General features: G+C 53.5%; 116 protein-coding genes and 3 pseudogenes (2 of these 119 cut by a window edge). 52 read left to right on the forward strand and 67 right to left on the reverse strand.

Annotated features, from left to right (window positions below; translation table 11 throughout):
* From G9Q38_RS01845 to G9Q38_RS01990, 30 genes are all read left to right on the forward strand, one after another.
* Positions 1–458 carry the 3' portion of a flavin reductase family protein gene (locus G9Q38_RS01845; protein ID WP_166127239.1) on the forward strand. It extends 52 nt beyond the left edge of the window, so only the last 458 of its 510 coding nucleotides appear in the window; its start codon lies off the left edge, out of view; the stop codon is at positions 456–458.
* A gap of 35 nt (positions 459–493) precedes the next feature.
* On the forward strand, positions 494–1,714 hold the full coding sequence (locus G9Q38_RS01850; RefSeq protein ID WP_166127242.1) for a flavin-dependent monooxygenase: 1,221 nt from the start codon (positions 494–496) through the stop codon (positions 1,712–1,714).
* A gap of 33 nt (positions 1,715–1,747) precedes the next feature.
* Positions 1,748–2,719, forward strand: coding sequence for a gamma-resorcylate decarboxylase (gene tsdA, locus G9Q38_RS01855; protein ID WP_166127244.1), 972 nt, complete (start codon positions 1,748–1,750; stop codon positions 2,717–2,719).
* 9 nt (positions 2,720–2,728) lie between these two features.
* Positions 2,729–3,598, forward strand: a complete 870-nt coding sequence (locus G9Q38_RS01860) for an intradiol ring-cleavage dioxygenase (protein ID WP_166127247.1) — start codon at positions 2,729–2,731, stop codon at positions 3,596–3,598.
* A gap of 87 nt (positions 3,599–3,685) precedes the next feature.
* Complete coding sequence (locus G9Q38_RS01865; RefSeq protein ID WP_166127250.1) at positions 3,686–4,513, forward strand: ABC transporter ATP-binding protein; 828 nt, start codon at positions 3,686–3,688, stop codon at positions 4,511–4,513.
* Positions 4,510–5,295, forward strand: coding sequence for a lipid asymmetry maintenance ABC transporter permease subunit MlaE (gene mlaE, locus G9Q38_RS01870; protein WP_119441715.1), 786 nt, complete (start codon positions 4,510–4,512; stop codon positions 5,293–5,295). Before G9Q38_RS01865 ends, mlaE begins: the two co-directional genes overlap by 4 nt.
* Before the next feature lie 69 nt (positions 5,296–5,364).
* Positions 5,365–5,853, forward strand: a complete 489-nt coding sequence (gene mlaD / locus G9Q38_RS01875) for an outer membrane lipid asymmetry maintenance protein MlaD (protein ID WP_114419279.1) — start codon at positions 5,365–5,367, stop codon at positions 5,851–5,853.
* 37 nt (positions 5,854–5,890) lie between these two features.
* Complete coding sequence (locus tag G9Q38_RS01880) at positions 5,891–6,751, forward strand: MlaA family lipoprotein (protein ID WP_166127253.1); 861 nt, start codon at positions 5,891–5,893, stop codon at positions 6,749–6,751.
* A gap of 78 nt (positions 6,752–6,829) precedes the next feature.
* On the forward strand, positions 6,830–7,495 hold the full coding sequence (locus tag G9Q38_RS01885; RefSeq protein WP_166132280.1) for an MlaC/ttg2D family ABC transporter substrate-binding protein: 666 nt from the start codon (positions 6,830–6,832) through the stop codon (positions 7,493–7,495).
* Positions 7,496–7,602: 107 nt separating this feature from the next.
* Entirely contained in the window at positions 7,603–8,397 is a 795-nt protein-coding gene (locus tag G9Q38_RS01890) for an ABC transporter ATP-binding protein (RefSeq protein ID WP_119441717.1), read from the forward strand.
* Complete coding sequence (locus G9Q38_RS01895; RefSeq protein ID WP_114419275.1) at positions 8,394–9,185, forward strand: ABC transporter permease; 792 nt, start codon at positions 8,394–8,396, stop codon at positions 9,183–9,185. Before G9Q38_RS01890 ends, G9Q38_RS01895 begins: the two co-directional genes overlap by 4 nt.
* 4 nt (positions 9,186–9,189) lie before the next feature.
* Positions 9,190–9,438 (forward strand): BolA family protein, encoded by a 249-nt coding sequence (locus G9Q38_RS01900; RefSeq protein ID WP_166127255.1) that lies wholly within the window; start codon positions 9,190–9,192, stop codon positions 9,436–9,438.
* Positions 9,431–10,696, forward strand: a complete 1,266-nt coding sequence (gene murA, locus G9Q38_RS01905) for a UDP-N-acetylglucosamine 1-carboxyvinyltransferase (RefSeq protein ID WP_166127257.1) — start codon at positions 9,431–9,433, stop codon at positions 10,694–10,696. Before G9Q38_RS01900 ends, murA begins: the two co-directional genes overlap by 8 nt.
* Positions 10,693–11,373, forward strand: a complete 681-nt coding sequence (gene hisG, locus G9Q38_RS01910) for an ATP phosphoribosyltransferase (RefSeq protein WP_119441719.1) — start codon at positions 10,693–10,695, stop codon at positions 11,371–11,373. The genes murA and hisG overlap by 4 nt, the downstream gene beginning before the upstream one ends.
* A 78-nt stretch (positions 11,374–11,451) precedes the next feature.
* Positions 11,452–12,765, forward strand: coding sequence for a histidinol dehydrogenase (gene hisD / locus G9Q38_RS01915; RefSeq protein WP_166127259.1), 1,314 nt, complete (start codon positions 11,452–11,454; stop codon positions 12,763–12,765).
* 65 nt (positions 12,766–12,830) lie between these two features.
* On the forward strand, positions 12,831–13,418 hold the full coding sequence (gene hisB / locus G9Q38_RS01920) for an imidazoleglycerol-phosphate dehydratase HisB (protein WP_166127261.1): 588 nt from the start codon (positions 12,831–12,833) through the stop codon (positions 13,416–13,418).
* Positions 13,419–13,427: 9 nt separating this feature from the next.
* The gene (gene hisH, locus G9Q38_RS01925; RefSeq protein ID WP_166127263.1) at positions 13,428–14,084 is read left to right on the forward strand and encodes an imidazole glycerol phosphate synthase subunit HisH; all 657 of its coding nucleotides are present in this window, start codon (positions 13,428–13,430) and stop codon (positions 14,082–14,084) included.
* Between the two features lie 65 nt (positions 14,085–14,149).
* Entirely contained in the window at positions 14,150–14,899 is a 750-nt protein-coding gene (gene hisA, locus G9Q38_RS01930; RefSeq protein ID WP_166127265.1) for a 1-(5-phosphoribosyl)-5-[(5-phosphoribosylamino)methylideneamino]imidazole-4-carboxamide isomerase, read from the forward strand.
* 8 nt (positions 14,900–14,907) lie between these two features.
* Entirely contained in the window at positions 14,908–15,702 is a 795-nt protein-coding gene (gene hisF / locus G9Q38_RS01935; RefSeq protein ID WP_166127267.1) for an imidazole glycerol phosphate synthase subunit HisF, read from the forward strand.
* A gap of 16 nt (positions 15,703–15,718) precedes the next feature.
* Positions 15,719–16,138 carry a phosphoribosyl-AMP cyclohydrolase gene (gene hisI / locus G9Q38_RS01940; RefSeq protein ID WP_166127269.1) on the forward strand — a complete coding sequence of 140 codons (420 nt, stop codon included), beginning with the start codon at positions 15,719–15,721 and terminating at the stop codon, positions 16,136–16,138.
* Positions 16,135–16,479 carry a phosphoribosyl-ATP diphosphatase gene (locus G9Q38_RS01945; protein WP_166127271.1) on the forward strand — a complete coding sequence of 115 codons (345 nt, stop codon included), beginning with the start codon at positions 16,135–16,137 and terminating at the stop codon, positions 16,477–16,479. The genes hisI and G9Q38_RS01945 overlap by 4 nt, the downstream gene beginning before the upstream one ends.
* A 127-nt stretch (positions 16,480–16,606) precedes the next feature.
* Positions 16,607–16,846, forward strand: coding sequence for a Sec-independent protein translocase subunit TatA (tatA, locus tag G9Q38_RS01950; RefSeq protein WP_114419265.1), 240 nt, complete (start codon positions 16,607–16,609; stop codon positions 16,844–16,846).
* A gap of 6 nt (positions 16,847–16,852) precedes the next feature.
* Complete coding sequence (gene tatB / locus G9Q38_RS01955; protein ID WP_166127274.1) at positions 16,853–17,284, forward strand: Sec-independent protein translocase protein TatB; 432 nt, start codon at positions 16,853–16,855, stop codon at positions 17,282–17,284.
* Positions 17,281–18,042: a twin-arginine translocase subunit TatC gene (gene tatC, locus G9Q38_RS01960; RefSeq protein WP_166127276.1), complete on the forward strand. Its 762-nt coding sequence runs from the start codon at positions 17,281–17,283 to the stop codon at positions 18,040–18,042. Before tatB ends, tatC begins: the two co-directional genes overlap by 4 nt.
* A gap of 390 nt (positions 18,043–18,432) precedes the next feature.
* Complete coding sequence (locus G9Q38_RS01965; RefSeq protein ID WP_166127279.1) at positions 18,433–19,503, forward strand: oxamate carbamoyltransferase subunit AllG family protein; 1,071 nt, start codon at positions 18,433–18,435, stop codon at positions 19,501–19,503.
* A gap of 12 nt (positions 19,504–19,515) precedes the next feature.
* Positions 19,516–20,271 (forward strand): SDR family NAD(P)-dependent oxidoreductase, encoded by a 756-nt coding sequence (locus G9Q38_RS01970; protein ID WP_166127281.1) that lies wholly within the window; start codon positions 19,516–19,518, stop codon positions 20,269–20,271.
* Between the two features lie 21 nt (positions 20,272–20,292).
* Entirely contained in the window at positions 20,293–21,351 is a 1,059-nt protein-coding gene (locus tag G9Q38_RS01975; RefSeq protein ID WP_166127284.1) for an aromatic ring-hydroxylating dioxygenase subunit alpha, read from the forward strand.
* Positions 21,352–21,408: 57 nt separating this feature from the next.
* Entirely contained in the window at positions 21,409–22,566 is a 1,158-nt protein-coding gene (locus G9Q38_RS01980) for an ABC transporter substrate-binding protein (RefSeq protein WP_166127286.1), read from the forward strand.
* A gap of 84 nt (positions 22,567–22,650) precedes the next feature.
* On the forward strand, positions 22,651–22,974 hold the full coding sequence (locus tag G9Q38_RS01985; RefSeq protein WP_166127288.1) for a 2Fe-2S iron-sulfur cluster-binding protein: 324 nt from the start codon (positions 22,651–22,653) through the stop codon (positions 22,972–22,974).
* A gap of 13 nt (positions 22,975–22,987) precedes the next feature.
* A complete protein-coding gene (locus tag G9Q38_RS01990; RefSeq protein ID WP_166127290.1) occupies positions 22,988–24,229 on the forward strand; it encodes an NAD(P)/FAD-dependent oxidoreductase in 1,242 nt (413 codons plus the stop codon).
* On the opposite strand, the gene G9Q38_RS01995 is transcribed toward G9Q38_RS01990, so the two are convergent.
* Positions 24,201–25,127, reverse strand: coding sequence for a DMT family transporter (locus tag G9Q38_RS01995; protein WP_370523874.1), 927 nt, complete (start codon positions 25,125–25,127; stop codon positions 24,201–24,203). The two genes, G9Q38_RS01990 and G9Q38_RS01995, sit on opposite strands and share 29 nt — an antisense overlap.
* The gene (locus tag G9Q38_RS02000; RefSeq protein ID WP_119441744.1) at positions 25,127–25,591 is read right to left on the reverse strand and encodes a bacteriohemerythrin; all 465 of its coding nucleotides are present in this window, start codon (positions 25,589–25,591) and stop codon (positions 25,127–25,129) included. Before G9Q38_RS02000 ends, G9Q38_RS01995 begins: the two co-directional genes overlap by 1 nt.
* 251 nt (positions 25,592–25,842) lie before the next feature.
* Between G9Q38_RS02000 and G9Q38_RS02005 the strand changes: the two genes are divergently transcribed.
* On the forward strand, positions 25,843–26,115 hold the full coding sequence (locus tag G9Q38_RS02005) for a BrnA antitoxin family protein (protein ID WP_166127292.1): 273 nt from the start codon (positions 25,843–25,845) through the stop codon (positions 26,113–26,115).
* A 4-nt stretch (positions 26,116–26,119) separates the two neighbouring features.
* Here G9Q38_RS02005 and G9Q38_RS02010 read toward each other — a convergent pair whose 3' ends face one another.
* Positions 26,120–28,459, reverse strand: a complete 2,340-nt coding sequence (locus tag G9Q38_RS02010; protein WP_166127296.1) for an autotransporter outer membrane beta-barrel domain-containing protein — start codon at positions 28,457–28,459, stop codon at positions 26,120–26,122.
* Positions 28,460–28,647: 188 nt separating this feature from the next.
* Between G9Q38_RS02010 and G9Q38_RS02015 the strand changes: the two genes are divergently transcribed.
* On the forward strand, positions 28,648–29,010 hold the full coding sequence (locus G9Q38_RS02015; RefSeq protein WP_166127299.1) for an antitoxin Xre-like helix-turn-helix domain-containing protein: 363 nt from the start codon (positions 28,648–28,650) through the stop codon (positions 29,008–29,010).
* Between the two features lie 18 nt (positions 29,011–29,028).
* Positions 29,029–29,697: a hypothetical protein gene (locus tag G9Q38_RS02020; protein WP_166127302.1), complete on the forward strand. Its 669-nt coding sequence runs from the start codon at positions 29,029–29,031 to the stop codon at positions 29,695–29,697.
* Here the strand turns inward: G9Q38_RS02020 and G9Q38_RS02025 are convergent.
* The 5 genes and pseudogenes from G9Q38_RS02025 to G9Q38_RS02045 form a co-directional block, all read right to left on the reverse strand.
* Positions 29,681–30,001: a helix-turn-helix domain-containing protein gene (locus tag G9Q38_RS02025; protein ID WP_119441753.1), complete on the reverse strand. Its 321-nt coding sequence runs from the start codon at positions 29,999–30,001 to the stop codon at positions 29,681–29,683. The two genes, G9Q38_RS02020 and G9Q38_RS02025, sit on opposite strands and share 17 nt — an antisense overlap.
* Positions 30,001–30,274: pseudogene (locus G9Q38_RS02030) on the reverse strand (type II toxin-antitoxin system RelE/ParE family toxin). The gene G9Q38_RS02025 and the pseudogene G9Q38_RS02030 overlap by 1 nt, the downstream one beginning before the upstream one ends.
* Positions 30,275–30,467: 193 nt before the next feature.
* Positions 30,468–31,397: a glycosyltransferase family 9 protein gene (locus G9Q38_RS02035; RefSeq protein ID WP_166127304.1), complete on the reverse strand. Its 930-nt coding sequence runs from the start codon at positions 31,395–31,397 to the stop codon at positions 30,468–30,470.
* Positions 31,398–31,436: 39 nt separating this feature from the next.
* Positions 31,437–31,889: a hypothetical protein gene (locus G9Q38_RS02040; protein WP_166127307.1), complete on the reverse strand. Its 453-nt coding sequence runs from the start codon at positions 31,887–31,889 to the stop codon at positions 31,437–31,439.
* Between the two features lie 80 nt (positions 31,890–31,969).
* Positions 31,970–33,256 carry an O-antigen ligase family protein gene (locus G9Q38_RS02045; protein WP_166127309.1) on the reverse strand — a complete coding sequence of 429 codons (1,287 nt, stop codon included), beginning with the start codon at positions 33,254–33,256 and terminating at the stop codon, positions 31,970–31,972.
* An 87-nt stretch (positions 33,257–33,343) separates the two neighbouring features.
* Here G9Q38_RS02045 and G9Q38_RS02050 point away from each other — a divergent pair, with 87 nt between their 5' ends.
* From G9Q38_RS02050 to G9Q38_RS02065, 4 genes are read left to right on the forward strand one after another with little or no spacing between them, the layout of a single operon-like run.
* A complete protein-coding gene (locus G9Q38_RS02050) occupies positions 33,344–35,212 on the forward strand; it encodes a polysaccharide biosynthesis protein (protein WP_166127312.1) in 1,869 nt (622 codons plus the stop codon).
* Positions 35,213–35,214: 2 nt separating this feature from the next.
* A complete protein-coding gene (locus tag G9Q38_RS02055) occupies positions 35,215–35,808 on the forward strand; it encodes a sugar transferase (RefSeq protein ID WP_166127316.1) in 594 nt (197 codons plus the stop codon).
* A gap of 30 nt (positions 35,809–35,838) precedes the next feature.
* Positions 35,839–36,462 carry an acetyltransferase gene (locus tag G9Q38_RS15350; protein WP_166127319.1) on the forward strand — a complete coding sequence of 208 codons (624 nt, stop codon included), beginning with the start codon at positions 35,839–35,841 and terminating at the stop codon, positions 36,460–36,462.
* Between the two features lie 15 nt (positions 36,463–36,477).
* Positions 36,478–37,686 (forward strand): DegT/DnrJ/EryC1/StrS family aminotransferase, encoded by a 1,209-nt coding sequence (locus G9Q38_RS02065; protein ID WP_166127321.1) that lies wholly within the window; start codon positions 36,478–36,480, stop codon positions 37,684–37,686.
* Here the strand turns inward: G9Q38_RS02065 and G9Q38_RS02070 are convergent.
* The 6 genes and pseudogenes from G9Q38_RS02070 to G9Q38_RS02095 form a co-directional block, all read right to left on the reverse strand.
* Positions 37,675–38,052, reverse strand: a complete 378-nt coding sequence (locus G9Q38_RS02070; protein ID WP_228276242.1) for a transposase — start codon at positions 38,050–38,052, stop codon at positions 37,675–37,677. The genes G9Q38_RS02065 and G9Q38_RS02070 overlap by 12 nt on opposite strands.
* Before the next feature lie 48 nt (positions 38,053–38,100).
* The gene (locus G9Q38_RS02075; protein WP_166127328.1) at positions 38,101–40,401 is read right to left on the reverse strand and encodes a lysylphosphatidylglycerol synthase transmembrane domain-containing protein; all 2,301 of its coding nucleotides are present in this window, start codon (positions 40,399–40,401) and stop codon (positions 38,101–38,103) included.
* 78 nt (positions 40,402–40,479) lie between these two features.
* Entirely contained in the window at positions 40,480–41,598 is a 1,119-nt protein-coding gene (locus tag G9Q38_RS02080) for a glycosyltransferase family 4 protein (protein ID WP_166127331.1), read from the reverse strand.
* Positions 41,598–43,562 (reverse strand): asparagine synthase (glutamine-hydrolyzing), encoded by a 1,965-nt coding sequence (asnB, locus tag G9Q38_RS02085; RefSeq protein WP_166127334.1) that lies wholly within the window; start codon positions 43,560–43,562, stop codon positions 41,598–41,600. Before asnB ends, G9Q38_RS02080 begins: the two co-directional genes overlap by 1 nt.
* Before the next feature lie 109 nt (positions 43,563–43,671).
* A complete protein-coding gene (locus G9Q38_RS02090; protein WP_166127336.1) occupies positions 43,672–43,893 on the reverse strand; it encodes a hypothetical protein in 222 nt (73 codons plus the stop codon).
* Between the two features lie 194 nt (positions 43,894–44,087).
* Positions 44,088–45,143, reverse strand: a pseudogene (locus G9Q38_RS02095) (DDE-type integrase/transposase/recombinase).
* 104 nt (positions 45,144–45,247) lie between these two features.
* On the opposite strand from G9Q38_RS02095, the gene G9Q38_RS02100 reads away from it, so the two are divergent.
* On the forward strand, positions 45,248–45,526 hold the full coding sequence (locus tag G9Q38_RS02100) for a transposase (RefSeq protein WP_166127339.1): 279 nt from the start codon (positions 45,248–45,250) through the stop codon (positions 45,524–45,526).
* Between the two features lie 76 nt (positions 45,527–45,602).
* Here the strand turns inward: G9Q38_RS02100 and pgi are convergent, their stop codons facing one another.
* The 26 genes and pseudogenes from pgi to G9Q38_RS02225 all read right to left on the reverse strand — a co-directional run bounded on the left by pgi (position 45,603) and on the right by G9Q38_RS02225 (position 69,769).
* Positions 45,603–47,171: a glucose-6-phosphate isomerase gene (pgi, locus tag G9Q38_RS02105; RefSeq protein WP_166127342.1), complete on the reverse strand. Its 1,569-nt coding sequence runs from the start codon at positions 47,169–47,171 to the stop codon at positions 45,603–45,605.
* A 36-nt stretch (positions 47,172–47,207) separates the two neighbouring features.
* Positions 47,208–47,753, reverse strand: a complete 546-nt coding sequence (gene rfbC, locus G9Q38_RS02110) for a dTDP-4-dehydrorhamnose 3,5-epimerase (RefSeq protein ID WP_166127344.1) — start codon at positions 47,751–47,753, stop codon at positions 47,208–47,210.
* Between the two features lie 6 nt (positions 47,754–47,759).
* The gene (rfbD, locus tag G9Q38_RS02115; RefSeq protein ID WP_166127347.1) at positions 47,760–48,653 is read right to left on the reverse strand and encodes a dTDP-4-dehydrorhamnose reductase; all 894 of its coding nucleotides are present in this window, start codon (positions 48,651–48,653) and stop codon (positions 47,760–47,762) included.
* A 22-nt stretch (positions 48,654–48,675) separates the two neighbouring features.
* Positions 48,676–49,812 (reverse strand): dTDP-4-amino-4,6-dideoxygalactose transaminase, encoded by a 1,137-nt coding sequence (gene rffA, locus G9Q38_RS02120; protein ID WP_166127350.1) that lies wholly within the window; start codon positions 49,810–49,812, stop codon positions 48,676–48,678.
* Complete coding sequence (gene rfbA / locus G9Q38_RS02125) at positions 49,809–50,696, reverse strand: glucose-1-phosphate thymidylyltransferase RfbA (protein ID WP_166127352.1); 888 nt, start codon at positions 50,694–50,696, stop codon at positions 49,809–49,811. Before rfbA ends, rffA begins: the two co-directional genes overlap by 4 nt.
* On the reverse strand, positions 50,693–52,315 hold the full coding sequence (locus tag G9Q38_RS02130) for a hypothetical protein (RefSeq protein ID WP_166127355.1): 1,623 nt from the start codon (positions 52,313–52,315) through the stop codon (positions 50,693–50,695). Before G9Q38_RS02130 ends, rfbA begins: the two co-directional genes overlap by 4 nt.
* The gene (locus tag G9Q38_RS02135; RefSeq protein WP_166127357.1) at positions 52,308–52,682 is read right to left on the reverse strand and encodes an EamA family transporter; all 375 of its coding nucleotides are present in this window, start codon (positions 52,680–52,682) and stop codon (positions 52,308–52,310) included. Before G9Q38_RS02135 ends, G9Q38_RS02130 begins: the two co-directional genes overlap by 8 nt.
* Positions 52,683–52,729: 47 nt before the next feature.
* The gene (locus G9Q38_RS02140; RefSeq protein WP_166127359.1) at positions 52,730–53,398 is read right to left on the reverse strand and encodes an acetyltransferase; all 669 of its coding nucleotides are present in this window, start codon (positions 53,396–53,398) and stop codon (positions 52,730–52,732) included.
* On the reverse strand, positions 53,398–54,252 hold the full coding sequence (locus tag G9Q38_RS02145) for a class I SAM-dependent methyltransferase (RefSeq protein WP_166127361.1): 855 nt from the start codon (positions 54,250–54,252) through the stop codon (positions 53,398–53,400). Before G9Q38_RS02145 ends, G9Q38_RS02140 begins: the two co-directional genes overlap by 1 nt.
* Positions 54,253–54,298: 46 nt before the next feature.
* On the reverse strand, positions 54,299–55,252 hold the full coding sequence (locus G9Q38_RS02150) for a glycosyltransferase family 2 protein (RefSeq protein ID WP_166127362.1): 954 nt from the start codon (positions 55,250–55,252) through the stop codon (positions 54,299–54,301).
* 4 nt (positions 55,253–55,256) lie between these two features.
* Positions 55,257–56,075, reverse strand: a complete 819-nt coding sequence (locus G9Q38_RS02155; protein ID WP_166127364.1) for a phytanoyl-CoA dioxygenase family protein — start codon at positions 56,073–56,075, stop codon at positions 55,257–55,259.
* A 74-nt stretch (positions 56,076–56,149) separates the two neighbouring features.
* Positions 56,150–56,857, reverse strand: coding sequence for a WbqC family protein (locus G9Q38_RS02160; protein WP_166127365.1), 708 nt, complete (start codon positions 56,855–56,857; stop codon positions 56,150–56,152).
* Between the two features lie 176 nt (positions 56,858–57,033).
* Positions 57,034–58,413 (reverse strand): hypothetical protein, encoded by a 1,380-nt coding sequence (locus G9Q38_RS02165; RefSeq protein WP_166127367.1) that lies wholly within the window; start codon positions 58,411–58,413, stop codon positions 57,034–57,036.
* 349 nt (positions 58,414–58,762) lie between these two features.
* Positions 58,763–58,942 carry a hypothetical protein gene (locus G9Q38_RS02170; protein ID WP_166127369.1) on the reverse strand — a complete coding sequence of 60 codons (180 nt, stop codon included), beginning with the start codon at positions 58,940–58,942 and terminating at the stop codon, positions 58,763–58,765.
* Between the two features lie 58 nt (positions 58,943–59,000).
* Positions 59,001–59,096: pseudogene (locus G9Q38_RS15255) on the reverse strand (helix-turn-helix domain-containing protein); the annotation flags it as partial.
* 80 nt (positions 59,097–59,176) lie between these two features.
* The gene (locus G9Q38_RS02175; RefSeq protein ID WP_166127370.1) at positions 59,177–59,677 is read right to left on the reverse strand and encodes a type II toxin-antitoxin system YhaV family toxin; all 501 of its coding nucleotides are present in this window, start codon (positions 59,675–59,677) and stop codon (positions 59,177–59,179) included.
* Positions 59,674–60,003, reverse strand: coding sequence for a type II toxin-antitoxin system PrlF family antitoxin (locus G9Q38_RS02180; protein ID WP_166127372.1), 330 nt, complete (start codon positions 60,001–60,003; stop codon positions 59,674–59,676). The genes G9Q38_RS02175 and G9Q38_RS02180 overlap by 4 nt, the downstream gene beginning before the upstream one ends.
* Positions 60,004–60,148: 145 nt before the next feature.
* Positions 60,149–61,114: a cupin domain-containing protein gene (locus tag G9Q38_RS02185; RefSeq protein ID WP_166127373.1), complete on the reverse strand. Its 966-nt coding sequence runs from the start codon at positions 61,112–61,114 to the stop codon at positions 60,149–60,151.
* A gap of 20 nt (positions 61,115–61,134) precedes the next feature.
* A complete protein-coding gene (locus G9Q38_RS02190) occupies positions 61,135–61,956 on the reverse strand; it encodes a fumarylacetoacetate hydrolase family protein (RefSeq protein ID WP_166127375.1) in 822 nt (273 codons plus the stop codon).
* Positions 61,953–63,617, reverse strand: coding sequence for an FAD-dependent oxidoreductase (locus tag G9Q38_RS02195; protein ID WP_205962327.1), 1,665 nt, complete (start codon positions 63,615–63,617; stop codon positions 61,953–61,955). The genes G9Q38_RS02190 and G9Q38_RS02195 overlap by 4 nt, the downstream gene beginning before the upstream one ends.
* A 16-nt stretch (positions 63,618–63,633) precedes the next feature.
* Positions 63,634–64,743 carry an alcohol dehydrogenase catalytic domain-containing protein gene (locus tag G9Q38_RS02200; protein ID WP_166127377.1) on the reverse strand — a complete coding sequence of 370 codons (1,110 nt, stop codon included), beginning with the start codon at positions 64,741–64,743 and terminating at the stop codon, positions 63,634–63,636.
* Positions 64,744–64,766: 23 nt separating this feature from the next.
* Positions 64,767–65,816 (reverse strand): TRAP transporter substrate-binding protein, encoded by a 1,050-nt coding sequence (locus tag G9Q38_RS02205; RefSeq protein WP_228276173.1) that lies wholly within the window; start codon positions 65,814–65,816, stop codon positions 64,767–64,769.
* A 17-nt stretch (positions 65,817–65,833) separates the two neighbouring features.
* Positions 65,834–67,153, reverse strand: a complete 1,320-nt coding sequence (locus tag G9Q38_RS02210; protein WP_166127379.1) for a TRAP transporter large permease — start codon at positions 67,151–67,153, stop codon at positions 65,834–65,836.
* Complete coding sequence (locus G9Q38_RS02215) at positions 67,140–67,625, reverse strand: TRAP transporter small permease (protein ID WP_166127381.1); 486 nt, start codon at positions 67,623–67,625, stop codon at positions 67,140–67,142. The genes G9Q38_RS02210 and G9Q38_RS02215 overlap by 14 nt, the downstream gene beginning before the upstream one ends.
* A 4-nt stretch (positions 67,626–67,629) precedes the next feature.
* Positions 67,630–68,823, reverse strand: coding sequence for a CaiB/BaiF CoA transferase family protein (locus G9Q38_RS02220; protein ID WP_166127382.1), 1,194 nt, complete (start codon positions 68,821–68,823; stop codon positions 67,630–67,632).
* The gene (locus tag G9Q38_RS02225; protein ID WP_228276174.1) at positions 68,816–69,769 is read right to left on the reverse strand and encodes a hydroxymethylglutaryl-CoA lyase; all 954 of its coding nucleotides are present in this window, start codon (positions 69,767–69,769) and stop codon (positions 68,816–68,818) included. The genes G9Q38_RS02220 and G9Q38_RS02225 overlap by 8 nt, the downstream gene beginning before the upstream one ends.
* A 95-nt stretch (positions 69,770–69,864) precedes the next feature.
* Here G9Q38_RS02225 and G9Q38_RS02230 point away from each other — a divergent pair, with 95 nt between their 5' ends.
* Entirely contained in the window at positions 69,865–70,587 is a 723-nt protein-coding gene (locus G9Q38_RS02230) for an IclR family transcriptional regulator (RefSeq protein ID WP_166127385.1), read from the forward strand.
* Between the two features lie 30 nt (positions 70,588–70,617).
* Here G9Q38_RS02230 and G9Q38_RS02235 read toward each other — a convergent pair whose 3' ends face one another.
* Positions 70,618–72,330 carry a class I adenylate-forming enzyme family protein gene (locus G9Q38_RS02235; protein ID WP_166127387.1) on the reverse strand — a complete coding sequence of 571 codons (1,713 nt, stop codon included), beginning with the start codon at positions 72,328–72,330 and terminating at the stop codon, positions 70,618–70,620.
* A 130-nt stretch (positions 72,331–72,460) separates the two neighbouring features.
* On the opposite strand from G9Q38_RS02235, the gene G9Q38_RS02240 reads away from it, so the two are divergent.
* On the forward strand, positions 72,461–72,931 hold the full coding sequence (locus tag G9Q38_RS02240; RefSeq protein ID WP_166127390.1) for a CBS domain-containing protein: 471 nt from the start codon (positions 72,461–72,463) through the stop codon (positions 72,929–72,931).
* A 12-nt stretch (positions 72,932–72,943) separates the two neighbouring features.
* On the opposite strand, the gene G9Q38_RS02245 is transcribed toward G9Q38_RS02240, so the two are convergent.
* The 20 genes from G9Q38_RS02245 to pxpB all read right to left on the reverse strand — a co-directional run bounded on the left by G9Q38_RS02245 (position 72,944) and on the right by pxpB (position 95,079).
* Positions 72,944–73,582 (reverse strand): carbonic anhydrase, encoded by a 639-nt coding sequence (locus tag G9Q38_RS02245; RefSeq protein ID WP_166127393.1) that lies wholly within the window; start codon positions 73,580–73,582, stop codon positions 72,944–72,946.
* A 33-nt stretch (positions 73,583–73,615) separates the two neighbouring features.
* Positions 73,616–75,046, reverse strand: a complete 1,431-nt coding sequence (locus G9Q38_RS02250; protein ID WP_166127396.1) for an NAD(P)(+) transhydrogenase (Re/Si-specific) subunit beta — start codon at positions 75,044–75,046, stop codon at positions 73,616–73,618.
* Positions 75,043–75,357, reverse strand: a complete 315-nt coding sequence (locus tag G9Q38_RS02255) for an NAD(P) transhydrogenase subunit alpha part 2 (protein WP_114419213.1) — start codon at positions 75,355–75,357, stop codon at positions 75,043–75,045. Before G9Q38_RS02255 ends, G9Q38_RS02250 begins: the two co-directional genes overlap by 4 nt.
* Positions 75,358–76,479: a Re/Si-specific NAD(P)(+) transhydrogenase subunit alpha gene (locus tag G9Q38_RS02260; protein ID WP_166127398.1), complete on the reverse strand. Its 1,122-nt coding sequence runs from the start codon at positions 76,477–76,479 to the stop codon at positions 75,358–75,360.
* A 7-nt stretch (positions 76,480–76,486) separates the two neighbouring features.
* Positions 76,487–78,499, reverse strand: coding sequence for an acetyl-CoA carboxylase biotin carboxylase subunit (locus tag G9Q38_RS02265; RefSeq protein WP_166127401.1), 2,013 nt, complete (start codon positions 78,497–78,499; stop codon positions 76,487–76,489).
* A 20-nt stretch (positions 78,500–78,519) separates the two neighbouring features.
* Complete coding sequence (locus G9Q38_RS02270) at positions 78,520–79,911, reverse strand: carboxyl transferase domain-containing protein (RefSeq protein WP_166127404.1); 1,392 nt, start codon at positions 79,909–79,911, stop codon at positions 78,520–78,522.
* A 71-nt stretch (positions 79,912–79,982) separates the two neighbouring features.
* Positions 79,983–80,957 carry an LLM class flavin-dependent oxidoreductase gene (locus tag G9Q38_RS02275; RefSeq protein ID WP_166127406.1) on the reverse strand — a complete coding sequence of 325 codons (975 nt, stop codon included), beginning with the start codon at positions 80,955–80,957 and terminating at the stop codon, positions 79,983–79,985.
* Between the two features lie 38 nt (positions 80,958–80,995).
* Positions 80,996–81,811, reverse strand: coding sequence for a CoA-transferase subunit beta (locus tag G9Q38_RS02280; RefSeq protein WP_119441798.1), 816 nt, complete (start codon positions 81,809–81,811; stop codon positions 80,996–80,998).
* Positions 81,804–82,760: a CoA transferase subunit A gene (locus tag G9Q38_RS02285; RefSeq protein WP_114419207.1), complete on the reverse strand. Its 957-nt coding sequence runs from the start codon at positions 82,758–82,760 to the stop codon at positions 81,804–81,806. The genes G9Q38_RS02280 and G9Q38_RS02285 overlap by 8 nt, the downstream gene beginning before the upstream one ends.
* Before the next feature lie 139 nt (positions 82,761–82,899).
* Positions 82,900–83,604, reverse strand: a complete 705-nt coding sequence (locus G9Q38_RS02290; protein ID WP_166127410.1) for an ABC transporter ATP-binding protein — start codon at positions 83,602–83,604, stop codon at positions 82,900–82,902.
* Positions 83,597–84,388, reverse strand: coding sequence for an ABC transporter ATP-binding protein (locus tag G9Q38_RS02295; RefSeq protein WP_119441801.1), 792 nt, complete (start codon positions 84,386–84,388; stop codon positions 83,597–83,599). Before G9Q38_RS02295 ends, G9Q38_RS02290 begins: the two co-directional genes overlap by 8 nt.
* Positions 84,385–85,389 carry a branched-chain amino acid ABC transporter permease gene (locus G9Q38_RS02300; RefSeq protein ID WP_166127413.1) on the reverse strand — a complete coding sequence of 335 codons (1,005 nt, stop codon included), beginning with the start codon at positions 85,387–85,389 and terminating at the stop codon, positions 84,385–84,387. Before G9Q38_RS02300 ends, G9Q38_RS02295 begins: the two co-directional genes overlap by 4 nt.
* Complete coding sequence (locus G9Q38_RS02305; protein ID WP_114419547.1) at positions 85,386–86,261, reverse strand: branched-chain amino acid ABC transporter permease; 876 nt, start codon at positions 86,259–86,261, stop codon at positions 85,386–85,388. The genes G9Q38_RS02300 and G9Q38_RS02305 overlap by 4 nt, the downstream gene beginning before the upstream one ends.
* A 117-nt stretch (positions 86,262–86,378) precedes the next feature.
* Positions 86,379–87,497: an ABC transporter substrate-binding protein gene (locus G9Q38_RS02310; protein WP_205962328.1), complete on the reverse strand. Its 1,119-nt coding sequence runs from the start codon at positions 87,495–87,497 to the stop codon at positions 86,379–86,381.
* Between the two features lie 329 nt (positions 87,498–87,826).
* On the reverse strand, positions 87,827–89,041 hold the full coding sequence (locus tag G9Q38_RS02315; RefSeq protein ID WP_166127419.1) for a xanthine dehydrogenase family Fe-S subunit: 1,215 nt from the start codon (positions 89,039–89,041) through the stop codon (positions 87,827–87,829).
* The gene (locus tag G9Q38_RS02320) at positions 89,038–89,856 is read right to left on the reverse strand and encodes an FAD binding domain-containing protein (protein ID WP_166127421.1); all 819 of its coding nucleotides are present in this window, start codon (positions 89,854–89,856) and stop codon (positions 89,038–89,040) included. Before G9Q38_RS02320 ends, G9Q38_RS02315 begins: the two co-directional genes overlap by 4 nt.
* Positions 89,853–92,237, reverse strand: coding sequence for a xanthine dehydrogenase family protein molybdopterin-binding subunit (locus G9Q38_RS02325; protein WP_166127423.1), 2,385 nt, complete (start codon positions 92,235–92,237; stop codon positions 89,853–89,855). The genes G9Q38_RS02320 and G9Q38_RS02325 overlap by 4 nt, the downstream gene beginning before the upstream one ends.
* Positions 92,238–92,400: 163 nt before the next feature.
* Positions 92,401–93,207: a GntR family transcriptional regulator gene (locus G9Q38_RS02330; protein WP_166127426.1), complete on the reverse strand. Its 807-nt coding sequence runs from the start codon at positions 93,205–93,207 to the stop codon at positions 92,401–92,403.
* Between the two features lie 127 nt (positions 93,208–93,334).
* The gene (locus tag G9Q38_RS02335) at positions 93,335–94,360 is read right to left on the reverse strand and encodes a 5-oxoprolinase subunit C family protein (RefSeq protein ID WP_166127428.1); all 1,026 of its coding nucleotides are present in this window, start codon (positions 94,358–94,360) and stop codon (positions 93,335–93,337) included.
* Positions 94,357–95,079: a 5-oxoprolinase subunit PxpB gene (pxpB, locus tag G9Q38_RS02340; protein WP_166127430.1), complete on the reverse strand. Its 723-nt coding sequence runs from the start codon at positions 95,077–95,079 to the stop codon at positions 94,357–94,359. The genes G9Q38_RS02335 and pxpB overlap by 4 nt, the downstream gene beginning before the upstream one ends.
* A 169-nt stretch (positions 95,080–95,248) precedes the next feature.
* Between pxpB and G9Q38_RS02345 the strand changes: the two genes are divergently transcribed.
* The 8 genes from G9Q38_RS02345 to G9Q38_RS02380 are packed head-to-tail and all read left to right on the forward strand — an operon-like array spanning position 95,249 to position 103,650.
* The gene (locus G9Q38_RS02345) at positions 95,249–96,025 is read left to right on the forward strand and encodes a LamB/YcsF family protein (protein ID WP_119441810.1); all 777 of its coding nucleotides are present in this window, start codon (positions 95,249–95,251) and stop codon (positions 96,023–96,025) included.
* An 18-nt stretch (positions 96,026–96,043) separates the two neighbouring features.
* Entirely contained in the window at positions 96,044–96,706 is a 663-nt protein-coding gene (npdG, locus tag G9Q38_RS02350; RefSeq protein WP_119441811.1) for an NADPH-dependent F420 reductase, read from the forward strand.
* A gap of 10 nt (positions 96,707–96,716) precedes the next feature.
* Positions 96,717–97,496, forward strand: a complete 780-nt coding sequence (cofE, locus tag G9Q38_RS02355) for a coenzyme F420-0:L-glutamate ligase (protein WP_166127432.1) — start codon at positions 96,717–96,719, stop codon at positions 97,494–97,496.
* Between the two features lie 17 nt (positions 97,497–97,513).
* Positions 97,514–98,506: a 2-phospho-L-lactate transferase gene (gene cofD, locus G9Q38_RS02360; protein WP_166127434.1), complete on the forward strand. Its 993-nt coding sequence runs from the start codon at positions 97,514–97,516 to the stop codon at positions 98,504–98,506.
* Between the two features lie 11 nt (positions 98,507–98,517).
* Positions 98,518–99,267, forward strand: coding sequence for a 2-phospho-L-lactate guanylyltransferase (gene cofC / locus G9Q38_RS02365; RefSeq protein ID WP_166127450.1), 750 nt, complete (start codon positions 98,518–98,520; stop codon positions 99,265–99,267).
* 8 nt (positions 99,268–99,275) lie between these two features.
* The gene (cofH, locus tag G9Q38_RS02370) at positions 99,276–101,708 is read left to right on the forward strand and encodes a 5-amino-6-(D-ribitylamino)uracil--L-tyrosine 4-hydroxyphenyl transferase CofH (protein ID WP_205962329.1); all 2,433 of its coding nucleotides are present in this window, start codon (positions 99,276–99,278) and stop codon (positions 101,706–101,708) included.
* Positions 101,701–102,405, forward strand: a complete 705-nt coding sequence (locus G9Q38_RS02375; protein ID WP_166127455.1) for a nitroreductase family protein — start codon at positions 101,701–101,703, stop codon at positions 102,403–102,405. The genes cofH and G9Q38_RS02375 overlap by 8 nt, the downstream gene beginning before the upstream one ends.
* A 24-nt stretch (positions 102,406–102,429) precedes the next feature.
* Positions 102,430–103,650 carry a diaminopropionate ammonia-lyase gene (locus G9Q38_RS02380; protein ID WP_166127458.1) on the forward strand — a complete coding sequence of 407 codons (1,221 nt, stop codon included), beginning with the start codon at positions 102,430–102,432 and terminating at the stop codon, positions 103,648–103,650.
* Positions 103,651–103,733: 83 nt separating this feature from the next.
* Here the strand turns inward: G9Q38_RS02380 and G9Q38_RS02385 are convergent, their stop codons facing one another.
* The 4 genes from G9Q38_RS02385 to cysD all read right to left on the reverse strand — a co-directional run bounded on the left by G9Q38_RS02385 (position 103,734) and on the right by cysD (position 107,227).
* A complete protein-coding gene (locus G9Q38_RS02385; RefSeq protein WP_166127461.1) occupies positions 103,734–104,051 on the reverse strand; it encodes a CcdB family protein in 318 nt (105 codons plus the stop codon).
* Entirely contained in the window at positions 104,051–104,287 is a 237-nt protein-coding gene (locus G9Q38_RS02390) for a type II toxin-antitoxin system CcdA family antitoxin (RefSeq protein ID WP_166127463.1), read from the reverse strand. The genes G9Q38_RS02385 and G9Q38_RS02390 overlap by 1 nt, the downstream gene beginning before the upstream one ends.
* A gap of 82 nt (positions 104,288–104,369) precedes the next feature.
* The gene (gene cysN / locus G9Q38_RS02395) at positions 104,370–106,325 is read right to left on the reverse strand and encodes a sulfate adenylyltransferase subunit CysN (RefSeq protein WP_228276175.1); all 1,956 of its coding nucleotides are present in this window, start codon (positions 106,323–106,325) and stop codon (positions 104,370–104,372) included.
* Positions 106,325–107,227, reverse strand: coding sequence for a sulfate adenylyltransferase subunit CysD (cysD, locus tag G9Q38_RS02400; RefSeq protein WP_205962352.1), 903 nt, complete (start codon positions 107,225–107,227; stop codon positions 106,325–106,327). The genes cysN and cysD overlap by 1 nt, the downstream gene beginning before the upstream one ends.
* A gap of 679 nt (positions 107,228–107,906) precedes the next feature.
* On the opposite strand from cysD, the gene cysQ reads away from it, so the two are divergent.
* Entirely contained in the window at positions 107,907–108,794 is an 888-nt protein-coding gene (gene cysQ / locus G9Q38_RS02405) for a 3'(2'),5'-bisphosphate nucleotidase CysQ (RefSeq protein WP_166127466.1), read from the forward strand.
* Positions 108,787–109,566 carry a sulfite exporter TauE/SafE family protein gene (locus G9Q38_RS02410; RefSeq protein ID WP_166127468.1) on the forward strand — a complete coding sequence of 260 codons (780 nt, stop codon included), beginning with the start codon at positions 108,787–108,789 and terminating at the stop codon, positions 109,564–109,566. The genes cysQ and G9Q38_RS02410 overlap by 8 nt, the downstream gene beginning before the upstream one ends.
* Before the next feature lie 22 nt (positions 109,567–109,588).
* On the opposite strand, the gene G9Q38_RS02415 is transcribed toward G9Q38_RS02410, so the two are convergent.
* Positions 109,589–110,170, reverse strand: a complete 582-nt coding sequence (locus tag G9Q38_RS02415) for a PIN domain-containing protein (protein WP_166127471.1) — start codon at positions 110,168–110,170, stop codon at positions 109,589–109,591.
* Positions 110,170–110,637: a helix-turn-helix domain-containing protein gene (locus tag G9Q38_RS02420; protein WP_166127474.1), complete on the reverse strand. Its 468-nt coding sequence runs from the start codon at positions 110,635–110,637 to the stop codon at positions 110,170–110,172. Before G9Q38_RS02420 ends, G9Q38_RS02415 begins: the two co-directional genes overlap by 1 nt.
* 254 nt (positions 110,638–110,891) lie before the next feature.
* Here G9Q38_RS02420 and G9Q38_RS02425 point away from each other — a divergent pair, with 254 nt between their 5' ends.
* Positions 110,892–112,790, forward strand: coding sequence for an assimilatory sulfite reductase (NADPH) flavoprotein subunit (locus G9Q38_RS02425; RefSeq protein ID WP_228276176.1), 1,899 nt, complete (start codon positions 110,892–110,894; stop codon positions 112,788–112,790).
* Between the two features lie 54 nt (positions 112,791–112,844).
* Positions 112,845–113,929: the 5' portion of an assimilatory sulfite reductase (NADPH) hemoprotein subunit gene (gene cysI, locus G9Q38_RS02430; protein ID WP_166127476.1), read on the forward strand. The gene runs 619 nt beyond the window's last position; 1,085 of the gene's 1,704 nt are visible here — the first part of the coding sequence; the start codon lies at positions 112,845–112,847; its stop codon lies off the right edge, out of view.

Below are 113,929 nucleotides of genomic sequence, written 5' to 3' on the forward strand. Positions count from 1 at the left end.
TGATGCGGCAATACCCGGCAACCGTCACCATCATTACCAGCCACATGAATGGGGTTGATCACGGCATGACGGCAACCGCGGTCACGTCCGTCTCAATGGACCCGCCGTCGTTACTGGTGTGCCTGAACAACCGCACTTATTTGCATGAAATGCTTCAGCATCAGCCTCACTTTGCGGTCAACGTCCTGGCCAAAGGCCAGGTTGAACTGTCGGACGCGTTCAGCGGCAAAGTCAGCCCGGAAGAAAGATTCGAGGCGGGGCACTGGATTAAGCATGCGTCAGGGCTGATGACCCTGCAGGGCGCGCACGCCCGAGTGATATGCAAACGAACCGTCGCCGTTCCGTATGGCACGCACACCCTTTTCATCGGGCAGGTCACCGACGCGTTCGTTTCAGATCAAACCTGCCCGTTGTTGTATGAAAACGCTAAATACTGCAGCGCTCACCCCACCGTGTGAGGCGCACAACATCCTTATATTGGAGACATCACAACATGAACGCCGAAGCCCTCGAAACCGTCACCGACCAAACCCGCAGCACGCAAACAACTTTGAAACACAAGGTTGCCGAACTCGCCGAAATGTTCCGCAGCAATGCGCTTAATACTGAAAAAGCACGGCGCGTACCCGCCGCGCACATCGACGCCCTACGGCAAATCGGCTATTTCGATGCCGTGAAACCCAAAGCGTTTGGCGGGCACGCCCTTCCATTTACCGAGTTAGTAGATGCCAATATTGATGTGTCTGCCGCGTGTGCCGCAACCGGCTGGGTTGCAGGCCTGCTGTCTGCACACCAATGGCTGCTGGCCATGTTCCCAAAGGAAGCGCAGGCCGATGTGTGGGACAACAACCCCAACGCTTTGCTGTGCGGGTCTTACGCCCCCGTTAACATGGCCGACAAAATTGAAGGCGGCTATCAATTAAGCGGCCGCTGGAGCTTCGCCAGCGGTTGCGACAATGCGCAATGGTCGCTCTGCGCGGCCATTCTTCCCGCCGAAAACGGCAAAAATCCGGTGCCCGCATTCTTGCTTGTGCCCGCAAGCCAATACACCATCGACGACACATGGGACGTCGTAGGGCTGGCCGGCACCGGCTCCAAAACGCTGGTGCTCGACAAAGTGAACGTACCCGCCCACCGCGTTCTGACCTTCCCCCAGGCCGTCACCGGCAGAACACCCGGCGCCGACGTTTACAAAGGGCAGTCTCTTTTCAATATGCCGCTGCTCACCGGCATCCCTTCGTGCCTGGCGTCCACCGCAGTCGGCGCGGCAAAAGGCGCGCTGGAAAGCTATGTCGACTCTGTCGGCCGTCGGGTCACCCGTGGTGCGGTTGCCGGCGGCAACAGCAGAATGGCCGAATTTCCAACAATCCAATTACGCGTGGCCGAAGCCGCCGCCAGCGTCGACGCCGCACGTGAAATTCTATTGCGCGATGTCGAACGGGCCCAGCACTTGGCTGCACAGAACGAACCATTCTCGGTCGACGATCGCATTCTCAGCCGTCGCGGGCAGTCATTCGCCGTACACCTTTCATTGCGTGCCGTAGAGGCGCTGAATGCTTCAACAGGCGGCCTTGGATTGAACATGAGCAACCCCGTTCAAAGAGCCTGGCGCGATGCCAACGCGGTGGGGCGCCATATTAGTATGAACTGGGACGCGGTCGGCACCATGGTGGGACAACATATTTTCGGGCTCGACCCCAAAGGCCAATACTAAATCACAATAACGAACCAACCAACAGGAGCAAACATGCAAGGAAAAATCGCTTTAGAAGAACATTTCGCTATTCCCGACACCCTCATGGACTCGGCCGGCTTTGTGCCGGGCGATTACTGGGAAGAGTTGCAAAAACGGCTTTTGGATATCCACGGCCAACGTTTGGACTTAATGGACAAGCATGGCATTGAAACCATGATTCTGTCGTTGAATGCCCCCGCGGTTCAGGCCATTGCCGACGTGCCCCGTGCAATCGACATTGCCAAGCGCGCCAACGACGCGCTGGCAGAAGAATGCGCCAAACGCCCCGATCGCTTTCGCGCCTTCGCCGCCCTGCCTTTGCAAGACCCTGAAGCGGCCTCGCGCGAACTGGAACGGTGCGTGAACGAACTTGGGTTCGTTGGGGCGCTGGTGAATGGCTTCAGCCAACGCGATGCCACCACACCGTTATATTACGATCTGCCCGAGTACCTGGACTTTTGGTCGGTCGTCGCGAAACTGAATGTGCCTTTCTACCTGCACCCCCGCAACCCACTACCGCAAGACAGCCGTATTTATGAAGGGCACCCTTGGTTGATGGGCCCCACATGGGCCTTCGCCCAGGAAACAGCCGTTCACGCCCTGCGCCTGATGGGTTCGGGCCTGTTCGACAAACATCCGAACCTGCAAATTATTCTGGGCCACATGGGCGAGGGGCTTCCTTACATGATGTGGCGAATCGACAACCGCAATGCATGGGTTAAAGTTGCGCCGAACTACCCCGCCAAACGCCGCATTGCCGACTACTTCAACGAAAATTTCTACATCACGACATCAGGAAATTTCCGTACCCAAACCCTGGTCGACGCCATGCTGGAAATTGGGTCCGACCGTATTTTGTTCTCAACCGACTGGCCTTTCGAAAACGTGGACCACGCCGCAGATTGGTTCGACGTTGCCACCATTTCCGAAGCGGATCGACAAAAAATCGGTCGTACCAATGCCAAGTCTTTATTCAATCTGTAAATCACTTTTATGTCACAGCGCTACCCCTTATTCACCGAAGCTCATTCAGCAGAAGTTGTAAACGCGCGCATGACCGACGCGGCCGACCCCCGGCTGCGTCAAGTGATGGACACCATTGTTCGTCATTTACATGCAGCGGTTAAAGAAATTGAGCCCACGCATGAAGAATGGGCCAAAGCCATCCAATTCCTGACCGACACCGGGCACATGTGTACCGACTGGCGGCAAGAGTTCATTTTGCTCTCGGATATTCTGGGTGTCTCGATGCTGGTCGACGCCATCAACCACCGACGCCCCTCGGGCGCAACGGAAAACACCATTCTGGGCCCCTTTCATGTTAGCGACGCGCCTCAATACAAGAACGGTGCAAACATTTGCCTGGACGGCAAAGGCGAGCCCCTGTTATTCGTGGCGAAAATCACCAATACGCAAGGTGAGCCTATACCCGGTGCGGTCGTCGATGTATGGCAAACCAACGACGACGGGTTCTACGACGTACAACAAAAAGACATTCAGCCCGACTGGAACTTACGCGGCAAATTCACCAGCGATGAGAACGGCAACGTTTGGTTCCGCTCGGTTAAACCCCGTTTCTACCCGATTCCCGATGACGGCCCGGTAGGAAAGCTGTTAACCCAAATGGGGCGCCACCCCAACCGCGCCGCCCATATTCACTTCATTATTACCGCCCCCGGCTACGAGCCCATCATCACTCATATTTTCACGCCCGATTGCCAATACCTTGATCAAGACGCCGTATTCGGCGTGAAAGAAAGCCTGGTGGCCGACTTTCAGTTTATTGGCTCGCCCGACAAAACCGCCGCACCCACCCTGGACGTACCGCACTGGCGTGTCGACTGGCACTTCAAACTTGTTTAATTTCACCGGCCGCCTCTGGAAACAGAGGTGGCCGATGTTGTATGGTTGTGGGCTACAATGCAACGCTAAATTTCCAACCCTAAGCCTATGACGCCAGAAGCCACGCAACAGAACGAGCTACTGCGGTTTTCGAATGCCGCACTGGGCTATGGTGACTTCACCGTGCTCAAAGACATCGACATGCACATTTGTCGAGGTCAGGTCGTGGCCATGATGGGCGGCTCGGGCTCGGGCAAAACCACACTGTTGCGCGCGGCCACGGGGCAAATCTTCGCCCAAAAAGGCACCATTCATGCATTCGGGCAGAACATTGCCGACACCTCGCACAGCCAATTGCAGTCCCTGCGCCAGCGCATGGGTGTACTGTTCCAGCAAGGCGCCTTGTTCACCGACCTGAACGTGTTTGAAAACGTAGCCTTCCCTTTACGTGAACACACCGCGCTGTCGGAAGACGAAATCACCGCCAAGGTACTGGAAAAGCTGAACGATGTGGGGCTGCGGGCTGCGGCACACTTGGGCATTAACGAAATTTCCGGCGGCATGGCCCGGCGCGTGGCGCTGGCGCGCGCCATTGTGCTGGAACCCGAACTAATTCTGTACGACGAGCCCTTTGCCGGGCTCGACCCGATTTCCCTGGGGATCACCGCGCGGCTCATTCGCGATCTCACCAACCGCCTGAATTGCGCCTCTATTCTTATTACCCACGACGTGGCCGACTCGTTCGCCATTGCAGACCACATCTATATTGTGGGCCAAGGCAAACTGCTGGCGCACGGCACACCTCAGGAAATGCGCGAATCCACCGACCCGTACATTGAACAATTCCTTACCGGCGAACCCGACGGCCCCATTGCCTTCAATTATCCGGAAACGCCCGCGTTCAAAAACTGGCTGAATAAAAAGGGGCGTTCATGAGCATCGTGAATTTCATCAGCGCCATTGGCCGCCACATCCGCGAATCGATTGTGTCGCTAGGCGCGTTCACCCGTTTGTTCATCGCCATTCTGGCGCGCAGCGGCTCCGCGCTGAAACGCCCTGGGCTGGTGGCTCAGCAAATCCACTTCATCGGTAACTACTCGCTCATTATTATTGCCGTATCGGGCTTGTTTGTTGGCTTTGTGCTGGGCCTGCAAGGCTATTACACACTCAATCGTTATGGCTCGGAAGAAGCCCTGGGCTTACTGGTGGCGCTGTCGCTAGTGCGCGAGTTGGGCCCCGTGGTAACCGCGTTGCTCTTCGCCGGGCGGGCCGGTACCTCGTTAACGGCTGAAATCGGCTTGATGAAAGCCGGCGAGCAACTGGCTGCCATGGAAGTCATGGCGGTTGACCCGATTCGACGTGTATTGGTCCCGCGATTCTGGGGCGGCTTTATTGCCATGCCCATTCTGGCAGCCGTCTTTTCCATGGTCGGCATCATCGGCGGCTGGGTGGTGGGCGTGCTCATGATCGGCATCGACGCAGGCGTTTTCTGGTCGCAAATGCAAAACGGCGTAGACATTTTCAAAGACGTGGCCAACGGCGTAGTGAAAAGCGTTATTTTCGGCGCCGCGGTAACCTTAATTGCGCTATACGAAGGTTGGAACGCCAAAGCCACACCCGAAGGCGTGGCTCATGCCACCACCCGCACGGTGGTCAGCGGCGCGCTGGTAGTACTGGGGCTCGACTTCCTGCTCACCGCCTTGATGTTCAGCAATTAAGCTCACCCCAACCCCACGCCAAACCATTGTTTTAATGACGGAACGAACACATTAACGGAACAAACCATCATGACACGTGTTAAAACCGATTTCTGGGTAGGCCTTTTCGTGCTGCTGGGCATTCTTGCCCTGGTGTTCCTGGCATTGCGGGCAGGCAACCTCAGCTCGTTTTCATTTGCGTCCAACTACCAGGTGCAGGGTTATTTCGACAACCTGGGCGGCCTTAAAGTACGGGCGCCCGTGAAGAGCAGCGGCGTGGTGGTCGGCCGGGTGGCATCCATTTCATTCGACAACCAGCGCTATCAGGCACTGGTTACCATGGACGTCGAATCGCAATACGAATTTCCGTCCGACTCCTCCGCTTCAATCCTTACTTCGGGCCTGCTGGGTGAACAATATATTGGCCTGACACCCGGCGGAGATGACAAAATGCTGGAAAACGGCGGTACCATTCAGTTTACGCAAAGTGCCGTGGTGCTTGAAGAACTCATCAGCAAGTTCCTGTACAGTTCAGCCAGCGACCAGGGCACACCCCAACCGTTGCAAGATCCACAATAAAATACGCAAAACAGAGAAGCGCAAAATGAAAATATCAATGCCCACGCCGCTCCGCTCACGCCTTTCCAGGGTGCTGCCTGTGCTGGCCCTAACCGTTGCTGTTGCCGGTTGCGTACACGTACCCAACCCCAGCCCGAACGACCCCTGGGAAAGCTACAACCGCAGCATGTTTGCCTTTAACGACACGGTCGACAAGGCCTTCCTGAAGCCCATTGCACAAGGCTATGAGGCAGTGGTGCCGCAACCGGCCCGCAGTTGTGTCAGCAACATCTTCAACAATTTCAAAGACGTCTGGTCCTCCTTCAACAGCTTCCTGCAAGGTCGCGCATTCGACGGCATTAACTCGTTCGGCCGGGTACTCATGAACTCCACGCTGGGCATCGGCGGCTGTATCGACGTAGCCTCCATGAAAGGCGTACCCCGCGTTGTAAACGATTTCGGCATCACCCTGGGCGTATGGGGCTTCGGGCCCGGGCCTTACGTGGTACTGCCGTTCCTGGGGGCCAGCAACCTGCGCGACGGTACCAGCACCGTCGCCTGGTTCGCCTACGATTACTCACCGCCTTACGCGCCCATCTTCGCCATCGACAACATTCCGGTCCGCAACAGCATTATTGCCCTAGCCGTTGTCGACTTGCGCGCCAGCCTGCTTAGCGCCGACGAAATGGTCGACCGTATCGCGCTCGACCGCTACGCCTTTATTCGCGACGCTTACATCCAACGCCGCGCGGCACTGGTACAGGGCCAGCATGTTGACCCGAACACCACGCCCGAAGGCCTGCCCAAGTATGAAACCAACGACACGTTGCCCGATTACTCGGACGACGAAGACATGAACGACGAAAATGGCACTGCCGGTTCCGCATCGGGCGCACCGCAACCGGCCGGCCAGCAGTAGGTTCATAAACCAAGGAGCTTTATTTCCATGCTTAAACTGACGCGCGCAGTTAAGAACACGTTTTCAGGCCTGGCTTTAATGGGCCTTGTGGGTACATCCGGCCTGGTGGGTATCGCCGGCATAACCGGCATAACCGGCATAACCGGCGTTGCCGCACTGGCCACACTGCCCGCCACCGCCACAGCACAATCGCAACAAGTGAACGCCAAAGCGCCGCCCAACGACTTCGTTAAAACCGTAGCCGACAACGCCCTGGCGGCCTTGCGTGCCGACGACCAGGCAAAATCAGGTGACCTGAATCGCATTAACGCGTTAGTTAACGAATACATTCTGCCGTATGTCGACCTCGAAAAAACCACGCGCCTGTCGGCCGGCCGCTATTGGCGCCAAGCCACGCCACAACAGCAACAGGAACTAGTCGACGCTTTCAAGGGCACCCTCATTCGCACCTATAGCGGTGCGCTGGAACAAGCCGACGACGTGTCGGAAATCAAGCCGCTGCCGTTTCGTGGCGACCCGGAAGCGGAAGACGTGGTGGTGCGCACCCAGCTTACCCAACGCAACGGCCCCCCCGTTAATGTGGATTACCGTATGGAAAACAGCCCGAACGGCTGGAAAATCTACGACCTGAATGTAGAAGGGATCTGGCTGATTCAGAACTACCGCAACCAGTTCGCCCAGCAAATCAACCAGAACGGTATTGACGGCTTAATTACGGCGCTGAACCAGCACAATGCGCGTTAAACGGCGCCCAGCACGTACACGCTACCCTGAACAGCAATAAATACCAATAAAAACTACAATAGAGGTTTTGCGAGGCCCCTTAATGCCTCGCGTTGATTTTTTTATCTATGTCCGCACTCAGTCTGAATCACGTATCAAAAGTCTATCCGCCGCGTTCGGCAGGGTGGCGCGGGCTCTTGCGCCCCGGCATGAAGCAGCGCCCGGGTTTTCAAGCTCTGAACGACGTTAGCCTTACCGTTGAGCACGGTGAATTTTTCGGCCTGCTTGGGCCCAACGGCGCCGGCAAAACCACCATGATTTCCATTCTGGCCGGTTTGGCGCACGCCACCTCGGGCAGCGCCAGTGTATGCGGGCACGATGTTGTTACCGACTACAAAGAAGCGCGCCGCTCGTTGGGCGTCGTGCCTCAAGAACTGGTGTACGACCCGTTCTTCACCGTACGCGAAACCCTGCGTTTGCAATCGGGCTACTTCGGCCTGCACAACAACGACGACTGGATCGACGAAATCCTTTACAACCTGGGGCTCGACGACAAAGCCAACGCCAATATGCGCGCCCTTTCAGGCGGCATGAAACGCCGCGTGCTGGTGGCCCAGGCGCTGGTGCACCGTCCACCGGTCATTATTCTGGACGAACCCACCGCCGGGGTCGATGTCGACCTGCGTCGCACCTTGTGGGAATTCATCTCGCGCCTGAATAAAGAAGGCCACACCATTTTGCTGACCACGCATTACCTGGAAGAAGCCGAAGCCTTGTGTGGCCGCATCGCCATGCTGAAAAGCGGCCGTATCGTGGCGCTGGATACCACCGAAGCCCTGCTGGCCCGCGTGGGCGGGGCCGACCTGGAAGACGCGTTTGTGCGCATTATGCACAATGAAGATGCACTAAAGGCCTCCGCATGAGCAAGTCGTTAATTCAACCCCGCACCGATCTGGGCTCCGGCTTTCCCACCCTGCTGCGCAAGGAAATCATGCGCTTCTGGAAAGTGGGTTTTCAAACCGTGGCCGCCCCCGTGCTCACGGCGCTGCTGTATTTGCTTATTTTTGCGCATGTGCTGGAAGACCGCGTCCAAATTTACGGCACCATTCCGTATACCGCGTTCCTCATTCCCGGCCTCATGATGATGAGCATGTTGCAAAACGCCTTTGCCAACCCATCGTCATCGCTTATTCAAAGCCGCATTACCGGGAACCTGGTATTTGTGCTGCTGCCGCCCATTTCGCACCGAGAGTTCTTCGCCGCCTACTTAATTGCCGCCATTTTGCGCGGCCTGGCCGTGGGGCTGTGCATTTGGGCCGTCTCCCTGCCGTTTGTCGACCTGCCGCCGCAGAACCTGCTGTGGATTCTGGCGTTCGCCATGCTTTCCTGCGGCATTATGGGCGCGCTGGGCATTATTGCCGGGCTGTGGTCGGAAAAGTTCGACCAACTTGCCGCCTTTCAAAACTTCCTGATTATGCCCGCCACGTTTTTGTCGGGTGTGTTTTATTCCATTCACAGCCTGCCGCCCTTCTGGCAAGCCGTGTCGCACTACAACCCCATTTTCTACACCATCGACGGCTTCCGCTATGGGTTCTTCGGCGTATCCGACGTCTCCCCCTGGACAAGCCTGGCGGTCGTAACCGGGGTGTTCGTTGTGTTGTGCGCCTACACGATGCGCCTACTGGCCGCCGGCTACAAACTGCGATCATAAAATTATGCTGCCTACACCTGAAGAAGTTCGCCAATACATTAGCGACAACCTGAATTGTGAACACATTGAAGTCGCGGGCGACGGCTCGCACTTCGAAGCGGTTATTGTGTCGCCCGAATTTGCCGGAAAGCGGCTCATTGCCCGCCACCAACTGGTGTATAAAGCCCTTGGCGAGCGCATGAAAAACGAAATCCACGCTTTGTCCATGCGCACCCTGACGCCCGACGAATACAACGCCAACGCGAATGGATAAGCTACGCATCACCGGGGGCCAACCCCTGCAGGGTGAAATCACGGTTTCCGGCGCAAAGAACGCCGCGCTGCCCATTCTGTGTGCCGGCCTGCTAACGGCCGACACACTGGCGCTTACCAACGTACCGGCGCTGCAAGACATTCACACCATGCTGAAACTGCTTCGGCAAATGGGTGTGAAAGGCGACCTGAACGGCGACGCCACGCTGGCGCTTAATGCCGGGCAGTTAACCAAGTTGGAAGCGCCATACGATATGGTGAAAACCATGCGCGCCTCCATTCTGGTGCTAGGCCCGCTGCTGGCCCGCTTCGGCGAGGCCCGTGTCAGCCTGCCCGGCGGCTGCGCCATTGGCCAGCGCCCGGTCGACCAGCACATTAAAGGCCTTACCGCCCTGGGCGCGGAAATTCGCATTGAGCACGGCTATATCATTGCCAAAGCACCGCGTTTGAAAGGCGCCACCATCCGCACCGACATGGTCACCGTCACCGGTACCGAAAACCTGATGATGGCCGCCACCCTGACCGAAGGCCGCACGATTCTGGAAAACGCTGCGCGCGAACCCGAAGTAACCGACCTGGCCGAGCTGCTGATAAAAATGGGTGCCCGTATTCAAGGCCACGGCACCGACCGCATTATTATCGACGGCGTGCCAACACTGCACGGTGCCGAGCACAACATTGTGGCCGACCGCATTGAAGCCGGCACCTTCCTGTGCGCCGTCGGTGCCACCGGCGGCGACATTACGCTGCGCCACGCCGCGCCCGACACCCTGGGTGCCGTGCTCGACAAACTGCGCGAAGCCGGCGTAGGCATTGAAACCGGGCCCGACTGGATTCGCGGCACCATGAACCGGCGCCCCAAGGCCGTGAGCTTTCGCACCTACGAATACCCGGCCTTCCCCACCGACATGCAAGCCCAGGTCATGGCGCTGAACACGCTGGCCGACGGCACCGCCGTTATTGTCGAAAACATTTTCGAAAACCGCTTCATGCACGTGCAGGAACTGAGCCGCATGGGGGCGCAAATCGACATCGACGGCCACACCGCCATTGTGACCGGCGTGAAAGCGCTTTCCGGCGCCACCGTCATGGCAACCGACCTGCGCGCCTCGGCCAGCCTGGTCATTGCCGGTTTGGCCGCAGAGGGCGACACCACGGTGGAACGCATTTATCATTTGGATCGTGGCTACGAGCATATGGAGCACAAACTGCGCCAGGTCGGCGCCCACATTGAACGGATTAAACAGGAAGCCCTATGAGTCCCGCCACCGCCAACGTACAAGCGCCGCTTACTCTGGCGCTATCGAAAGGCCGGATTTTTGAAGAGACCCTGCCCCTGCTGGAAGCAGCCGGCATTCAGGTAAGCGAGAACCCGGAAAGTTCGCGCAAACTGATTCTGCCCACCAGCGACCCGGGGCTACGTTTAATTATTGTGCGCGCATCCGACGTCCCCACCTATGTGCAGTACGGCGCAGCCGACTTCGGCATTGCCGGCAAAGACGTCTTGTTCGAACATGCCGCCCAGCACCCCGGCGGCCTGTACCAGCCTATTGACCTGAACATTGCCAAATGCCGCCTGTGCGTGGCCGTACGCGAAGGCTTCGACTACGAAGCTGCGGTGGGTCAAGGCTCGCGCCTGCGCGTGGCCACCAAATACGTGCAAGCCGCGCGTGAACACTTCGCCCGCAAAGGCGTGTATGTCGACCTGATTAAATTGTATGGCTCCATGGAGCTGGCACCCCTGGTGGGGCTGGCCGATGCCATTGTCGACCTCGTCTCAACCGGCGGTACCCTGCGCGCCAACCATTTAATGGAAGTGGAAGAGATTGCACATATCTCGTCGCGGCTTATTGTGAACCAGGCGTCGCTAAAAACCCGCGCCCAGGCATTGCAACCTCTTATTGATGCATTTGCAAAAGCCACCGCAGACAAATAGCATTAAGCTTCACACATCTTTAATTGAAAACGCCCCAGTTACCTTTATTTAATTAGTACAGCTATTTTCAGCACCATCATGCCATCCATTCAGCGCCTTCGCTCTACCGACCCCAACTTTGCGGCCACCTTGCGCAAACTGTTGGCCTTCGATGCTTCGCAAGACGAATCCATTGAACGCGCCACGGCCGACATTCTGAAGGCGGTTGAGCATACAGGCGACACCGCTCTGCTGGAATACACACAGCGCTTCGACCGCGTGCAGGCCGGCAGCGTGGCGGAACTGGAAATCCCCAAGTCGGAATGGCTGGCCGCGCTGGAAAGCCTGCCGGCTGAACAGCGTACCGCCCTGGAACAGGCGGCCGAAAGGGTACGCAGCTACCACGAACACCAAAAAGCCCCAAGCTGGTCGTACACCGAGGCCGACGGCACCGTGCTGGGCCAAAAAATTACTCCGCTCGATCGCGTAGGTCTGTACGTACCCGGGGGCAAAGCGGCCTATCCATCGTCAGTACTCATGAACGCCATTCCCGCCAAAGTGGCCGGGGTGGAAGAAGTGGTCATGGTGACACCCACCCCAAACGGCGTGCGCAACCCCATTGTGCTGGCCGCCGCTGCCATTGCCGGCGTTGACCGCGCCTGGGCCATTGGCGGCGCACAAGCGGTGGGCGCGCTGGCGTACGGCACGGCCACCATTAGCCCGGTAGATAAAATTGTGGGCCCCGGCAACGCGTACGTGGCTGCGGCCAAACGCCGCGTCTTCGGCACGGTCGGCATCGACATGATTGCCGGCCCCAGCGAAATTCTAATCATTGCCGACGGCACCACGCCGACCGACTGGATCGCCATGGACTTGTTCTCGCAGGCCGAGCACGATGAACTGGCGCAAAGCATTTTGCTATGCCCCAACGAAGCGTACTTAGACCAAGTGCAGGAAGCCATTGATCGCCTGCTGCCCACCATGCCGCGTGCCGACATTATTCGCACCAGCCTGGCCAACCGCGGCGCATTAATTCTGGTGCAAGACCTTGACGAAGCCTGCGCGATTGCCAACGACATCGCGCCCGAGCACCTGGAGATTTCCACCGAAAACCCCAACGCCGTGGCCGACAAAATCCGTCATGCAGGGGCCATTTTCCTGGGCCGCTACAGCTCGGAATCGCTGGGCGATTACTGCGCCGGGCCGAACCACGTTTTACCCACTTCCCGCACCGCACGTTTCTCTTCACCCTTAGGGGTGTATGATTTCCAGAAACGCAGCAGCATTATCCAGGTTTCGCACAACGGCGCCCAAACCTTAGGCACCATTGCCGCGCACCTGGCTTATGGTGAAGGCCTGCAAGCTCACGCGGCCAGCGCGGAATACCGCCTGGATACGCCGCCAAAGCGCTAAGCACACTTTCACCCGAACACATGGCCGCCTTAACCCGGCCCTTTTGCACAGAAAGACCTTAAACCATGCGTACCGCTGAAATTTCACGTAACACCAACGAAACCCGTATTCGTGTGGCCATTAATCTAGACGGCACCGGCCGCCAAACCATTAACACGGGCGTCCCTTTCTTAGACCACATGCTCGACCAAATCGCGCGCCACGGTTTAATTGATCTGGACATCCACTGCGACGGCGATACCCATATCGACGACCACCACACCGTGGAAGACGTGGGCATTACGCTGGGCCAGGCCGTGGCCGCTGCGGTGGGCGACAAAAAAGGCCTGCGCCGCTACGGCCACGCCTACGTACCGCTCGACGAAGCGCTTTCGCGCGTGGTGATTGATTTTTCAGGCCGCCCCGGGCTGGAATTCCATGTGCCGTTCACCCGCTCGCACATTGGTACGTTCGACGTCGACCTTACCCAGGAGTTTTTCCAGGGTTTTGTGAACCATGCCTTAATGACGCTGCACATCGACAACCTGCGCGGCACCAACTCGCACCACCAATGTGAAACCGTGTTCAAGGCCTTTGGCCGCGCGCTGCGCATGGCCGCGGAAATCGACCCGCGCGCCGGCGGCACCATTCCTTCCACCAAAGGCTCGCTGTAAGGCTTTATTGTGAACACCATTGCCATTGTTGATTACGGTATGGGCAACTTTCACTCGGTTGCCCGCGCCCTGCACGCTGCTGCGCCCAACGCCGACATTCGTATCTGCCGCGACGCCCAATCCATTCGCGACGCCTCGCGCGTGGTGTTCCCCGGTCAGGGGGCCATGCCCGACTGCATGCGCACCCTGAACGAATCAGGCCTGCGCGAAGCCGTGGAAGAGGCCGCACGCAACAAACCCCTCTTGGGCGTGTGCGTGGGCGAACAAATGCTGTTCACCACCAGCGAAGAAGGCAACACACCCTGCCTGAATATTTTCCCGGGTAAAGTCAAACTGTTTGCCGGCCCTGAATTCGCTTCATCGAAACAACACGGCGATAACGATCACGAACTGCTGAAAGTACCTCACATGGGCTGGAACCGCGTATGGCAAACCCAGACCCACCCCTTGTGGAACGGCATTGAAAACGGCACGCATTTTTATTTCGTGCACAGTTTTTACGTTGCGCCCGACCAGGCCCAATTAACCGTGGGCGAAAGCCATTACGGCATTCCCTTTACCTGCGCCGTGGCGGCGGAAAATATTTTCGCCGTCCAGTTTCATCCGGAAAAAAGCGCAGATCCCGGCCTACGCCTGTATCGGAACTTTGTAGACTGGCACCCTTAACGGGTTTGTTATATTTTTAAACAACACACCAACCTTTCGGCACTTTAAACTGGCCCTAAACCATCATGCTTCTGATTCCCGCTATCGACCTCAAAGACGGACACTGCGTACGCCTGCGCCAGGGCGACCTGGACGACGCCACCATTTTCTCGGAAGACCCGGCGGCTATGGCCTCCGACTGGCTCGACCAAGGCGCACGCAGGCTGCACCTGGTTGACCTGAACGGCGCCGTCGCCGGCAGCCCGAAGAACCTGGCGGCCATCAAAAACATCCTGGACGCCATCGACGAAGAAATTCCCGTGCAAATCGGCGGCGGCATTCGCGATCTGAACACCATTGAAGCGTATCTCGATCTGGGCTTGGCTTACGTTATTATCGGTACGGCCGCCATTAAGAACCCCGGTTTCCTGCGCGACGCCTGCAGTGCCTTCCCCGGTAATATTATTGTGGGGCTCGACGCACGCGAAGGTAAAGTGGCCACCGACGGCTGGAGCAAACTCACCCGCCACGACGTCATCGACATGGCGAAGAAATTTGAAGACTATGGTTGCGAAGCGATTATCTACACCGATATCGGCCGCGACGGCATGCTGCAAGGCGTGAACATCGACGCCACCGTGAAACTGGCCCAGGCAGTGACCATTCCTGTTATTGCATCGGGCGGCGTAACCGACCTGAAAGACATTGAAGCCCTGTGCGCCGTAGAAGAAGAAGGTGTGGAAGGCGCCATTCTGGGCCGCAGCCTGTACGAAGGCACGCTCGATTTCGCCGCAGCACAAACCCTGGCCGACGAACTGAACGGCGAAACCGAGTGAACCAGGCTATGTCCACCCCACCTGCGTCTAATGAACTGACACGCCGCATTATTCCGTGCCTGGACGTTACCGCCGGGCGCGTTGTGAAAGGCGTGAACTTCGTGGGCCTGGTCGACGCCGGCGACCCCGTGGAAATTGCACGTCGCTACAATGAACAAGGTGCCGACGAACTCACGTTTTTAGACATTACCGCCACCAGCGACAACCGCGACCTGATTCTGCCCATTATCGAATCCGTGGCGTCACAAGTGTTCATTCCGCTTACCGTCGGCGGCGGCGTGCGCAAAGTGGCCGACATTCAGCGCCTGTTGAACGCCGGAGCCGATAAGGTGTCTATTAACAGTGCGGCGGTCATTAACCCCGAACTCGTTCGGGAAGCCTCGCAGTATCATGGCTCGCAATGCATTGTGGTGGCGATCGACGCGCGCCAGGTTTCCCAGCCCGGCGAACCATTGAAATGGGAAATTTTCACTCACGGGGGCCGTAAAGCCACCGGGATCGACGCGGTGGAATGGGCCGTTAAAATGGCGGAATACGGGGCAGGCGAAATTCTGCTTACCAGCATGGACCGCGACGGCACAAAATCGGGTTTCGACCTGAACCTCACCCGCGCCGTATCCGACGCCGTTCCCATTCCCGTGATTGCATCGGGGGGGGTAGGCAACCTGCAGCACCTGGTGGAAGGCGTCACCACCGGCCGGGCCAGCGCTGTGCTCGCCGCCAGTATCTTTCACTTCGGCGACCACACCGTGCACGAAGCCAAAGAACTCATGGCGCAACAAGGTATCCCCGTTAGGCTGTAAAGCAAGGAGGCCGAATATGAGTCAACCGCAAACCCATACCGCTGAAACGGCCGGCCCCGCCTGGCTGAAAGAAGTGCACTTCGACAACAGCGGCCTGATTCCCGCCATTGCGCAAGATGCCGATACCGGCACCTTACTCATGGTGGCCTGGATGAATCGCGACGCCCTGATGGAAACCGCCCAAACCCAGCGGGCGGTTTACTGGTCGCGCTCGCGCCAGCGGCTGTGGCGCAAAGGCGAGGAATCCGGCCATGTTCAACAGGTAAAGGAAATCCGCCTGGATTGCGACGGCGATGTCATTTTGCTGAAAGTAAAACAGGAAGGCGGCATTGCCTGCCACACCGGCCGCGAAAGCTGCTTCTTTCGCCGCCTGGACACCACCAGCTGGACAACCACCGATCCTGTACTGAAAGATCCGGAGCAAATTTACAAATGAGCTCAACGCCAAACACAGCACAGATTCTGGCGCGCCTGGCCGACACCCTGGAAAGCCGCCTGCCGCAAAACGGCGGCGACCCAAGCGCGTCGTATACCGCCAAGCTGCTGGCCAAAGGGCCCGATGCGTTCCTGAAGAAAATCGGCGAAGAAGCCACCGAACTGGTCATGGCCGCCAAAGACAACGACCGCGAAAAAATTGTGTATGAAACCGCCGACTTATGGTTTCACACCCTGGTGGCATTGGCGCATTACAATGTGCGGCCCGAAGACATTCTGAAAGAACTGGCGCGGCGCGAAGGTGTGTCGGGCCTGGAAGAAAAAGCGAAGCGAGGCGCGTAACCCGCGAAAAAAATATACAGCATACTATCGCATTCCCTACCCTTTTACCTGCCACGCACTTCGGTAGAATGGTTAGAATGAGCAGATAAACAAATGTGCAGCAACCTGCTGCCTTACGGAGATTGAAATGGGTAGTTTCAGCATTTGGCACTGGCTTATTGTTCTGGTTATTGTGGCCCTGGTGTTCGGTACCAAAAAACTGCGCAACATGGGTGAAGACTTGGGCGGCGCCGTTAAAGGCTTCAAGAAAGGCATGAACGACGCCAACAGCGAAGGCGAGCAAAACAAAAAGCCCGAAGCCGTTACTCAAAAGACCGAAGACAGCGACACTATCGACGTTCAGGCCAAAGAAAAGAAAGACGCGTAAACCGCCATGTTTGGTCTGAGCTTCACCGAACTCATGATCATCGGCGTGGTTGCGCTGCTGGTCATCGGCCCCGAGCGCCTGCCCAATGTGGCCCGCACCGTGGGCCATCTGCTGGGTCGCGCGCAACGTTACGTAAACGACGTGAAAACCGACATCAAGCGTGAAATGGATTCCGCTGAAATCGGCAGCTTGAAAGGCCAGATTGAAGACGCGGCCAAATCGGTGCGCAGCTCGGTCGACGACGCCGGCAACACCATTCGCAACCCGCTTGAAGAAGCCAAGAAAGCGCTACAAGACACCGAACAGACACTGAAAGAAACCGAACAGTCGATCGACTCTTCGATTCGCAGCAAGCAAAGCGAACCCTCGAGCGATAAAGCTACAAGCGTGCCGCCCGACGACACCGCAGGCACCAAGAAAAACGGAACTGAAACGTGACAGCCGAAGAAGAAAGCAATTCCGAATCCTTCGTCTCGCACCTTATCGAGCTTCGCACGCGCCTGATTCGCGCAGTTGGTGCCATTCTGGGCATCTTTATTATTTTGTTCCTGTATCCAGGGCCCTCGTTTCTGTACGACGTTCTGGCACAGCCCATGCTGGCCACCCTACCTAGCGGCACCCGCATGATCGCCACCGGCGTCATCACGCCCTTCATGGTGCCGGTTAAAGTTGCGCTGCTTACCGCCTTTGTACTGGCCTTGCCCATTGTGCTGTATCAGGCCTGGGCGTTTGTCGCCCCAGGGCTGTACAAACACGAACAAAAACTGGCACTACCGCTCATTTTGTCGGGTACGGTGCTGTTTTTGCTGGGTATGGCTTTTTGCTATTTCGTCGTCTTCAAAACCGTCTTTGAATTCATCGCGGGCTTTGCACCGCAATCAATCACGCCCGCGCCCGATATCGAAGCCTATGTCAGTTTCGTTATTACCATGTTCATGGCCTTCGGCATTACCTTCGAAGTGCCCGTAGCAGTTGTGCTGCTGGTAAAAAGCGGCATGGTCAGTGTGCAAAAGCTACGCAGTGCGCGCGGCTATGTGGTTGTGGGGGCCTTCGTTATTGCCGCCATCGTCACCCCGCCCGACGTCATCAGCCAGTTCATGCTGGCTGTTCCCCTGTGTGTGCTGTATGAAGTGGGGCTGCTGGTCGCTTCAAGAATGAAGCCTTCGGAACGCGAAAAAGAAGCCGACGACGAATAGTTCAAGCAGCCCAAAAACCGTACGCTTTAAAAAATGCAATAAGTCCTACCACTATCTCTTTTATTCGGCCCCATAACACCAGTTTTGGGGCCGTTTTCTTTTGCTTTTCAAGCAAACATTCAGTGAACTTAAGCTGAGTTATCCATAAGGTTTTACCCTAATAAACAGCCCAAAATGGCCTCTTTCCATTGACAGGAAGGGGCTATTTTACTTATCATATATAGGTACTATCGATAGTAAGATAGTATAACACGACGTTAGCACAATCACAAATGTTTTTTTACGGCGAATTGTGTGGCGCATGTGTTGAAACGACTGTGTGTAATGAAACTAGCAGCATTCAGGCAGTACCGGCCATCGCTTCTGCGATGGCCGCTTTCAGGGGGCTAAATGAGCAATACAGCACAACTAACACGCATGGTTCGCCTCAGCGAGGCCTTGCCAAACCTACCCGAGCAGGCACTGTTCCACGCCGGGCCACCTTACAAAGACGGCCCGCCGGACGCGGTACTGAACGCAGCGGCCCAGGCCGCAGTCATGGAAGGGTGGGCCACAGACACCGACGCCGCGCGCGGCTTGCTTTTGCAATCGCCGCCGGCCATTAAATTGCTGCCGGCGCAAGATCACGGCCTGGTCGTCCCACTGGCCCAAGTGGCCGGGCCCTCCACCTGGTGTGTTGAAGTGGGCAACGAAGCATTGAAGGTGTACTCGCCGGTTAGCGAAGGGCCTGCACCCGCATTACGGTTCGGCTCCATCGACCCCCTATGCCGCGAACGCGCACAGAACGACTGCAAGCAATTCGCCGACCACATCAACCCTTTGTTGGAAAACGCGCCCATTCATCCGGAAGCGCTGATGCAGCAGGCCTTGCAATTGGGTGACGACGGCCATGCCATTGTGGGCGCCGGTACAAAATTATGGGTGAACGCGCTGGAAAAGCTACCCGAAGCCACCCGTGAAAAAATCCTGACCAATGCCGGCTTCGCCCTGACCACGTGGATGGCCTATTGCAGTTGGAAGCTGCGCACCTCTTCCAGCGCCATTAATGCCATTGGCGCCAACGGCATTGAGTTCGGCGTGAAATTCAAAAACACAAACGAATGGATCACGGTCAGCGCACCGCCGCCCAGCGGCCCCCGCTTCAAGCCCGATCATCCGGCACAATCCCTGGGAGCCATCGGCGATAGCGCCGTGGTCGACGCCTGCGGCTATGGCGGGCAGGCATTGAAGAACGCCCCTACGCTGCTTACCGAATGGAAAGACTACCTTCCAGACGATGCCACGACACGGCCCGACCACATTCTTTGCCCTGAAAGCGGTTGCATCGACCCGGCGCGCATCCAGGCAGCTCGCCTTGCTCCCATCATCAACCTGGCCATTCTTGATCGCCAGGGCGCCGATACCCCGATTGGCCGCGGCCATTACTGTCCGCCGCTTTCCGTCTTTCAACAACCTTCTTAAGCAGGAACAAAAATGACGCTACAGAACAAAGTTGCGCTGGTCACCGGGGGGGCAATGGGCATTGGCTTTGCCGTAAGTGAACACCTGGCCGAACAAGGCGCACGCATTGTGATTGCCGACCTGAACAACGCGCAGGCCGCGGCCGAGAAACTCAAGCAGAAAGGCCATCAGGCCATCGGCGTGCAAGCCAATGTGGCCGAGGAAGGCGATACGGAACATATGGCGAAGGCCGCCCTCGACGCCTTCGGCCAAATCGATATTTTGGTCAACAATGCGGCCATTTTTTCATCGATTCAACAAAAGCCATTTGAACAATTAACCGCGCAAGAGTGGCGCTCGTTGGTCGACGTCAACGTCATTGGCCAGTTCCTTTGCTGCAAAGCCGTGCTACCCACGTTCAAAGGACAGGGCGGCGGACGCATTATCAATATTTCCTCGGGCGTGGCCTTCAAGGGCAACCCACACATGTTGCACTACGTTGCCTCCAAAGGCGCCATTGTCTCCATGACACGGGCCCTGGCAACCGAATTGGGGGAACACAACATTCTGGTGAACAGTGTGGCCCCCGGTTTCACGCTCAGCGAAGGCGTTATGAAAAACGCCGAACTGGCCAAACGCTCATCGCAATTTTCCGTTCGGGGCCGCGCCCTTGCGCGCGACATGCACCCCAATGATTTAGTGGGTGCCGTGGCATTTTTCGCCGGGCCGGGCTCCGCTTTCATTACCGGGCAAACGCTTGTGGTCGACGGTGGGTCGTACTACCACTAACGCTTTTAAAGGAGTTAAACAATGGAATTCGTCAAAAATACTTGGTATCCCGTCACTTGGTCAAACGAGGTTGACCGCTCGCTCACCCGTCATATGATCGCCAACGAGCCCGTCGTGGTTTTCCGTCGCCAAGACGGCTCGGTTGCCGCGCTTCACGATGCCTGCCCGCACCGGCTTGCGCCGCTGTCTTTGGGCACGCTTATCGACGACGCAATTGAATGCGGCTACCACGGCATGACATTCGACTGCTCCGGCCAATGTATCCGTATCCCAGGCCAGGAAGTGATTCCCAAAAACGCCACGGTGCGCGCCTACCCCATTGAAGAGCGCTACGGCCTGGTGTGGATTTGGCTGGGCGACCCCAAACAAGCCGACATCAGCAAAATGTTCAACGTGCCCCAGTACGGCCAGGAAGGCTGGCACGCGGTACAAGGCGGCGTATTGCGCATTGAGTGCAATTACTTAAGCCTGGTTGAAAACCTCCTCGACCCCGCGCACGTCACCTTCGTGCACAAATCCACACTGGGCACACCCGCCGGCGCATCGATCCCAGTTAACAACGATTACGGCGACAACAGCATTTCCGTATGGCGCTGGATCCCCGACGCGCCCCCCATCCCCTTATTCGCCAACTTCGCCAAAATGACCGGCCAGGTCGACCGCTGGCACTACTACGACTACACCCCGCCCTGCTTCTTCGATATCGACATGGGCACCTGCGCAACCGGCTCCATCAAAGACCCGGAAATGCGTCATACCGGCGTGCAAATGCATTCGTGTCACGTGCTCACCCCGGTTGATGACCGCACCGTGCTGCAATATTGGTTCCACGTGCGCAATTTCCGCGTTGATGAGCCGGAGATCGACCAAGAGCTGAACGCCGCCCTTGAGTTCGCCTTCAAGGAAGACAAGATCATTCTGGAACGGATTCAGCAAGAGCAGGAACGCGACCCCAATGCCAAACAAATCACATTAGGCATTGATGCCGCTCCGCGACGCATGCACAAAATGGTTCAAAAACTTATAGAGGAGGAACGCCAACACCTAAATACAACCGCAAATGCAGGCGTGGCCACCTAAACACATTCGGCTGCGCCATTTCAACTGAAGCTTGCCAAAAACCATTAGGAGACAACCATGAAAACCATGGGAATCAAAGCTTTAATCAGTGTCATTTCAATCATGGGTGCCGCGCAAGTGGCCCACGCCGCCGACGTCATCAAGATTGGCGTTAACCAACCTTTAACCGGCGTGGTCGCGGCCGCCGGCACCTTTGTTGCAGAAGGCGCCAAAATTGCCGCAGCCGAAATCAACGAAAACGGCGGCGTTCTAGGCAAAAAGCTGGAGCTTGTTATTGAAGACAACAAGAGCAACCCAACCGAAGCCTCGAACGTGACTGAAAAATTGATCGTACGCGATAAAGTGCCTGCGATCATGGGTGCCTGGAGCTCCACCTACACCCTGGCCTCCATGCCCAAACTCATGGAATACCGCATTCCCATGCTGGTTGAAACCGCCAGCTCGTCGAAAATAACCAAACAGGGCAACCCGTACGTTTTCCGCATTAGCCCAACCAGCGCCATGGAAGCGGCCAGTTTTGCCGACCGCGTCAAACCCATGGGCATCACCAAAGTTGATTTCCTGGTGGTGAATAACGACTGGGGCCTGGGCGCAGCCCAAGCCTACGGCGAAATGCTCAAGGCCCAGGGTGTTGAGGTGGGCGAAACGCACATTATGGACGCCGCCGCGCAAGACATGACATCGCAGCTTGCCGCCATCAAGCACGCCAAAAAGCAACCCAGCCATGTGTTCCTAACCAGCGGCACGGAACAAATTACGCTGGTGGCCAAACAAGCCGAAGCCTTGGGCATCGACGTTCCGTTCATTACAACGGGTGGCATCATGCCTCAACAGCTTATTGACCAGGCCGGGAAGGCAGCCAACAACACCTACCACGTCATGTTCTTCGTACCCTGGTTCCCCGACGCCACTCTGAACCCTGAAGCGGCACGCGGCTTTGTGGCGCAATGGGAAAAAATGGGTCTCGACCCAGCCGGCTCACCTGAGGGCGCACGCGGCTACGACGGCATTCACACGCTTGCCGCCGCCATTGAAAAGGCCGGCGAAGCAGACCCTGCAAAAATCCAGGCGGCACTTTGGAAGACCGAAATCGACGGGCTTACAGGGCATGTCAAATTCAATAAAGACGGCCCGGCAGGCAAGGAAAGCGGCCAAAGCGTTCCCATGACCTATCTGGTCAAGATCGAAGACGGCAAGATCGTGAACACCGACTAACCCTCTTACCCAACCTTACTTTTAGCCACCCCACGCATGCGCCCCAAGCGCATTCGCGTGGGGCCTTCCAAGGAACCCTCATTCATGATCCGTATTCATTATGTCGACCCCGACGGCAACACAACCACGCTTAACGTCCCCGACGGCCAGAACCTCATGCAGGCTGCGGTGCAAAACGGTATTGACGGCATTGTGGGGGAATGCGGCGGCTCGCTGGTATGCGCCACCTGTCATTGCTATGTTGACCCCGCCCGGCTGTCTGAGCTGAACCCTCCCACGGAAGAAGAGCTGGAACTGCTGGAAGAAGTCGCCGCACAAAGAAAAGACAACAGCCGTTTGTCGTGCCAGATAAAAGCGTCTGCGGCACTCGACAACCTAAGCATCACCACCCCTGAAACCCAGTATTAACGATTTCATCCCCATGGAAAACCACATTGTAATTGTCGGTGCCGGGCAAGCCGGCCTGCAGGCGGCCGAAACACTGCGCGCCGAAAAATACAGCGGTCTGATTACCTTGCTGGGCGACGAACCCCATACGCCCTACCATCGCCCGCCCTTATCCAAAGACGCCCTGAAAGAAAAGCACTTTGATTCCTTGACCATGCGCGGACAAAACGTGTTCGAGCGCAGGAAAATTACGCTGCGAACGGGGTGTCGCGTCTCGGCCATTCACCCCAACCGCCAAACCGTTGAGCTGGATACAGGCGAAAGCCTTTCCTACTCCGGTTTATTGCTTGCCACCGGCGCGTCGCCGCGCCTGTTTCCCGGGCAAGAGCCCAATGCAAAAACCATCCATGTCTTGCGCTCGCGCGGGCACTCGGAAGCAGTGGCCGAACGTTTAAGCCTTTGCCAAGCCCGGCAAGAACCCGTTGTCGTTATCGGTGGGGGATTTATTGGCCTGGAAGTGGCCGCCGTGGCCCGGGAAATGGGGCTTGAGGTAACCGTACTTGAGGCGGGCAACCAATTAATGGGCCGGGTCGCCACCCCCGTGCTTGCCAAAACCTTCCAGCAGCGCCATGAAAGCCGAGGCGTTCACATAAAGCTGAATGCACGCGTAACGCATTTAAGCGAAGCCGACGACCGTGCCACCATTGAACTGGCCGACGGACAACGTTTAACCGCAGGCCTGGTGGTGGTGGCCATTGGCGTAACCCCCAACGACACGCTGGCACAAGAAGCCGGTATTGTGTGCAACAACGGCATTGTGGTTGACGCATACGGGCGCACCTCGGCACCCCATGTTTTCGCCGCCGGCGACTGCGCAGCGCGTAGCAACGGCAACGGCCATTTCCTGCGCCTGGAATCCATACAAAATGCCATTGAACAAGGCAAAGCGGCGGCCCGTTCAATACTGGGCCAAAGTCGCCCCTTCCACGACACCCCGTACTTTTGGTCGGATCAGTTCGATATGAAGCTGCAAATTGCGGGCGTTGCACACACCGTAACCACCTCGGTGGTGCGCGGCAACACCTGCGACGCCGCCTTTTCCATCTACAACTATGCCAACGAACGTTTGGTGTCGGTGGACACTTTGAATGCGCCCAAGGAACATATTCTGGCCAGAAAAATGTTAAGCCAGGAGGTTTGGCCCACGCCGGAACAGGCCGGTGACCCTGAGTTTGATTTATCGGCGCTTACGTCCGGCGCGGCAACATCGCCTTAATCCACCCGTAACCACTCACCAGCACAATACCGGCGGTAACCAGAATGGCGCCCACCACAAAGCTGGTGTCCAGTGGTTCATTCAACAACACCACGCCCAGCACAATGCCGAACATGGGGGTCATAAAAGAAAACACCCCCAGGCGCGATGCCAGGTATTTGCGCAGCAACCAGAACCAGCACAAATAACTGAAGAACGAAATGACCACGCCTTGAATCAGCACGCTGCCCCACACCATGGGCGTGTGGTTCACTTCGGTTTGGCCACTTACAACGGCGGCCACCAGCAATAACGCAAAGGCGCCGATCAGTTGATACAGCAAGGTTTTGGTGGCCGGTGTGTTCGATAGTCCGGTATTGCGTATGACCACCGTGGTTAAACCCCAAGCTGCGCCCGCCATCAGGCCCAGAAAGTCGCCCAACAATATATTGCTCGCGTTCTCGGCCTGGTTTTCACCGGGCGCCAGAAAGGAAATGGCCACCCCCACAAACGCGGCAAAAATACCAAACCACTGCAACGGCGCCAACCGTTCTTCAGGTAGGGTGAAATGCAAGCCCAGCGCCGCAAAAAACGGTGCGGTATAAAGAAACACGGCCATGTGCGAGGCCGTGGTGTAGCGCAAGCCTTCGCCCAGTAGCAGGAACTCCACCGCAAACAAAAAGCCCACCACCAGGCCGGCTTTCCAGGTTCCGTCGCCCAGGCTCAGCGGAATGCCCCGGCGCCACATCACAAACGCCACCAGGGCGGCACCAATAATAGAACGCAAGGCAATTTGAAACGTGGGTGCCATGTCGGCCGCCACAGCCTTAATGGCAATTTGCTGAAACGCCCAAATCAAACACAACAACACCATCAGGCTGAACGCCTGAGTGTCAATTTGCTTTCTATCCGGCACCATTACGCTTCGTCGGAATGATTCGCCACGCCCCGTCGCACCACAATAGGCACCGCCCCCAACTGCTTCTTGGCCACCCACTGCGCCAATGAGGCATCCAGGTAATCGGTATGGCCCGGAAACCAGTCGGCCAACGCCACCGACAAGCGGCGTATTTCGCCGGCTTCGCCACCGCCCTCAACGTATTGCGCCACCTCGCGCATGGAGTTCAGCACCCCCGCGTGTTCATTCGCATGACACTCACGCGCCGGAAACGCCGTGGTTTCCATGTAATGCTCTTCCTGCGCAAAATGCGCTTCGCTGTGCTGAATAAGCTTGTACAAATGCGGCAACAATTCGCTTTCAGGCACCTTAAGCAAGGCATCCACAATATCAACAAACTCGCGATGCGTATCGTCGAAGGGCTCGTACCCCACCAGGAACTTGTCTGTCCAGGTTAGGGACACCGCCGGGGTGTCAGTGTGCATGACGTCCACCTAAATTCAATAACAAAGTCAAAGGGCATCATAGCAAAAACCCTAGGTGTGGGGGTGTTTTTGCTGACGACAAATCACTCACTGTTCGGCGTACTCCCCATTCTTTTACTTTCAGAATAGGTAGCTGCGCACTTATGCGCATACGCCAAACAAACTATTTTTATTCTCTCGACATTATATTTTTTTGTTAATACAATTAAATATTGCATTGCGTAAAGCAAATATGCGAGAGGTACGCTTGTATGAACAAAAGACAGCACAGCAAAAGCACCACTGAGCCGGAAAACCCAGAATGGACGGCGTTAGAAGTAAATAGCGCAATGCGCCTGACTGAGCTACCCAGCTCGTTACAAAAAAAATTACGTGGTCAAAGAGGGCCTCAGAAAGCACCACGAAAGCTTCAAACCGCCATTCGCTTCGACGCCGACATTGTTGAAGCCTTCAAAGCACAGGGGCCTGGCTGGCAAACCCGCATGAACGACGCATTACGTGAATGGCTTAAACAGCAGGCTTAACCCCCTAAAACACCTCACGCCAGTTCAACTGCACGCCGTGGTCTTGCACCCCCGCACCATAAACCCCGCTATACCCCAGCGCCAAGCCGGCAGTGCGTGACACTTGCCCGGCCACGATTAACGCCACATGCAAGGCGTTTTCCAGCACCGGTAAACCGTTCGAGGTAAACACCGCCTGGCTGCGGCTATGTTTAAAACGCTGGCTGGAAGCCACTTGTGTATTTCCACCCGCATGGCGCCAGGCCACGGTAAGCCGCGCCAGCGCCGCACCGGTGAGGGTTTCAATGCGCGCCTGTCCGCGCACGCCCAACTGGCTGTACCACACTGTGTGGCGCGAAGGGCTAACCGCCAAGGCCGCCGCACCACCCTCTTCGGTAAAACCACCGCCGCGCAACTGCACTCCGGCCAACCGCACGAACGGCGACACCGCATACTTTGCCCGCCCCCATTTCGCTGGTAACCAGGCACTTTCCCACGCGCGCCAGGCGGCTTCACCAAACACCTGCACGGTATGGGCCGAAGTTGCGCCCGTTAATTGGTCGCGCAGGGCCCCGGCCGACACCACACGGCCCGTATTCACTCTATGACGGCTGTACGCCAAACCTGCCACGGTTGATACCCGATTCCGGCGCCACGCCACATTCAACCCAAAATGCAGGGTATCGGCGCGTGCATTGGTACCCGCGCCCCCACCGGCCTGGTCCATACGAGCGAATTGGCCGCCCACCATGCCACCCAACCACACATTGGGCGCCACACGGTGTTGCGCCCCGGCAAACACCCCTTGCACCGAGCGATTGTCACCCCATACACCATTTCGACCCGACCGTGAGCGGTCGGCATGAAACGCCCGCGCCCAGGCACAGGTGCGCCCACCTTGCGAAACCGGCATTGCAGTGACGGGCCGCACGTTACCCAATGCTCCGGCGCAAGAGCCTTGCGCCAACGCCTCAAACACGGCCTCACGCACAAAGCGGCTGTCTTCCAGCAAGCCGGACTGCACCGACGCCAGCCACGCACCGCCCAGTTGCTGGTAAGCACGACGCGCCGTGGGGGCATCCAGCCCCACCACCCCATCGAACAAATCGGGGTTAGGCGACTCCCCACCCGGCCCGCCATCGTCTATCTCTTCGGCCACGGCTTCTTCATCCGGCGTTTCGGCCGGGTCGGTTAGCGGCGTGTCATTGCGCGCCAATGTAAGAAACACAGAATTCGCGCCATAGCTTAAAGAAGGCGTTAGAAACGTCAGGTTGCTGGTAACCGTATCGAAACGGGTACCCGCCAACCCACCGCCGGCCGACAAAATAGTGAACTGCGTTTCCGGCTGCCAGGCGCCGTTGGCCGCCAGGGTACGCACCGTGCCCGCCAGATAAGCCGTACCCCCTACATTCAATGAATCTACTTGCCCATCAGGCTGCGCTTCCACCTCGAACACCGAGCCGCTATTGAACACCGCATCGCCCTGTACCGTGAACGTGCCGATACTATTGCCGGGTGCCAACACGCCCCCGGACGCCAACTGGAACGAACCCACGCTACCCACCCCTTCCAGCCGGGCCGACGCATTCACCTGCACCGCGCCGGGCAACGCGGTATTCACCGCCAGCGCCCCTTCGTTCACCACCCATTGGCCAGTGAACGGCGCGGCATCGCCCGTTAAATTCAAGCGCCCCGCCCCCTGCTTCACCACCCGTGCATTGCCCAGCAACAAACCGGCATGCTCGGCCTGCCCGCTTGCCACGCGCCAATGCACCTCGGTATTGGGCACCACATGAATACCCGGCGTGTACCAGGAAGCCGGCAACGTGGCCGCCAAGTCCACTTCCAGTGCCTGCACCGCCGAAGCCACGCGCACCCCCGGCGCGTACTCCAGTTCCGTACCCGTATTGGCATGCACCATGCCCCACCCGGCCGCCGAATTGTGTTCCAGCGCCAAACGCCCCTGCAGCAAACGCGTGGTGCCCCGGTACGTATTGGCCGCCGCCAAAGAAAGCGTGCCGGCCCCCAGTTTGGTCACGCCCTCCATGGAACCCATGGCATTACCCAACGACCCGGCCAGCCGCGCGCTTGCGCCGTTATACACATTCAGCACCGCCGTATCGCCAATGTCATAAGCCTGAACCGTTTCAAACCCCGCCTGGTTTAAATGTGCAATGTCTCCCATGAACACATAGGGCGCCTCGGGCAAACCGGGCAACGGCGCCGCACCGCCACCCGCCGTTTCACCCGCCTGGGCCGCGCTAATACCTACACCTCCTTCCCACCGCCCCGCCGACCCACTCACCAAAACACAGAACACCACCACGCAAATACCGCGCACCACTCTTCTTAAGCTTGATTTCATCGTTTGTCCTTATCGTTATGCAATTTGCCATGGGCATGACAAATTTGTCATAGATTCTGGACCAAAAACTAAAGAAATTGCTCAAAATTCCGTAATCATTATTCTGAACCCTGTTTTTCCGCGTTTTGGGGCGTGCGCCACACACATTAAGCAGGGAAAAATAACAAAACACACAGTAAAGAGGTTTTATGGAAACGGAATTCTCGCCCACCGCCGTGCTGGTCAATTCACTCATCACGGCCGGCACGCAACTAGGCCTAAGCCACGGCGAACTGGCCGCAGTGCTGGGCCTGCACCGCAGCGCCATCAGCCGCCTGAAACACCGCCCCAGCATTGACCCCGACTCCAAACAAGGAGAGCTGGCGCTTATGCTGATTCGCATCTACCGGGCGCTACACGCCCTTACCGACGGCAACCCAAAGTGGATGCAACACTTCATGCGCGAGCCCAACAGCCTTACCGGCGACGTTCCCGCGCGGCAAATACAGGAAATCGGCGGCTTGATGCGGGTGATGTTTTGCGTTGAGTCACTTCAGTATCCGGCGGCTTAGCAGGGCAAGTTAGGCACCATGGCAACTCACCGCGCCCCGCCCCTAACCATTCGCCCCTTGCAGGGCACCCTATACCGGTTCGCCACGCCTGCCTCGCACCAAGCCACGCTAAGCCTTACCGGCAACCTGCGCGCCGCCGCCGTGCTAAACAAGTTATTGGAAAGCGCCACCCCGCCCAAGCTGGCGTCGGTAGCGCCGCTGGTGCAACAGGCCCTGCTATGCCCCACCGGGCCGTGGGCGCACCCCATGCGCGGCGCCAACGACGCCGGCCTTATCGCGGGCTCGGCCCACCTGCACGGCGCCATAAACGCCTGTGCGCAACGCCAGCAACAATTCTGGAACAGCATGCCCCCACACCCCGGCCTGCCTTACTTACACAGCGCCCACAACCTGTATTCCATGACATTCAACACCCCCAACGGCTTAAGCCTGCGAGCCATTGAACTGCCGGTGGAACAAACCCACACCACCGCCCAAATCCTGCGCGCCTACAACGTAGCGGTATTTACCTACCCTGCGGCCGACCCAATGGACGCCCCCGACATGGGCGTATTGAACCCACACGCGCTTGTGAACAGTGAAACGCGGCTTGCAGGAACGTGGGTGTGTGAGGTTAATGCAAACAGGGCTTACCTTTACCAGTGCCAAAAGAATATTCCTCTTGGCTTACTTACGCAGCAACGGTAATGCCTGTCGCATTCGCATTGCTCGCGGGCTCTACATTGATCTCCACGTGCTGGCCAAGCGAAACAAGTGCTTGCATCAGTCGCTCCAAAGAGATGTTCTGAAGCTTATAGCGCCGCACTTGAGACACCTTCGGTTGGGTCATACCCGTAATCGATGCCACTTCAGCCTGCGTCAAGCTGCGTTGACTGACCAGTTCATTGAGTTTGAACGCAAGTGCCGCCTTGACTGACAGCTCTTCGGCATTGTCGAACCCCAGATCCAGCAACACATTATCAGTACCTTGCGGATAATCTTTGCGCGTCATCATTTTCTCCCGCTCAGCCCGTAACGGGAGAGCAATGCTTTCAGTCGTTTCTCAATCAACTCCACATCAGGTCGTGGGGTAGCGATACCGGATTTGGACTTCTTCTGGAATGCATGAAGCACATGCACCGCGTTGCCTAGCCGAGTGAGGTTTGCCACCCAACTGAACCACAAACAACGCCACGCCCATGTCTTTCTGTACATTGACAGGAAACTCCTTGAAGCTTTTTCGAGAAGACCCCTCCCAATACAACACCTTCCGTTTATCTGCCATTAATTATATCCGTTCGGGTATAAAACGCAAGCCTCACTGACCTCGGCCTGAACCATTCCCTTCAAAATAGCAGTTAAAAATCGTTAAGTATCGCTATTTACGTATAAGTACGAAATCATGGTTTCAGCCGTGATGCGCTGCACACGCCAATGGCAGGCTCCTTTTTTCAGGATACAAGAACAGAGATAACGCTCTACGCCTCACTCAGCAACCGGCCACACGCCTGGGCCACGCGTTCCACCGTAATGCTTTGAATATCACAAGTGCCGTTATCCGGCGTAAGCGCCACCGCCCCATTGCGGTGCCAGAACCATTGCGGTTCGTGCTCGTGAAAAAGTCCCACATACTTTCCCGCCACATTCTGCGCAATATGCGACGGCCCGCAATCGTTCGCCACCATTAAACGGGCGTGCAGGCACAGGCGGGCAATGTCGGCCATGCTGCGGTTGCGCGCCACGTGAAAATCGGCCCGGCCCAAACCCGCAATGTAGTCCGCCTCTTGCGCTTCACCCGGCCCGGTAATGAAACAGAAAGACTGCATGCCGAACCGTGCTTTCAGGGCATCGGCCAGCGCCACATACGACCCAATATGCCAGCGCTTGTAAGCGCCCGCCCCACCACCGGGTATAAACACCACCTGGGCAAGCGGCAAGGTTGGATCGGCATTTTCAGCCAACGCCGCCATGGCACCGCGCGCCGCCGCTTCCGGACAAAACTCGCTAAGTTGCCGCGCCAACTGCAAATTCGCCAGGCCCAGGTACTCATTGGGGTCTTTCTTCCAGCGGTGCGTCCATAAAAAATCGCTTACCCGGCCATTACGAAACCCCGAGCGCACGCCAATACGGCGCAAAAACGTAAGCAACGCATATTGCTCGCTGGAGTAATGCAACACAAAGGAACGACTAGCCCCTTTCAGCGCCGCCAATTTTTTACGCGTGCACTGGGCCTGAATGTAGGTATCCACCCAAGGCGTACTTTCGTAATGCGCCGCCACCGGGTCGGTGCCCACCACATGAAGTTGGTCGTTCGGAAAGAGCTGCCTTAGTTTGTACAGCAAAGGGTAGGTAACAAGATGACCACCCAAAAACTGCATGCTGCGAAGGAAAACAACGTTGGTGGCCATAAAGAAGAAAGGTAAAGTTCGCGCCGGGCGATATTATAGTTATTGTTCCGAATCCGGCCAAAACTCCATGTAGTTGCAACGCAACTGCGCCTGTTCGCCGTAGCGCAGGTCGTACGCAAGCAGTTGGCCCTCTACGGTTCTTAGCACACCGGTAATAACCGGCGCCCGTGCATTTTTAACACCCTCCTCCGTGCCTGCCATCCCCGTGCGGCCTTCTTCCAAGCGTCCGCAAAAACCCACAACCGGCTTACTAACGGCTTCAACCCGCACGTTCGAAACCACCTGATCATTCGACAGCAACGGATTCGTGCGCACCGCGCGTTGAATAGCCTCCAATTCGGCAGAAGTAGCATTGCGTTTGGGGTTGGCGCGCACTTCGCCCGCCGTGCCATTAGGCAGAATGTCGCCTTCAGCAATCGGCTGGGTGTAAGACTCTACTGGCCAATGACAACCACCCAAAACAAAAACAACGGCTATAAATAACCATCGCATTCTATGCTTCCATATCCTCATAATATTCGGACCTCAACAGAAACTTAAAAACACAATAATGGTCTTTTAGCCACAACGCTTCAAGTCCGATCCGGCGTTTCACTCTGACGTTCATCAGATAGCACCATAAACAAAGCTACTAACACCACATAAAAACCCATGGTGTTCATACGCCGAAACATCAACTCAGTAAGCCCGAACAAAGCAAACCCTAAACAAGTCGCAAGCCCCATAGCCGCCGCAGCTCGGGACTGCATTGAAAGATCACGCTGCAGAAGCCGTGGAACAAAATAAAAACAAGGAGCGAAGTAAATAAGCAAGATACCCAACAACCCTGGCACTCCGAACGCGGCAAAAAACATAAGCCCATCACTATGCGGTTCGCCAAACCCTGCATTCACGACTTGCTCAGAAACCAACCCTTTAGGAACAGCAACGTCTTGCATGTACGAATGGAAACGCCCGCCATCTCCCAAACCAACCCACGGGTGAGTCGAGCCAGCATCTATTGCCGAACGCCACAGTTGAACCCTTACACACATAGAAGTGAATGCCGTCTTTGAGTCGTCCTGACAAGTTTTAAGCTCTTCAACCCCCTGAACCAGTCGATGACGCAACGCCTCACTACTTCCTACTGCACCAACAAGTAGCACACAGCATAGCGCAAGCAAACCTAAGAATCTTTTAGGCTTTTCCAAGCCCACGAAAAGAATCAAGCCTAATAAAATAAACAATGGCAAACCCAACAAGCCAGTGCGAGTTTGCGCCAGTACAAAAGTGCTAAACGTTACAATAGCCACAGCAATTTTTAAACCCTGCTCCACAGGATATTTTTTCGTTAACCGCCACTTCAACGAGTAAATAGATATCGCCCCCAGCAAGAGCATAACACTAGAGTATGTTGTCAGAATGATTCCAGGAGTAAGGGGTCTTGGATTCACTTTGAGTATGAGCCATACCAAAATAAAAGAAGATATTATCCCCGCAGCGTACACCCCCCAAAAGCCATGTTTTAAAGACGATGTTCGAATAAGCGGCAGTGCCAACAACAGAACCCACAACCCAAAAAATAAACGTATAGCGCCCTCACTATTCGCCCCTGCCCACTTGCCATAAACAATGGACGACCAAACCACAGATAAAAACAGCACGGCATAACTTACAAGAAGCCATCGGTAACGCAACGTCTGTTCCCTAAAACCCGAAAACCCATTTCGCACCATGAGTATTAAGCACATTAAAATCAAGCCATAAAAGACAGCGCTTGGCGCCGAATGACTGGTTAATAGGGCCACTGGCAATGCCGCCATCAATGCAACTACACCATAACTCAACATAGGCTTTAAATTCTTTTCAACAATATCCATAGAGCTTGTTCGGCCCGTCACCCGACATTTGCCGTTGTGAACCCTTATAATTTGCTTCCATCAGCCCATAAATTTAACCTAAATCACATGCAATTACGCCTTATTCTTGTATTTTTATTCGACCTAATTTGCGTCGTATTAGCGTGGGCAGGTGCTTTTTTCCTTAGGTTTAACTTCGAGTGGCCTACTGGTTACGAAACCAGTTTGGCTTGGGGGTTAGTACCTTTACTAATCACGCAGGTTGTAGCATCGCGCTGGGCAGGCCTTTACCGCGGCATGTGGATGTTTGCAAGCATTCCGGACTTACGTCGCGTAATCAAGGTGGTTTTACTATCCTTTTTAATTGTTTTAGCGTTAGCCTCTTTTGCAGGCAACCTCCTTCCCATTCCTCGCTCCGTCATTATTCTTTACCCTATTTTGCTAATACTTTTCATGGGTGGCGGCCGTGTGACTTGGCGCATGCTTAAAGAACAGTACCTTTATCAGGACAAAAAAGGACAAGGAAAGCCGCTAGTGGTAGTAGGCGCTGGTACTGCCGGCGCAATGCTTGTTCGAGAGCTGGAACGCAGTCCAGAATGGAACGTAGTTGCCCTGGTTGATGATGACAGGAAAAAATGGGGGCTGGAGCTTTCCGGGCGCAGAGTAGAGGGAGGGATACAAAGCCTGCCCGACGTGTTGGCTCGCTGGCAGGCCAAACATGTCATTTTGGCTATTCCTTCTGCCTCAACTAAAGCGCTACAACGTGCAACCAGCATCACAACACAACACGGTGCCTCGATTTTTACGGTTCCCGGACTGAACGAGCTTATGAGTGGGCGGGTGTCCATTAATGCCATACGCCCCGTTAAGATTGAAGATCTCCTAGGCCGCGAGACTGTAAAAATAGATAATGAAAATGTTGCACAACTACTTTCAGGCAAATGTTTACTTGTAACAGGCGCTGGCGGATCAATAGGGGGAGAACTTTGTCGACAATTGGCACGCTTCAAGCCGACAACCATCATTCTTTTTGAGCAAAGCGAATATGCCCTGTATCAGATTGAGCAATGGTTCAGAAATGAACACCCAAACTTGCACATTGTTCCATTGGCAGGCGATGTAAAAGACTGGTCGCGCGTGGCGCAGGTGTTCAATAACTGGAAACCACAAGTCGTCTTCCACGCCGCAGCCTATAAACATGTGCCACTTATGGAAGTAGATAACGCTTGGGAGGCTTTACGTAACAACGCAGCGGGAACACTTACTGTTGCGCAATGCGCTCAGAACTACAATACTGAAAAATTTATTCTTATTTCCACCGACAAAGCAGTAAACCCAACCAATGTTATGGGGGCAACTAAACGTCTAGCTGAAATAATCTGCGAATCTCTTTACAGACAGAACCCATCCACCCGCTTCGAAATCGTGCGATTTGGAAACGTACTTGGCAGCACAGGAAGCGTTATTCCAAAATTCGAAGCTCAAATTCGCAAGGGGGGGCCTTTAACCGTAACTCATCCCGATATAACCCGCTATTTCATGTCAATTCCGGAGGCGGCCCAATTGGTACTGCAGGCGGCTGCCATGGGGCAAGGTGGGGAAATATTTGTTCTGGATATGGGGGAGCCCGTAAAAATTGTGGACCTCGCAAAGAATATGATAAGACTTTCCGGGTTTGATGAAAGCGAGATTTCCATAACATATAGTGGCCTTCGACCGGGGGAAAAATTATACGAAGAGCTACTTACCGCTACCGAAACAACCCTAGAAACACCTCATGAACAACTCCGCATAATGAAAGCTCGCACAACAAACGAGCAAATATTCCAGCAGATAGTTAATTTGATTACCAGTAACATACCTCAGGCTGATAACGACGTGAGGACCCATCTAAAAAAGTGGATACCAGAATACGTTCCCTATAAACAACCCGAAGAAGCGTCGGATGCAAAACACAATCGAACCGATAAGCGATAGCGATGAAACGCCTATTTGACATTTTAATTGCCAGTGCTGCTTTGCTACTGATCTCGCCTGTTTTTATTTTAATTTTTGTCATGGTTCGCATTAAGCTGGGAGCACCAGCGTTGTTTACACAGACACGCCCTGGGTTAAACGGAAAACCGTTTAAATTAATCAAGTTTCGCACCATGCTTAGCGCAGTCGACAACGACGGCGTCCCATTGCCTGACGAAAAGCGACTAACGCCATTTGGCAAAAAGCTAAGAGCCTCTAGCTTAGATGAGTTGCCAGAGCTATGGAATGTAGTAAGAGGAGAAATGAGCTTGGTTGGCCCCAGACCTTTGCTGATGGAGTATTTGCCCCTGTATTCGGCTACGCAGTATCGACGCCATTATGTCCGGCCAGGCATAACAGGTTGGGCACAAGTTAACGGGCGCAATGCCATTACTTGGGAAGAAAAGTTTGCGCTAGATGTTTGGTATGTTGATAATGCGAACCTTGCTCTGGATATAAAAATTCTTTTCATGACCATTTATAAAATTTTTAGGCGAGAAGGAATTAACCAAAGCAACCATGTCACCAGCGAAAAATTCCAAGGTAACAAGGAATAAATAAACGAGAATTAGTAGGAGTCATAGGGTTTGAATAGACTTTTTGTACTTGGGGCGGGCGGGCATGGCAAAGTTGCGGCTGAGTGCGCTGCGCTAAGCAACACCTACGATAAAATTATTTTCTTTGATGACCGATGGCCTAAAATTGACAGAATTGGCGAATGGCCTGTTCTAGGAACTTGCGATTCAATCTACAAAATAGTCACACCTCAAGACCAAATCTTTGTTGCCATTGGAAACGCCAAAATTCGTATATCGCTTCTCGAAAAGACGACAAAACAAGGCCTAAGTATCGCCACCTTAGTGCACCCTTCTGCTGTTACAAGCCCACGCAGCAAAATCGGATCGGGTTCGCTAGTATGCGCAGGCGCAATTATTTGCACTGATACGCGCATCGACACAGGGTGCATTGTAAATACGGGCGCCACTATCGATCACGACTGCACCTTAGAAAAAGGTGTGCACGTGTGCCCCGGGGCCCACGTTGCGGGGAATGTGTACATAGGAAGCTGCTCGTGGATCGGCCTTGGTTCCTGCATAGTTCAAGGCATCATAGTAGGGGCAAATGCAACAGTCGGGGCAGGAGCCACCGTAATACGCAACGTGCCTTCTTCTTGCACGGTAGTGGGAACGCCTGCCAAAAAATTAAATTGATATCGAGTTTCACACATGCTAAATACAAACTTTTCGCCTTGGCCTAGCTTTACCCATGAAGAAGCTGAGGCAATCAAGAACGTTTTACTTTCAAACAAAGTTAATTATTGGACAGGCAATGAGTGCAAGTTATTCGAAAAGGAGTTTGCAGAATGGTGTGGCACTCGGCACGCGATTGCGCTCGCGAACGGGACAGTCGCGCTAGACCTAGCACTCAAGGCTTTAAAGATCGGGCCAAATGATGAAGTAATTGTCACCCCTCGAACCTTTATAGCGTCTGCCTCATGCATTGTTAATGCTGGTGCCAGGCCCGTTTTCGCAGATGTGGACCCGAACACTCAAAACATTACTGCTCAATCTATTCAAAAGGTTTTGACGCCGCGTACAAAAGCGATTATCTGCGTTCATCTTGCTGGTTACCCATGCGATATGGATCCTATTATGGATTTAGCAAACAATCGTGGGATTTACGTTATTGAAGATTGTGCCCAGGCTCATGGCGCAAGATACAAAGATAGGCCTGTCGGGTCAATTGGACATGTTGCGGCTTGGTCTTTCTGCCAGGATAAAATCATGACCACTGGCGGAGAGGGTGGGATGTTAACAACTGATGAGACAGAGCTATGGAAAACGGCCTGGGCATTCAAAGACCATGGAAAATCGTGGGACGCCGTTCATAACCGCCAGCACCCACCAGGGTTCAGATGGTTACACGACGATTTCGGAACCAATTGGCGCATGACGGAAATTCAGGCAACTATTGGGAGAATTCAACTTCAACGGATGCCCGAATGGACCAAAAAGAGAAACGACAACGCAACAAAACTTATTTCGGTACTTACCCCTTTTTGCGGTACCAAAGGCTTAGTGCGGCTACCGGCAACGCCAGAGGCCGAAACAGTTCATGCCTACTATAAGTTTTACTTTTTTGTAAGGCCTGAAAATTTTTGTACGGGCTGGGATAGAGACAGGCTGGTTTCAGAAATCGCTGCGGCAGGAGTTCCATGCTACCAAGGCTCATGCTCAGAAATTTACCTTGAGAAAGCGTTTGAAAAAAATAAAATTCAGCCTACGCACAGACTACCTAACGCCAAAATGCTTGGTGAAACTAGCTTGATGCTTTTGGTTCACCCCACGCTTTCTGAGGAAGAAATTAACTTGAGCTGCGAAATACTAAAGGAAAGAATCCAAGTAGCAAGTGTTACACCAAACTCAAAAAAGTAATACCGCACCACTGATCGGCCAGGCGAGACTGACTTTGGTTGAGCCCTGCATCACTTCCAGACGAATGCAGGCCTGACCGGGATCAGGACTTGCCGTGGTCGTGGCAACAGGAATCGCGATGAATGACGAGGCAGGTGGTGTTCGCACTGCCAGTGGTGCTGGCTTGACCGAGGCTCGGTCGTCCGTCAAAGTATGGCGTCCATAACGTTCATGCTCACTGACCCAGCGATGCAGCACATTGGGATTCATACCGCGCTCCACCGCAAGCGAGGCCAATGAAACATTGGGCTGCAAACATTGCGCCACCATCTCGGCTTTGAACTGGGGTGGTAATCCCCCCCAGAAAAGGAATGACCTGACCGGAATTTTCCTACCAGTAGGAACTAGAAACTCCGGGGCGCTTCAGACCGTTCGTCAATGTGTGTTTACCGGATGCTTACTTTGCGCCAGCAATAGGCCTATGCAAAACCACATAATACGTTGATACAGCACCTCATGAAAAACACTCAGAATTCCGAAGAAAATTAAAAGCAAAAATAGACTTTGAGCCCGTTCATACCGCAATCGCCCACGAAAAGAGTGATTCAGCATATACATAAATGCCAATAAAAACGGAATAACACCGACTAAACCCAAATCGGATAGGAGCCAGATTAAAGTGTTATGAACGATAACCTTAAAGCCAAATATCTCGGTGCTTTGAAGATAGAAGCTCCCCAAACCTCCGCCGAAAACAGGGTTGCTAATCCAGTTTTTAAGTGGCTCCAAAAGCAACGCTATCCTAGCGTTATCACTGGATCCTGCAGAGAACTGCCCTGCAACTGACTCAAGTCCAATCGATCCTACTTGTGGTGTTATAGTTGACTTGGCCCCTTCAGCCCCCCCATAATTCAGGAAATATTGATAAAAATCGCATACCAAATAAATTATTTTAATTGTTGTTGAATACAGCCAGTTATAAATCTCAGGCAGATTAGTAAGCCCAACCCAAACAAGCAGTGCCGTTCCAAGAATTACCGAGAGCGTCCTCCAATCAATAAATCTCATTTTCAATGACACCAACAGTACTACAGCCATAGCAATATATGCAGATCGGGAGGCTGTCAGTAGGCCGCCTGCCAGCAATATCGCCAATCCCAACACACCGAGTTTGCCATAACTCCAATCATATGCTGACGTTGTCAGCTTTGTGCGAAGGCGCCCCACTAAAGGCAGCACCATTACAACAACAGCTAACACTTGAAATGCCAATGCATTTCTATTCATTGAATATGCTTCAAATCCGCTGGTGTTGTTGGCATGCAAAAAACCCGGAATATCAAGCCCCTGCAAAGGCACCATAAGAGCGCCGAAAATGATCGCTGTCGATAAAGAAATCGCCATAATCTCCACTACACGACGATACCCGAGCATCCCGAAATAGCGAATAACCAAATATCCAGCCGATAGATAACCAAACAATACAAACCAGCCAACCACCCTGCTCACGGCCCATTCGGTAACCTCAAACTTATACCAAGCAGTAAACAATCCGAGTGCAAAAACTCCCACAAACGACAGCAAAAGATAGTTGAAATATGGCACATCCCAGCCCGGTAGTTGTCGCTTAGTCAGAATCTCAACTAAGATTATTGAAACAGCCAGTACAGCAAAAGGATCCGCAAGATTTACATTTAAAACAAAATTACCTACATTTAAATGAATCTGGAAAAAAATAAACAAAGCAACGCCGAAACAGATAATCCAGACACTAAGTTTCTCTAACGAAACGGCCGTAATTTGACGGGCTGCCATCAACGGAACAGCTTTTTTCCCCTCAGCTCTCCGATTATGATAAATCCTGATATTAAGGGCTATGACACCGAAGATCACAACAGCAAGAATCGACAATAGCCCAACCAACACGGCAGAAGATAGCGCCATTTCCTCAGAAACAGAGAATATTGCCAGGATTAATACAGCCGCTATTTCACGAAATCCCCAACCACCAAAACTTATTGGGATACTCGCTGCAAAAGACACAACTGCAGCAACTGCCAGCAACCCCCATAAATTCAAATTGGGCGCAACCACGCTGAATATAAATGCAAATGCAAGCAGCATGGCCGCGAGGCTAAAAATCGTGACCACGCAAACAACGATAAATTTTGCAATGCTTGACCGACTTAAAATTGTGGAGAAAAATTTCTGCTCAAAACCACGCTTCCGACATGAAAGCACAATTGCCAGCGCAGCGGCTAAAACAAAAATAAACTCTAGTATTGGAAGATTCGATATTTCAGCCTGACCAATCAAAAACAACAAGTATGCGCCACCAAGCGCCGCAATGATCAGGCTGACAACCGCTGTAAGACCGCGCTCATAAGCGACAATCACCGCATTTTCGGCTGGAGATATATTTGCCGAACGCAGGACAGCCTGCCGCCCCAATACTTGTCCGAACATAGGGATAACAACCAACGCCCCTAGGTTTCCAAGAGCACATGCTTGAAATACCTGAGCCCAATGTACGTTAAAACCAAAGTGACTTAATATTAATTTATATCTGAAAAATACCAGCAACTGATTCACAAGAATCAGAAAAAACGAGATCGCGACGATTCGTATAGGGTATGCTGTCAAACTCGCTATAAATTCACTTGGATCTATAAAGAAAAACAGCAAAAAGAGAGCACTGGCAGACAGCAAAAGCCCTAAATATCTTTTTTTATTCACGATGTTTGACCTATTTATCCTTTTTCATATAACGTCTTCTTGTCAGTAGAAATGGGGATTATGAGAAAATAACAGAGTTCAGAGCTCCATTGTTTCAAGCATTAATCGATTAGTAATATTGACGTCAAAAATTGACTCGGCCATTGTGCGCGACTCTTCCCCCATCGCAACAACCAAATCCTGTCTACTAATTAAGTGATGCATCGCGCTGCATAACTCGACTGCAGATCGAGGAGATACCAGGAGCCCATTAGCCATATGCTGCACTGTATCGCGGCATCCAGGCGCATTGGTGGTAATAATTGCACGTCCTATCGCCATTGCCTCCAGTACTGACCGCGGCATACCCTCCCTGTACGACGGAAGCACGTATACTGACGCCGCTCTTAACGCAGGCCGGACATCTTCCAATCTACCAAGAAAATTTATCACTCCCTCGCGTTTGAGCTCCTCTATTTCCTGTGCGTCTATTGAGTCAGGTCCATCATCAACCCAACCAACCAAATCGAACTCGACTGCCGGAAATTCTTTTTTTAATTTGCGAGAAGCTTCCAGATACTCCATAACGCCTTTTGATTTTAATAACCGGGCTACCATGAGAAATCGGAATGGATTGATGGGCGTGACGCTATACTCAAAATGCCGAATATCGACTCCTGAGCCAGGGACGACAACTACTTTCTGATCTTTACCAAGCAGGCCGTTTGAAATAAAAACTTCTTTATCGTCTAAGTTCTGAAAAAAAACCACATGCGCACTTTTCATTGCGGCTTTATATAAAAGAAATACTATTTTCTTTAATAATCGTGCCCTAAAACCAGGCTTGTCCTGAAATGCATATCCCAAACCAGTTATCAACGGGAAAACCAACTTCATCCCTAACAACCGAGCAGCAATTGCTCCATATAATACCGGCTTAATCGTGTAACAGAGGATGATATCCGGTTTCACTTCTCGCAATAATCGCCATATAGACCACAAGCTCACTATATCCTTAACGGGATTCATTCCAGATCTTTGAAGATATACATCACGAGCGCACGCACCAAGCTGCTCTATTCGACTTACCCAGTGACTTTGCGTTAGGTTTGGCGCAGCAGCAAAAACTTCCGCACCGCGCGCCACCATGTCGGAAATTAATTGACCACGAAAATTTATTATGGAGTCTGCATAAGACCCAAGCACCAAAACTCGCACTAGTCCATCCCCTCGTTTTCAAGCCATGCCTGAAACATCAATATTGGCCATAACTGATATTGCCAACTATATTTTCCCGTTAAGTGCTGCCTCCATTTTTCATAAACCAAGTCAGCATTAAAATATCCTTCTTCTCGCAACCTATCCTTATCTAATAATTTTTCGGCCCACTCTTTTAGCGGACCGCGTAACCACTCATCAATTGGAATGCCGAAGCCTTTCTTTGGCTTGTCAATGATTTGCTTAGGAACATACTTGTATAAAACCTGTCTCAATATCCATTTACCCTGGCCATCCCGAATTTTCTTGTCAAGAGGCATTCTCCAAGCCAGTTCGACAACACGATGATCTAATAATGGCGCCCTGGTTTCCAGGCTCATAGCCATCGCAGCCCGATCCACTTTCGTCATCACCTCATCGGGAAGAAATGTTTGCGCATCCATTGCCATCATCCAATGCTCAAAGCAATCGGCCTCAACCCACTTTGTCGCGTCGGTAGCGATCGTAGGCACCTCAACCGAACTGAGCACCAGCTCATTCACATTTTTCCAATGACTTATTAAATTAAGAAAATAATCTTGCTCTGAATCAACCTTTAAAACACCCGCTAACTTCTGCGCTTTCGTTCCAGGAATAGCCAACCTATATTTGGCAGGCAATGCCGGCTTTATATAACTGAACAGCAAATCCCAATTGGCTGGCGAAACAGAAGACAGGATTTGTGACACGGCATGACGTAACGGCCGTGGAATTGCCTGTAATTTTTTCCAAACCTTCAACGCGGACAGATACCGGTTGTAGCCACCAAACAACTCATCACCACCGTCCCCGCTCAAGGATACTGTTACGTGTTGCCTCGCCAGCCCACTAATCAAGTACAAAGGGATTTGCGAGTCGGCACTTAGCGGTTCACAATAAATCTTGGGCAACAATGGGACCACATCCAGAGCATCCTCCGGACGCACTATCAAGCTTCGGTGTTCGGTTTTTAAATACTCAGCAACTGTTTCAGCATGCCGAGCCTCGTCATTGTCATTTTTCCCAAGACCAACTGTGAAGGTTTGTACAGGCTTCGAACTCATACCCTGCATTAAAGACACAACTACTGAACTATCTATTCCACCACTGAAGAACGCCCCTACCGGCACGTCTGCCAACATTTGATCGTGAATTGTCTCTTGAAGCTGCCGCTCCAGCATACCTATTGCTGCGTCATCGTCACCCAGAAACGGCTTTGCAATACCTTGCCGAACAGTATCATTAATACTCCAATAGGGTTTGGACTGCTCTATGCACGAAGTCACATTTCCTTCTTGGGATAAGGGAATTGACAGGTAGTGCCCTGGCATTAATTTATACACACCTTGATAGATACTATAGGGAGCTGGAACATAACCATATCTGGTAAACAGCGATAGTGAATTTCTATCAATCTCTTTACGAAATCCTGGATGCTTACATAACGCCTTTAACTCTGAACCAAACAGCAACGTTCCATTTTGCCATCCCCAATACAGCGGCTTCTCGCCTAGCCGGTCTCTTGCCAATGTCAAGGTCTTGCATTGTCGATCCCACAACGCAAAAGCGAACATACCCACCACACGTGACAATGTTTCAACTATTCCCCATTTTTCAACAGCCGCGAGCAGTGTTTCAGTATCTGAAGACCCTCGCCATCCACCTGGAGGTTCACTTGTCAGCTGGCGTATCGAGAGATGGTTATATATCTCACCGTTATACACAATTACATAGCGTTCACTTGAGGACACCATGGGCTGACTACCATGTTGGGTTAAATCCACAACAGACAAACGACGATGGGCCAGGGCAACGTTATCTTCAACATCTATCCACGAACCCTCACTATCAGGCCCTCTATGTTTGAGCGCCGACGCCATACCTAGCAGGATACGCTCGGAGTCTTGACCTGGCGCACAGGGGAAAAATCCTACAAAACCACACATGAATTACACACCTAAAACAATAAGAGACACGTGATATAAAAGCTTTCGGCCCAACAACTACTTTTAATGCAAAACCCTCACACCCACACCATATAAACCAAGCGAGGCCTTAATCCGAGCTACGAAAATAAACAACATCCAGCCCATCAGCATAGGTACGAAAGCCCGGGAAGCTATTTAACCTCAATGCGTCATCATCTCGCACGGAAAAAAGTTGGTATTTACGCCAATCCATCGTGTCAAGATCCAACTTTTCTCGCCAACCGGCCAACTCCAACGAGCCACCATCGCGCAAACACACCGGGTGAAACATAAATCGATGAACAATCATTACCCCACTCGGATAACGACGACAGTACTCCGTTCGAGCCCGCATCTGGTCAAATACCCCGGTGCTATATGCCATCTTCTTGATAGGATGTTCATCAGTGTCAGCACTCAAGGTTGCGTTGTTTGACGTAGCGTATACCCGGGCAATCCGCCCATTCTGGGCGCTTGTTAAAAGTAATTCTCATGCCACCATGGCTAGTTTTTGGATGGCGTAACCCCATCCAACGCCATGTTCGACCGTCTGTGATTGTAAGTCCAGAGCCAACGGGTTGCGTAGTCCTGAAACTGTTCAATCGAATCAAATAAGTGATAGACGAGCCAGTCATAACGCACCATGCGGTTGTACCGCTCAATTTAGGCGTTTTGTTGTAACTTACCGGGTTAGACAAACCGCAACGCAATCCCAATTGCATCAAAGCTGAGCCGGCGTATTCCGAGCCGTTGTCGCAACGAATCATTTTGGGTTTGCCACGCCATTCAATGACTTGAGCTAAAGACCGAATCACCCGCAACACTGGCAACGAGAAGTCCACATCGACACAAAATCCTTCACGATTAAAATCGTCGATCACGTTGAGTATCATAATCGTACGACCATCGGCTAATTGATCGTGCATGAAATCCATCGACCAAATTTCGTTGGCTGTAACGCCCACGTGTAACGGCTCTGGTTGCTCTTGTATTAACCGTTTACGCGGCTTAATACGCATGCTGAACCCAGCTCCCGAAGATCCGATAACCCGCTTATGATTCCCTTTAAAGCGCTTAACATTACGCACAGCCAAAATAACACAACCCAAATCTCCAGCCTCACTGGCTATGTGTTAACCGAAGCAGGCAATCAGCAATTTTCTGATTAACACTACGTAATTTTACTTGATATCGGTAGCACTTCTCACTGATACCAAATGCCTTACAAGCTACACGAATGCTGCACTTAAATTGCTCGACCGCTCTTTGCGCCATCTCTCGTCTGCGGGATGGCTTTGCCAAGTTTTTTCAATCGTTTCCTCCAAAATACCAGACTTCAAAAGCTCCTCTGCATACATCTACTTTCACCACGCACTCACCGCTTTCAGTTCGTTTATGCGCGAAATACGCCCACCATCCACCCCGTCGTATTGAGCGCAGCATTTATAAAACTTCGCGCTACTCATTCCATATCCCCGACATAGATCAGGAATCGGTCCCCGCCTCAGCCTGCTTCAATATGGGAATGATCTCGCTATCAGTAGATCGTGAGGCCTTCATGCAAAATTCCCTAAAGTACGTAAGGTTCCGGTAAACCCACCTTGAACGGTGCGTCACGATTAAGAGAATATAAGTGTCCGCTAATTTATCATGGATGCGATCTGATGAACGAGTCTCTTAATTCCAAGCCCCAGCGCCGCACCTACAGCCCGCAATTTAAAGCTGAGCTGGTGGCTCAGTGCCTTGAAGGGCATACATCTTTAACAGCGTTGGCGGTAGACCATGGCATGAACCCAAACGTGCTGCATCGTTGGGTCACCGAGCACGCGCGTTACGGCAAGCATAGCCTGCAAAGCGTCCAGCCAACGCCTGATGATCAAACAATTGATATCACCCCGGCAAACTGGGTCGCGTTAAAGCCTGCGCATTCAGTGCAGGGGTAGAGTAAGGCACTAGTAATAATTGTAGCTTTTTTGGTTATGTTGGTTATATCAAAAGTGTAAAGTTTATCCTACCCTTTCACCCCCGAAACACCTCCACCCAATACCGTGTCGACGCATCGTGCCCGCCGTTCAAGGGCGCTTGCCCCTTCAGTTCCTGCGTGATGCCCTTGGCCAGCACCTTGCCGTATTCCACGCCCCATTGGTCGAACGGGTTAATGCCCCAGATTACCGCCTGCGTGAACACCTTATGTTCGTACAGCGCCAGCAGCGCACCCAGGGTATAGGGCGAGAGCCGGGGCAAGACAATTAAATTCGACGACCGGCCGCCGGTGTGCATGCGGTGCTTGGCCAGCCATTGGGCGTGTTCCTCGGCGTGGCCCTCTGCGCGGCATTCCTGCAGGGCCTGTTCATAGCTTTTGCCCGTTAGCATGGCCTGGCGCTGGGCCAGGCAATTGGCCAGCAGGTGGGTGTGGTGGGCCTCGCGCCAGCCGTGGTTGGCTTCCTGGCACACAATGAAATCAACCGGGGCGCCGTCGCTGCCCTGGTGCAGCCATTGAAAGAAGGTGTGCTGGGCATCGGTACCGGGCATGCCCCATACCGCCGGGCCGGTGGGTACATCTACCGCATTGCCGTTAAAGTCTACCGACTTACCCAGCGACTCCATTTCCAGTTGCTGCAGGTAGGGCACCAAATACCCCAACCGAAAATCATAGGGCGCAATATTCAGCGAGCCATAGCCCAGCACGCTGCGGTTCACCACACCCGACACCGCCAACTGCACGGGGGCGTTTTCCGCCACGGGGGCGGTGGCAAAGTGTTGGTCCATGGCATGCGCGCCAGCCTGCATGCCGGCCAGCGTGTCAATACCCACCGCCAATGCCGTGGTGAGCGCTACCGACGACCAGATTGAAAACCGGCCCCCCACCCATTCCCAGAACAGGAAGGTTTGCGAGGGCAGGGCGCCCCATTCCTGGGCGGCTTGTGCGTTGGCGGTAATGGCCACCACATGGTTATACGGGTTCTGAATACCTGCCCCCTGCAACCACGCCAACGCCCGCTGTGCATTCTGAAGCGTTTCCGACGTCGTGAACGACTTGGACGACACCACCACCAGCGTTTCGCGCGGATCCAGGCCCGCCAGCCCCCCTTCAATGGCGTGGCCATCGATATTCGATACAAAACGCACATTGCGCCACGTACCCGCATAGCCAAACGCAGCAATACACAAGCGCACGCCCCAATCACTGCCGCCAATACCAATATGCACCACATTACGCCACTTGCGCTCGGTATCGGCCAGGCGTACGAAATCCAACATGCGCTCACGCTGGTTGGCCACCTCCGGCGAAGAGACGGTTGTGCGTAAAGCAGTGTGCCAAGCGGCGCGGTTTTCCGTTACGTTGGTTACCTGGCCTGTTAGCAGGCGCTCGCGCCAGGCTTCGAACTGCCTGGCTTGTAGCAGCGCTTCGGTGGCCTGGGTCAGCTCCGGTGAGGCGCGTTGAGCGCTGGTGTCAACCAGCAGGCCACCGGCTTTTAGAACACATAGGCGTTGGGGGTCGACTGGTGTGCTTTGGGCTGCTTGGGTGAATTGTTGCCATGCTTCCAGATTGTTTAGGCCAGATGCGTCAGGGTAGGGGGTGTGCATAAATAAAGGTTGCCTAGCTTGATAAACGGGTAAAGCTTAATCGAAAACCGGCGCCATCTGAAGGTTTAAACCTTGCTTGTCTTTTTCCGATAGCACCGGCTCGCCTTGCAACGGCCATTGAATATTCAACGCAGGCTCATTCCAAGCCAGTGTATGCTCGCATTCCGGCGCATAGTAGTTCGTTACCTTGTAAAGTACGTTAGCCGTGTCAGAAAGGGTAAGAAAACCGTGTGCGAATCCTTCAGGAATCCATACCTGGTGGTGATTTTCAGCGCTTAGAATATGCCCGACCCACTGCCCGAATGCAGATGAGCTGCGCCGTAAATCAACGGCAATATCAAAAATCTCGCCGGATATAACTTGCACCAATTTGCCCTGGCTCTGTGGTGTTTGATAATGCAGCCCCCGTAATACGTGGCGTTTCGAGTGCGACACGTTGTCTTGTACAAACTGCACATTAGCGCCTACTGCCGCCTCAAATTGCCGAGCGTTAAAACTTTCAAGAAACCAGCCCCGCGCATCTTCGAAAACACGGGGTTCAATTAGTAAAACGCCTGGTAGTGTAGTGGGGGTGATACGCATGGGTTCCTATTGGGCCAGTTCAGCCACTAACTGCGCAACGCCTTCTTGCCATGGGGGTAGGGTTACACCAAAAGTGGTGCAAAATTTATCAGTATTCAGGCGGGAATTGGCTGGCCGTGGGGCCAAAGCACCATAAACCTGGCTGGAGATGGGTTGAATTTCATCCGGCATAACGCGTAATGGTATACCGCACAGATGGGCTTGTTCCAACACAAATTTGGCGTATTCAAACCAACTGGTTTCGCCGTGCGCCGCCACATGGTACAGGCCACCCAGTTCGGGGCGTTGCATCACTTGTTTAAGCGCGTGCGCTGTTAAGCTCGCAATAAGGCTGGCACTGCTGGGGGCGCCGAATTGGTCGTTCACAACGGCTAAGTGGTTTTGTGTTTGCGCCCGTTGCAAAATTGCGCGAACAAAGTTTTTACCGTTTTTCCCATATAACCAACTGGTGCGCAGAATTAAGTGCTTGCACCCTGAGGCTTGAATGGCCAAGTCACCTTCGAGCTTGGTTTGACCATACACACTCAACGGTTCTGCAAGATCAGTCTCTACCCATGGTCGTGAACCTTTACCACTGAAAACGTAATCGGTCGAATAATGAATTAGCCATGCATTGATGGCAGCTGCCTCATGGGCCAAAACACTTGGGACTACAGCGTTTATCCGGCGGGCCATTTCAGGATTTTTCTGAGCCTGATCAACTGTCGTATAAGCGGCAGCGTTCACAATGACGCTGGGGCGAATTTGTTTCAGGGTCTTTATTAGTTCATTGGTATGTTGCAGATCACAGTAGTAATGGGCGTCGTGCGTTCCGAGTGTGATCAACTGCCCAAATGAAGCCAAGCTGCGTTGGAGCTCCGATCCCAGTTGCCCAGTTGCACCTAAAACCAGGATTTTCATTTGATTTTCCGGCAAGGAGGCGTTAGCCAATTGCTCTGGACAATATGTTGGCAATATGAATTTGTTGTTCTTCGGTTAGCCCCACCCACAGCGGTAAGCGAATCAACCTTTCCGATTGTTGGTTTGTTATTGCCAATTCTCCGTGTGTGCGTCCATACCGTTTGCCCGCCGGTGATGAGTGCAACGGCACATAGTGAAAGACTGAAAAGATATTGCTTTTCTTCAGCTCTGAAAGCACATGTTGCCTATCCACTTCCGGCGCCAGTATCACATAGTACATATGGGCGTTGTGTCCACAATCGCCTGGAATAATGGGGCGTCGCAAAACGCCTTTGGCTTCAAGTGGGGCGATCAGATCATGGTAGCGTTGCCAAATGGTAAGTCGTTCCTGCGTAATTTTTTTTGCATCTTCAAGTTGAGCCCAAAGAAAGGCAGCGATAATTTCGCCGGGTAAAAATGAAGAGCCCACCTCTTGCCATGTGTACTTATCCACTTCGCCCCGAAAGAAGCGGCTACGGTCAGTGCCTTTTTCGCGAATAATTTCTGCGCGCAATGACAAGGAAGGGTCATTCACCAGCAAGGCTCCGCCCTCGCCGGAAATAACATTCTTTGTCTCGTGAAAACTGTATGTTCCCAGATTGCCGATACCGCCCAATGGCTGGCCTTTGTAAGTTGCCATGACACCTTGCGCCGCATCCTCTACAACGTGAAGATGATGCCGCCTGGCAATCTCCAGTATGGAATCCATTTCACAAGCAACGCCCGCATAATGAACCGGCACAATGGCACGCGTTCTGGGCGTAATGGCTGCTTCAATCAGGCGCTCATCAAGATTCAGCGTATCTTCACGGATATCCACGAACACCGGAACGCCGCCGCGCAGTACAAACGCATTTGCCGTGGACACGAATGTGTACGAGGGCATGATAATTTCATCACCGGGTACGATGTCCAACAACAGTGCGGCCATTTCCAAGGCGGCTGTGCACGAGTGTGTAAGCAATGCCTTATTGCAACCACTATATTGTTCAATCCATGCATGGCAACGTTTCGTAAATGGACCGTCGCCAGCCAGCATATATTCAGTCTTGGCCTGGGTAATGTATTGCAGTTCTTTGCCCGTCATAAAAGGGCGATTGAACTGGATTTTTTGGGTCATTGCCCGTCCCCTTGAAGCCTGTGCCATTCATCTGCCACGCCGCGTAAATAATCGCTGTATTCGCACACCGGCATATTTTTGATCAGAGCATGAAACTGGTCAATTGTAATAAACCCTCTAACCAGTGCAGCCTCTTCCGGGCAACCGATTTTGATACCCTGGCGTCGCTCGATTGCTTCAATATACGATGAAGCTTCATGAAGTGCTGTGCTTGTACCCGCGTCGAGCCATGCAAAACCTCGGCTTAAACGGTGGACCAGTAGCTTACCTTGCTTAAGGTATTCCAGATTCACATCTGTGATTTCAAGTTCCCCGCGAGCCGAGGGCTTGATGTTTCTGGCAATATCTAAAACAGTATTGTCGTATATATATACGCCTGGTACCGCATAGCTGCTTTTTGGGTGTTGCGGCTTTTCTTCGATAGAAATGGCTTTACCAGCGCGGTCGAACTCGACAACACCATAACGCTCTGGATCTTTAACGTGATAAGCAAATATAGTGGCGCCATCCGAAAAGCTCGACACGGCGCGCGGAAAGTCATCACCGCCGGAGAAGATGTTGTCGCCAAGCATCAGAATAACGTTATCAGAACCGATAAAGTCTCCGGCTATTAGAAATGCCTGGGCGATTCCTTCTGGTTTAGCCTGTTCGCGGTATTCAACAGATATTCCCCATTGCCCCCCATCTCCGAGCAATCTTCTGTAACGAGGTAAATCGTCGGGTGTTGAAATGACGCATAGTTCCCGCACGCCTGAAGCCATCAATACAGTCAAAGGATAGTAGATCATGGGTTTATCAAATACTGCCTGCAGCTGTTTGCTGGATACCTGGGTAAGCGGGTAGAGACGCGAGCCAGCGCCGCCTGCAAGGATAATTGCTTTCATTCTTGTGTTACCTTCTTTTCGCAACGACGCCAACTGACGCTAACTAACCCATGTTGTTGGTTTTTGACCTCATGAGAAAAAGCATTCAAACGTTCTTCGCAATAGTTATTCAGGAGGTTCCAATGGTGATTTACTCCGATAATTGGAACTCCATTTTCCGAAACAAGTCGATCCACCATACCTCTTCCTAGTAGACTCTCGTTATACGATACTGAAAATGGTGCTAGCGTTAAAACTCCTAATCCATATAATTTGATTGCCATTACAGATTCAGGTTGTCTCAATACTGGGTAAGCATATTCATAAGGAAAAGCAGAACCCCAAACCACGACCGCCTCTTTAGAGAAACCCTGTAAGTCACGTCGCACCTCCTCAGATACCATTTGAGCATCTCTCGATTCAGAAAAAACCGCGATAGTATTGAATAGCCCCGCCACCATTATTACAATAGACACCAACCACTGGGTAAAATACTTCGTAGTCTTGTAACCTTGTAGAAAAAGTGGCGCAATCAAGAGAAGCGACAGTATAGGGATATAAACTCTTATAATTCCAGGGCGACCCAGTATGCCCAAAATAAAGATGATCGCAATGCTAACAACCCATGTTAAAAAGAGTCGCCGATTTGGTAAGATGAGTAACAGCAACAATGACGCTAAAAAACTTGGTAGTAGAGCCGGATGAGTGAGCGTTTTGATGCCTAGCCAGCCATTCATAAATGAATGCCTTGGGGATGGAAGTGGACCAAGCTCCTGGAGCATTGCATTTAACTGAGTAGGGTCTGCCAATTTTGGGTCAACGAAAAACCATGAACTTAGCAAGCTAATATCGTTTAGCGTATATCCATACGAAGCAATAATTTCCGGATGTTTTTTAAGCAAAACACCCGCCCCAAAGTCTGTTATTGGCGCACGAGCTGTATTTAAGGCATTGAATTGTTGCCAGTTATCGCCTTGATAAGCTTGATAATCGACAAAAACGGCACCGCTAATTGTCAACAAAAGTACGGCTGCAGCCTTAAGAAAATTACGGTCTTTGTAGAGTTTTTCCCAAGGTAGAAGGGGTAGCGCTATGAGTAATATAAGCAAAAACTCATAACTGCGTACAAGATAACCGAAAAACGCTAACAAACAGCCTGTTAGAAGCATTTGCCTGCTACCCTGTTGACTATAAAGATGCCAACAGATGATCGCTCCAACAGTGAGTAATCCTGCATTGATTGTAAATTGTGGAAAGAGCACAGGTCGCGCGAGTATGAGTATCAATACAGATAACGAGACCAACCAGCCTAAACCTAGTTTTTGTAATGTATAAAATATTACCGCTCCGATAATAACAAGCGCGGCAATAGTCGCGATTGAATAACCGAGCAGATCATTTATTTGTGGGACAGTGCGAACCAAGTAGCCCCATATGACATTGGAAAAAACCAAATTCGGTGAGCCAATTGAAGCAATGCCATAGCCATGTGCAACCATGGACATCGCAACGTCATCATTTGTATCCCAGCGTGGCTCAAACAAAAGGTAAAGTGCTAATACAAAAGTCGCGGAAACAAAAACGGAGATGGTAAGCTGAGAATTTTTCTCAATCAGCTTTGGTGCAGCTGAATTAACCATGAGCCGCAACCACGGTGCCGAGCACAATCAAACCAACCCCTATTAATTTTTGCAGGGTTATTGGTTCACTTAAGAGCCATCCACTTAACATCAGCACTAAAACAAAATTAAGACTCATGAAAGGGTAGGCATGGCTTAGATCGAATTTCGTCATGGCGATCATCCATGCAAGCGATGCGAACACTGCAGCAGCAAATCCTGAGAATATTAGGGGATCAAAGAAAAGCCCCAACATAAACTTAATTTTATATTTAAACTCGAGAGGAAGCGCACCAAACTGCGTAACGCGCCATTTAATAATTAGCTGCCCATATACTGTTAAACAAATCGTCGCAATAATGTAAGCATAATCAAAAAGGCGGCCCATGTGTTTCAATCCAGTTCTACAAGGTTATTTAGTTTTAGGCGAAAAGCTCATTTGACACAAATACCCGTTTCATCAGAAATATTTCCAACTTGCTTCGCCGGCACACCTTGATACCATCCGAGTGTCGTCGCATCCTCTAGTAGCAATGACTGCGCGGCCAGTAGCACGTTGTCACCGACGCGCCGCTGATGCACGATTGTCGAGGTAAACCCGAAGAAGCAGCGGTCCCCGACGGTGACCTCTCCTCCCACGGTCACGTTGCTAGCAAAGAAGTTATGATTGCCGATAGCGGTGTCATGACAAAGCGTGGTGTTGGACCAAATGACGTTATTGGACCCCAGGTACACCCCCGGTTCCACGACTACTCCGGGCATTATGAAATTGTTGTCCCCTATTTGCACCCCTGCCGCCACGAATGCGGAGGTGGAGATGATATTCTGTAAGGTATACCCTGCCACCTTGGCTCGCTCGAATAGGTGCTGACGCTGGCGCATTTCACGATAGCCCACGGCAACGTACATCGACGTCACGGCTGGGGGGTGCTGCACTATGCAGGTCTCCCAGTTAAACACAGGCAGTCCGCAATACTTATCGATATTTTTTCTGTCGGCATCTACAACAAACCCTAGCACCTGCAACCCTATTTCCTGAGTGGCATAGTAATGGGCTAAACGGGCCAGCGAACCCGTGCCTAAAATCAATAGAGGCTTGGTCATTACTTGACGAAGACGAATCGCAGGTATTTGAACAGGGGAGACGACACCGGCAGAACTGCGTTCAGGTACTGCTCTACCGTATCGGCGTGAGCATGAGACTGCTCGTGCATCACCTTGGCCTGGCCGAGGAACCATTCGAATTCGACGCGGCAGTCCGAAAAACCGATGGTTCGCGCCGCCTCTAGCACTTCCCGGAAATTGAAGCCCTTTTCATGCGTCTTGATCGGCTCCGCCTTTTCCAGCAGCTCTGCGTTCATGCCGTAGTGTTCTTCATAGTGCTTGCCGTTATGCAAAGCACCCTGAATTTCGCGATGAACAATCGGAGTGATTGGCAATACCCCACCGGTGAGCTTTTCGGCCCCGGCAATCGCCATGATGAAATCACGATTGGGGTTCAGGTCGGAGTAGAATACTCCGCCTTTTTTAAGCACGCGATATGCCTCCTGTAGAAAGGCGCGGTAATCGATCAGATGATCCATGAAGGAATACGCAGTAGCGAAATCAAATGTATCGCTGGCAAACGGCGTGCTTTCAGCCATGCTTTCGTGCAGGGTTACATTACCTGAACTCAGGTCAACTTGCTTCATCATGTCTCGCGTAATATCCACGCCATGCACTTCGCCAAAAAGGTCATACATGAGATGAATTATGAAACCAGTCCCACATCCGAAATCGATCGCTTTGTTTTTCTCGCGGCAGGCCGCAGTCAGCCGCAGCAGGATATTGCGTACTTTTTCCTGGTTCTCTGGGCGAAAATGTGGACTCTTGTTGTATTCGCCAGCGTTAGCAAGTGAGGCATGAACATATATGTTCGCTTTAATAGTATCTTCTTGACTTGAGTGGGATGTAGTCATAGTCACCGATAATCGAGGAATTCAACAATTAAGATATTTTTATTATTTAGTTTTTAGTGTGAAGAAAGTTTATTTTTTCTTTAACTAGATATCTGGGGCGACAGAGTGTCTCCTGGTATACCCTAAAGACATAGCTACCGATTATACCTAAGGACATCATTACACTACCAAGACTAAAACAGACTGCTAATATTATTAGGGTGCTTCCACTAGGTAAAGATGATCCGAAGAGTAATTGCTGTATAACAACGATCGACATATATATTAAGCAGCCTAACAGCAGCGTCAGTCCAAAAGCCATAAAAAGCTTGTGAGGAACGTCTGTGTAGCTAATTAATGAATTGACTGCTAGACCAAGACGTTTTCTGAAAGTGTAGGAGCTTTTCCCATGGGCTCTTTCAGAATAGGGTAGCTCTATGAAATAAGAGTTGAAGCCCATGTAGAACATGAGAGGGCCATACAAAATGTTTGCTTCTTTAAACTGCAATAAGCCGGTTAATACATTTTTGTTGAATGCGCGAAAAGTGCCAATGTTGAGGGGGACATTCGCGCCAACGATACGCGCGAAGATGTAATGATACAGCTTCGAGGTAAGTCGATTGGCGAGCTTGTTTTCTAGTGGGCTTTTGATCGTATAAATGATGTCGGCTTGTTTATCCCGTAGTTCGTGGACAAGGCTGACAATATCCTCCGGACGATCTTGCAAATCTGCGTCCATAAGGACGATAGTATTTCCATTTGCGTGTTCAAAGCCTGCGCAAATGGCGGGATGTTGGCCAAAATTCCTCGATAAGTTTATTACCTTTATTGCGGGGCTGTTCGATGCCAATTCTCTGAGGATTGTTAACGATCTGTCGCGGCTTCCATCATTGATATAGATAATCTCGAATCGTTTGGCGCATAGACTTAGCGTTTTTAGAAGTCGAGTAGTGAGCTCAGCCAATGTGTGTGCATTGTTGTATACGGGAATAACAACCGTAATGTCTGTTTCATACGACATTGTTTTAACCTTGGTTTGCCTTGTATAAGCGCTGACTTTCAGGAAGAAAGAACTCATCCAAGCTTGTAGGAAGTCGGGTATCGAAGCCAATCAGCCTTCTTGCTTGAGCGTTTAATTGATCGCTAATGCTTTCCGGGATAAAGCGGACCCAGTCCATGCGTTGTTTCATGAATGAACGGGATGCGTTCAGCGTCATGGAGTGATTCCATCTATCTGTTGTGTTTTTTGATGTTCGATGATAAATCCTAGCGTTAAAAACTAAGAGGGTCCCCGCTTTGCAGACTGCATGAATACAATGTCTCTCAAAAACATCCTCTTCAGGTTGCTTTTCGGAGTGTTGTGAGCCTGGCAAAATTTTAAGCGCGCCGCCGTTTTCGACGGTATAGTCATCTAATGCCCAAATTACTCCCATGTTAAAAATGTAGCCAGGGTGGAAACGAGGACTATCGACATGCAGTCTTCCTGCATAGTTACTACCATGAGGGGGAATGCATGAGGACGTTGCAGCATACATTATCCAGTGTTCGCCAAGGTGTGGCGCGATCAGCTGCTGTAGCCGAGGATCTTCGAGGAGGCGCCCATAATTGATGTCGCGACATATTAGGTCATGTATTTGGTAACGATCCAGTAGGCTTTGTTTTACACCTGGTTTAGGTGCAAAGTTATTAACTGCTTCATGCATTGAGGTTTTTAACAGAGCAGTCTCTTTGTCAGTTAGGAAGTTTTCGATAAGCGCATACCCGCGTGTTTGTATTAGGTAGCTACACTCGTCAACCTGCGTTTTGGCAAGTAAGGGTCTGGATGTGAGATGGATTTGATTCATGAGTTACCTTTTCCAATTTTCTATGCTCATACAATGTTCCATTGGGGTCTTAATGTATAGAAAACGAGTATTGACTATTTCAAGTTAGCTAAATTTCGCGGGGCAAACTTCATGTAGAAGGCGGCCCTTTTCCCGCAATTAAATAGTAAGTCGATGATGCTCACGCTTGGGGTGTAGTCGCCCCAAAGTTGGGGATATTCAGGATATCCTGTGTAGTCAAACCAAGTGAGTTGAATGTTGTTTTCTGCAAAAGCTTTTTGGTCTAGATAGTCCTTTGCCGCCGGGCCCGAAACGTATTCAGTTGCGCCTGTTTGTGTGCAAAGATCAATTAATCGTTCAGTTTTTCCGTTGGTTAGAGTGTAGTCCCAGGAGTTTGAGATTATGGTACGAATTTCTAGGTATGAGCATACTACTTCGATCAATTTTCTATTAAGAGAAGACAGAGTTAAATGTTTTTGATCGATATACACAGGTTTTAGCAACGCAGCGATATCAGGAAAAAAGGGTGCGCGACGATAATTGAGCTCCATGGACTGCCAGTGCTTTCTTTGCCATGATGTATCTGTTAACTCAACATCGCGAATACGTCTATTTATATTTTGACCGACAGGTATGCTGATCCATTTTTCCCCTTGTGGGGTTTTTATCTTATTCCGATTACGCCAATCATTTTTTGTAAATTGCATATCATCATAGATGATGAACTCGTCAACATAAGCAATCATATCAAAGTATCCCCTCCAAGGCAGATAGTTAGACTGGATGATTGCAATTCTCTTCATGATAGCCTGCTTGTCGAATGCGATTTTTAGATAACTTTGGGTTTGGTATAGAAAAAATAGGTGCAGAAGGTCAACGCTAGATCATCTGAGGCGTCATCCGCGAATAATTTTCATCTAGAGATATTATTGGTTTTCGTTAATTTTTAGCATCGGTGAGATTGATTGGATTAATAATATTAACGACGGATTAATACGTCTTCAGTAACTAAGCTATATTTTTTTAAAAACTTATTTTCTTCTAGTTCTTTTATTCTTTCTTTGGGTAGAGAAATTAGCTTATATTGAAGAATTTCATTTTCGTTAAGAGTGAATGATCCTCGCCAGCCAGCAAGAGCAAGAGATCCTCCATCACGCATACAAATTGGATGGTGCATAAAGCGATAGACAACCGCCCTATCAAATGGATGACGTGAGCAAAACACGGTTCTGGCTCGTGCTTGATCGAAGGCAACTTCGCTTGTGACCATTATTGCAACCAAATCTATATCTGAAGATTGGTTTAATGTTTGCCCGCTTGATATATTGTGCATTCCTTTTAAAGCCCGCACGGGGTTTCGGACATCTAGCAAGTTAAGCGCAGCACTATAGAGTGCTAATAATATAGAGACGCAGCTAACGCTAAAAAATATAAATTTAAGGATAGATTTATCCTTAAATTCTTCGTAATATGCTTGGATAAAGGTTATTGTAAGTGCAATAGTAATTATTAGTTCAATTGAAAATACATATTCAAACGGTCTTACGTCGAAATAAAATAAAAATATATAGTATCCAACTAGAGAAGCTAAGCAAGAGATAAGGAAAATTCTTATTTTTTGATTGTTTTGTTTTGTTTTAAATGCAATGAAAGTAAAGATCAAAAACATTGCGAACGTGTAGATATGCTTTATTAGAGGTCCGCTCCCTCCGAAAGTCAGCTTTTCAAAAATGCCTCTCTCAATGCGAGACTCTTGGATTGATGAAATTTTCAATATGGTTTCTATGAAATTGTGATAGTACGTATTTAGATATAAAAAAAATATTATATATAGTACAACGCAAGCCGCGAATTTGGTCCGTTTGAGCTGAGCAAACTGAATGTACAATAAGAAAAGGAAAATAGGAAGGGCAGGAAGGCTGTGTCTGTATGAGAAAGTCACGCTAATAATTAAAGCAATTCCTGATACGATTGTTAGTAGCGTAAAAGCGGGAGGCTTGATGTCTTTTATTAAAATAGTGAATAAAATTATAAAAGAAATAAAAAATAAGGTGTTAGATATAATTTCAGGTCGAACTTCGTAAGATCTATAAGCGCATAACAGAACAGTGAAAATTAAAGCTAGTAACCAAGAGTAGAAAGCTGGGTTTTTTATTTTTTCTTTTAAACAAGTATAAAATAAATAAAAAATTAATAAAATATTAATAATAATAGCTAATATTCCTATCGCTCGTAATGCCCAGGCGCCTGATGCGAAATCGCCAGTATGTGCGAAGTAGCTTGCTAGCAAGACATGCATTGGCAAGATTACTTCACCTTGCCAGTACTCGTCGATACTAAGGGCGTAAGATGACGCCATAAAATACATCTCATCTGTGCGGTACGTGCCAAACATAACGCCGCTTATTAACCAAAAACAAGATAGAGAAGCAATAACGATAAAAAATATACGTGCTGATTTTACGAGGTTTATGTCGCGCATGATTTAGAAAGTTGGCCCGCCCTCTTTCAAAGAGGCGTTAAAAGAGAGTAAGCACATATGTGCTATAGGTCGTTACTGAAATGGGCGTAAACTAACTTATGAGTTAATGTTTTGCCGTCCGTAATTGTAAGTCTAAATGAAGAAGATAGATCGTGAGTTCCCGGTAAAACGGTAATCCTCCGCCAAAGGAGCGTAGTTAAAGGTAGAATTTTCTAACGGCAGTACTTTAGTAAGCATCCGGTAAATCCACATTGACGAACGGCCGCCGGACCATTTCCTGAATGATCAAATGCAAAATGGCGCGCAGGCAGCGTAATTCGCCGGCCGGGGTGGCGCCGGCAGGTTCGAACAGACGGTCGTCTTGCAATACAACAGCCAGCTTGTGCTGCGCACCGGCCAACGACATGCGTTTAACCCGCCGAATGCGTTAAGGGCGCTGTGTGGCCCCGTCCATTACAAGGTTGGGTGGTAATCCCCCGTTCGACCTTAACCAGGAAGTTCTCGCTAACGCCGATACTGCCGGCGGCGGCGTCCTGGCGAATGTTCTGGGCTTTGCGCACGGCGCATACAAGTCGATCAGCAGTTTAAGTTTATGTACGATGCACGCATGTTCGAAGCGCGCTAAGCATTGAATGGTTACTTAAACATTACCGGCAAACCTTTGCAGGCGTCGCATTTCATCACGTGCCTCGGCAAGTAACTGATCCCAGTTATCGGGCGGGCGGCCGCTTTCCAACATCTTGCGAAACACCCTGTATGCGTCATCGCCGCTTTCGTAGGCACGCTTGGTGTTTTCATCGTTTACCCAAACGAACACAAGCACTTTGCCCGCTGCATGATAGCGAAAGAACAAACGATACTGCTGAAAAAATTTGGCTCGAAACCAATGCTTATGGTCATCGCCAAGTGTATTACCCTGGCGATATTCAGGGCGCGTTGGATCCTGCGGAATAATATCGAATGCCAGTCGCGTGATTGCAGCAAGCCGCTTTGTGGCATTTTTTTTTATAAACGCAACAGGATCTTTCTGCTTCAAGGTTTCAACCTGCTGCGCCAGTGCCTCAACTTGTGCAAGAAACAAGGGGTGCGCAAAAATCGTCCAGCCATGAATGACCAAAGGCACTGCCTGTTTGTCGGTCATTCATCGTCATCCGTCAGGGCGCAGTTAAGGTCTAGCTCAACACCCTCGGTTAACGTTTGCAGCTTTTGAACAAAGCTTGCATCCATCGCCTTCAGCCTTTCCGGGTGGTTGGCAATGTCAGCGGCCAGAAAGGTTAAGAAAGCGCCAAGCACCGGGTCGCTATCACTGGATGTTGTATGACGTGTAAGCACCACTTCACCGTTTGAGCGAATGGTGTAATGAATTTTGTCGCCCTTGCCAAGCTTAAGCGCGCGGCGCACTGTTTGCGGGACGGTAGTTTGATAACGTTCTGTAAGCGTGGAGTCGACCTCAAGAGTTGCAGACATGGTGTGCTCACGATGAAAGGTGAATATGCCTCATAATAATGCATTTGCATTAATTAGACAATGCAAATGCATTGAAATATTGGGCCAGGGTGTTCACGATTCCACCCTTTTCCTCGCCGGCCTTTTTGCTGATGAACTGGGTGAACTAATTACCACTAACTCGGTACCAACCCAACCAACGCATCAGCGGCTCATCCGAGACACGTATGATCAATGCATCTTCATTGGCAGTATGAACTTGTGTCACCCACGATGGCGCTGCCAACATATCCCCTTTTTCCCAGTCGAACGATTGCCCGTTAATGTCCGACCGCCCCTTGCCCGCCAACACCACATAAATTTGGTTCGCTGTGGTTGGTTGCTGGGTTAAAGCGCAGGCGTGTTCAATTGAAATAGCAACGTGATCAAAGGTGGGTTGCTGTTTTGCAGACGACAAAGTCTGCATACGAACGCCTGGCGATACGGGCGCCGAACGTAACAATTTTGGCTGGTACTCCGAGAAAGCAAACCGCATGGGAGACTCCGGCACCACATCGGTCGCATTCTCTATTCGCGCAGTGTGTTTTTCAAAGAACATGGCGCCCAGCATCGACGTTAACGGGGCGTCCAGTACATCGATCCACAGTGCATCATCCGTACTTTCATTGGCGTGCCCGTGGTAACACCAGTTTGGCGTGATCAAGACGTCGCCCGGCATCATCGGAATCTTCTGCCCGTCCACCACAGTAAACGTATTTTCACCGGCTTCTAGAACGATTCGCATGGCGTTGGGGGTATGCCGGTGGCTGTTTGCTTGCTCACCCGCTTTCACCATTTGATAAGCCCCCACCAGCGAAGGAACCGTTGCGTACTCATTCCCTGGAAAAGGGTTCGCCATAATCAGGTTACGCCGTTCGGCCCACTCGGTACCCACCAGGCGACCGGCGGCCAGAAGGGCCGCGCGCATCTGGCTGTAGGGCCAGCGGTGCGGAACAAAAGGATGATTGGGGCGCGGCACAATCACCGGCGTTTTCTTTGCCCATCCGTTCTGAACTTGGATTTTTTCAAGCAAAGGGTACAGTTCCGCCAAGTCAGCGACCTGAGAAAAATTAGTATCTGTGGGTGGATTCATAACGCGACCTCGCAAAAACCTTACTTAACCTGAAGGGTCATCTCACCCACATTTTCAATGGCAATGCGAACACGGTCACCCCGATTAACCGGGCCGACACCTTCAGGCGTCCCTGTTGCAATAATGTCGCCCGGATACAGCGTCGCAACGCGCGATGCAGTCTGAATCATTTCCGGAATATCCACGATTAAATCTTTTGTGTTGGCGTCTTGTTTCAACACGTCGTTCACCCAAAGGCGAGCTTGGATATTCGATGGGTTTGGTACTTCGTCGGCCGTTACGATCCATGGCCCGAACGGGCAAAATGAATCGTACGACTTGCGCATCACGCGCTCCTCCTTGCCACGCACTACCATATCGATTAAACAGGCATAGCCAAAAATGTAGTCAAAGGCCTCTTCACGGCTAATATTTTTCCCTTTCTTCCCAATCACGATGCCCAATTCGCATTCATGGTGAATTTCACGCCCCGGTATTTCAGGCAGAACAATGGGGTCGTTAGGGCCGGACAACGACGAATTGGCTTTCATAAAAAAGCCATTTCGGTCTGCGCGATTAGTCGACTTCATTTCCTCGCCATGCTTGACATAATTCACCGGATACGCAAGCAACTTATTGGGCCACTCCAGCGGCACATCAAGGCGAATGGATTCGGCGTCGATTGGTTTTGTATCGGCGTGGGCAAGCAGGTTCTTAATGCATGAGTCAAAATCAGCAATAAACTGAACCATTTGTACCGGTGGCCACGATGCTGGGTTCACCCCATAGCTATCAGTCACGTCGAACCACCCCTCTTGGTTGGCCACGCCAATGCGGCCGCCATTAAAACGAAATACCTTCATTGCCCTTCCTTTTCTGAATAAACACGACTCTGGCCCGTAACAAACTGAAGTAGCGCCTGCGGGTTGGCAGGCAATGCATCACCGCGCCAGGCGACAATGTCGTCGGGCCGAACCAATACAAACCGTTTTTGATAAAGCCTGGCCAATTCCGGATTTGCCCAGCGTACCCTTTTAAGCGGAATTTTTAACCTGGTTGCGGTGAGACTCCAGGCCTGCCAATCGGCACCATCCTCATCGCCCGCCAAACCCGTATCCACCAACACATAACCCCTGCCAAAAGCATCCAGTGTTGACTCATCAGGCGCCAACCAATAATGCGGGGCGCGCCGGCCCGGTTGGGTGGATGGTGTGTACACCGCTGTTTCAGCTTGTTCTTTTTTCACCTGCGCGGCAGATTCCTGCTCATACACAATCGCGGGCGAGCTCAGGTACCGATAGCCCAAATGCACGTTATCCAGATACCACTCTTTGCGCATGGCCTCACTGAACGTGCGCCCAACATGCGCACGGGCTTGCTCACCTTCCTGGCTATCGTCCAAAAGCGCTTCATGCCGCCCTACCGATTTCATGGCTTGCAAGTTGCGAGTGGAGATTTGCACGATTTGCTGTGCAATGGGCCGTCGTTCAGGTTCGTACGCATCCAGCAAAAACTCACCGCCCCATCCATCAAGACAGGCACTTAGCATCCACCCTAACGCCGCCGCATCGGTAATGCCGGTATTCATGCCCAGACCCCCGGTGGGGGACGTTAAATGACACGCATCGCCGGCCAGAAAACAATGGCCTTTTCGATACTGGTCGGCCACTAGTTCATATCGCGCCCATGACAACACCGACAAAATCTCCAGGTCGAAAGGCTTTCCCATCATTTGATAGGCGAACTGACGCAATTCATCGTGCGTATAGTTACGCTTGACCTGGTCGCCGACAATTGACATGCGCCAGTTGTCGCGACCATTAATGGCCACCAAGGTGCCCCACGTACCTTTCGAGCCCAAAAAAAGATGGCGATAACCGGGACGCTTTTCGTGCAGCTGATTCAGGTTTTCACATCGGAAAATAACATTCGTTGTGTACGTAAGCAGCCCTTTGCCGGACATGGGAATGTCCAGCATTTCCCTTACCCGGCTACGCGCACCATCACAACCGACCAAAAACCGGGCTTTTACGGTTATCGTTTGCTGCTTACTGTCGTCGTAAACTGTCGCCAATACACCTTCGCTCTGTTGCTCCAGATGCTTGAACGTATGGTGATAAAGAAGCTGGACATAAGAGTGTGATTGCGCGAAATCGCGCAAAATGGGGTCAAACATATTCTGAGGACACCGCTCTCTTTTTTGCGGGCTATACGGCGGCGGCCTGTCGTCATTCATCGACGGGAAAGGCTCGCGACCCAATTCCCAGCCGTTGAGCGAAGTCAGGTAAATGTTGTCTTGGGGGTAATCACGGTTGTATGGGCTGGCCTCTACCGCCTTGACCAAACCCCAACGGCGGCAAAGCTCCATGGTTCTAATACCCACCTGATCCATTTTGGGCTGAACCACAACACCATCGCCACGCTCGACAACAATGCAACGCTTGCCACGCCAACCCAAATCTCCGGCAAGCGCGAGACCTACCGGCCCGGCCCCAATAATCAGCACATCGGTTTCTAAATCCATCGGTATAACCTTGGCGCTACGCGTGCGTAACAAAAATATTGCTAAAGCCCCCGTTACGCTGATCGATATCCTCAAGCGCTTGGTTGATATCGTTAAGGGGCACAGGTTGATGTTCGAATGCCGATAAATCCAGTACGCCACTGCCAACCATGTCGGCAAGCATTTGCGCCTCGTCTGTGGAAAACCACAACGACCCCTTGTATTGGAGTTGCCGGCGCATCATCAATAAGGGATCCAACGGAATGGTATTGGCCAGACCGCCACAATTAACCAGGCTGCCGCCCCGGGCAAGCGCCTGCAAAGCATTAAGCGTGCTGTCGACAGGCACCCCGGGACCCACCGCACTGATCACGACGTGAACACCTTCGCCCCCCGTGTCACGCATGACCACGTCGTGCGCCGCTTCATTGGGCATTTGTATGGTGGTGACTCTTTCAGGGCAAATCGCTTTAACCTTTTCCAGTATGGCGGTGTTGCGGCCGGTGCCAAAGACTTTGGATGCCCCCATTGCCAGGGCCACCATCGCCGCACCCACACCCAAGGTGCCGGTTACTCCGTCAATCAGCACGGTTTGCCCAGGTTCAAAATTGGATTTACGTATAGCCGAATAAGCCGTACCCAAATACCCCAATCGCACGGCTTCGGCGTCTTTTACCGTATCGGAAAGCGTCACCAGATTGGACGCCGGGATAATCAGATACTCACCGAACCCGCCATAAGGGTAGCGTTCAAAAATCGGCGCCGAACCCGGTCCGAACCCAAAATACCCATGAAAGGTAAAACTGGGACAATTTGTGGGCACATTACTTCGACACGCTTTGCAAGACCCGCAGGTAAGCGCGGGGTTAATATAAACGCGATCCCCAGCCTGAACAGACTGCACTTCCTCGCCCAACTGATCAACCATGCCCACCGCGTCCAGGCCGTAAATTGCCGGCAGCTTGCGCGCCGGCAACGTAGGATGACGCTTGGTGTAGTTACTGATCACATTTTTCAAATTGGGCACGACCCCACATGCACTTACCTTAACCAACACATCTTTTGGGCCAGGCATGGGCACCGGCAAGGTTTCAATTTGAAAGGGCTGGCCGGGCGCATGCAACCGCGCCGCTCGCATGGTTCTCATGTACTGCTCCTGTTGAAAAAACATTAACCCACTTGCTTGCCGTACTTACCAATTAACTCAACTGCTGTGTCGTACAGCTTCTGACCATCAAACCCCTTATCAGACATATCAGCAATCCATTCACTATTCACTTGACCTGCAATGTCAATAAACTCAGATGCTTGCTGGTCGGTGAAGGTGTAGATCTCATTGCCCCGGTCTTCAGCGGCTTTGCGCCCAACCGGGTCGGTGCTGGCGGTGGTGTCTCCGCACCACCCCGATGTTGCCAGGCCTGAGTTTGCATCCATCACTGCCTTTAACTCAGCGGGTAAGCCCGCATACTTTTGCTTGTTCATTGTCATGAGAAAAGGCGTGGTATACAGAGCGCCACTGTCTTTCGGGAATTGCGTGTGATACTTGCAAAGCTCATCAAGCTTAACGGAGGGTACCGTTTGCCAAGGCAACACAGCCGCGTCAATAACCCCTTTCGATATTGCGTCGGGGATCCCCGGCAAAGGCAACCCTACCGGGGTTGCACCCACAGCCGCCAGCAACTTGGTCGTTTGACGGGTTGGGCCCCGAACTTTCATGCCTTTAAGATCAGCCGCTGAATGGATGGGTTTATTCTTGGAGTGGAAAACACCTGGCCCCGAAGTGTGCAAGGCAATTAAATGTGTTTCGTCGTACTCCTGGGCCGCGACAGTTTGCCCGTATTCCCAAAAAGCCATGGACGTTGCTTCGGGGTTGTTCATAATAAAAGGCAGCTCGAACACTTCCGACCTGGGAAACCGCCCCGCACTGAGACCAGGCAATGTCCATATAACGTCAACCACACCATCGCGAACCTGATCATAAAGTTGTGGCGGTGTACCGCCCAACTGCATGGATGGGTAGCCTTCAAACTTGATCATGCCGTTGGACTCATTGGTGACTTGTTCCATCCAGGGCATACAAAGCAATCGCCACGTGTCCGACTGTGGCGGCATGAAGGTATGAAACTTCAGAGTGACGGCTTGTTGAGCGAAAATACTAACAACCGGTGAGCCGATGGCTGCGGCGGCCAGGCTCGACTTTAAAAAGGTACGTCTGCGCATTATTGTCTCCTTGATTTTTAAGTTAGGTAATGCATTAACCACAACGCAATCTGCGGGAAAGCTAATACAAGAACAACACGAACAACATCACTGACAAGGAACGGAAGCACCCCCTTATAGCTTTCCAAAATAGGTACATCTTTCGCCAACCCGTTCACAACGTAAACATTCAAACCAACAGGGGGGGTTAATAAACCAAATCCAATGGTGATCAACACCAGAATGCCGAACCAAAGTGCTATGTCCTCGGACGGCATACCAATATCCAGGCCCATCACAATGGGGAAGAAAATAGGCAGTGTTAGCAACATGACGGAAATTTCATCCATGATGGCGCCGGCAAACAGGTAGAACAGCAAGATAGCTGACACCACAAAATAAGGGGGCAACCCAAAATTGGTAATTTCAGCCGCCAATACCTGCGTTATCTGCGTAAGAGCCAGTGCCGCATTCATCATGTCGGCGCCCAGCAAAATCAGGAAAATCATGGCGGTTGCGCCGGCGGTTTCCAGGAAGCACTGCCCAAACTTGGCGAGGGTCAGCTCCTTCTTTATGAGCGCCATGAAGAAAGTAGCCACCGCACCCACAGCGGCACCATCGGTTGGCGTGAACCAGCCGCCGTAGATACCACCGAATACAAGCAGAAATATGAAAAAGATGGGCAGAACACGCCAAACGACCGGCCAACACATCACCCGGCCATTTTGTTCTTTCAGCGGTGCCTGCCCCGGCACCAGGCGAACATAAAGCGCAATGGCCAGCACGTAACCCAACATGGCCAGAAACCCTGGCACCATAGCAGCGGCGAATAATTTAGCCAGGTTTTGCTCTGTCACAATGGCATACAGGACCAAAGGCACAGAAGGCGGTATTAAGAAACCCAACACGGCGCCCGCCGCCAGCGTACCCGTTGCCAGCTTTCCGGAATAGCCCTGCCGCTTCATTTCAGGATAGGCCACCGGGGTAATGGTGGCGGCAGTAGCAACCGACGAACCACATACGGCGCCAAAGGCACCGCTGGCAATGACCGACCCCATTGCCAGCCCCCCTCGCAAACGTCGCGTCAGCGCACTGGCAAACTCGAACAACGCCGCCGACAATCCCCCTTTGGAGGCGAACTGCCCCATAAGAATAAACAGCGGTATGACGGAAAGGTCGTAATTTGCAAAACGCGCAAATACGGCGGAGTTAAGATGATTTACCCATGGAAGCCAGCCTGTTTTGGTTAAATACCCAAAAGAACCCGCAACAAACATGGCAACGGCAATCGGCACCCTAATTGCCATTAACACCAACATAATGGCAATCATCACCACCGCAACTTCAAGGCCGCTCATAACAAGCCCCTTGCATTGCTACAACGCTCTGCCAAAAGGCAATGATGGCGGTCACACTCAAACTAGGCACAATAAACGAATACACGATCCAGTCGGGAAAGCCAAACATCATTGAGCTGGATTGGCTTTTATAGGCGCTTAGCCCCCCAATCGCTGTGCGCCACAGCAGTAGCGCCATGATCAGACCCATTAACAGCGACCCAAACCGATTCAAGGCATGCTGCGTCGAAGGGCGCGCGCCGGCCATAAAAAAATCAATTGTCAGATGCCCGCATCGCCATTGACAATAAGGCAGAAAAAGCGAAACAACCGTGCCCATGGCATAAGCGGTTAGCTCAAAATCACCAACAAAAGAAACAGCAAAAACATTTCGAAGAACCACGCTCACACAGATAAACACAGCAACACAAAACAACGTGAGCCCACCGATCAAGGCGAAAATCTTGGCGATAAGTTCGAACACTTTGGCCATTTCGTTAACCCACCACTCGTTCCGTTCGCAATGTCTCAATATCTTCACCGCAATAACCAAGACTGGCCAATAACTCATTGGTATGCTCACCCAACTGCGGGGGTGACTGACGAACACTGGGCCGGTGCCCGCCCATTGTGAATGGCAACAAGGGAACCTTTACCTTTTCGCCCCCGCTATCCGCGTCGGGTAGCGCAATTTCGCGCAATCCGCCAGACGCATTCAAATGGGGATCGTTGAATAAATCTTCTGGTTTGGTAATGGGAGCAAACGGCAAACCATGGGATTCAAATTTTTCTGAGATTTCGCCCGCTGTCATTTGTAAGAAGATCTGCTGGAGTTTGGGCAACAAGGTGTCCCTGTTCTGCACACGTTGATTATTTGTGTTGTATGAAGGGTGGGTTTTCAACTCGGAGATACCGAAAGCGTCGCAGAAAACGGCCCATTGCGTTTCACTAACCACAGCAAGAAACACCTGCTCGTTGTTTTTTACGGTGAAAACGTCGTAAATACCCCAAGCCGATACACGCGCAGGCATTGGCGCCGCAGGCACCCCAGTTACTGCAAATTGCAGCATGTGCTGGGCCACCAGAAACACATTATTCTCGAATAAGGCACTTTGTACTTTTTGCCCCTTTCCGGTCACGGCTCTTTGAAGCAGTGCGGCCATGGCACCTATCGAGCCAAACATGCCTCCCATAATGTCGTTAACCGATGAGCCGGCCCTTAGTGGGTCACCTGGTCGCCCCGTCATGTAAGCCAGCCCCCCCATCATTTGAACAACCTCATCAAGTGCGGTGCGATGCTCGTATGGCCCCGGAAGAAACCCCTGGTGACTCACATAAATAAGTTTCTGATTAATGGTCGACAAACTTTCATAATCTAAACCGAGCTTATGCATTGTGGAGGGCTTGAAGTTATGACTTACGATATCGGCTTTTGCGATTAGTTTCTTGGCAATTTCAAGCCCTTCAGATTGATGGAGATCAATCGCGATACTTTTCTTGTTTCGATTGAATGCGGCGAAAAAACCGGCGCCTGAGCCTTTCAGTCGGCGCGTGTTATCTCCTTTCAAGGGCTCAATCTTGATCACTTCAGCGCCTAAATCACCCAGAACCAATCCACAGGTTGGCCCCATCACCATGTGGGAAAACTCTATTACACGAATTCCGTGTAGCGGCAGTATCTGTTCAGTCATGAGTTGGTGCCGTAAAGTTTTTTGGAATACCTGCCTGCGCAAGCATGCCGTACAGCGGTTCATCGGGTAATGCCGCTTCTATAACAGATCGGGCTGCCAGCAATTTGGGAAGATCAATTCCGGTATGAACACCCATTGCCTGAAACATGAAAGCGAGGTCTTCGGTAACCACGTTGCCCGTAGCGCCGGGCGCATAAGGACAACCGCCAAGCCCACCCAGCGAAGCATCGAACGTGCGTACACCTGCCTCATAGGCAGCCAGGCAATTGGCCAGACCCAACCCCAGAGTGTTGTGCAAATGGGCCGCGCCGGCATGCGACCCAATTTCTTGCTTTAGGCGTTTGAACAGCCGCTTGACCTGCGCGGGGTTGGCATAACCTGCAGTGTCGGATAAACCGCACTCATCTACACCAGCCTCAGTTGCTGCAAGCGCAAGCTTCAGGACATCGTCTTCCGACACTGCGCCCTGTAGGGTGCAACCGAACGCTGTCGATAACCCGACTTCGATTTTTGTCGTTGGTGACTCAGTGTTGCGCAAATGGACAATGTCGCGCACGGCACGAATCATCTCTTCAGGCGTTTTACGAACATTTGCCTGTGAATGAGCACGACTTACGGACACCGGAACGGTAATTTTGTGCGCTTTAGATTGAATGGCGGCACGAGCCCCTTGCAGGTTGGGAACTAGAACAACCACGCTTAAACCAGGCAATTCAAGCGCATGTTGCACAACCACATCGGTATCAGCCATTTGAGGTAAAGATCGGGCAGGCACAAATGAACCCACTTCAATTTCTGCAACTCCGGCATCGTACATAGCCTTGATCCACCGAACCTTTTCATTCGTAGGCATCAGTGCCGCAATAGATTGCAGACCATCACGAGGCCCTACTTCGCTAATGACAACGCTGTCCCGCACCTGCGATGTAGCCTGCTCATTTTTCACTTGCCCACCTTAATTAAAATTCTGTACAATAGAACTGGTTTCTTTCTAATGGAATTATATCAAAAGGTTTTATTTATTAACCTAGCGTTTACCCTATGCCAAAAAAACCAAAATCCCCCTCTGTCGCCGACGAAAATACACAGGTCGGTGCTGCATCGGTTAACCGAGCGCTCTCAATCCTGGCGGTATTCCAGAAAAGCCAACCTCGTCTTAGCCTGAGCGAAATTGCAGAACAAACCAAGCTATACAAAAGCACTGTTTTGCGCTTGCTATCATCACTAATTAGCGCCAATTTCGTTCAACGATTTCCAGACGATCGCTACGGCCTGAATTACGAGGTTGCTCGTCTTTATGAGGTTTATCGGGGCTCTTTTTCACTTGAGCAGGTTGTACAACCTGAGCTACAAGACTTGGTAAGCAAAACCGGAGAAAGCGCCGCATATCATGTTCGGCAAGGAGATATGCGTCTATGTTTATACCGTGTCGACTCACCCCACCCTATTCGCGACCATATCAAAGTAGGCGATGTTCTTCCGTTGAACCGGGGCGCAGGCGGGCGCGTATTAGTTGCGTACTCTGCGGAAATATCGCAACGCACGAACAAAGATGAGCAGATTTATCAGCAAATTCGTGAGCAAGGGTATTTCGCCGGCATTGGCGACCGAGATAGCGGAGTAGGCGGAATTTCCGCCCCCGTTTTTGATACGCGTGGCCATTTGGCGGGCGCAATTACACTAACCATGCCGGCCGAACGCTTCAATGAGCAATTCATTACCGCAGTTATAGAGGCTTCTCGGCGTTTAGGCGCACGAATATGACACACATACCTCGAGGAACTCGCTAGCCTATTAACTGACCTCGGTTCGCGGCCGGTTGGCCCGCCAGTGCACTGGCTCGGGCTTGAACTCTCCGGCCACCACGGCACGGGTGAGTTCGCGCTTCAGAATCTTGCCGCTGGCGGTCATGGGGAAGGCATCCACCACCAGAATGTATTCCGGCATGTCGTATTTCGACAGCCCGTTTTCATATAGGTACTGCAGAATGGAAACGTAGTCGGGCGCGGCTGTGCCTTCCCAAATTAAGGCCAGGCAGGCTTTTTCGCCCAGGCGGGGGTCGGGCACGGGGAATACGGCGGCTTTGCGAATCAGCGGGTAGCTGTGGGCCAGGTCTTCAATCAGGCCGGGGTAAATATTGCGCCCGCCGCGAATGACCATTTCTTTCTTGCGGCCCACAATGCGCAGGCAGCCCGATTCGTCAATGGTGCCCAGGTCGCCGGTTAGGAACCAGCCCTGGTTATTGAATGAGGTTTCGGTGGCGGTTTGGTTGTCGAAGTAACCTAGCATTAACAGGCCGCCGCGGCCGCCCAGCTCGCCGATTTCGCCGGTTTCGGCTTCAATGTCGGGGTTGTCCTGGCGCCAGATGCGGGTTTCATAGCCCTGGCAGCAACGCCCGCAGGTACCCACAATAATGGGTTCGGGGTCGGCCGGCTGGGTGTAATGGTGCGAGCCGTTTTCGCTCATGCCGAAGGTGTTTTGTGGTTTAACGCCCAGGTTGAAAAATTCCTGCGCCACCCAGGGGGGAATAACGGAGCCCGACAAATAAAACACTTCTACGTCGCCCAGCGATTTCAAATTACGTGTGCGGGCTTCTTTCAACAGGTCGATACCGTGGGTGGGCACGCCCAGCAAGTAGGTGGCTTTAGAGACCAGAATCCAGTCCATCCATTTGGCCGGGTCCGACGAGTCGCTGACCACCAGTTCGGCGCCGGTCACAATCGATTGCTCCAGCGCCACGGTGCCAATATGGTGGCTCATGGCGCTTAGGGTCAGCATAATAGTGTCGGCGGTGTGGCCCCAGTCGGCCACCATGGCACGGCCGTTGGCCAGCAAGGTGTTGTCGCTGTGCATCACCCCTTTGGGGTTGCCGGTGGTGCCCGAAGTAAAGGCCAGGTACAGCACCTTGTCGGGGTCGTTATCCACGGGGCTTTCAATAAGGGGGGCGTCGGGCGAGGGGTAACCGGATACCGGCGCCGGCTCAGCCGAACCGGCTGCGGTGCCGGGTATATTTGCCTGGGCGCCGTCTTCACCCACCAGCATAATTTGCTTCAGCGAGGCAATATCGGCGATGCGGTCAAGAATGGATTTGCCGGTGAGGTCGGCCGCGTAACCCGGCTGGGTAAACAAAACTTTACAACGCACCTGGTTCAGCAGGTTCACAATATCCTGCACGGTATGGTTTTTATGCAACGAAGGGCAGCATACGTAGCCGTTTCGGGAACAGGCCAGAAAGATCACCACGCTTTCAACGCAACTGGGCAACCACACGGCCACACGGTCGCCGCGCCGCAGGCCCAACTGATGCAGGGCGCCGGCCACGCGGGTGACTTCTTCCTGAAATTGCGGCCAGGTTAGGCGCCGATGCTTATCGCGCACGGCGTACCCTTCGGGATACCGTTTGGCGTTACCTTCCAGCAGCGAGTAGAACGTGTCGTTTTGCCACACGCCACTGTCGTAGTATTCGCGTGCCTGACGCGGATTGTGCATCGTTAATAAAGTATTCATTGAAAATTGGATTCCTGGGCGCGTGGCGGCTACTATTTACGGAATGCGAGGCCGCTGATAAGATACTATTTATAGTAAGACAGTGCGCTTATTTTACACAGGAGTCATACGACTCACAACAGGAGGCATCATGCGCGTCATCGACATACTTCGCACCAAACCGGGCGTGCTTTACACAACTTCCCCCGACACCCCCATTAGCAAAGCCCTGCTGAATATCGCCAACCACGACGCCGGCTCGCTGATTGTGATGAAAGACAACCGCCTGGTGGGCTTGTTGTCGTTCCGGGAAATTATCAATATGCTGGCGCTTCAGCTTGCCCCGCAAGGTGGCGAGGGGGCCATTGATTTGCAATCGCTTAAAGTGAAAGACGTGATGAACAGCCAACCTGTTGTGATTGACCCACAAATGGACCTGCATACATTACGCGGCCTTATGGTGAGTTTACGCCAGCGCTTTATGCCGGTAGTGGAAAAAGACGTGGTCATTGGCGTGTTGTCTTTCTACGATGTGGCCAAAGCCGTTCATGAAAGCCAGGAAGCGGAAAACCGCTACCTGAAAGCCTACATTAACGACCAGCACGAAGCGCCGCAGCCTTAATGGCGGCGTTTGTTATTCATTCACGCAAGGTTCAAATTTACCGGTGTGCGGGTTACGTACAAACAGCACACCGGTGGCCACGCCGAAATATGCGGCGTGCAGCATCAGTTCGCCGCTTTCCACACGGCGGCGAATAAACGGAAAGGTCAGCAGGTTGTGCATGCTTTCTTCCGCCACCGCCAATTCCAGCCGCTTCAGGTCTTGGGCGTAGTCGCCGGTTGACGGGCCCAGGCGCTCGGCCACGGGCTCGATTTGCGACATCCATTTACGAATGAATTCACCCTGGCTTAACGGCGCAGCCTGGTCGTGAAAGGCTTTTACGCCCCCACACGACGCATGGCCCAGAATCACAATGTGTTTCACGTTCAGGCCGTTCACCCCGAACTCGATGGCGGCGCTGGTGCCGTGATACGACGACTCCGTATCGGGGTCGAACGGCGGCACCAGGTTGGCCACGTTACGCACCACAAACATTTCTCCCGGCCCCGCGTCGAAAATAGCTTCCGGCGACACGCGCGAATCGCAGCACCCAATCAGCATGATTTCCGGGCGCTGCCCTTTTTCAGCCAATTGGTGGTAGCGGTTGCTTTCGGTTTGAAAGCGGCCGTCGAGAAATTGTTGATACCCTTCAGTGAGTCGTTGCGGAAACATAAAAGCCCATGTCGTTTATTTTTAAAAGTTCGGTCAGGTGGCTTTCAACATGTCTTCAATGACTTTCTTGGCATCGCCAAACACCATCATTGTTTTATCCATGTAGAACAGCTCGTTGTCGAGCCCGGCATAACCGGAAGCCATGGAGCGCTTGTTCACAATGACCGTGCGCGCTTTGTAGGCTTCCAGAATCGGCATGCCCGCAATCGGCGAGGCCGGGTCGTTCTTGGCCGCCGGGTTTACAACGTCGTTCGCGCCCAGTACCAGTACCACATCGGCCTGGCTGAATTCACCGTTAATGTCGTCCATTTCAAACACCTGCTCGTACGACACTTCCGCTTCAGCCAGCAACACATTCATGTGCCCCGGCATGCGGCCCGCAACAGGGTGAATGGCATATTTCACGGTAACGCCCTGCTCGGTGAGCTTGTCGGTCAGTTCTTTCAAGGCATGCTGGGCACGGGCAACGGCCAAACCATAACCGGGCACAATAATAACCGTTTCCGCATTGCTGAGCATGAAGGCGGCGTCGTCGGGGCTGCCCGACTTCACGTTGCGCTGTTCACCACTTCCCGCAGCCGCCGCCGAGGAATCATTACCAAAGCCGCCCAGAATCACGTTGAAGAACGAACGGTTCATGGCCTTGCACATGATGTAAGACAGAATGGCGCCGGAAGAACCCACCAGCGAACCGGCCACAATCAGCATGGGATTCCCTAACGAGAAACCAATACCGGCCGCAGCCCAACCCGAATAGCTGTTCAGCATCGACACCACCACCGGCATATCGGCCCCGCCAATGGGGATGATAATCAGCACACCCAGCAGGAACGACAGCAGCGTCAGCAACACGAACGGTGTCCAGGCTTCCGTCATCACGAACCAGACACCCAGGCCGATGGTGACCAGGGCCATGAGCAGGTTGAAGTAATGTTGGCCGGGGAACACCACCGGGGCGCCCTGGAACAGGCGGAACTTATACCGCCCCGACAGTTTCCCGAACGCAATCACGGAACCTGAAAACGTAATGGCACCAATAGCCGCACCCAGGAACAGTTCAACCCGGTTACCGGTGGGAATGGCGCCGGCGGCGTCTACAATACCGAAGGCAATGGGCTCAACCACAATGGCCCCGGCAATGGCCACGGCCGCCAGGCCGATCATGCTGTGCATGAAGGCCACCAGTTCCGGCATTTTGGTCATTTCCACCCGGCGCGCCATGGTGGCGCCCACAAAGCCGCCAATCACCAACCCAAGCAGCACCCATGCCAAACCACCCAGGGCGTTTTCCTGCGCTTGCGACCAGATTAAGGCACCGGTGGTGAGCACGGCAATGGCCATGCCCGCCATGCCGAATGTGTTGCCTATAATTGAAGTGGTGGGGTGCGATAAGCCTTTCAGCGATTGAATAAAGCACACCGAGGCAACAAGATACAGCAGTACCACAATATCCATTGAAATCATGACTGGCCCCCTTTGGCTTTTTTCTCTTTCTTCTTGAACATGGCCAGCATGCGCTTGGTAACCAGGAAGCCGCCGAAGACATTCACAGAAGCCAGCGCCACTGCGAAAACGCCCATGCCTTTGGCCAGCGGGTCAACGGTTAAGGCGCTGGCCAGCATGGCACCCACAATCACAATGGCGGAAATGGCGTTGGTGACTGCCATGAGCGGGGTGTGCAGTGCAGGCGTCACGTTCCACACAACGTGGTAACCCACATAAATGGCCAACACAAAAATGACCAGGTTGATAATGGTTGGGTTAATCGCTTCCATTTATTTCTTCCCCCACAAAATTTGCCCGTTTTCACATACCAGGCAGGCTTTGACGATGTCGTCGTCTTTTTGAATGGCGAGCTTGCCGTTTTCGTCCACAATCAGCTTCATGAAGTCGAGCAGGTTGCGGGCATATAACGCCGAGGCATCGGTGGCCAGCATGGAAGGCAGGTTGGTTAAACCCACAATTTTCACGCCGTGCTTTTCCACCACTTCGCCTGCCACCGTTAGGGGGCAATTGCCGCCGCGTTCAATGGCCAAATCCACAATCACCGAACCGGGTGCCATGGCACGCACGGTGTCTTCGGTAATAAGCGTAGGCGCAGGGCGACCGGGAATCAGCGCCGTGGTAATCACGATATTGGCCTGTGCGCAGCGCTGTGCCGTTAAGGCCGCCTGGCGTTCCATCCACGCTTGCGGCATGGGCCGGGCGTAACCGCCCACGCCTTCGGCAATCTCGCGTTCTTCATCGGTTTCGAAGGGCACGTCGATAAACTTGCCGCCCAGCGATTCCACTTGTTCTTTGGCAGACGGGCGTACGTCGGACGCCCATACCACGGCACCCAGCCTGCGGGCGGTGGCAATGGCCTGCAAACCGGCCACGCCGGCCCCCATAATGACCACCTGAGTGGCCTTCAGGGTACCGGCCGCCGTCATCATCATAGGAAAAATGCGGTCGTAGAATTGCGTGGCCAGTAACACCGATTTGTACCCGGCAAGGTTGGCCTGCGACGACAACACATCCAGACTTTGGGCGCGTGTAATACGCGGCGCGGCTTCCAGGGCAAAGCCCGTGATACCGGCCTGCGCCATGGTTTGAAGGTGCTCGGCGTTGAACGGGTCGAGCATGCCCAGCACCACTTTACCTGCGCCCATGCTTTGCAGTTCTTCGCTTTGCGGCGCCCGAACTTTCAGAATGAGTTCAGCCGCAAAGGCGTCTTGCGCTGAACCCAGCGTAGCACCCGCTTCAGTGTAGGCTTCGTCGGTAAAACTGGCTTCGCGGCCGGCCCCGTGCTGAACAATCACGCTGTGGCCGGCTTTAACGTACTTCTTGACCGTTTCGGGGGTGGCGGCAACCCGCCGCTCGCCCGCTACCGTTTCTAATGGAACTCCAATTTGCATAATAGCCTCAGGCAAACTCCATGATGATATCGCCACTGGCGAGTTGATCACCTGGTTTAACTTCAATCCGGGAAATGACTACGTCTTCTTCCGCGTCCACACTGACTTCCATTTTCATGGCCTCCAATATGCACAGTGGGCTTCCCGCCGAAACTTGATCGCCGACTTTCACTGCAATGGAAACCACCAATGCAGACATCGGACAAACAAGGCACCGCTTTTCTTGCTCTTCGTTCACTGCCGGCATCACCGCCAACAATGCATTTTCCGTGGGGGTCAACACCAAGGCGGTGGCCTGCGTACCGGCATGCGACAGCAAGTACGGCTCCTGGCCGATGTCGACACCTATCACCACCGCTTGGTCGTTAATAGTACCCTGCCAAACCGGTTCGTCGGTTTTCCAACCCGACGCCACCGTGTGCACGGTAGGGTCGCCGTCGAATTGAATCTGCCACGTGTCGGGCGACACAGGGGTGAGCGTTAAAGAGAAATCTTCGTCTCCCAAACGCACCACGCGCGATAGCGCAGCGGGGGACGGCGCGGCCGCGTTTGCTGCGGGCGCGTTTGCCTCTTGCTCGGCCGGATGAATGCCGCATTCCATGATCGCGGCCGCCACCGCCATGCGGCGCGCAGTATCGCCCTGGGGCGCCACAGGCTTATAACCGTTGGGATACTCTTCGGCAATAAAGTTGGTGGATAACGCGCCGCTTTGCCAGCGTGGGTGATGCATTAACGCGGCCAGGAACGACAGGTTGTTGGCAATGCCTTCCAGGGCAAACGCATCCAGCGCTTCACATTGGGCGTGAATGGCCTGCGCCCGCGTGGGTGCGTGTGTCACCAGTTTGGCGATCATGGGGTCGTAGAAGCGGGCGATTTCGCCGCCTTCGTACACGCCGGTATCGTTGCGCACGGTAATACCGTTTGTATTCCCTTCAGCAGGCGGGCGATAGGTGCGCAAGCGCCCCGCCGCCGGCATGAAGTTGTTGGCCGGGTCTTCGGCATACACCCGGCTTTCCACCGCCCAGCCGTTAATCTTGACGTCGTCTTGCTGAATCGACAGCGTTTCACCGGCGGCCACGCGAATCATCTGTTCCACCAGGTCAACCCCGGTAATCAGTTCGGTAACCGGGTGTTCAACCTGCAGGCGAGTGTTCATTTCCAGGAAATAGAATGACTTGTCTTGCCCGCATACGAACTCCACCGTGCCGGCCGAGTCGTAGTTCACCGCGCGCGCCAGGGCCACTGCCTGCTCACCCATTTCACGACGCGTGTTGTCGTCAAGCAAGGAAGACGGCGCTTCTTCCAGCACTTTCTGGTTGCGTCGCTGAATAGAGCATTCGCGTTCCGCCAGATACACCACGTTGTCGTGCTTGTCGCCCAGCACTTGAATTTCAATATGGCGGGGGTTTTCAATAAACTTTTCAATAAAGACACGGTCGTCGCCGAACGACGCGGCGGCTTCCGAACGGGCACGTTCAAACCCTTGCGCCACCTCGCCGATGGCGCGCGCAATGCGCATGCCTTTGCCGCCGCCGCCCGCCGAGGCTTTAATCATGACCGGCAGGCCGATTTCCTTCGCCACCTGAACCGCGTGATCGCCGTCGTTAATTACGCCAAGGTAACCGGGAATGGTGGAGACTTTGGCCAGATTGGCAAATTTCTTCGAGGCGATTTTGTCGCCCATAACCTCAATGGCGTTTTCGTTCGGGCCAATGAATACAATGCCCGCCTGCGACAAGGCTTTCACAAACGAGGCGCGTTCCGATAAAAAACCGTAGCCGGGGTGAACCGCCTGGGCACCGGTTTTCAGGCAGGCATCAATAATCTTGTCGACCACCAGATACGACTCAATGGCCGGTGCGGGCCCAATGTGTACGGCCTCGTCGGCCATTTGCACATGCAAGGCCCGGCGATCGGCATCGGAATAAACAGCGACCGTTGCAATACCCATCCGACGAGCGGTTTTAATAATTCTGCACGCGATCTCGCCGCGATTTGCAATAAGAATTTTTGAAAACATAGCGTCCCTGTGTGTCAGTTTCAACGATCAGAAGCGTGGCCAAGAGCCGCCAGCTCTTGCCCCAACCAACGTCGGGTATCGCCGGGACGCAATACGGCGTCGAGGGCACCGTTTTGAAGCAAATGGGGTGCGGCCAGAGTTGGCAGCAAGGCCTGAGCCTGCGCCGGGGCAAGGTCTTCAATGCCCTTCGGGCCCGCCAACCCCATGGATGCGCTATCCCAGGCCACCACGCGGGCGGCGGCCGTGGCGGCGGAACTTAAGGCCATGCCCGCCGCGCCATAGGCTTTGCCGATGACAACGGTGATTTTCGGCACATGACTTTTCGCATACCGTCGCAGCAGGTCGGCCACGGTATGGGCCAGTCCGCCGGACTCCTGTTCGAAACCGGGCACAAACCCCGGTGTGTCAACCAGCGTAACGATAGGCACGTTCATGGCATTGCATAAGCGCACAAAACGCGCGGCTTTGCGGCAGGCGGCGTTATCCAGCGCGCCGGCCAGGGTTTTGTTCTGGTTGGCAATGACCCCCGCCCAGTGGCCGCCGATGGGCACAAAGGCGGTGACCATATTGTGGGCCACCCCGGCGCCCACTTCGTAAAAGGCCCGAGTATCGCTCATCTGGCGCAAGGCCTCGGTGACATCGTAGCTTTGTGCGGGGTCGTCGGGAATCAGGGTGTCCAGCCCCACGCAATACCCCAATGACTCAACTTGAGGGGTGGCGCTGCTTGTGGCTGCTGTGCCCACACGCAGCAATCGTTTAATGGCTCGCAGGGCCAGTACCTCGTTGTTGAACACCAGATCGGCCACGCCGCTTTCATCGGCATGCACCTTCCAACCGCCCAAGTCGTCATCCGTCAGTGAAGTGTGGGTGACCCTGTTGGTAATATTTGCGTCGGTTAACGTAAGCGATGACCCGCTTCGCACCATGACGACCACATCGAACAGCCCTGCCAAAAAGGCATTGGGGCCACTGTTATGCCCTACTACCAGCGCCACTTTCAATGCACGATGCGCCGCCAACGTGCCGGCCAATCGGCCTAACGACGACCAGGCTGCAATGCCGCCGTCGAGGCGGGTTTGGGTCCCGTCGAACACCATCACCAAAGGCGCGTTTTCATTTTGTACATGTTGCGTGGCCTGCTCGACTTGGCGCCAGGCGGCCGCATCCATACCGTTGCCTAAGTGCTGGGTGTCTTGCGACACGGCACAAATGCGCCGGCCGCCCGCCATACCGGTGGCGGTCAGCAAATAATCGGTGTTTTCGCCGATAAAGGACGGCTCGTGATCGAAAAGAAGCGACAATCGCTCACGCATCGTTAAATTGCGCGCGGCGTGTAGTGCATTCCGGTTACCGGCATCCGCCCCGGATGCGGCAACTGCAACATTGTCTTCCTCGTTATTCTTGTCGATCATGATCCATTCCTTGGAACCTATCGTTAACGCCCGGCGCTTGAAGGGTTGCGCCGGGCCCAGGTAAGGCCGACTTAGCCTTTTTGCTTTTCTGCTGCGTAAGCACGCAGTTTGGGAACGATTTCTTTGGCAATGACTTCAACCTGATCCATTTGGTACTTGTACGGCACGAAGATCAGTTTTTGTACGCCGGCGTCGATGTGTTCTTTAAGCTGCTCGATACACTCGTCGACATTCCCCATAATGGCGCTGTCCATGGTCGACATACTGCCTTGGGCAATATCGAAGTCCACATTCAGCCAATCCATCATGGTTTTCTCTACTGCGGCACGCGATTCGCCCACCATAATCGGCAACTGGTTGCCGTTCAGTACGGTGTCGGGATCCCGGCCGTCTTCCTCAGCGAAATTACGCACTTTCTGCCAGGACTCAATGAACGCGTCGGGCTTGTAGAAGTAGGTGAGCCAGCCGTCGCCGTTGGTGGCCGCGCGCTTCAGTACGCGATCGGCATAACCGCCAATCAGAATGGGGAACGGTTTCTGCACGGGCTTGGGGAACATAACGCCGGCAGGAATGCGGTGATTGGGCCAATCGCCCGAGACCAGGTCTTCGTTAAAGAAGCGACGCATAATGTCGAGGTTATCGTCCATAATGCGGCCGCGCTTTTCAAACGGTACGCCGACGGCATCGAACTCGCGCTTGTACCAGCCTGCCGCCATGGCCGGCAGCATGCGGCCACCGGAAATTTGATCCATGGTGGATAACTGCTTGGCCAGCGTAACGGGGTTACGCAGCGGCAAGACCAGAATGCCGGTCGAGAGTTTGATTTTCTTGGTGCGCGCCGCAATGGCGGTAAGCAGGGTCAGCGAATCCAGAATGGGGAAGTGCGGGTCGACACCCAAAAGAATGTGGTCCCACACCCAGAGGGAATCAAAACCCAGTTCTTCCATCCGCACGCCGTATTCAACCAGTTCCTGCGCATCGGGAATGGTGGGGTAAGCGGTGAAGTTTCGGGCTGCAATGCCAAAAGTGCCGTGAAGCGTAGCCATAGGTGTTCTCCTTAAATAATCTGTTGGTGTGACCGGGGTTAAGCGATGTAACGTCTGTCGGGGTCCAGCTCTCGTAGGGCCTGTAACTCGCGCTCTGTAGGCGCCGCAGTCACACCCAATTCGTTTTTGTCGTAAAGCAAATCAAAACCGGTGTTGTCTTGAACCTCTTCCAGCGTAACGCCGTCGTGCAAAGCCAGCACTTTCATGGCGCGGGTCTTTTCATCGAACCCGAACACACCCAGGTTGGTAATAACCCGGAACATGCCGCCGGCGCGCAGGCCGCTGTCGTATCGCGATGTGCCACCTTTCAGGAAGCCCGGGCTGGTGATGAAATCGACTTCTTCAACAAAACGGCGTGACTCATGGCGCATGGCCACAATCATATTGGTGAGGCTGGCAATATCGTTGCCGCCGCCGGTGCCGGGCAAACGTACTTTCGGGTTGCGTGGGTCATCGCCCAGGAACGAAGAGTTCAAATTGCCGTATTTGTCGATTTGCGCACCGCCCATGAAGCCAATATCAACATGGCCGCGCTGCAGCAACAGAAGCACTTCCGTGCTGCTGATGACCATGTTGGCGCGTTTGGTGCAGCGTTGTTCGTTGGTAGACGGCGGCAGCTTGCCAGGCTCAACAAAGGGGCCCACCACGCCGCCTTCAAACAAAATTGTTAAGCCGGGGCAGCGCAGAATTTGCGCCAGTGTGGCCGCCAGCAGCGGAATGCCCACGCCGGCAAACACCACTTTGCCGTCGTCGAGCACACGCGAGCTCATGACGGTAAGGATTTCGGCGTCGGTGAAATCGCGTTTGCCCGCCTGGCTGCCTTGGGGCGATTGGGTAGCGGTTGTATTAGTCATTTAACAGGCTCCTTCCTCGTTTGGCCGCGTCGAGCAACTCTTCCAAACCGAGCAGCTTCAAGTATTCATTCCACGACTTCGGTTCGCGAATGTATTTTTCAATGTAGGCGTTCATGCCTTCCACCGGATCTTTGTTCACCAGGTCGGTGTAGTAATCCATGTGCGACAAGAAGGGTTCATACACGTTGGTGCACTCGTGCGGCGCGGAACCGAAAGGTACCTCAACCACGGCATCGACATTGAAGAAACCAATTTTGGTTTGATCAGGCGCACGGCGGATTTGGTCGTTCGACACAATGCGTTCGGTAGTTAGAATGACGCTGTCGGCCGCCATGGCCAGGTCGACGTCCATAAAGGGCAAGCCGTCGATTTGTGCGTTACCGTAGGCATCGGCACGCTGAACGTGGATAAGCGCTACGTCGGGATTCAACGCCGGAACCAGCAAGATAGGCTCATCGGTGAAGGGGCAGTTAATTTGTTTGGGCTCGGGCCGAAGCGCCAGCACGTCGGAACCCAGCATGGCACGCATGGGCAGAAACGGCACACCCATGGCACCGGCGCGAAAACGCATGCCCATACCCAGGTGAGACCACTCTTGAAAGCTGGCTTTCTTGGTTTCAGCGTAATGGCGCATGACTTTGGAAATGCCCCACACAATGCCCTGGCTGAACCAGCTGGTTTCAATTTCCTTGCAGATGCCCGAGCCGAAAAGCCAGTCGCCCTCGCTGGAAACAATACAGCGCGACACCGACAAATCTTTTTTCTGATCACGAATCAGTTGCCAGATCATGGCCATGGGCGTGCGCGACAAGGTACTGCCGCCGACCCCCACCCGACTGCCGTCGGCCACCAGCGCCGAAGCCTCTTCAAGCGACATAACTTTTTCGCGAAGACTGCGGTCTCTTTTCTGGAGACGCTCGCGCAGTTGCAAATAAGGTGACGTTTCCATTCTTTCCTCCGAGCCAACCACGTTGAATGGTCGGGCAAATAGCTCATTCTGGTTTTGTTAATATTATCGTACTAATGATAGTATGATAATACCTAAAAAAACATACTGCAAGCCCCACCGTGAAGCAGGGCTTGCCGTTTTAACCCCCCAGGTACGCGTGGCGTACGTGGGGATCGTTAATCATTTCCTTACCCGTACCGGTAAGCGTCATACGACCTGACTCATACAAATAGGCACGGTCACACATATCCAGCGCGGCAAACGCGTTCTGCTCCACCATCAATACGGTGGTGCCGCTTTCCTTAACCTGCTGAATAATTTCAAATACTTTTTCAACAATATTGGGCGCCAAACCCAATGAAGGTTCATCGAACATAATCAGCTTGGGGCGCGACATAAGCGAACGGGCAATGGCCAGCATTTGTTGCTCGCCCCCGGAAAGCGTCCCTGCTGCTTGCAGATGACGCTCTTTCAGGCGCGGAAACATGTCGTACATTTTTTCGTAATCGTCGTGCACCCCGTTACGGTCTTTACGGGTATAGGCACCGATTTCCAGGTTTTCATGCACTGTCATTTCAGGAAAGACACGCCGCCCTTCGGGGCAGTGCGAAATACCCATGGAAATAATCTGCTGGGCCGACGCATTGGTAATGTCTTCACCCATGAAATGAATGGAGCCCTCAACCGGATGCAACAACCCCGAAATAGCCTTCAAGGTGGTTGACTTGCCGGCACCGTTGGCGCCAATAATGGTGACCAGTTCGTTTTGCTGTACCGACAACGAGACATCGACCAACGCATTCACTTTGCCGTATCGGCAAACCACATTTTTAAGCTCAAGCATGTTGTTTAACCCCTTGTCCTAGATAGGCCTCGATCACGTCAGGATTATTCTGAACTTCTTGCGGTGTGCCGTTGGCAATGATTTTGCCGTAGTTCAGCACAATAACGCGATCGGAAACGCCCATAACCAGCGGCATGTCATGCTCGACCAGCAAAATGGAAATGCCCCGCTTGCGGATCTTGGCCAGAATCTCCATGAACACGTGGGTTTCCGCCGAGTTCATGCCTGCCGCCGGTTCATCAAGCAACAACAGCTTGGCCTTGGCCGCTAATGCAATGGCCACACCCAGCAGCCTCTGTTCACCGTAAGCCAGGGAAACACTTTGCTCGTTTGCCCGGTGCGCCAGCCCCACGAACTCCAGCAATTCCCAGGCCTGCTCGCGCAATGCCTTCTCTTCGCGCCGCATCGACGGCAACGACAGAATCGTTCCCAGAAACGATGCCTTGCCTTGCAAATGCAAGCCTGTTAGCACGTTGTCGAAGGCGGTTTCATTCGAGAACAAACTGGTGCGCTGAAAGGTTCTCACCAAACCCATCGCCGCAATTTCATGCGTTTTATGGTCACCCAGGTTCACGCCCTGGAAATGCACCGTACCTTTGGTGGGCGGAAAAAAGCCGGTGACCACGTTGAACGCCGTGGTTTTCCCGGCGCCGTTGGGCCCGATCAGGCTTAACAATTCCCCGGGATACAAATCGAAAGACATGTCGGCAATGGCAACCAGGCCGCCGAAATGCACGGCCACGTTGCTGACTTTCAATAAGGGTTCTTGATTCTGCTGAGTCATGTTTCACTCCCGGTTCTACGTGTCCACCACTTTTGAATAGCCGGAACAATACCTTGTGGCAAGAACATCACAATTAACACCATGGCCACGCCGTAAACAATCCACTGCACTTCCGGACCGGCCACTTCGCGCAAGCCAACCGGCAGGATGCCGAAGATAATGCCGCCGATAATGGGGCCGATTAACGTGCCTTTACCACCCGTGATCACCATAATGACCATCGTCACGGTATAGATGAACAGGAAAACGTCGGGGTCGATGATGCGGATGTAGTGTGCATACAGCGCACCCGCCGCACCGGCCATCGCTGCAGACGTCGTCGCCGCGAAGTTCAGGTAACGAGTCACGTTAATGCCGGCCGACACGGCAAGCGGTTCATTTTCACGCAGCGCGATCATGGCACGCCCAACGCGCGACTGAACAATGCGTCGGATAATGATGTAGCACACGATCGCCAGGGCCAGGACCAGGTAGTAGTTCGGCGTTTTAGACCAAAGTTCACCCTCGCCTAAAAATGGCAGGTTGTAGGCCATCGGGGGGATGTTGTTCAACGCCAGCGGCCCTTGCGTCAGATCCACCCAGTTCAGCGATACAAGGCGTGTGACCTCGGCAAAACTGATGGTCACAATGACGAAGTAGGCGCCGCGGATTTTGAATGACAGCTTCCCGATAATGAAACCGAACAACCCGGCAATAATCGTAGCCAGCACAAACCCCAGGAACGGTGAGCTGGGTTCCACCACAATGGTTCCATCGCCGAACGGTGCGGCAATTTCGAAGCCCAGTGACGTAAGTGCGCTCACGTAGGCCCCGATACCGAAGAAGGCAATATGCCCCAGGTTCAGCTGCCCCGTGTAACCCAACAGCAGGTTCAGGCTCATGGCGCCCACGATGAACAAGCCCGTGGTAATGACAATGTGCAGGTAGTACTGATCTGAGAGCCAATAAGGCAGGGTCACCAAGACCAGTAGTACAACAAATGTAAGTGCGAGCTTCTTCATCCAATCCTCTCCCCACGTGGCTTGAACAGACCTGTGGGCCTAAACATCAGCACCAGAATAATCAAGATAAAGCCAACGGCATCCCGGTATCCCGACGATATATAGCCGGAACCCAATTCTTCCGCGAAGGCAAGAATGAAGCCGCCGATCATGGCACCGGGCACACTACCCAGGCCACCGAGAATCACAATCGAAAACGCCTTCAGCGCCGCCAGATTGCCCATGGTGGTGGTTACCACAAAGACAGGACCCAACAACGCACCCGCCGCTGCAGCCAGACCGGAGCCCAACGCAAAGGTGGCGGTGTAAATAAAATTAATATTGATGCCCATTAAAGAGGCAGTGGAAGAATCCTGGAAGGTGGCACGCATGGCTTTGCCCAGCGATGTACGCTGCAACAGCACATACGAGGCAATAATGAGCCCAATGGCGGCAACCAGCACGAACAGACGCAACCACGAAACGGCAACCGAACCGATCATGAGCGGCTCAGTTGGGAAAGGCGTACTGACCGACTTGGCGACCCCACCCCAAATAAGCAGCGAGATATTCTGCAACGCAATCCAGCAACCAATCATGGCCACCATGGTTGAGTCGATATCCGCACCCCGCATACTGCGCAAGACAAGACGTTCGATAAGCGCACCCAACAAAATGCCCAGCATAATGGCGGTTGGTAACGCGATAAAGAAGTTCCAGCCAAGATGAGACACGAAATAATAAGCCATGAAGCCGCCAAAGGCGTAGAGCTCTCCATGGGTGAAGTTCACAACCTTCATAACGCCAAGAATCAGCGTTAGCCCAATACCCAGAAGCGCATACGTGCCTCCCAGTATCAGCGCATTGGCTATGTGCTGAAGAAACTGATCCACTGTCTTCCCCACCTGCGCGCCTGATCGGAAGCAAACAAGGAAGGCGCATGACCCTCATTTGCCGTTACATACAAACAGTGCAGGCCGGGGGCCTACACTGTTTGCGACTACATTGGCTTACTGAACCATGACGACTTTGCCGTCTTTAATTTCAACCAAATAGGTGTTGGCATCGTATTGGGCACTGGCTTTGGCGCCGTCACCACCGTCTTTACGGAACTTGATATTGCCGTTCAATGCGGCCAGGTCAACTTCCCAAAGTGCTTTAGTGATTTTCTCTGCGGTGGGCTCGCCTTCTACTTTCTTGAGCGCAGCGGCAATGGTTTTAATACCGTCGTATCCACGGAAGCTTTCGGTTAGGCCGGCCTTGTTCAAGCCACGCTTTTCCCATTCGGCAATAAACGCTTTTGCCATTTCAGGATTAGCCGTTTCTTCGGGTACCCAAGGCGTAAAGAACAGCAAGTGCTTGGAACCTTCAGCAGCCGAACCGGCATGATCGATCAACTGATCGGGGTTTTGTGAACCGCCCGTGGTGATGATTTGGCGATCGATACCCAACGACTGCGCTTGCTTGAGCAATAGTGTTAACTGCTCAACTGCGGTCGTCACGAACAGGGTGTCGGCATCGGTACCTTTAATTTCCGACAGTTGCGAAGACATATCCTGTGCGGCGGCGTCCATAATGAGCTCTTTGCCCACTTCAACACCGTTCGCTTCCAGAACACGGCGGAACTCGGCTGCAGCACCACGGCCCCAGTCGTTGTTCACCACCAGCATGTCGGCTTTTTTAATGCCCAGAGGTTTGATCATTTCAACGAAATTGTCGGCCTCAATGGCACTGGTGGGTGCAATACGGAAAACATAGGGGTTACCCGATTTGGTGATTTTCACCGAGCTGGAAGTTTCCACCACCATGGGAACTTTGTATTCCATGAGCTTGGGCATGGCGGCCAAAGTCAGCGTGGAGCCCCAGGCACCCAAAATGACCGGAACCTTGTCGCGCACGATAAGCTTTTCCGTTACGTTGGCTGATTCGGTGGGGTTGCCTTTGTTGTCTTCAACAACCAATTCGATTTTGTTGCCATTGACGCCCCCGGCGGCATTGATTTCGTCGGCGGCAATTTTTGCCCCTTCAAGAACATAGTTACCGGATGCGGCGATGGGGCCTGTTAGAGGCTGGTTCACACCGATTTTTACGGTGTCCGCGTTAGCGGCTCCCAGCATAGAAAAGGACATTGCAACTGCTGCAAGACCAGAAGCAAATATTTGACTTCTTCGTTTCATTGCACGACTCCTTAGACATGTGTGTATGTGTGTGTGATGCTAGAACAGCTATATAGCGGAAGGTTTATCTTCCCGTCTATCTACTAATAGTAAGACAGTACCTAAACTTTTTTAGGCCGTATATAGTGGTTCTTACTAATATCTGAATAAACCGCTATGTACCGCTGAAAGTCTTACTACTAGTCATGCAACCTGCAATCACGACAGCAACGCGCCATTGCAGACTGAACCACAGGCAATAAGGCGATTGGGCGCCTTATTGCGCAATGCTTCCTGGTGAATCAACGCCCCCCAAACAGGCGCTTGAAAAATGCAGTTACGCGGTTGCGCAATACAGAAAAAACCAGCGCACCGGCGTTCAGTTCCGTTACTTCGTTGGCCGTAGACCCCGACTCGCCCCCGTTCGATAAGCGGGCGTGCAGGTTCTGGGCAAAGGCGTCGGTCATGCGTTTGGCAATATCCTGAACAATCCCCGACCGACTGAACTGCGCCAGGGGGCCCGTTAACGCAAAGCCAATTTCCACATCAACCCGCGTACCCGCACCCTGGTTGATTTCCGACAAAACGTATTCCACCTCGCCGCGCGTGGCCGAAGGTGATTTGGTGTCGCGGGCGGAGCCGTAAATCATGCCTTTATAGTTGGCGTCGTCGCGCTCAACATCGGCGGCGCCTTCAAAATCGGCCACAATCGGGCCGACCTTAACGCGCAACCGGGGTTCCACATGCGTAGCAGTGGGTTCAGACAACAGCGACGCCCCCGGCAGGCAAGTGGTGACCTGGTCTAAGCGACCAAAGAACGCCCACACTTCATCGCGCGGGAAATCAACGGTAAATGATTGCTGCATGCGGGTCATGGGCTTGCTGCTGTCGGGCGCCTTAACGGCCCCGGCAGGTGCACGCACCCGTTTTACTTCCGCCGCCATCCCAGCGGGTACCGCAGCCGCGCCCGCAGAAGCGGATTGCGTTTGCGCATGCCCGGCGCCCGCAGGCCCCAAAATGGTACGCACGTTAACCGGCTCGGTAATGCCTTCGGCGCGACGTTTCTCGATAACGCTTTGAATGGCTTTGGTAATGCCCACATAACCCGTACAACGACACAGGTTGCCGCTCATGGCGTAACGAATGTCTTGCTCGGTAGCATTGGGCATACGCATGACGACATCGTGGGCGGAAGCCAGCATGCCCGGCGTGCAAAAGCCGCATTGCAAGCCGTGCTCTTGGGAAAAAGCTGTACGCAATGCTTCCATCACCTCGTCGTTCATGCCTTCGATGGTGACCACTTCGGCGTTGTCGCAAGCCGCCGCCAGTGAAATGCAGGAACGAGTGGGCACGCCGTCGACAAACACCGTACATGCGCCGCACACGCCATGCTCGCAGCCCAGGTGAGTGCCCGTCAGGCTTAGCGATTCACGCAAAACATCACCCAAATGCGTTCTGGGTTCGATTTGAACGTTGTCGTACTTTTTTCCGTTAACCGTAAGAGAAATCGTATTCATAGTTGAGCTCGCTGAACTGCACGCGTAAGCGCAGTCATATGAATTTTGTTGGCGATGGGATCTTTCAGCCCCGACTCGGCAAATAACGTTTCAATTTTGTCGGTATTCAAATGACCTGCCGGATCGAAATAAGCCGAGGCGTCGGCGATGACGATGGGTTTGGCTTCAATCGCGCCAATCACAAGACGGCACACATTTCTGGCCGGATCTTTTAACAAAACAGCCATTGCGTGGGCGAACTCGCCGGTTTTACGTGTGATCTTGTAATGCCCCCAACGTGCATCCGCCGAAAAACGCGGAATGTGCACCGAAGCCAGTATTTCGCCCGGTTCGAGCGAGGTTTCAAACACACTGACCATGAGGTCTTCCACCGGTACCCGGCGCGTGCCTGAAGGGCCGGCAATGGTCACCGTTGCGCCTACGGCGGCCAGGGTGCTGACCCAATCGGCAGCCGGATCGGCATGCACCAGACTTCCACCTACCGTGCCGCGATTTCGCACCGCGCGGTAGGCAATCCCCCGGGCCACGGCGGGCAGCGCGCCGCGCGTCACGTCCGGTACACGCAGGTCTTCAATGTCGGCGTGGGTTACACAGGCGCCGAACGTAATGCCGTCATCGTTTTCATCAACTTGAGTCAGCTCGGGAATGTGCGTGATATCGACCAGCAAATCGGGCTGTACCAAACGCAAATTCAACATGGGGCCCAGCGACTGACTGCCTGCCAGAAACTTCACGACCACATCGTCTTGCTGCGCCAGCTTAACCGCCGACTGAACATCGGATGCACGCTCGTACGCTAAAGGTGCCGGCTTCATACTTCCTCCATAGCCATCTTGGAACCTGAACCCGTGCCGGTGCCGTCACCACCACGGGCATTCATGATTGCTTCAAGAACGCGATGCGGTGTCACGGGCGACACATAAAGCGTTGCCCCTAATGGGCGTAACGCATCGTTTACCGCGTTCACAATGGTGGCGGGCGGCGCAATGGCCCCGCTTTCACCAATTCCCTTGACACCAAACTCGGTGTAAGGCGATAGCGTTTCCATATGTATTAAGCGCGGCTCGGGCACCTCGGTTGGCCCGGGCAGCAGGTAGTCGGCAAAGGTGGAGGCCAAAGGCTGACCCGAGGCGTCGAACGGCATTTCCTCATACAGGGCCGTGCCGATACCCTGGGCGGTGCCGCCATAGATCTGGCCGTCGACCACCATGGGATTCACCAGTTTGCCGCCGTCTTCCACAATCACGTAATCAAGAATTTCAACGTTGCCGCATTCCGGATCGACCGCCACCAGCGCAACGTGGGCGCCGTAACCGAATGTGCCTGTATCGCGGCCGGGCTTATAACCCACGGTGACCTCAAGGCCACCTGAATTGGCTTCGGGCGGTAAATCTTGCGGACGGCGATACCACACGTGTGCCACTTGGCTGATGGAGACACTTTTGTCGCCCGCATGCACCATGCCGTCGGAGACAGTGACTTTGTCGGGCTCGGTGCCCAGCATAAACGCTCCGATATGACCCAGCCGTTTCACCAACTCATCGCCGCCGCGCGCCACAGCTCCGCCCGACATCACCATGCTGCGCGAGCCCCAGGTGCCGGTGGAGTAAGGGGTGTATTCGGTATCACCGTGAATCAGTTTGATGCGGTCGATATCGATGCCCAGCTTTTCATTCGCCACCTGAGCCAACGTGGTTTCCATACTTTGACCATGCGAGTGTGCGCCGATGCGAATTTCCAAACCGCCGTCGGGCGTAATGCGCATGGTGGCCAATTCATGACCCGGCACCATGGGAATGCCCCAGCCGGCGTACACCGAAGTGCCGTGCGCGGCCTGCTCACAATACACTGCCATGCCCACACCAATGAGGCGGCCGTCGGGCTCGCCCTTTTTCTGGCGCTCACGAATGGCGGGCAAATCGATAGCCTCGACTGCCTGGCGCAGGGCCTCGGGATAGTCGCCGCTGTCGAAGTGTTTGTTGGTAATGTTGTCGAACGGCATTTGCTCGGGGCGAACCAACGACTGCATGCGCAATTCGTAGGGTTCAACACCGGCGGCGTGGGCCAGGTCGTCGAGCAACAGTTCAAGCGCAAAACACACACCGGTTCGCGCCACGCCCCGGTAAGGCAAAATAGGGCATTTGTTGGTGGCAACCGAATACGTTTTGCAGTGGTACGACGGGAAGTCGTAAGGCCCGGGCAAAATACTGCCCACCTGGCCGGCTTCAAGACACGCCGAGAAAGGGTATGAGGAATAAGCACCTGAATCGATGGTGGCTTCGCACTCAATACCCAACAACCGGCCTTCCTTCGAAGCGTAACCGGTGATTTCGTAATAGTGTTCGCGACAATTGGCCGTGGCGGCAATGTGTTCGCGGCGATCCTCAAGCCAGCGTACCGGGCGGCCCAACTTCATACACAGCCAGGCAACGGCCAGTTCCTCTGGCAAAAATATACCTTTGTAACCAAACCCGCCGCCCACATCGGGGGTAATCACACGTACCTGCCCCTCGGGCAAACCCAGGCACTCGGCCAGGCCTGTGCGCACAATGTGCGGAATTTGCGTGGCGGTGTAAACAATAAGCTGTTCGACACGCGAGTCCCAGTAGGCCAAAACGCCTCGCCCTTCCATCGGCGCCATGACCTGCCGCGAGGTGCGGATTTTACGGCTGACTTTTACCGGGGCGTCTTTCACGCCGTCGAAGTTCACCGTAATATTGGTCTTCAAAAAAAGGTTGTCGGGCCAATGGTCGTGGACCCTGGGTGCGTCGGCCTGACGGCCTTGCAGCATTTCATGAACCACGTCTTGCTCTTCGTAGTCCAACTGAACCGCTGCGGCAATATCTTCGGCCCCTGCGCGGGTGGGGGCCACACACATGGCTACCAGCTCACCCACATAACGCATCTTGCCTTCGGCCAGCGCGGGCTGTTCGGATGAACGAAAGCCTTCCAGAGCGGTGTCGGCCACAATGGGCTTCACGCCGGCGTTTCTAAGATCGGCCGCCGTGAAGACCTGTTCACGCAATTGTTCGGGGATATGAATATCAAGCAGCTTGGCATGCGCGACAGGGCTGCGCACAAAAGCCACATCTTGCATGTTGGCCAGCTTTATGTCTGCGACATACTGGCCTTTGCCCCGCATATAACGATCGTCTTCTTTGCGAAGCACCCGTTTACCGACACCTTGACTCGACATTTCAATCTCCTGTTAATAAACGTCATGAACCCCTTTTCAGGATGGTTCAAGGTTCGTTCTTTCCATCATTCTAAATATAGAATGATGGTGAGGATATTCTGGTTTACGCGTAGACCAGAAAAAAAGAAACTAATTACGCCAAAAGATATCGACCAATTGTGGGTCAGGCCGCTTTTTTGCTGCGACGACGCGGCTTGGGTGGGCTCAACTCAACTTCAGTTGAAGCGGAGGTCTCGTCTTCCAGCAAATCCATATGCAAACGAATGCAATCGCTTGGATACGTAATTTCACCGACGTAAATCACGACATCGTCTTTCGATGTTACGACACAGCGGCACTCTGCGATAGGTGCGCTTAGTGAAACCCCCAATAAATTGGCCACTTCCGGGTCGGCCGTACCAATTGTCATGGTTTGGTGCGCCCGTTTCACAACCGTTCCACGCAACGTATCGAACACCGCCAGGGCGGTATGCTCCATGAACTCGTCGTAATACTTGTCGAAAATACCTTTCTCGATGTGCACGTTCACAACGGCATAGGGCAAACCGTCGCGTAGCTGCAGGCTGCGCAGGAAACCGTACTCTTCGGCCAGCTTTCCTTCATCGGGCGCAAGCCTGGGGTGCGAGGGCGGGTTGGCCACTTCAATAAAACGCGGGACGTTTCGTTTAATGGAACGAATAATGGCTGACCATGACGTTTCCAATGTGAGCCACCGGCGATCGTTAACCTGCTCGGCCACAAACGTGCCGCGCCCCTGCTGGCGTTTCAACAACCCTTCTTTTTCCAGCAAACCCACCGCCTGCCTGACTGTTACGCGTGCGCGCTGAAACTCTTCTTCAAGCTCCTCAAGCGTAGAGATTTTTTCCCCCGGCAACCACTCGCCCGTTTCGATACGGCGTCGAAGCGCCGAGGCCACTTGAATATAAGCGGGGATATGGCCACTTAAACTCTCTGCTTGTCCTTTTTGCATGCCCTGTTCTCTTTAAGTCAAATTAACTAACAAATTTACTTTGCTGCCCCATATTAGGGCAAACTTCGTCCAATTTCAGCAATGCAAGCAAGCGACCACCCCTATTTTTACACCGCATGCCGGGGCATTAGTTCACACCGCTGCTTAAATTTTCCAGCCTTAACGCCTCAAGATCAATCACCCCGCCGGGCGCAAAACTGCGCGTGCCGTGACTTTCCAGCTGTTCCAGCCACGCTTGAGTTTCACACGCGATGCTTTCGGCCTGGTCAAGCGTGACCTGCTTGAAATGCACCTGCGCCCCCGGACGACGACGCCCCAAAATGGGGATATCAGTGGAAATCACGGTGGCGATTTTGGGATACCCCCCAGTTGTTTGTGCGTCGGCCAACAATACAATAGGCAGCCCTGAACCCGGCACCTGAATGGCCCCGCTTACAATGCCGTCGGAAACCAGATCATAACCTTCTGCATGCTGAATGACCGGGCCGTCAAGACGAAACCCCATGCGGTCGGCCTGCCCCGACACGACGTACGGCTGCGTTAAAAAGCTTTCTATGGCGCTTTCGGTGAAATAATTGTGTTGTGGCCCGAGCACGACGCGAATGGGTTGTTCATAACCGTAATCGAAAGGCTCCAGCAACGCCTTTTCGTCTCGTATGTCGGCACTGGATTGCACCAAAGGAAGCCCATCTCCGCGCTTTAGCGTACGACCTTCCAGCCCCCCAATTCCGCCTCTTACATACGTGGACACACTACCCAGCTGCACCGGCAGGTTGAAGCCGCCTTCAACCGCCAAATAGGCACTCAGCGATTGCCCCAGCGCACCCACCTTGACCTTATCACCTTTCATCAGCCGAACGCTGCGCCCGGCCGGCACGGTAAACTTGCGTGTGCCTTCCACGGTGAGGTCGGCTTCGCAGCCGAACAGTGCCATGCGCACCGAATCGGCCTGCACCTCCAGGGCCACGCCTTGCAGCAACATTTCCAACACCGGACAATGACGGTCATTACCCACCAGCATGTTGGCGACGCGTGCACTGACCTTGTCCAAGGCCCCCGACACCGGCACGCCGACGTCTTGATAACCCATGCGCCCCATATCCTGAATCGTAGAATAAGGCCCGGCGTCCAGCACCTTCAACCCGTTACTCATACCGTCACCTCTTCACATTTAACCTCGTATTCGTCGGCGGCAACCGCGTCGCGAATGCGTTGATATTCATTTGAATCCACCGGCTTGAAACGCACCTTGTCGCCCGGCTTGAACAAAGCGGGCGCCTCATGGCGCGTGTCGAACAAACGAATGGGTGTGGCGCCGATAAGATGCCACCCCCCCGGACTTTCAATGGGGTATACAGCCGTCATGGTTGACGCAATGGCCACTGAGCCCGGCGGCACGCGTGTACGGGGATTGCTGCGCCGAGGCAGCACCAGCTGCTTGGGCAAATCCCCCATATAAGGGTAGCCCGGCACAAAACCAATCATGTAAACATGAAACTGCGTGTCGGCGTGCAGTTGAACCACCTGATCCGTTGTTAAGCCCGCCGTTTGCGCCACTTCCTGCAAATCGGGCGCATACTCGCCGTCGTAGCATACCGGCACCGACCACTGACGCACCGCCTGCGGTTCCGTGTCTTCGCTTTCCAGCAAGCCCTTAAGGGTTTCCTGCAACTGCGCACCACGCACTTGCGTGGGATCATAATTAATCAGCAGCGAACGAAACGTGGGCACCAAATCGACCACGCCGGGTACGTTCAATGCGCGAATCCGCCGACTTAAAGCCAGCACCTGATCGCTTAGTACACGATCAATCACCTCGCCAAACTGCACCACCATCGCGGTATCGCCGGCACTTAGAAACTGCACTGTCATCAGTCTTCTCCAAAGGTTGCCGCCCTTACAGGCTGTCAGAAAACGGCTTGATTCGAATTAGGGTTTTCGATTGATGGAATCATATTGTCTTTCTATCTATAGTACAATATACTGGTCGCAACAGAAAGATCAAAAAAAGTTTTATCCATTCAACCCGAAGGAAAACAAAATGACTTTATCGGTAAATCTTAATGCAGATATGGGCGAGGGGTTTGGTGCATACGACATCGGAGACGACAACGCCATTCTGAAAATCATCCGCTCTGCAAACATTGCTTGCGGCTTCCACGCGGGCGACGCCAACACCATGCGGCGCGTTGTGGAAAATGCCAAAAAAGAAGGCGTCAGCATCGGTGCACATACGGGTTTTAACGACCTGTGGGGCTTTGGCCGCCGCCGCATTCAAATGAAAGCGAGCGACCTGGAAAACATGATCGCCTACCAAATTGGCGCATTACAAGCCATGGCCGCGTATGCCGGTGAGAAAGTCACCCACGTGAAACCCCACGGCGCACTGAATAACATGGCCGCCGAAGACGAAGACTATGCCATGGCCATTGGTCGTGCGCTTAAAACCGTAGACCCTAACCTTATTTACGTTGCGCTATCGGGTTCCGAAATGGAAAAAGCCGCGGAACGTTTGAATTTGCCGCTGGCACGCGAAGGTTTCTGTGACCGCTTGTACGACGACAACGGCAACCTGGTGTCACGCGCAGTGGCCGGGTCGGTGATTAAAGATCCGAAAGTGGCCACCGAACAGGTGGTGCGCATGGTCACCGAAGGTGAAATTATTTCGATGTCGGGCAAGCGCGTAAAGCGTCGGGTTGATTCTTTATGTGTGCATGGCGACGAGCCCACAGCGGTTGCATTGGCCGCCATGGTGCGCGAAGGTTTGGAAGCTGCCGGGGTAAAAATTCTGCCGCTCACTGAAATGAAGCTTAACTAACTTATCCAGGAGCTCCAAATGGAAAACCAACCTAAAATTGCGATTCTTGGCGGCACGGGGGCCTTGGGTTCCGGGCTTGCAAAACGTTGGGTGCAAGCCGGCTTTCCGGTTATTGTCGGCTCAAGAACGGCAGAAAAGGCACAAGAAGCAGCCAACGCCTTAACGCCTGCGGCAGGCGGCCCCGCCCCCACAGGCATGAGCAACTACGACGCCGCCAAAGCGGCCGACGTTGTCGTGCTTACCGTACCGTTTTCAAATCACGATGCCATTCTCGACGAAATCAAAGACGTTGTTGAAGGCAAAATTGTTGTTGATGCGGTCGTGCCGCTGGTACCACCCAAAGTAGCGGTTGTGCAACTGCCGCCTGAAGGCTCGGCCGGTATGATTGCTCATAACAAAATTGGCGATAAGGCCCGTGTCGTTTCCGCTTTTCAAAACGTGGGCGCCAATAAGCTGCAAGCCGAAGGCCCCATTGCCTGCGATATTCTGGTTACCGGCAACGATGTTGAATCGCGCAAAACCGTTATTTCTTTAATTGAGCCCATTGGTATGCGCGGCATTGATGCCGGGGCCATTGCCAACGCCGCTGCGGCGGAAGCCATGACCTCATTGCTGATCGGCATCAACAAACGTTACAAGGTCGATTGCGCAGGCATTCAAATTACCGGCATTAACGGCTAAGGCACGCGTTATGCCCCACCTGCCTCATACGTCGATTCACCTGAACGCGCTGGCCGACTTCCCCATGATTGAGCCAAACAACGATTTGGCCGCAGTTCTGATTCAAAGCCTGCAACACAACGGCATTGCATTGGAAACACGGGATGTGGTCGTGCTGGCGCAGAAAATCGTATCGAAGGCAGAGGGGCGGCTTGTGCGCCTGGCCGATGTGCAACCGTCTGCCCGGGCGCTTGAGGTTGCCAAAGAAATCAATAAAGACAGCCGCATGGTTGAGCTGATCTTGTCTGAAAGCCGGGAAATCGTTGCGCAGCGCCCCGGCGTATTAATTGTTGAGCACCGCCTGGGCTACATCATGGCCAATGCGGGTATCGATCAGTCAAATATCGATCACCCCAACGATGAAGAATACGCCCTGCTGCTGCCGGAAAACCCGGATCAAACATGCGCCCAACTTAAAAGCGCGCTCGACCGCCATTTCAATGTCGATGTGGCGGTCATTATTAACGACAGTTTCGGGCGCCCATGGAGAATGGGTGTGACGGGCGTAGCGCTTGGGGCGGCGGGCTTGCCCAGCTTGCTAAGTTTAATTGGAAAGCCCGACCTCTATGGCCGTGCAATGCGCGTATCGGAAATTGCTTTTGCCGATGAAATTGCCGCCGCTGCTTCTTTAATTATGGGGCAAACCAGCGCCGGGCAACCGGTGGTTCACGTGCGCGGGCTTCAATGGGAAGAGCAAAGCAATTCCGCTCAAACCTTATTACGCCCCAGACATCAAGATTTATTTCGTTAGGAATGAGGCACAGCGCAATGACCGATCACCGCCCACCTTCCCCTCACTCATCCAAACGTGTGCTGGCCCTGTGTGGCGGTGTTGGCGGCGCCAAACTTGCCCGTGGCCTGAACGATCTTATTACGCAACCCGGCAACCTCACTATTACGGTAAACACCGGCGACGACTTTGAACACCTGGGCCTGAACATATGCCCGGATCTGGATTCGGTTGTATACGCCTTGGCCGACAAGAACGACCGCGAGCGCGGCTGGGGGCGGGCCGGCGAAACCTGGCATTGCCTTGAGTCACTCAAAGAACTGGGCGCAGAAAGCTGGTTTGCGCTGGGCGACCGCGACCTGGCCATGCACCTTGAACGCAGCCACCGCTTGCGCTCGGGCCAAACGTTGTCTGACGTTACCGCGCATATCTGCCGGCAACTGGGCATTCGCGCCCAAGTCATTCCCATGAGCAACAACCCCGTGCGTACGGTATTGCACACCAACGAGGGTGCCCTGGCTTTTCAGGATTACTTTGTCCGCAAAATGGGCAAGCCCAAAGTGGAAAGCCTCACTTACACTGGTGCCGACACCGCGCAGCCACAAGCCGACTTAATGGCACGACTGGCCGACCCGGAACTGGACGCCATTGTTATTTGCCCGTCGAACCCGCAGCTCAGTATTGAACCCATACTGGCCTTGAACGGTGTGCGCGAGGCATTGCGTGTTTCAAAGGTACCGGTTGTGGCGGTGTCCCCGCTGATTGGCGGCAAAGCAGTGAAAGGGCCGGCCGCAAAAATAATGCAAGAGCTTGAAATCCCGGTTGACTCCACCGGTATCGCACAGGTTTATCTCGACTTCATCAACGGCGTGGTCATCGATCAGGCCGATGAGCTCGATGCAGCATACGTATCGGTTCCCACTGTAGTAACACAAACGTTGATGAAAAGCCCGGAAGACGCCTTGAGTCTTGCGCAAGCAACACTTGAATTCGCTGACACATTGCGTCTTGAGGCCACTCAAACAAAGTAGAGCGAGGATGTATGACAGCTCACCGCCTGGCGGCAGTTATACCCGTTAAAAGTTTCAGCTATGCCAAACAACGGCTACAGCCGGTATTGTCGGGCAGCGAGCGGCGGCTTCTAGCCCAAGCCATGTTTGAAGATGTCATGGACACGCTTACGCAGTGCCGGGCATTAAGCGGCGTTTATGTTATTACCAGCGACCCCGAAGCGGTACAGCTGGCCGCCGACAGGGGGGTGAACACGCTGCACGACCCGATTATCGGTGGGCTTTCAGGTGCCGTGGCTAGCGCTGCGCAAACCCTTAAAAGCGTTGGTTTTGAAGGCATGCTGGTGGTGCCGGCAGACGTACCCGGTATCGATACACGAAGTGTTGACCGCATCATCAGCCGGCACGGCGCACCGCGGTCAGTCACCCTGGTGCCGGCCTTGCGAGACGGTGGCACCAACGCCATGCTATGTTCGCCACCCGATGTTATTCCGAACTGTTTTGGCCACAACAGTTTCCGGGCGCACTGCCAACTGGCAGCGTCGTCGGGCGCGCAACTGAACACGTTAAGCCTGCCCCAACTTCAATACGACATCGACCGGCCCCTTGATTTGCTTTCCTTCCTGCAACAGGAAAGCCCGACCCGCACGTACCGCTTTTTAATTCAAAGCGGCATTGCCGACCGTTTACGCGAAACTTCGCGCTCCGTTTTTTCATTGGCGAATACGTTTTTTCCGTATGCCGAACAAACGCCGGCCATTTCGAGCATTCACAAAGGATGATTATTGCTATGCAAAACTCAAACTCCCGCATGCACACGCCTCTTTCTGAAAGCGCGGCCTACGACCTGATTAACCAACCGATTTCGTCGCTATGCAAAACAGCGGCCCAATTGCGTGACGCCGGCCACGGCGAAGTTGTTTCCTATTCTCGTAAGGTTTTCATTCCGCTTACCCAGTTGTGTCGCGATGTGTGCCACTACTGCACCTTTGCGCAAACGCCGCGCAAAATGCCCGCGCCCTACCTAAGCATTCAACAGGTTGTTGATATCGCCCGCCAGGGCGCCAAAACGCAGTGCAAGGAAGCCTTGTTCACCCTGGGTGACAAACCCGAGTTGCGCTACCGCGCTGCACGCGAAGCGCTCGACGAAATGGGTTACGACAGCACCATTAGTTACCTGATTGCCGCCTGCAAGGCGGTGTACGAGGAAACCGGACTTATTCCGCATGTGAATCCGGGCCTGCTCACGCGCGACGATTTACTGCAATTGCGCACGGTTTCTGCGTCGCAGGGCATTATGCTCGAGAACGTTTCGCCCCGTTTGTGCGAACCGGGCCAGGCCCATTACGGCTCGCCCGACAAGGACCCCCAGGCGCGCCTGGAAACCCTGCGACTGGCCGGTGAGACCCGGGTTCCGTTCACATCGGGCATTCTGATCGGCATCGGCGAAACCCGGCGTGAGCGTATCGACTCACTGTTGGCTTTGCGCAAGCTGGACCAGGAATTCGGGCACATCCAGGAAATTATTGTTCAGAATTTTCGCCCCAAGCCCGGCACGCTCATGGCCAACGCCGAAGCGCCGTCGCTTGAAGAGCACCTATGGACAATCGCCGCAGCACGCTTGATTTTCGGGCCGGACGCCAATATTCAAGCGCCGCCCAACCTTCAGCCTGAAGGCCTGAAGCAATTGATTGATGCAGGCATTAACGACTGGGGCGGCGTCTCGCCCATCACGCCCGACCACGTGAATCCGGAAGCACCCTGGCCGCACCTTGAGGCGCTCTCTAAAGCAACGGAAAAAGCCGGTAAAGTACTGGCCGAACGTTTAACCGTTTACCCTAAATATGTACGCGAACTGGCCGACTGGGTCGACCCCGGTTTCCATACCCGTATTCTGCAATTAAGCGACGGCTATGGCCTGGCTTACACCGATGCCTGGACGGCCGGCAGCCAAACGCCACCCCCGGAAAAGATCGTTGAGCAAGCCAAACAAACTCGCGGCAGCGGCCCGGCCGTGCACAGCGAGGTCAGCGCCATTCTAAGCCGTGCACAGGCTGGAAAAACCTTAACCGAGCGCCACATTGAACGCCTGTTCCAGGCCCACGGCAGCGCCTTTTCCACCATTTGCCAGGCCGCCGATGAAGTACGCCGTCACGTGAACGGCAACGACGTCACGTTTGTGGTGAATCGCAATATCAACTACACCAACATCTGCGGTTACCGTTGCCAGTTTTGTGCTTTCGCAAAAGGCAAGGGTGCGGAAGACTTGCGCGGCAAGCCTTACGACTTGCCGTTAGAAGAAATTCAACGGCGTGTGCTGGAAGCATGGGAGCGAGGCGCAACCGAAGTGTGCATGCAAGGCGGCATTCACCCCTCGTACACCGGTGAAACCTATAAGGAAATTTGCGAGACTGTGAAAGCGGTGGTGCCGGAAATGCATATTCATGCGTTTTCACCGCTGGAGATCTGGCAAGGCGCCGAAACCTTGAATATGCCGCTGAAAGACTACCTGTTGATGCTGAAAGAAAGCGGCCTGTCGACACTGCCGGGCACGGCGGCTGAAATTCTCGACGACGACATCCGCAAGATTATTTGTGTCGATAAAGTCACTACAGACCAATGGATGCAGGTCATGCGCTCGGCCCATCAAGTTGGCCTGAAAAGCACGTCAACGATTATGTTTGGGCACATTGAAGGCTACCAACATTGGGCACGCCACTTATTACTGCTGCGCGAACTGCAAATGGAAACCGGCGGCATTACCGAGTTCGTGCCGTTGCCGTTCGTGCACATGGAATCGCCGATTTACAGAAAGGGGCGCGCACGCAAAGGCCCCACTTTCCGCGAGGCGATTCTGATGCACGCGGTGGGACGTTTGGCGCTGCACCCGCACATACCGAACATTCAGGCTTCTTGGGTGAAAATGGGCGTAACCGGTGTTGAGCTGTGCCTGAACGCCGGCGCCAACGACCTGGGCGGCACGCTAATGAACGAAACCATTTCGCGCTCGGCCGGCGCGTCGCACGGCCAGGAAATGACGGCGCCCACGTTAGAGTCGCTGTTGATTTCGATGGGGCGTACGCCGCGCCAGCGTTCCACTGCCTACGGCCCCGTTCCCGCCCATTTGCAACAACGGGCGCGGGAAGCCAAGCCCCCCATTCAGGCCATCGTGCCGCTCATGCGCAAACATGCCAAACGCCCCCGGGAAGTGGCTCATGTATAGAACGGACACCCTCGAACGACCGTGGCAAGATCCTGCCAACGTCGATGAGGCGTTGCCCGATGCGCGTTTCACCGACGTTGTATTGAACCGGCGATCGGTGCGGCGCTACCTGCCCGAGCAGCCGCCTTTGGCAACGATTAACAAGCTGCTGGAAATGGCCCTTACGGCACCGTCGGCGCATAATCGACAACCCTGGCGGTTTGTGGTGATTCGCAGTTACCAGGAAAAAGCCAAACTGGCCAAAGCCATGGGCGACAAGCTTGAACGAGACCGCACGGCCGACAACGACGACCCCGTTGACATCAAGAACGACGTGGCGCGCTCTTTCGCCCGCATTACCGGCGCGCCCACGCTCATTCTGCTGTGCGTGACGATGGCGGAAATGGACAGCTATCGCGACGCCGACCGAAGCCGACACGAATTCTGCCTGGCGACGCAAAGTGTTGCCATGGCGGGCCAGAACATCATGCTTGCCGCGCAAGCGTCCGGGCTTTCATCGTGCTGGATGTGCGCCCCCATGTTTTGTCCAACGCTGGTTCAAACAACGCTGAACCTGCCTGAAGGCTGGATTCCGCAAGGCATGCTAACGGTGGGCTATCCGGCAAACGCGGGCAAACCTTTTGTGCGTAAGCCACTGGAAGAGGTTGTCGTTTATCTCGACGAGGCACCGGTTGCCACGCCGCAATCATTTTCTTAATTACAACGCATCACAGGAGACCTCATGTTCACCCACAACAAAAACGCAACGCGTTCTGACTACCCTACCGAGTTACGGCACATTATGAATCTTGAGCGCGCCAACGAATCGCGTGAGTGGCTTTCAAGCTGGCGCATGCTAAGCGCGGAACCCACCCCCCTTGTGTCCATGAAACACCTGGCGCAAAAACTGGGGGTGGGCGCCGTATTCCTGAAAGACGAATCGAAACGCTCTCCTTTAGGCAGTTTCAAAGCGTTAGGTGCATCCATTGCGCTGATCAGACTCATCTTGCGTAAATTCCCCGACGCAGGCTTCACAGCACAGTCGCTTTTCAAAGGCGAACACGCGCAGGCACTTAAAGACTTCACGGTTGTCAGCGCCACTGCCGGGAACCACGGTTGTTCATTGGCTGCGGCCGCGCGCGACATTGGGTGCCGCTGCGTGATTGTTTTAAGCAGCCAGGTGAGTGCAGACCGCGAAAACGCCATTGCCTCGAACGGCGCGGAAATTGTGCGCGTTGCGGGCGACTACGATGACTCGGTTGAACATGCCGAGTCTTTATCGAAAACAGAAGGCTGGCTCGTGGTATCCGACACTTCTTACGAAGGCTATGAGGAGATTCCTCGCGACGTGATGCAAGGTTACGCTACGATTCCCTCGGAAGTGATTGACCAATTGGATGCGAAGAATTCAGATACGCCGCCGTTTACCCACGTGTTTTTGCAAGGCGGCGTGGGCGGTATGGCAGCCGGTATTACAGCTTACTTGTGGGAGCGCTACGGCAAAAACCGCCCCACCCTGATTGTGGTGGAACCGAACCAGGCCGACTGCCTTTATCAAAGTGCGCTTGCCGGGCATGCGGCCAGCGCAACCGGCGATATCGACTCTTTAATGGCCGGCCTGGCGTGCGGGGAAGCGTCTCCGCTGGCGTGGCGTTTCCTGCAACCCGCCTGCGATTATTTCATTACCGTATCCGATACGAAAGCCGTTGAAGCCATGAAGATATTGGCGGAAGGACAATACGGCGATGTCCCGATTGTCAGCGGCGGCTCGGGTGCGGCAGGTTTGGCGGCCCTTGTTGAACTCACCGAAAATGCCGCGCAAGGTAAAGAGGCCGGCATTAATGAAACGTCGAAAGTGTTGTTGATTAATACCGAAGGCGCCACCGCCCCCACGGATTATCTGCACCAAGTGGGTAAAACTGCGGAAGAAGTGCTTGCCGCGGCAGCCAAGGTGCAAGGCTGATTTTTACCTGGCAGGCTTACCAAGTAAAAGGGCGGCGAAGAAATTCGTCGCCCTTTTTACTGTCACGTGCGCAACGCACCGTATCAATAACCGTGAAACAAAAAATCGAGCGCAGCCGTAATTTTTGCGTGCTCATGCGTTAATGAAGCAACAGCATGCTTCAAAACACGCCGTGGTACAGCACCCAACTTAGGCGTTTCCAGTAAATAGTTTTCGCCGTTAATTTCAAATACCGGCGTAAGATGCGCTGAAAGCTTCACATTCGGAAAGTCGCTTAAACGGCGCAAAGGTATCACAACGCAACTGCCTAAGTCGTCCAGAAGATCGCTTTGCACATTAAGCAAATAAGGCGTGGTTGTGGCGTGCTTGCCTGGGTTGGCATAAACATCGAAACGCGCCATTAGAAACTTCTCCACTCATCGAGCGGTAATCCTTCATTTTCAATAGTTTCGTTATAGGCGTTTATAAAACCCGCATGCTCGTTACGCCAACGACGCGCTTGCTCAAGACGAACAATTTCCCGCAAATGTGCATCGCACACTTGCGAAATATTGATCCCCAATTGCTTGGCTTGCTTTAAAACGTCGACACTGAGGCTTAAATTGGTCGCACGCTTGGCGGAGTGCGTAATTTTCATTTCCATTCCTTTTGCGCATTTACTATGCGCATAAATCATAGCCATATATTAATATTGGAATGGAACTTGCGCAACGCGCCGCTTACAACAGCCCCGCCAGCCTATTCACAATTGCACCCATCTCTTCGCTTTCGGTTTTCACCACGACATCGGGCTGTTCCGGTGCCTCGTACGCACTGTTGATACCGGTCATGTTGGGAATTTCGCCTTTGCGGGCACGCTTGTAGAGGCCTTTGGGGTCGCGGGCTTCACACACTTCCAGCGGCGTATCCACGAATACTTCCATGAAGCGGTCTTCACCGATGAGTTCGCGCGCCATCTCGCGCTCGCGGCGGTAGGGCGAAATAAAAGCAGTCATGACGATTAAACCGGCGTCCATCATGAGCTTGGCCACTTCGGCAATGCGACGGATGTTTTCCACGCGGTCGGCTTCGGTAAAGCCCAGATCTTTGTTCAGGCCCTGGCGAATATTGTCGCCGTCCAGAATGTAGGTGCGGCGGCCCTGTTCATGCAATTGCTTTTCCAGGGCATTGGCAATGGTGGATTTACCCGAGCCCGACAAACCGGTGAACCAAATAACTTTACCGGGGTGGCCGTTCAGGCGTTCGCGGTCTTCACGCGTAATGCTTAGCGCCTGCCGATGCACGTTCTGAGCGCGACGCAAGCTGTGGGTAATCATGCCCGCCGCAACGGTGGCATGGGTGAATCGGTCGACCAGAATAAAGCCGCCCAGCGCGGGCAGATTGGCATAGGTGTCGAACGCTACCGGGCGGCTTAGCGCCACATTACACACGCTAATGTCATTCAAGCCTAACTGCCTGGCGGCTTCATGGGCCAGGGTATTCACGTTAATACGATGTTTAATAGTCGTTAGCGTGGCGCCGGCCCACTGATTGGCCAGCTTCATTTCATAGCTGCGCCCCACCAGGCCGGGGTCGTCGTGCATCCACACAATGGTGGCTTCGAACTGGTCGGTTGTGTTTAACGGCGTGTCGGCGCGCGTAAGAATGTCGCCCCGCGAGGCGTCAATTTCGGTGTCTAGCGTTAGCGTAATGGCCTCGCCTGCCTGGGCCTTGTTCAGGTCGCCGTCCATGGTAACGATGCGCGCGACATTGGCGGTTTGGCCAGAGGCGGTCACGCGCACGGTTTCACCGGGCTCAATATGGCCGGCCACGACGGTGCCGCTAAAACCGCGGAAACTTGCGTCCGGCCGGTTCACCCATTGCACCGGCAGCACAAACTGCTGATCGTTGCGGCGCGTAACCGTTACGGTTTCCAGATAGCCCAATAAAGTGGGGCCGGTGTACCAGCCGGTATGGGCGGAGCGCTCTACCATGTTGTCGCCCTTCAGCGCCGACACGGGAATCGCGGTGATACTTTCAAACCCCAACGCCTGGGCAAAGGTTTTGAAGGTTTCTTCTATTTCATTGAATGTGGCCTGGTTGTAGTTGACCAGATCCATTTTGTTCACCGCCAGCACTACGTGGCGGATACCCACGAGCGACGTTAAGAAGGCGTGGCGCCGGGTTTGAGTTAGCACACCCTGGCGCGCATCGGCCAGCAATACGGCGACGTCGGCCGTAGAAGCGCCGGTGACCATATTGCGGGTGTACTGTTCGTGCCCGGGGGTGTCGGCCACAATGAATTTGCGATGCTCGGTGGCAAAGAAGCGGTAGGCGACGTCAATCGTAATACCCTGCTCACGCTCGGCCGCCAGGCCGTCTACCAACAGCGCGAAATCGATCTCTTCGCCTTGCGTGCCGTGGCGGCGCGAATCGGCTTCCAGCGTGGCAAGCTGGTCATCGAACAGTTGCTTGGACTCCCAAAGCAAGCGGCCAATGAGGGTACTTTTGCCGTCATCGACACTGCCGCAGGTGATAAAGCGTAACAGGTCGTGGCTGGATTGCTGGGCGACCCAATCAGCGGCGCTGGTGTGTTCTGCGGGAGCGCCAGGCGCCGCTTTCATAGACGTTTTTGCGATTGCCGGCGCACCAGCCGGTGGTTTCAGTTGCGTTGTATTTGTACTTGAACGACTCATTAGAAATATCCTTCCTGTTTTTTCTTTTCCATGCTGCCGGCGCTGTCGGTGTCGATTTTGCGGCCCTGACGTTCGGATGTGCGCGCGTTAATGAGTTCCAGCAAAATATCGTCGAGCGAGTCGGCCTGAGATTCGACCGCACCGGTAAGGGGGTAGCACCCCAGGGTACGGAAACGCACCGGTTTCATTTGAATGTCTTCACCGGGCAACAGGCGGCAGCGGTCGTCGTCAACCATCATGATCATGTCGTCGCGCACCACCACAGGGCGCGGCTCGGAAAAATACAAGGGCACCACGGGAATGTCTTCCTGGTATATGTATTGCCAGATGTCCAGCTCGGTCCAGTTCGACAACGGGAAAACGCGAATGCTTTCGCCGGGATTTTTCTTGGTGTTGTACAAGTTCCAGAGCTCGGGGCGCTGGTTTTTGGGGTCCCAACGATGGGTGGCGGTGCGGAACGAGAACACGCGTTCTTTGGCACGCGACTTTTCTTCATCGCGCCGGGCTCCGCCGAACACCACGTCGAACTTGTATTTATCCAGCGCTTGTTTCAGGCCTTCGGTTTTGGTGATGTCGGTATGCAGCGCCGAGCCGTGATCGAACGGATTAATATCTTTTTCAATGGCTTCCGGGTTAATGTGCACCAGCAGATCCATACCCGACTCAGCCGCCATATAGTCGCGAAACAGGTACATTTCCTGAAACTTCCAGCGGGTGTCTACATGCAGCAGCGGGAACGGCGGCGGCGCGGGATAAAAGGCCTTGCGCGCCAAGTGCAACATGACCCCGCTATCTTTACCCACCGAATACAACATGGCGGGGTTTTGTGCTTCAGCTACGGCTTCGCGAATAATATGAATACTTTCTGCTTCCAGGCGCTTTAAGTGAGGCGAAACACCAATGCCCTGGGCCTTGCGGCGCGGGCGCAGGTTCAGTACGGGTTGGTAGGCCTGAAGCAGCAGGGTTATGCCGTTGGGGATAGCAATGGGGGCAGCGTCACTGGTTGATTCGGCTGCACTTAGGTTGCGCAACAAGCCCACCAGTTCGCCATGCGGAAACACGGCAATGTCTTTGCCGATATGCTGTTGCAGTTGCACCAGGGCGGCGACTATTGCGTCTTCACCGTTGCCTAACGGCACCCAGAAACGGGCGCCGCGCGGGTCGTTCGCGTGCAGGCACGGCACGCCGCTGGGTAAATCGGCCAGTTGCGCAAACAGAATACGCTTACGCTGGCTGCGCACTTTTTCCAGCGCCCAATTCAGCACCTGCGTGCGAAGTGTGCGGCCGTGTTCATCGCGCAGGTTTTCGGCGTTCAGTTCCGCCGGCAACAATTTAAGTTCATGCAAGCGCCGTTCAGTGGTGCGCCGGGTATGCGCGGCGTTGTCGCCGGCCAAATGAGCATGGGCCAGGTCGATATCCCACACTTGAGGTTGATCGAGCCCTTGCACAGAAATGGCCGGACGGGTTTTAGAAGCAACAGTTGATTCAGGCATTGTCGTAATTTGCAGTTATTAGCTTAGTATTGTGATTATCAAGGCACGCTGCTAGCATTTCAACTCCCCAATTCGCTATAAGCAAATAATGCGACACATTAACGCCGGGCTGGAATTGGCCCCATTACTTGAAAAAATTGCCTACGACGCAGGTAAACAGATACTGCGTGTTTATGCGCAGACGAACATTAAGGCAAACAGCAAGGCCGACCAAAGCCCGGTAACAGCGGCCGATTTGTTGGCTCATGAAAGCATAGTGCGTGGTTTGCACGCTACATTTCCCGGCGTGCCGGTGGTTTCCGAGGAAGACGACGCGTCGCTGGCATGGCGATTACCCAAGGGTTGCTATTGGCTGGTGGACCCTCTAGACGGCACAAAAGAATTTCTGAATCGCAACGGCGACTTCACGGTCAACATTGCGTTAATTGAAAACGGTCAGGCCACGTTCGGCATGGTATACGCCCCGGCACACGATACGTTCTATTGGGGTGGAGCGGGGCTAGGGGCGGCTATGCGTGAGAAAGGCGTTGTGACGGTTTTGGCAAGAAAAGGCAGTGAAAGCCGTTACCCCAATGAAGGGGAATCGGCACACAAGAGCCGCCTGCGCGTAGTGGCCAGCAAAAGCCATCTGAATGAACAAACCCAAACGTTCATTCAACAGTTGGGTGACGTTGAGCTGGTGCAGGCCGGCAGTTCGTTGAAGTTTTGCACTATCGCACGCGGGCAGGCCGACCTTTATCCGCGCCTGGGCCCCACCTGCGAATGGGACACGGCTGCCGCCCACGCGGTACTGGAAGGCGCCGGTGGCGTAGTGCTGGACATACACGGCCAACCTTTGCATTACGGGAAGGCAAATGTGCTGAACCCATGGTTTGTTGCGGCCGCCCGTGGTGAAGATGCCCGTTCAGCGTTACGGTTGAACGCGGCAAATTTACCTTTATCCCAGCCGACAACACAGAAGCCCCATCATGATTGACCTAAGTTACACCGTCGCCGGGGCGTTAACCGGTTTTGTGGTGGGTATTACCGGCGTAGGCGGCGGCGCGTTGATGACCCCTATTCTGGTCTTGTTTTTTGGCGTTGCGCCCACCACCGCCATTGCCACCGACTTATGGTTTGCCGCCATTACCAAACTGGTGGGGGCCCGCATTCACCAGCGATCCGGCACCGTGGACTGGCAAGTGGTACGGCGCCTGTGGTGGGGCAGCTTGCCAGTGGCTCTGGCCGTGGTTACGTGGGTCAGCTTAGGCGCCCAAGTACACAAGTTCGATTGGCTGACCGCCGCCATTGGAGTTGTGGTGGGGATTACCGCCCTGGGCATGCTGGCGGCACCGAAACTGCAAGCCGCCGCCCGCCATCGGCGGCTTGATCACCCTGCGAAATTCAAATCATGGCAGCCGGGCCTTACCATTACCGGCGGCGCGGTGCTGGGTTTATGTGTAGCGCTAACGTCAGTGGGCGCAGGTGCGCTGGGCAGCATTATGCTGTTGTATTTATACCCGTTACGCATGACCCCCCATAAACTGGTGGCCACCGACATTGTGCATGCCATTCCGCTGGCGATTGCAGCCGGCTTGGGCTATTTGTTTGCGGGAATGGTGAACTGGCCCATGCTGCTCAGCCTGCTTATCGGTTCGGTACCCGCCATTGTGCTGGGCAGCCTGCTGGCTGGAAAGTTGCCGGGGCGGGCGATACAAATTGCGCTGGCGATGGTGTTGCTGATTACTGCGGTTAAGTTGCTGGTTTGATTTAATCGCTCTTAAAGAGACACTAAATTAACTCCGATGCGTCTCTTAATCGTCCCGCAGTTGTTGGCAAGCCACCCCTTTCCAGAGCATCGGCAAATTCGGCCGGCGTAGACCCCGGCTTTCTGCGTCGCTGGCGCATACGTTTAAACGCAGCAATTGCATTTACCGGGTCTAAATCCCACTGATTCACGATAAAAGTATCTGGATCGACAGCTTCGAGCTCGAATTCCATCAAAACTGATGCAGGGAAATCTTGCAAATTAGAGGTGACAATACAATCAACATGTCCTGCAATAGCGGCCGAAAGAACATGACGATCATTAGGGTCGGGCAGAACAACGCCATGAAATAATTGCGACCATGCAGATTCCGGTATTTCCCAATCAGGGACCGCTTCACGCATGGCATCGCGGCGAACATTCAGTTTTCCGACAAGATCAGGTCGATTTCGTTCGATAGCTCTAACCCATTCATCTTCAATTCTTGTTGTCCACTTCGCGGCGAAGAACCCAGCCGTTGCCAGACTCATTAAGGAATCAGCCATTGCTAATGGATACAAAACACAAGCATCTAACAATGCGGTGTAACGAACGTGGCCCGCCATTAGTAATCTAAACCAAGTTCACGGGCATTTTCCGCCATTTTCTTTAGAGCATTTGCTTGTCGGGCACGCATATTTCGACCGTACTCAACCAAATCGTCCAACGCAATTCGTCGATGCGAACCAACCTTCCGATACGGCAACCTGCCGGCCTCTATTTCTTTAATAACGAAAGGCCGCGAAACATTCAAAAAATTAGCTGCCTCAACCGTTGTGAACTCTTGATCTGTTGGCATCAAGACAACAGGACGACCCTCACTCATTACCCCTAACAGTTGACCAATCAATTTTAATGCAGCAGGCGGCACCTCAACCGTTGGATGTTCCCCCTTATCCGTCGTTAATGTAATTGACGCCGCTCTTGAATGATCAAGCGCGGCCATAATGCACCGCTGAGCAACTCGCACCATTTCTTTGTCTTTAGGGCTCAGCGGCGGCGAAACCTCACGAACCCTGTCAATAGCACGCATATGTTTCTCCTTGCATACTTATCCATAACCCACAGGCCAGAAAGAAATCGGACCCCAAACTCAATAATACACTAAGTGAAATAAATGAAATAAACGAAACAAATTACCATTTGATTTCTACATTTTGTATTGTTTCAAAAACACATAAACAAATAACCTGCGCGGGAATAAGAATATAACCAGCGCAAAAATATAAACATAACGATTCAATTGTTTGGTTGGGCGCCAACGGTTCCTAGAATGAAAGCACTTTCATGGAATCAGCCCAACTTATGTTATCGACTTCTTTGCTTTCCACCGCACAGCGCAGCCAGGTGGACGACTTAACAACCGATCTGGATCCCAATGCGCTGACATGGCTTTCCGGCTACTTTGCCGGGATTGCGCAGGAGCGCGGCAAGCAAGGGCACGTTAGTGCAGATCCCGTCACACCCGAGCTTGCGCCCGCCGCGGCGCAACCGGAAGCGAAAAACGCACTTACCGTCACCGTACTGTTCGGCAGCCAAACCGGTAACGCGCAGCGTCAGGCTGAACAGTTGGCCGCCGACCTGCAAACAGCCGGGCTCACGGTCAACCTGGTGCGGGCCGATCAATACAACGTGCGCGATCTGAAAAATGAACGCTTGCTGTATGTGGTTATAAGCACACAGGGCGACGGCGATCCACCGGACGACTCAATGGGGTTTGTTGAATTTCTGAACGGTCGTCGTGCACCGAAACTGCCCGAACTGCATTATGCCGTGCTCGGGCTGGGTGATTCCAGCTACCCCGAGTTCTGCGGCATTGCCAAAACGCTTGACGCCCGTTTCGATGAATTGGGTGCGCAGCGTTTGCAAGCCGTGGGTACGGCCGACCTGGACATTGAAACCATTAGCGACCCGTGGCGTGAAAGCGCGGTAAAACATGCGCGAGAACAAGCCGGCAACGATTTGGCGCCAAGCAGGGACACGCTGAACGAGCGTGCTATCGGCGGCAGCGGCACTGGGGCCACCGTTACTCCGCTGCATCCGGTTCCACGCACTGCCGCCTATTCCCGAAATCATCCTTTCCAGGCGGAACTGTTATTGAATCAGCCTGTTGTTGGGCGCGGTAGTGTGAAAGACATTCGCCATATTGAGTTATCGCTGGAAGGCAGCGGGCTGCATTACGAACCCGGCGATGCATTGGGCATCTGGCCCAAACAGGATCCCGCATTGGTTCAGGCGGTGTTGCAGGCTACAGGACTGAAAGGCGAGGAAGCCGTCACGTTGGGGGATGACACCCGCTCCGTGTACGACTGGTTGCGTCAACACCGTGAGCTGACCGTATTAACGCGCCCCTTCCTGGAGGCGCATGCAGGCAAACAGCAAAATACCTCCGAGAGTCTTGGTTTAAGCGAGCTGCTGGCACCGGAAAACAGCGCCAACCTGCGCGCCTGGCTCACCTCCAACCAACTATTGGATGTGTTGCAAGCATTCCCGGCGCAATGGACGGCGCAGGATTTCATTCAAGCCCTCCGGCCGCTCACGCCCCGCTTATATTCCATTGCCTCGGCGCAATCGGTGGTGGATGAAGAAGTGCATTTAACCGTTGCCAATGTCGCTTACGACACGAACGGAGAACCGCGCTGGGGTGTCACCACTCGTTTCCTGAACCAGATTGAGGAAGGCGAATCGGTGCCGTTGTTTATAGAAAAGAACGAGCGCTTCCGCCTACCGGCCGATTCGCAACGCGACATCATCATGATTGGACCGGGAACCGGTGTGGCGCCCTTCCGCGCGTTTATACAGGCTCGCACCGAGGCGGGTGCCACCGGACGCAACTGGCTGTTCTTCGGCAACCCGCATTTTCAAACCGACTTCCTGTACCAAACGGAATGGCAGCAGGCCGTTGCCAAGGGTGAACTGCACCGGCTTGATCTGGCCTTTTCCCGCGACCAGGCCCAGCGCATCTATGTACAAGACCGCTTGCGCGAACACGCTGCCGATGTGTATGACTGGATTGAAAACGGCGCCCATGTATATGTGTGCGGCGACGCCACGCGGATGGCCAAAGATGTACATCAAACATTGCTGGACATTGCCCGCGAGCAGGGCGGTCGCACGCAAGAGCAGGCATCGGAATGGCTGAACAACCTGGCCGCCCAGGGCCGCTACGCACGCGATGTTTATTAATCAACCGCGCAGCGTTCGCAACGTCAACGTAAATACAGATTGGACTCAAGAATCATGACCGCCCCTTTATCACCGCTGGAACAACTGAAGGCCGATAGCCGGCTCCTGCGTGGCACTATTCAAGAAGGCCTGGCCGACCCATTAACGGGCGCCATTTCGGAAGACGACAACAAACTGTTGAAGTTTCACGGCAGCTATCAGCAAGACGACCGCGATTTGCGCGACGAGCGCCGTAAACAAAAACTGGAGCCGGCGTATTCGTTCATGATTCGTGCGCGTCTGGCGGGCGGTGTGGTGTCACCCACCCAATGGCTGGCTTTTGACGACCTGGCGCGCCAGTACGCCGGCCGCGGTTTGCGCATTACGACCCGGCAAACTTTTCAATGGCATGGCGTCATAAAACGCAACTTGAAGCCCACTTTGCGTGCAATTAACGATGCGTTGGCCACCACCATAGCGGCTTGCGGCGACGTCAACCGGCAAGTGGTGTGCTCGGTTAACCCATGGCTGTCAAACACGCACGCTGAAATTGCGCAATGGGCGCAAAAGCTATCGGACCATTTTCTACCGAAAACCCGGGCCTACCACGAGATATGGCTGGACGGCGAAAAGGTGGAGTTTAATGCCGACGAACCCGAAGCGGAACCGCTTTACGGCCCCACTTACTTGCCACGCAAATTCAAAATTGGTATTGCCGTGCCGCCCTTCAACGACGTCGATGTCTTCGCGCAAGACGTCGGCCTGATTGCCATTGTGAGCGACGGCAAGCTGGAAGGCTTTAACCTGAGTATTGGCGGCGGCATGGGTGCTTCGCATGGCGACGCCACCACCTACCCTCGCGTAGGTAGCGTCGTGGGGTTTGTGACGCAGGAACAGGTGATTGCCGCCGTGGAATCGGTGATGATTCTGCAACGCGACCTGGGCAACCGCGATGAGCGCCGCTACGCGCGCCTGAAGTACACCATCGACCGCATTGGCCTGACGGCGTTTGTGGAAAAACTGCAGGCCCTGGCTGGGTTCACGCTAGCCCCTGCGCGCGAATTCACGTTTCAAAGTAATCACGATCACTACGGTTGGTTCAAGGGTGACAACGATTTGTGGCACCTGGGTTTGCATGTGGAGTCAGGACGGTTGTGGGA

Source organism: Pusillimonas sp. DMV24BSW_D, assembly GCF_011388195.1.
GTDB lineage: Bacteria > Pseudomonadota > Gammaproteobacteria > Burkholderiales > Burkholderiaceae_B > Neopusillimonas > Neopusillimonas aestuarii.

Bases quoted from the DNA above. Each gene is read 5' to 3' on its own strand.
- G9Q38_RS01850 (WP_166127242.1), top strand. From the start codon at position 494: ATGAACGCCGAAGCCCTCGAAACCGTCACCGACCAAACCCGCAGCACG.
- tsdA (WP_166127244.1), top strand. From the start codon at position 1,748: ATGCAAGGAAAAATCGCTTTAGAAGAACATTTCGCTATTCCCGACACC.
- G9Q38_RS01860 (WP_166127247.1), top strand. From the start codon at position 2,729: ATGTCACAGCGCTACCCCTTATTCACCGAAGCTCATTCAGCAGAAGTT.
- G9Q38_RS01865 (WP_166127250.1), top strand. From the start codon at position 3,686: ATGACGCCAGAAGCCACGCAACAGAACGAGCTACTGCGGTTTTCGAAT.
- mlaE (WP_119441715.1), top strand. From the start codon at position 4,510: ATGAGCATCGTGAATTTCATCAGCGCCATTGGCCGCCACATCCGCGAA.
- mlaD (WP_114419279.1), top strand. From the start codon at position 5,365: ATGACACGTGTTAAAACCGATTTCTGGGTAGGCCTTTTCGTGCTGCTG.
- G9Q38_RS01880 (WP_166127253.1), top strand. From the start codon at position 5,891: ATGCCCACGCCGCTCCGCTCACGCCTTTCCAGGGTGCTGCCTGTGCTG.
- G9Q38_RS01885 (WP_166132280.1), top strand. From the start codon at position 6,830: ATGGGCCTTGTGGGTACATCCGGCCTGGTGGGTATCGCCGGCATAACC.
- G9Q38_RS01890 (WP_119441717.1), top strand. From the start codon at position 7,603: ATGTCCGCACTCAGTCTGAATCACGTATCAAAAGTCTATCCGCCGCGT.
- G9Q38_RS01895 (WP_114419275.1), top strand. From the start codon at position 8,394: ATGAGCAAGTCGTTAATTCAACCCCGCACCGATCTGGGCTCCGGCTTT.
- G9Q38_RS01900 (WP_166127255.1), top strand. From the start codon at position 9,190: ATGCTGCCTACACCTGAAGAAGTTCGCCAATACATTAGCGACAACCTG.
- murA (WP_166127257.1), top strand. From the start codon at position 9,431: ATGGATAAGCTACGCATCACCGGGGGCCAACCCCTGCAGGGTGAAATC.
- hisG (WP_119441719.1), top strand. From the start codon at position 10,693: ATGAGTCCCGCCACCGCCAACGTACAAGCGCCGCTTACTCTGGCGCTA.
- hisD (WP_166127259.1), top strand. From the start codon at position 11,452: ATGCCATCCATTCAGCGCCTTCGCTCTACCGACCCCAACTTTGCGGCC.
- hisB (WP_166127261.1), top strand. From the start codon at position 12,831: ATGCGTACCGCTGAAATTTCACGTAACACCAACGAAACCCGTATTCGT.
- hisA (WP_166127265.1), top strand. From the start codon at position 14,150: ATGCTTCTGATTCCCGCTATCGACCTCAAAGACGGACACTGCGTACGC.
- hisF (WP_166127267.1), top strand. From the start codon at position 14,908: ATGTCCACCCCACCTGCGTCTAATGAACTGACACGCCGCATTATTCCG.
- hisI (WP_166127269.1), top strand. From the start codon at position 15,719: ATGAGTCAACCGCAAACCCATACCGCTGAAACGGCCGGCCCCGCCTGG.
- G9Q38_RS01945 (WP_166127271.1), top strand. From the start codon at position 16,135: ATGAGCTCAACGCCAAACACAGCACAGATTCTGGCGCGCCTGGCCGAC.
- tatA (WP_114419265.1), top strand. From the start codon at position 16,607: ATGGGTAGTTTCAGCATTTGGCACTGGCTTATTGTTCTGGTTATTGTG.
- tatB (WP_166127274.1), top strand. From the start codon at position 16,853: ATGTTTGGTCTGAGCTTCACCGAACTCATGATCATCGGCGTGGTTGCG.
- G9Q38_RS01965 (WP_166127279.1), top strand. From the start codon at position 18,433: ATGAGCAATACAGCACAACTAACACGCATGGTTCGCCTCAGCGAGGCC.
- G9Q38_RS01970 (WP_166127281.1), top strand. From the start codon at position 19,516: ATGACGCTACAGAACAAAGTTGCGCTGGTCACCGGGGGGGCAATGGGC.
- G9Q38_RS01975 (WP_166127284.1), top strand. From the start codon at position 20,293: ATGGAATTCGTCAAAAATACTTGGTATCCCGTCACTTGGTCAAACGAG.
- G9Q38_RS01980 (WP_166127286.1), top strand. From the start codon at position 21,409: ATGAAAACCATGGGAATCAAAGCTTTAATCAGTGTCATTTCAATCATG.
- G9Q38_RS01985 (WP_166127288.1), top strand. From the start codon at position 22,651: ATGATCCGTATTCATTATGTCGACCCCGACGGCAACACAACCACGCTT.
- G9Q38_RS01990 (WP_166127290.1), top strand. From the start codon at position 22,988: ATGGAAAACCACATTGTAATTGTCGGTGCCGGGCAAGCCGGCCTGCAG.
- G9Q38_RS01995 (WP_370523874.1), bottom strand. From the start codon at position 25,127: ATGGTGCCGGATAGAAAGCAAATTGACACTCAGGCGTTCAGCCTGATG.
- G9Q38_RS02000 (WP_119441744.1), bottom strand. From the start codon at position 25,591: ATGCACACTGACACCCCGGCGGTGTCCCTAACCTGGACAGACAAGTTC.
- G9Q38_RS02005 (WP_166127292.1), top strand. From the start codon at position 25,843: ATGAACAAAAGACAGCACAGCAAAAGCACCACTGAGCCGGAAAACCCA.
- G9Q38_RS02010 (WP_166127296.1), bottom strand. From the start codon at position 28,459: ATGAAATCAAGCTTAAGAAGAGTGGTGCGCGGTATTTGCGTGGTGGTG.
- G9Q38_RS02015 (WP_166127299.1), top strand. From the start codon at position 28,648: ATGGAAACGGAATTCTCGCCCACCGCCGTGCTGGTCAATTCACTCATC.
- G9Q38_RS02020 (WP_166127302.1), top strand. From the start codon at position 29,029: ATGGCAACTCACCGCGCCCCGCCCCTAACCATTCGCCCCTTGCAGGGC.
- G9Q38_RS02025 (WP_119441753.1), bottom strand. From the start codon at position 30,001: ATGACGCGCAAAGATTATCCGCAAGGTACTGATAATGTGTTGCTGGAT.
- G9Q38_RS02035 (WP_166127304.1), bottom strand. From the start codon at position 31,397: ATGGCCACCAACGTTGTTTTCCTTCGCAGCATGCAGTTTTTGGGTGGT.
- G9Q38_RS02040 (WP_166127307.1), bottom strand. From the start codon at position 31,889: ATGCGATGGTTATTTATAGCCGTTGTTTTTGTTTTGGGTGGTTGTCAT.
- G9Q38_RS02045 (WP_166127309.1), bottom strand. From the start codon at position 33,256: ATGGATATTGTTGAAAAGAATTTAAAGCCTATGTTGAGTTATGGTGTA.
- G9Q38_RS02050 (WP_166127312.1), top strand. From the start codon at position 33,344: ATGCAATTACGCCTTATTCTTGTATTTTTATTCGACCTAATTTGCGTC.
- G9Q38_RS02055 (WP_166127316.1), top strand. From the start codon at position 35,215: ATGAAACGCCTATTTGACATTTTAATTGCCAGTGCTGCTTTGCTACTG.
- G9Q38_RS02065 (WP_166127321.1), top strand. From the start codon at position 36,478: ATGCTAAATACAAACTTTTCGCCTTGGCCTAGCTTTACCCATGAAGAA.
- asnB (WP_166127334.1), bottom strand. From the start codon at position 43,562: ATGTGTGGTTTTGTAGGATTTTTCCCCTGTGCGCCAGGTCAAGACTCC.
- G9Q38_RS02090 (WP_166127336.1), bottom strand. From the start codon at position 43,893: ATGATTGTTCATCGATTTATGTTTCACCCGGTGTGTTTGCGCGATGGT.
- G9Q38_RS02100 (WP_166127339.1), top strand. From the start codon at position 45,248: ATGAACGAGTCTCTTAATTCCAAGCCCCAGCGCCGCACCTACAGCCCG.
- pgi (WP_166127342.1), bottom strand. From the start codon at position 47,171: ATGCACACCCCCTACCCTGACGCATCTGGCCTAAACAATCTGGAAGCA.
- rfbC (WP_166127344.1), bottom strand. From the start codon at position 47,753: ATGCGTATCACCCCCACTACACTACCAGGCGTTTTACTAATTGAACCC.
- rfbD (WP_166127347.1), bottom strand. From the start codon at position 48,653: ATGAAAATCCTGGTTTTAGGTGCAACTGGGCAACTGGGATCGGAGCTC.
- rffA (WP_166127350.1), bottom strand. From the start codon at position 49,812: ATGACCCAAAAAATCCAGTTCAATCGCCCTTTTATGACGGGCAAAGAA.
- rfbA (WP_166127352.1), bottom strand. From the start codon at position 50,696: ATGAAAGCAATTATCCTTGCAGGCGGCGCTGGCTCGCGTCTCTACCCG.
- G9Q38_RS02130 (WP_166127355.1), bottom strand. From the start codon at position 52,315: ATGGTTAATTCAGCTGCACCAAAGCTGATTGAGAAAAATTCTCAGCTT.
- G9Q38_RS02135 (WP_166127357.1), bottom strand. From the start codon at position 52,682: ATGGGCCGCCTTTTTGATTATGCTTACATTATTGCGACGATTTGTTTA.
- G9Q38_RS02140 (WP_166127359.1), bottom strand. From the start codon at position 53,398: ATGACCAAGCCTCTATTGATTTTAGGCACGGGTTCGCTGGCCCGTTTA.
- G9Q38_RS02145 (WP_166127361.1), bottom strand. From the start codon at position 54,252: ATGACTACATCCCACTCAAGTCAAGAAGATACTATTAAAGCGAACATA.
- G9Q38_RS02150 (WP_166127362.1), bottom strand. From the start codon at position 55,252: ATGTCGTATGAAACAGACATTACGGTTGTTATTCCCGTATACAACAAT.
- G9Q38_RS02155 (WP_166127364.1), bottom strand. From the start codon at position 56,075: ATGAATCAAATCCATCTCACATCCAGACCCTTACTTGCCAAAACGCAG.
- G9Q38_RS02160 (WP_166127365.1), bottom strand. From the start codon at position 56,857: ATGAAGAGAATTGCAATCATCCAGTCTAACTATCTGCCTTGGAGGGGA.
- G9Q38_RS02165 (WP_166127367.1), bottom strand. From the start codon at position 58,413: ATGGCGTCATCTTACGCCCTTAGTATCGACGAGTACTGGCAAGGTGAA.
- G9Q38_RS02170 (WP_166127369.1), bottom strand. From the start codon at position 58,942: ATGTCGTTGGCCGGTGCGCAGCACAAGCTGGCTGTTGTATTGCAAGAC.
- G9Q38_RS02175 (WP_166127370.1), bottom strand. From the start codon at position 59,677: ATGACCGACAAACAGGCAGTGCCTTTGGTCATTCATGGCTGGACGATT.
- G9Q38_RS02180 (WP_166127372.1), bottom strand. From the start codon at position 60,003: ATGTCTGCAACTCTTGAGGTCGACTCCACGCTTACAGAACGTTATCAA.
- G9Q38_RS02185 (WP_166127373.1), bottom strand. From the start codon at position 61,114: ATGAATCCACCCACAGATACTAATTTTTCTCAGGTCGCTGACTTGGCG.
- G9Q38_RS02190 (WP_166127375.1), bottom strand. From the start codon at position 61,956: ATGAAGGTATTTCGTTTTAATGGCGGCCGCATTGGCGTGGCCAACCAA.
- G9Q38_RS02195 (WP_205962327.1), bottom strand. From the start codon at position 63,617: ATGGATTTAGAAACCGATGTGCTGATTATTGGGGCCGGGCCGGTAGGT.
- G9Q38_RS02200 (WP_166127377.1), bottom strand. From the start codon at position 64,743: ATGAGAACCATGCGAGCGGCGCGGTTGCATGCGCCCGGCCAGCCCTTT.
- G9Q38_RS02205 (WP_228276173.1), bottom strand. From the start codon at position 65,816: ATGCGCAGACGTACCTTTTTAAAGTCGAGCCTGGCCGCCGCAGCCATC.
- G9Q38_RS02210 (WP_166127379.1), bottom strand. From the start codon at position 67,153: ATGAGCGGCCTTGAAGTTGCGGTGGTGATGATTGCCATTATGTTGGTG.
- G9Q38_RS02215 (WP_166127381.1), bottom strand. From the start codon at position 67,625: ATGGCCAAAGTGTTCGAACTTATCGCCAAGATTTTCGCCTTGATCGGT.
- G9Q38_RS02220 (WP_166127382.1), bottom strand. From the start codon at position 68,823: ATGACTGAACAGATACTGCCGCTACACGGAATTCGTGTAATAGAGTTT.
- G9Q38_RS02230 (WP_166127385.1), top strand. From the start codon at position 69,865: ATGCCAAAAAAACCAAAATCCCCCTCTGTCGCCGACGAAAATACACAG.
- G9Q38_RS02235 (WP_166127387.1), bottom strand. From the start codon at position 72,330: ATGAATACTTTATTAACGATGCACAATCCGCGTCAGGCACGCGAATAC.
- G9Q38_RS02240 (WP_166127390.1), top strand. From the start codon at position 72,461: ATGCGCGTCATCGACATACTTCGCACCAAACCGGGCGTGCTTTACACA.
- G9Q38_RS02245 (WP_166127393.1), bottom strand. From the start codon at position 73,582: ATGTTTCCGCAACGACTCACTGAAGGGTATCAACAATTTCTCGACGGC.
- G9Q38_RS02250 (WP_166127396.1), bottom strand. From the start codon at position 75,046: ATGATTTCAATGGATATTGTGGTACTGCTGTATCTTGTTGCCTCGGTG.
- G9Q38_RS02255 (WP_114419213.1), bottom strand. From the start codon at position 75,357: ATGGAAGCGATTAACCCAACCATTATCAACCTGGTCATTTTTGTGTTG.
- G9Q38_RS02260 (WP_166127398.1), bottom strand. From the start codon at position 76,479: ATGCAAATTGGAGTTCCATTAGAAACGGTAGCGGGCGAGCGGCGGGTT.
- G9Q38_RS02265 (WP_166127401.1), bottom strand. From the start codon at position 78,499: ATGTTTTCAAAAATTCTTATTGCAAATCGCGGCGAGATCGCGTGCAGA.
- G9Q38_RS02270 (WP_166127404.1), bottom strand. From the start codon at position 79,911: ATGATCGACAAGAATAACGAGGAAGACAATGTTGCAGTTGCCGCATCC.
- G9Q38_RS02275 (WP_166127406.1), bottom strand. From the start codon at position 80,957: ATGGCTACGCTTCACGGCACTTTTGGCATTGCAGCCCGAAACTTCACC.
- G9Q38_RS02280 (WP_119441798.1), bottom strand. From the start codon at position 81,811: ATGACTAATACAACCGCTACCCAATCGCCCCAAGGCAGCCAGGCGGGC.
- G9Q38_RS02285 (WP_114419207.1), bottom strand. From the start codon at position 82,760: ATGGAAACGTCACCTTATTTGCAACTGCGCGAGCGTCTCCAGAAAAGA.
- G9Q38_RS02290 (WP_166127410.1), bottom strand. From the start codon at position 83,604: ATGCTTGAGCTTAAAAATGTGGTTTGCCGATACGGCAAAGTGAATGCG.
- G9Q38_RS02295 (WP_119441801.1), bottom strand. From the start codon at position 84,388: ATGACTCAGCAGAATCAAGAACCCTTATTGAAAGTCAGCAACGTGGCC.
- G9Q38_RS02300 (WP_166127413.1), bottom strand. From the start codon at position 85,389: ATGAAGAAGCTCGCACTTACATTTGTTGTACTACTGGTCTTGGTGACC.
- G9Q38_RS02310 (WP_205962328.1), bottom strand. From the start codon at position 87,497: ATGTCCTTTTCTATGCTGGGAGCCGCTAACGCGGACACCGTAAAAATC.
- G9Q38_RS02315 (WP_166127419.1), bottom strand. From the start codon at position 89,041: ATGAATACGATTTCTCTTACGGTTAACGGAAAAAAGTACGACAACGTT.
- G9Q38_RS02320 (WP_166127421.1), bottom strand. From the start codon at position 89,856: ATGAAGCCGGCACCTTTAGCGTACGAGCGTGCATCCGATGTTCAGTCG.
- G9Q38_RS02325 (WP_166127423.1), bottom strand. From the start codon at position 92,237: ATGTCGAGTCAAGGTGTCGGTAAACGGGTGCTTCGCAAAGAAGACGAT.
- G9Q38_RS02330 (WP_166127426.1), bottom strand. From the start codon at position 93,207: ATGCAAAAAGGACAAGCAGAGAGTTTAAGTGGCCATATCCCCGCTTAT.
- G9Q38_RS02335 (WP_166127428.1), bottom strand. From the start codon at position 94,360: ATGAGTAACGGGTTGAAGGTGCTGGACGCCGGGCCTTATTCTACGATT.
- pxpB (WP_166127430.1), bottom strand. From the start codon at position 95,079: ATGACAGTGCAGTTTCTAAGTGCCGGCGATACCGCGATGGTGGTGCAG.
- G9Q38_RS02345 (WP_119441810.1), top strand. From the start codon at position 95,249: ATGACTTTATCGGTAAATCTTAATGCAGATATGGGCGAGGGGTTTGGT.
- npdG (WP_119441811.1), top strand. From the start codon at position 96,044: ATGGAAAACCAACCTAAAATTGCGATTCTTGGCGGCACGGGGGCCTTG.
- cofE (WP_166127432.1), top strand. From the start codon at position 96,717: ATGCCCCACCTGCCTCATACGTCGATTCACCTGAACGCGCTGGCCGAC.
- cofD (WP_166127434.1), top strand. From the start codon at position 97,514: ATGACCGATCACCGCCCACCTTCCCCTCACTCATCCAAACGTGTGCTG.
- cofC (WP_166127450.1), top strand. From the start codon at position 98,518: ATGACAGCTCACCGCCTGGCGGCAGTTATACCCGTTAAAAGTTTCAGC.
- cofH (WP_205962329.1), top strand. From the start codon at position 99,276: ATGCAAAACTCAAACTCCCGCATGCACACGCCTCTTTCTGAAAGCGCG.
- G9Q38_RS02375 (WP_166127455.1), top strand. From the start codon at position 101,701: ATGTATAGAACGGACACCCTCGAACGACCGTGGCAAGATCCTGCCAAC.
- G9Q38_RS02380 (WP_166127458.1), top strand. From the start codon at position 102,430: ATGTTCACCCACAACAAAAACGCAACGCGTTCTGACTACCCTACCGAG.
- G9Q38_RS02385 (WP_166127461.1), bottom strand. From the start codon at position 104,051: ATGGCGCGTTTCGATGTTTATGCCAACCCAGGCAAGCACGCCACAACC.
- G9Q38_RS02390 (WP_166127463.1), bottom strand. From the start codon at position 104,287: ATGAAAATTACGCACTCCGCCAAGCGTGCGACCAATTTAAGCCTCAGT.
- cysN (WP_228276175.1), bottom strand. From the start codon at position 106,325: ATGAGTCGTTCAAGTACAAATACAACGCAACTGAAACCACCGGCTGGT.
- cysQ (WP_166127466.1), top strand. From the start codon at position 107,907: ATGCGACACATTAACGCCGGGCTGGAATTGGCCCCATTACTTGAAAAA.
- G9Q38_RS02410 (WP_166127468.1), top strand. From the start codon at position 108,787: ATGATTGACCTAAGTTACACCGTCGCCGGGGCGTTAACCGGTTTTGTG.
- G9Q38_RS02415 (WP_166127471.1), bottom strand. From the start codon at position 110,170: ATGGCGGGCCACGTTCGTTACACCGCATTGTTAGATGCTTGTGTTTTG.
- G9Q38_RS02420 (WP_166127474.1), bottom strand. From the start codon at position 110,637: ATGCGTGCTATTGACAGGGTTCGTGAGGTTTCGCCGCCGCTGAGCCCT.
- G9Q38_RS02425 (WP_228276176.1), top strand. From the start codon at position 110,892: ATGGAATCAGCCCAACTTATGTTATCGACTTCTTTGCTTTCCACCGCA.